The sequence below is a fragment of the Pantoea sp. EEL5 genome (assembly GCF_049892805.1).
Classification (GTDB): domain Bacteria; phylum Pseudomonadota; class Gammaproteobacteria; order Enterobacterales; family Enterobacteriaceae; genus Pantoea; species Pantoea ananatis.
The window spans coordinates 339,453-453,009 of sequence record NZ_JBNDNJ010000001.1 but is presented as its reverse complement, the minus strand read 5'-3'; the positions used below and the strand labels follow the sequence as shown (position 1 = coordinate 453,009).

Sequence of the window (113,557 nt, the reverse complement as noted above, 5' to 3'; positions counted from 1 at the left end):
AATTGGCAGTGCCAGTACGGTTATCACGGTTAACAGGTAGAGCGTGCGGTTACTCTGTTCCATCAGACGCGCCGCAATCTCTTCCTGCAACAGCCGGATGCGCTCCATCAGGCTGGCGAGATCGTTGAGCACCACGCTGAACTCTTCGGTAAACGCCCGCAGCTCGCGGAGCGTGTCGTGGTTGAGCCAGACCGGAGGTCGGTTGAGCAAGCGAAACAGCGCCGCCGGTTCAGGTGCCAGGAGGCGCTGAATCCGCAACAGCATGCGCCGGTAGTGCCCCAGCTCGCTGCGATTAGCTTTAATGGCGGGGCTTAAGAGGCGCTCTTCAATGTTATCGACCACCTGACTGATGCGCCGCACGACCTGTTCCAGTTGCGACTCCTGCTCACCAAGCAGATAAAGCAACAAAGCCTCTGCACTGGGAAAGCTATGACGGGCTAACCTCTGCTGCATCTTTTCAATCATCACTGACGGGCGATAACGTGCGCTGACCACCAGGTTACGCCGGCACCATATCCACAGCGTCGCATTTTGCGTACTGCGGTTCTCCTGGTTAAGCGTGACGTCGTTGAGTACCGCCAGCAACGCGCTACTTTGCTCCGCCAGCCGGGTTCGCGGCGAGGCCGAGTGAATTTCATCGAAGAAGTCATCATCCACCTGAAAATGACTCTGCACCCAGTGCTGCGCGCGGGCATGGTTCAGATTGATATGCAGCCAGAGAAAGCCGTCATCAGGAAGATGCTCACCGAGTTTAACTGCTTCACGGGCATTCAGGCGAACAGGAAGGGCATCGGGAGAAAAGAGATAACCATGAATGAGTCCTGCCACATCATCATCAAAATCACGTTTTTGTGGGGTAAGAACAACGTCTGTCGCCATGGCTATCCTGTCAGCATCATTAATAAAGAGGTTCAGCCTGCTGAAGTTTTGTTACAGCAAAATGACCTCTCACGGCGCAGATCATTTTTTTGTCACAAAAAGCGGGTATCACACAGCGTGAAACAGATGTAAATCCGCATCTGCATCCGCTATGAGGTTTTGCATGAGCGAAAACAGTTTACCCTCTTCAGGCCCGACTCATGGACGACCCGATTTCAATGGCAAAGGTAGCCGCTTCACAAAACCAATTTTCTTTCTTCTGCTGATCGCCGGTCTGGCCTTTGCCGGATTTAACCTGTTTCATGACGTAGAAAAAACCAACACGCCGGTCACCAGTTACTTACCCTTCTTTTTATTAGGCCTCGCGCTGCTGATTGCGCTGGGCTTTGAGTTTGTAAACGGTTTTCACGATACCGCAAATGCGGTCGCGACGGTCATCTATACCCACTCTCTGACGCCCGGTGTTGCCGTGGTCTGGTCGGGATTCTGCAATTTCCTTGGCGTGATGCTCTCCAGCGGTGTGGTGGCGTTTGGGATTATTTCGTTGCTGCCCGTCGAACTGATATTGCAGGCCAGCAGCGGCAACGGTTTTGCCATGATTTATGCCCTGCTCTTCTCGGCCATTATCTGGAACCTGGGCACCTGGTATCTTGGCCTGCCCTCCTCCTCCTCGCACACCTTGATTGGCTCGATCATCGGAGTGGGCGTTGCCAATGCCATGCTGCACGGCCGCAGCGGGCTGAGCGGTGTGGACTGGGAGCAGGCCCTGAAAGTCGGTTATGCCCTTCTGCTGTCGCCGGTGGTGGGGTTTGTCTGCGCCGCCCTGCTGCTGTGGACGATGAAGCTGTTTATTCGTAACCGTCAGCTTTATCAGGCCCCGCAGAGCAACGAGCCGCCGCCCGTCTGGATCCGTGGACTGCTGATTCTGACCTGTACCGGCGTCTCTTTTGCCCATGGATCGAATGACGGACAAAAAGGCATGGGGCTCATCATGCTGATCCTGGTCGGCACCATGCCGATCGCCTATGCCCTGAACCGTTCCCTGCCGCCCGATCAGATCCCGCGCGTGGCCGCCCTGACCGACGTCACGGCGCGCCAGCTCCTGCACATTCAGCCTGCCACCACGCCCGCACCGGCCCCACGGGACGTGTTAACCGCGTTTGTCAGCAGCGAACAAATGAATGCCAACGTGCTGCCGGCCCTGGCGATGACGCTGCACGACGTGGGCGAACAGATCCGCCGCTACGGCTCGATGGAAAATATCCCGGCGCAATCCGTGAGCAACACGCGCAATCAAATGTACCTCGCGTCGGAGTCCATTAAACATTTGCAAAGCGCCCACGTTGCCCTGCCGGACGACACTGAACGCAATTTAACCGCCGTGAAAACCGAGCTGGACAGCGCTACGCGCTTTATTCCTGTCTGGGTGAAGGTGGTCGTGGCGATTGCACTGGGGCTGGGCACAATGGTGGGCTGGCGTCGCATTGTGGTCACCGTGGGGGAACGTATCGGTAAAACCCATCTGACCTATGCACAGGGTGCCAGCGCCGAACTGGTGGCGATGGTGACCATCGGCGCGGCCGACGCATTCGGTTTGCCCGTGTCCACCACACACGTTCTCTCCTCGGGTGTGGCAGGCACCATGGCGGCGAACCGATCAGGCCTGCAAATGTCCACGCTGCGGAATCTGGCAGTGGCCTGGATATTGACGCTGCCGGTTTCAGTCTTACTTTCTGCCCTGCTCTACGGGCTGTTTATCCACATCTGACCAGGTGATTCGTTATGGCAACACACGATAACAGCTTCAACCGGGATACATTTAATCAGCGTCTGTTACAGGAGTTCTACGACAGCTACGATGAAGAACTGGAGATGGAACTCGACGACCTGCGTTTTGGCGAGACCACGCCTGACGGGAATGATGAGAAGGCCTGGCGTCGTCGCTATTTTCGCGAACTGCTGCACCTGCAGGGCGAACTGGTTAAGCTTCAGGACTGGGTGATGCGCACCGGCCATCGGCTGGTCATTCTGTTCGAAGGCCGCGACGCCGCCGGTAAAGGCGGTGTTATCAAACGCATCACGCAACGCCTTAACCCGCGCACCTGCCGGGTTGCCGCCCTGCCAGCACCTAACGACCGCGAAAAAACCCAGTGGTATTTCCAGCGTTACATTGCTCATCTGCCCGCCGCCGGGGAAATGGTGCTGTTCGACCGGAGCTGGTACAACCGGGCGGGCGTGGAACGGGTGATGGGCTTTTGCAGTGAGGCTGACGTCGAGGAGTTCTATCGTAGCGTGCCGGAATTTGAAAAAATGCTGACCCGCAGCGGTATTCAAATCGTCAAATACTGGTTTTCCATTACGGACGAGGAGCAGGAACTGCGCTTTTTGAGCCGTATTCACGATCCGCTGAAGCAGTGGAAACTCAGCCCGATGGACCTGGAAAGTCGCTGCCGCTGGGAAGATTATACCGAAGCCAAAGAAGAGATGCTGAGCCGGACCCATATCCCGGATGCGCCCTGGTGGGTCGTTCAGGGCGTGGATAAAAAGCGTGCGCGACTGAACTGCATCAGCCACCTCTTGCAACAGGTGCCTTATGAAGACGCTACGCATGATGAAATTATTTTGTCACCGCGTGAACGGTCGCAGGATTACCGCCGTAATGACGTGCCGGACACGATGATCGTGCCTGAAAAGTATTAATGGCAAGCCAAGCGCGGCAGGACGCTGCGCTAACCGGTTTTCACCACACTGAAGGCTTCAGAGCTGGCCTGCTCTTGCAACCGGGCATAACGGTCGATGGCCGTGGCGATATCCTGGGATGATTTTAACGCGCGAATTTCACCGAACAGCTCACCGGCTTCAACGTAGGCTTTACGTAAATACCCGAGCCACTGTTTGATACGGGCAACATGGTACATGCCGGTATCGCCCTGTTTTTCCAGCCGGGTATATTTCTGTAACAGCGCCACCACCTCCGGCCAGGGCATGGGCGCGTCATTGTATTTGATGACCCGACTCAGGTTAGGCACGTTAAGCGCGCCTCGGCCAATCATCACGGCATCACAACCGGTGGTCCGCAGGCAGTCCTGGGCCGTTTGCCAGTCCCAGATCTCGCCATTCGCGATAACCGGAATACGTAGGCGCTGACGGATGTCGCCGATGGCCTGCCAGTTGATCGCCTCGGCACGATAACCGTCTTCTTTGGTTCGACCATGCACCACCAGCTCGCTGGCACCGGCCTGCTGTACCGCATCCGCAATTTCCATACTGCGCGCGCTGGAATCCCATCCCAGCCGCACCTTCACCGTAACGGGCAACGAAGCCGGTACCGATGCCCGCATGGCTTTTGCCGCGCGATAGATTAAATCGGGATCTTTTAACAGCGTGGCACCGCCGCCGCTGCCGTTGACCAGCTTTGACGGACAACCACAGTTCAGATCAACGCCCCAGGAGCCCAGAGTAACCGCTCGTGCGGCGTTTTCCGCCAGCCAGTCCGGATGCTGCCCCAGCAGTTGCAGACGGACCAGCGTGCCCGAGGGCGTGCGGCTGGCATGGTGCAGTTCAGGGCAGAGTCGATAAAAGGATTTTACCGGCAAGAGTTGATCCACGACGCGCAAAAATTCTGTAATGCACAGATCGTAGTCGTTGACCTCCGTTAACAGCTGGCGCACCAGAGAATCCAGTACGCCTTCCATCGGTGCCAGTAAAACCCGCATTGTCAGGCGTTTCCGCTACGCTTAGGCGCTGGGCGACGTGGACGCGCGGCTGGCTTGTCAGACGGGCCCGCTGCCGGTCCCTGACGACGGGGCTGTGAACGCTTGTCCCCTTGCGGACGCGCAGCGCCTGCACCCTGTCCGCCCTGGCTGCGACCACGGCCGCGTGGCTGCTGTGACTGACGGCCATTCACGATAGGTTCCGCTTTGATGCTTGGATCCGGCTCATAGCCCGGTACGGCCAGACGCGGAATTTCACGCTTAAGCAGACGTTCAATATCGCGCAGCAGTTTGTGTTCATCCACGCACACCAGTGACAGTGCGACGCCGGTTGCCGCCGCACGGCCGGTACGACCAATACGATGCACATAGTCTTCCGCTACGTTTGGCAGCTCATAGTTTACGACGTGTGGGAGTTCTTCAATATCCAGGCCACGGGCCGCGATATCGGTGGCCACCAGCACGCGAATTGCGCCGGATTTAAAATCAGCCAGTGCGCGCGTACGTGCACCCTGACTCTTATTGCCGTGAATCGCCGCAGCGGTAATACCGTCTTTACCCAACTGTTCTGCAAGGTGGTTAGCCCCATGCTTGGTTCGGGTAAACACCAGCACCTGCTGCCAGTTACCTTCGCCGATCAGCTGCGACAGCAGTTCCCGTTTGCGTTTCTTATCAACAAAATGCACCTGTTGAGAAACCTGCTCCGAAGCGGTGTTGCGGCGTGCCACTTCCACCTGCTCCGGGTTATGCAGCAGTTTTTCTGCCAGGGTTTTAATCTCGTCCGAGAAGGTGGCAGAGAACAGCAGGTTCTGACGTTTGGCAGGCAGTTTTGCCAGCACACGGCGAATATCGTGGATAAAGCCCATATCGAGCATACGATCGGCCTCATCCAGAACCAGCACTTCCACCTGAGAGAGGTCAACCGCGTTCTGATGGACCAGGTCCAGTAAACGGCCCGGTGTTGCCACCAGAATATCGACCCCGCCGCGCAGCTTCATCATCTGCGGGTTAATGCTGACACCACCAAACACCACCAGCGAACGAAGCGGTAAATACTTACTGTATTCAACAACGTTTTCCCCGACCTGAGCGGCCAGTTCACGGGTAGGCGTGAGGATCAGCGCACGCACCGGACGACGTCCACGTACTGCGCCGGTATTCGCCGACAGCTTCTGTAGTAAAGGCAGCGTGAATCCGGCCGTTTTGCCGGTGCCGGTCTGCGCACTTGCCAGCAGATCGCGGCCGGACAGCACCACAGGAATCGCCTGGCGCTGGATAGGAGTCGGTTCGCTGTAGCCTTGCTCAGCAACCGCACGCAAAATATCGGCACTCAGGCCGAGAGAGTCAAAAGACATGACGAGTATTACTCCGGTCCACTCTGACCGTGTTTCACGGTGTAGTTTTCAGAGGGATAGTGACGCCAGCTGACGCTGACGCGTGAAAAGGGTGCAAACTACGATGCATAAGCGGCGGAGTGTAACAGCTTTAACGTTCCTGTGCGAGATAGCTCACAATTGATTACAAACGGCCTAAACAACAAAGCCACCTTACGGTGGCTTTGGTTATCGGACAGCTCAGTTAACTGCGTTTTTTCTCAATGCGTCGTGCAGGCTCTTTGGCCAGCAGAGAAACCAGTGCCGGGCCCAGTAGCATAACCATGCCCAGGCTGGCCAGCAGCAGATTGTTGTGGAAAATGCGAGAGACCAGGAACAGCGTCATCATCGCAGCGCCGAAGTAGTAGGTGGTCGTCGCCTCTTCGAGGTAATCACCGAGGGTACGCAAACGGGCACTACGCTGCGTGATCAGCATGGCGATAAACACCCCTGCATACGTCACCACCAGGGTACTGCACACTTCGACCAGTGCTTTGTGTTTCCAGCCCCATACCAGCGCGGCAATCACCAGCAGGTGCATAGCGATATGGGCCCAGGTTTGACCGGTAATAATTTGAAAGCGATTAGACAATTTCATTTTTTCTCCTGCAGACCTGGCGGGTTGCCTGAATGCAACCGGATCCGGCCAGGGACGGTTTCATCAATGTAAAGCAAATATCAGATAACGCCTTATTTATTCCTCTTCTTCACCCTCCATTTGTGACAAAGACTACACTTTGTGGTTGATGAAGATGAAAAGGAGCGCGTCGCGAGTATGCCACAAATCCAGCAAGGATTTTCATTTAAAGTCCTGACGATCAATACCCATAAAGGTTTTGCCCCGTTTAACCGACGCTTCATCTTGCCAGAATTGCGCGAAGCCGTACGCGCAACGTCGGCAGATATCGTCTTGTTGCAGGAGGTGATGGGAACACATGACATCCATCCTCTGCAACATGAAAACTGGCCCAATACCTCACATTACGAGTTTCTGGCTGACACCATGTGGAATGATTTTGCCTATGGGCGTAACGCAGTCTATCCGGAAGGACACCACGGCAATGCCGTGCTGTCGCGCTTTCCCATTGCCGAATATCAGAACCGCGATGTCTCGGTGGCCGGTAGTGAAAACCGGGGCATGCTGCACTGCCAGATTACGCTCCCCGCGCCCTACGGTCCGCTGCACGTTATCTGCGTTCACCTGGGTCTGAAAGCGGCCCACCGTCGCGCCCAAATGGCAATGCTGAACGAGATGGTGCTGGCCCTGCCGCCGGATGCGCCCGTGGTGGTGGCTGGCGATTTTAACGACTGGCAGGGACGCGCCAATAAAATCCTGCAAAAAGGGGCCGGGCTAAAAGAGGTATTCAGCATCAAACATGGGCGACCGGCACGCACCTTCCCGGCCCGCTTTCCTCTTCTAAGACTGGATCGTATTTATGTTCGCAACGCCACGGTGAGTCATCCCTGGGCGCTGCCGCGTAAACCCTGGTCACACCTTTCCGATCACGCGCCGCTGGCGGTGGAGATCCATCTATGAATTTTGACTGGCAAAACGGCAATAAACTGCGCCTGCTGGAAAATGGGGATACGTTTTTCCCCCGGGTTTTTGGCGCAATTCAGCGTGCCGAGCGCAGTGTGCTGTTGGAAACCTTTATCCTGTTTGAAGACGATGTCGGTAACGCTTTACACCGCGAGTTGCTGGCCGCAGCACAGCGCGGCGTCAAGGTTGAAATGATGGTGGATGGTTACGGATCGTCGGAGCTGTCAGACGACTTTGTGAACAGCCTTACCCAGGCGGGCGTCCGTTTTATTTACTACGATCCGCGTCCGCTGGTGATGGGCATGCGTACCAACGTCTTTCGCCGCCTGCATCGCAAAACCGTGGTGGTTGACGGGGTTATCGCCTTTGTCGGCGGGATTAATTTCTCCGCCGAGCACTACACCGACTATGGCCCTGAAGCCAAACAGGATTACACCGTTGAGGTGAAAGGACCGGTAGTGGCGGATATTACCCGCTACCTGCAAGAGGCAATCGGCAGTCAGGCCACCACCCGCCGCTGGTGGGGACAGCGTTCACATCGTCCGGCTAAGAACGCCCTGCCCGGCGACGCGCAAGTGCTCTTCGTGTATCGCGATAATGATGATCACCGGGACGATATTGAACAGCACTATCTGGATATGCTGCGCAGTGCCAAACAGGACGTGATTATCGCGAATGCCTATTTTTTCCCCGGCTACCGACTGTTGCGGGAAATGCGCAATGCGGCACAGCGCGGGGTTCGGGTGCGTTTGATTGTGCAGGGCGAGCCCGATATGCCGATTGTGAAAGTGGGCGCAGAGCTGCTCTATAACTATCTGGTGGATGCTGGCGTGGAGGTCTACGAATACTGCCGTCGTCCGCTGCACGGTAAAGTGGCGGTGAAAGATCAGCAGTGGGCGACAGTCGGCTCCAGCAACCTCGATCCCTTAAGTTTATCGCTAAACCTCGAAGCGAACCTGATCATTCACGATCGCCACTTTAATGAGACATTACGCGACAATCTTGAGCATTTACTGGCAGAAGATTGCCAGCGCGTTCAGGAGGATAAACTGCCGCCGCGTAACTGGTGGCAGTTGTCGAAAAGCGTCGTGGTGTTCCACTTTCTGCGCCACTTTCCTGCAATCGCCGGCTGGCTGCCGGCACACACGCCAAAACTGGCCCAGGTTGACCCGCCCGTGCAGCCTGAAATGGAGACGCAAGATCGCGTCGAAGCCAACAATGAAGGAGCGAAATCCTGATGGCAAACACGCATCCGCGCTGGAAACTGGCAAAAAAAATACTTACCGGCCTGTTCTTCGTGGCCGTCATTGTGCTGCTGGTCATCTATGCACGCAAGGTGAACTGGGATGACGTCTATAAAGTTATCGTCAACTACAACCGTTTCGTGGTGCTGACCGCCGCAGGCCTGGTGATCGTCAGTTACCTCGTGTATGGCTGTTACGACCTGATCGGTCGCGCCTACTGCGGTCATAAACTGGCCAGGCGCCAGGTGATGCTGGTGTCGTTTATCTGCTATGCCTTTAACCTGACCCTCAGTACCTGGGTTGGCGGCGTGGCTATGCGCTATCGGCTGTACTCACGCCTTGGCCTGGACAGCGGTACCATTACGCGCATTTTCTCACTCAGCATTGCTACCAACTGGCTGGGCTATATCCTGCTGGCGGGCGTCGTTTTCAGCGCGGGCATGGTTTCCATTCCCAGCGGCTGGTTTATTGGCGAAACCACGCTACGGCTGATCGGGGTTGTCTTGCTGGTGCTGGTCGCCTTCTACCTCTGGTCCTGTGCCTTTTCAAAACGTCGCCGCTGGACGGTCAAAGGCCAGACGTTACAGCTGCCTTCATTACGTATGGCGCTGTTTCAGTTTGCCGTTTCCTGTGCCAACTGGATGGTGATGGGCACCATTATCTGGTTGCTACTGGGCCGGGATGTGGGCTATCCGATGGTGCTGGGGGTTTTATTGATCAGCAGTATCGCTGGCGTGATTATTCATATTCCGGCGGGGATTGGCGTGCTTGAGGCGGTGTTTTTAGCGCTGTTGAGCGGCGAAGATCTCTCTCACGGTACCATTATTGCCGCCCTGCTGGCCTACCGGGTGCTCTACTTTATTTTGCCCCTGCTGCTGGCGCTGGTGCTGTACCTGGGGCTGGAGAGTCGCGCTAAGCATATGCGGCATAAAAACGAACAGAAACTGCAGAAGTCGTAACCGGGGAGCGGCTGCTCTGGCAAACCAGAGCAGCCCGTTTTTTAGCGGCGATTGCCGAAAATACGCAGCAGCATCAGGAACAGGTTGATGAAGTCAAGGTAGAGCGTCAGCGCGCCCATGATCGAGTAGCGACGCAGGTTTTCCGTGTCGCGCGCATCAATCTGCTCGCCAATGTTTTTCAGTTTCTGCGTGTCATAGGCCGTCAGGCCCACAAACACCACCACACCAATGTAGGTAATCGCCCACATCAACGCCGGGCTTTTCAGCCAGAAGTTCACCAGCGATGCCAGCAGAATACCGATCAGCGCCATAAACAGCAGGCTGCCCAGGCGGCTCAGATCGCGCTTGGTGGTGTAGCCATAGAAGCTCATGGCACCAAACATCCCCGCCGTGACAAAGAACGTACTGGCAATGGAGGAATAGGTGTACACCAGGAAGATGCTGGCCATGGTTAACCCGGTCAGGGCCGAGTAGAGCATAAATAACCCGGTCGCTACGGCACCGCTCAGGCGATGGACCATGCCAGAGAGGATGAACACCAGCGCCAGCTGCACAATAATCAGGCCGAAGAAGGTAATGCGGTTTGCAAACACCAGCTCCATCACCGCCGGCGTGCGGGCGGCAAACCAGGAGACAAACGCGGTGAGTAATAAACCACAGGTCATCCAGCCATAAACCTGTGCCATGTAAGCCTGCAACCCGCGAGATGCAGGCTGAACTATTGAATCATTCTGTGGATATCGGTCCATGATGCACCTCTTGTTGAACAAATGGGTTATTCCCCTGACAGGGGAGCCTGGTTAAGTGTGGCACAGCTCTGTTCAACTGCGCCACAACGCCATGCTTATTGACGTTTCATGCACTGCTGATAACGACCGTCCACGCGCTGAGCAAACCACGCGGTGGTTAAATTGCGGGTGATTTTAGGGCTTTCAAGCTTAATGCCCGGCAACATTTCACGGGGCAGGCGCCGTCCGGCCATTTTATCTGCCAGCGCAAAGACCTGCTTCCACACGTCGCTGTTGCTGAATTCGGCCTTTTCGCCCTGCTCAAGATCGTCGCGAATTTCGCTGTTGCTCATATCCAGGCGTTTCGCCAGGGTGCGCACCGCCAGCTCCGTCGATCCCGCCTTGTCTGAGCCGTACTGAATGAGATCGCCATCCAGCGCCAGTTTCATGCCTGTCGCACGAGAGACTGCCGCCTGGAAAGCGGCATTGCGGCTGGCGTACCAGCCCGCGTTATAGTCCGCAAAGCGGTAAAGTGGCTTGCTGTAATCGGTGGGATAACCGAGCAGGTGCATCGTGCCGAAATAGACGCCGCCATGGCGGGTGAAGACCTCACGGCGGATGGAGCCGTCAACCGGCCATGGGTAGCCTTTGGCATGGGCTTCGGCAAACGCGATGCTCACCTGCATCGGCCCGCCGGTATGCACGGGGTTAAGGTTGCCAAACAATGTCTGCCCCATGGGCACCATCTCGATAAAGTCGTCGAAAATATCGCTCAGATCTTTTTCACTTTTGGCTTTATCCAGCCGCGCGGCATAGCTTTCGCCGTTGCTGGATTTGATGAGCAGCGCTGTGCGCACTAAAAACGCCGGCACGTGAACCTTCGCCGCGCGGCGGTCGATCTCGTCCCAGGCGATTTTTGACATGCCGGGCACGTTACCGCTGGCGTCAAAACCCGACTCCTGTCCTGCTACGGCAATGACCGCGCACAGGTTGCTGTCGCTGGCCTCAAGCCCCTGGGTGCGGAATGAGGTATAGATATCATCTGCCCAGCCTGATTTATTACTGACGTTGGCAGGCAGCAGGCGTTGGATCTGCGCTTTTACATCCTCAGGCTGCTTTGCAGGCGCTTCCGGCGTTTTTTTACTGCTACAGCCCGCCAGGATCAGCACGGCAAGCAGCGTCAGGCGTTTGGGTAAAGAAGTGAATGACATACCTGTCCTCTGAGGGGAAAAAGAGTAGCTTAACACTGCCCCGCTTCGCAGAGCAGGGTGGATTATCTGAACTCAGGTTATCGCTTTTCGCGCAACTGGCGGAAAAGGGATCGGTGATGTCAACGCGCTGGACGGTAACGTGATGCCGTTGCAACGCGACGAGGGCGGCGGCGAGCACGCGTAGGGAAAGATCCGGTTTGCCCCCGCAGCGCAACGCTCGCCCCTAATCCCAGCGCTGAGCGGCCTCATGATCGCTGTTGCGCGCATCCACCCAGCGGTCGCCCTGTTCGGTGGTTTCACGTTTCCAGAACGGAGCGCGGGTTTTCAGGTAGTCCATAATAAACTCCGCGGCGGCAAACGCGCTGCTGCGGTGTGCGCTGGTGACGCCAACAAACACAATTTCATCGCCGGGGAAGAGTTCACCAATGCGGTGAATCACGGAAACCCGCTGCAGCGGCCAGCGCTGGCGTGCGTCATCAATGATTTCCTGCAGCGCCTTTTCCGTCATGCCGGGATAATGCTCCAGCGTCAGGGCCGCCACATCATCCCCCAGATTATGATTGCGCACTTTGCCGGTAAAGGTCACCACAGCGCCGTCTTCTGGACATCCCGCCAGCCACTGGTACTCCTGAGCCATATCAAAGGCAGCCGGGCCCACCCGAATTTGCGTGTCCATTTATCCTCCCGTCACCGGCGGAAAAAAGGCCACTTCATCGCCGTCCTTTAGGGGATGATGAAGTGCGGTGAGCGTCTGGTTAACTGCGGCGAGTAAACGTTCGCTGTCCAGCGCCAGCGCCCAGCGTTCGCCCCGCTGCGCCAGAGCAGCCCGCAGCGCCGCCACATCGGGGTAATCCGGAGCCAGGGTAAGCGAATCGGTGCCCACCAGTTCCCGCACCTGAGCAAAAAACAGCACCTTAATCATGGGCAACCGCCTGAAAATCGCCGCTTTTGCCGCCGCTTTTATGCAGCAGGCGCAGTTGGTCGATGACAATGTCTTTTTGTACCGCCTTGCACATGTCATAGATGGTCAGCGCGGCTACGGAGGCCGCCGTCAGGGCTTCCATTTCTACCCCGGTTTTCCCGGTGAGCCGACACAGTGACGTAATGCGTACCCGGTTCCACGCTGGCTCAGCCACCAGCGCGACTTCCACTTTGCTCAGCATCAGCGGATGGCAAAGGGGAATCAGCTCCCACGTGCGTTTTGCCGCCTGAATACCGGCGATGCGCGCCGTCGCGAACACGTCACCTTTGTGGTGACTGCCCTCAATAATCATCTGTAAGGTTTCCGGCTTCATCAGCACCAGCACTTCAGCCTGTGCCTCGCGCACGGTGTCGTTTTTAGCGGAAACATCCACCATATGGGCTTCGCCAGCGGCGTTAATGTGGGTAAGTTGTGACATGCTCAAAGCTTCTTTAAATGGGTAACAAAGTTGCAGGGACGCGTACGGGCATCCAGTTGCTCGGCGATGATGCGCTCCCAGGCGCTGGTACAGGCCGATGTCGAGCCGGGAACCGCGAAAATTAACGTCTGGTTTGCCAGACCGGCGACCGCGCGGGACTGTAACGTCGAACCGCCGATGTCTTCATAGGAAATCATGCGAAACAGCTCGCCAAAGCCTTCGATTTCCCGATCGAACAGCGGCAGGAGCGCCTCAGGGGTGCTGTTTTTCAGGTTAAAGCCGGTGCCGCCGTTGACGATAACCACCTGCACATCCTCGCTGGCAATCCAGCGTGAGACAATGGCGCGAATGCGGTAAAGATTGTCGGGCACGATGGCGTGGTCGATGACGCTGTGTCCGGCTTCGGCCGCGGCCTCACGCAGATAATCCCCGGATGTATCATTACTGGCATCACGGCTGTCTGAGACCGTCAGCGTGGCAAGCTGTAACGGTTGAAACGCGCTGGCTGGTTTACCCATATTTGCTCCTGCAATTAACCGCCAATGTAAGAAAGATTCTGTGTGATACCGGTATTGCCCTGCAACAGGAAATGCGTCTGTTTCTTCTGGCCCAGGCTGCTGGCAATGCGCGCCTGCAATTCATCTTGCTGATCGTCGGACGCCAGTAAATCACGCAGCGGAATGCCGCCATCGCCAAACAGACACAGGTGCAGGTTGCCCTGAGCGGAAACCCGCAGGCGGTTACAGCTGGCGCAAAAATCTTTGGAATACGGCATGATCAGTCCGATTTCACCCACGTAATCCGGATGATAAAACACCTGCGCCGGGCCATCGCTGCGGCCGCTGATACGGCGCTGCCAGCCCTGCGCGAGAAGTCGATCGCGGATCACCTCGCCCGACACGTGCTGCTCGCGAAACAGCGCACCGCCCTCACCGGTTTCCATCAGCTCAATAAAACGCAGTTGAATGGGGCGCGTACGGATCCAGTCAAGAAAGGTCGTGAGATTATGGCTGTTGACGTCGCGCATCAGCACGCTGTTCACTTTGACCTGGCTGAAGCCGGCCTCAAAGGCCGCATCGATCCCGGCCATCACCTGGTGGAATTTATCCTGACCGGTTATGGCATGAAACTGGCGTGCATCAAGGCTGTCCACGCTGACGTTCAGGGCGGTGAGTCCGGCATCGCGCCACTGCTTAACGTCACGCGCCAGCCGGTAACCATTGGTGGTGACGGCGATGTGGCGGATAGCCGCGTTTTCTCTGACAGCCGCAATGATGTCGGTAAAATCGCGACGTAATGAAGGTTCACCGCCGGTCAGGCGCACTTTCTCCGTGCCCGCCGCCGCGAAGGCGCGCGTGACCCGACGAATTTCATCCAGCGAGAGAAAACTTTTATTGCGGATACCGTTTGGCTGATAGCCATCGGGCAGGCAATAGGTACAACGGAAGTTGCATACATCCGTGACCGACAGGCGCAAATAGTAAAATTTGCGCGCAAATGCATCAGTAAATTGTGACACCAGAACACCTTTCCAATTCGGGAGATGCAGTCATTTCTTCCTGCACCCTGGCAGCGTGTAGGCTACGGCCTGAATCCCCTATCCACCGACGTAGGCATTCAGGCTTGAGTGTACGTTAACCGGCTGGTTAACGCGGTATACAGATGGTAGCGCGATTAGTAGTGATGCGCCATCCACGGCTTTTACTCTGTGTGCTGCATAACGTTAACTTTCACCGTATTTCGCTCACAGGATAAGTTAAAATACCCGGTAAGCATTGACGTAAATTACCCCCGTCTGCATCAACCGGGCCGCTGGCCGGCGCAGACGTGAAAAGGAGAAGTATGAATCGAACACTGGCGGACCTGGATCGCGTGGTGGCCTTAGGTGGCGGACACGGATTAGGACGCGTGATGTCGGCCCTGTCCCCTCTGGGTTCACGCCTCACAGGCATTGTGACCACGACAGACAACGGTGGCTCCACAGGCCGCATTCGTCGCGCAGAAGGTGGCATCGCCTGGGGCGACCTGCGTAACTGTATTAACCAGCTGATCACGGAGCCTAGCGTGGCCTCCGCCATGTTCGAATATCGCTTTACCGGCAACGGTGAACTGGCCGGACACAATCTGGGTAACCTGATACTGAAAGCGCTGGATCACCTTAGCGTGCGGCCGCTGGAAGTGGTCAACATCATCAGAAACCTGTTGAAAGTTGACGCCTTTTTAATCCCCATGTCAGAGCATCCGGTTGATTTAGTTGCAACCGATAGCGAGGGCAACGCGGTGTATGGGGAAACCGCTATCGACGCCATGCAGCTTCCACCGCAGGAACTGATGCTGCATCCTGCCGTGCTGCCCACCCGCGAGGCGCTCGATGCTGTTGCAGAAGCCGATCTCATTCTGATTGGACCGGGCAGCTTTTACACCAGCCTGATGCCCATTCTGCTTATGAAAGAGATGGCGCAGGCATTACGCCGGACGCCCGCTAACATGGTGTTTATCGGCAACCTGGGCCGCGAGTTGAGTCCTGCGGCGGCAACGCTTACCGTGGCCGACAAACTGGCGATGATGGAGCACTACATTGGCAAGCGGGTGATCGACGCGATCGTAGTTGGCCCGTCCACGGACGTCAGCCGGGTGGAAAACCGCCTGATTATTCGTGAACCGCTGGAGGCCGCCGATATCAAGTACCGCCACGACCGCCAACTGCTGCGCGCCGCGCTGGAGCACGCCGTTCAGGGATTTAACTGAATCAGGACACCGCAATAAACAATGTGCGCAATTCCTGCAGCTGATCGCGCAGGCCAGCCGCCTGTTCGAACTCCAGGTTTTGCGCATGTTGCTGCATCTGCCCTTCCAGCTCGTGGATCTTTTTCTGCAACGCCTGGGGGGACAACGCCAGGTAATCGGCGTCTGCCTCAGCGGCATTGCGCTTAGCGGGCTTGGCTTTACCACGCGTTTTCACCACGTTATTGCCCAGTTCCAGAATATCGGTGATTTTCTTGTTCAGGCCCTGAGGCACGATGCCGTTTTCTTCGTTATGCCGCTGCTGCTTCTCACGGCGGCGTTCCGTTTCTTCAATCGCTCTGGCCATTGAAGGCGTGATCTTGTCGCCATACAGAATCGCTTTACCGTTAATATTACGTGCCGCACGGCCAATGGTCTGAATCAGCGAACGCTCCGAACGCAGGAAGCCCTCTTTGTCCGCATCCAGAATGGCCACCAGCGATACCTCAGGCATGTCCAGCCCTTCTCGCAACAGGTTGATCCCAACCAGTACGTCAAATTTGCCCAGACGCAGGTCACGAATGATTTCCATCCTTTCCACCGTGTCGATATCCGAGTGCAGATAGCGCACCTTTTCACCGTGCTCTTCAAGGTACTCTGTCAGATCTTCCGCCATGCGTTTAGTCAGGACGGTCACCAGGACGCGCTCGTTGATCGTAACGCGCTGGCGGATCTCAGACAGTAAATCATCAACCTGCGTCGCCACGGGGCGGACCTCAAGAATCGGATCCAGCAGGCCGGTTGGACGCACCACCTGATCGATGACCTCGTCGCCGGATTTCTCCAGCTCATATTTGCCCGGCGTTGCCGACACATAGATCGTCTGAGGGGCCAGCGCTTCAAACTCTTCGAACTTCATCGGACGGTTATCAAGCGCCGAAGGCAGTCGGAAACCGTACTCTACCAACGTCTCTTTACGTGCACGGTCGCCACGATACATGCCGCCAATTTGGGGAATCGTGACGTGGGACTCATCCACCACCAGCAGGCCATCTGCGGGGAGATAGTCAAACAGCGTAGGCGGCGCCTCTCCCGGCCCACGGCCCGACAGGTAACGCGAGTAGTTTTCGATGCCGGAGCAGTAGCCCAGCTCGCCCATCATCTCCAGATCAAACTGGGTGCGCTGAGTGATGCGCTGCTCTTCCAGCAGTTTGTTGTTTTCCAGCAGGGTTTTACGCCGGTCGGCCAGTTCAACCTTGATGTCTTCCATGGCCTGCAGAATGCGCTCACGCGGCGTAACGTAGTGCGTTTTCGGATAGATGGTAAAACGCGGTACAACCGATTCAACCTGCCCGGTGAGCGGATCAAACAGGGACAGGCGCTCGACCTCTTCGTCAAATAACTCCACCCGCAGTGCCATATCATCGGACTCTGCCGGAAAAATATCGATGACCTCGCCACGCACCCGGAAGGTGCCGCGCTGAAACGCCTGGTCGTTGCGCGTGTACTGCAGCTCTGACAAGCGACGCAGAATGCTGCGCTGGTCGATGATCATACCGCGCGTCAGGTGCAGCATCATTTTCAGATAAAGATCGGGATCGCCCAGACCGTAAATGGCCGACACTGAGGCAACGACGATAACATCACGCCGCTCCAGTAATGCTTTAGTGGCGGAAAGACGCATCTGCTCGATGTGTTCGTTAACCGAGGCGTCTTTTTCGATAAAGGTGTCAGAGCTTGGGACATAGGCTTCAGGCTGGTAGTAATCGTAATAGGAGACAAAAAACTCCACCGCGTTGTCCGGGAAAAACTCCTTCATCTCACCATACAGCTGGGCCGCCAGCGTTTTGTTCGGTGCCAGCACCATGGTGGGCCGGTTAAGATCGGCGATCACGTTAGCCACGGTAAAGGTTTTACCCGATCCGGTAACGCCTAATAGCGTCTGGTGCGCCAGGCCATCTTCCAGTCCGGCTTCAAGACGACGGATCGCCTCTGGCTGATCGCCGGAAGGCTTGAAAGCGGAGTTCAGTTTAAAATCTTTACTCATGAATGCGGTTCCTGCAGATGAAAGACGGCGGGCAGCCCATTATTTTACTCTGCTATGGCGATTTTGCCAGAAAATAATACTGGATATAATAACAGTGTTGATGCACAGTAACGGCAACCACTTTACGCTTGACTCTTTGACATTATCGCGCGCGCTAACCGGATTCTGTTGCGCAAGGTTATCCCCAAGCCCGATATTGATTTAACATTTGTCAAGCATGTGTCATAAAATTGCAGTTTGATGAATCGGCCCCAATCCGGCAGGCTTGTTTTTTGCTAAGTCACTGAATTAATGTCGTTACTTTAAAAAGCCCAGATTCTCATCATCGGGTTACCAGGCCCCGTATTTCCTCGCTTCCAACCTGTTTTCATTACCTAATACACAAGGTTATCCACAGGAATAGTGGATAACTAATGACAGCCCTTTGCACATCGGCTGTGTATAATTTTTTTCACTCTCCTTTGGGCGATAAAAAAATATTTTTTTTCGCTTATTTTCTGACGCTAACGGGTAGTGATTTAGCTATCAGCGCAATCCGTGCCTTGATCGGCGACAAGTGCGTCTCACTTTTCTTTTTTTCATTGCCCCATTAACGAGCAGGTGCACTTCCCGGCTTCATGAACCTGCACCAACGCTGTACCGCGTAAGCGTCCTGACGTGGAATTGTTAACTTTTATTTATCTTTAAACAGGGTGATTTTCACTGGTTAGCCCTGACTCCACTCGCCGTTGAGACTCTGGCCTGGTAATTGCATGCTCTCTCGTCTGAGTGTTACAGGCAGTAGCCGCGTGAAATGCGCCGCTATCTCATTAGAGCGATTTACCAGAAATGAACGGCGAAAGCATTCAGGTTAATTATCTGGAAGGAGCGCGTCAGATGCTAAGTTTACGGTCGGTGAATCAGTTTTACGGTAAAAATCATATTCTCTGGAATGTGGATCTTGATCTGCCTCCCGGCACCTGCACCGGCATACTGGGACGCCCCGGTATGGGAAAAACCACGCTGGTGAACTGCATTATGGGCAAGCTACCGATTAACAGCGGGACGATCAGCTGGCAGCAGGATGGCTCGCCGCCCGAAGACCTGCTCTCGCAGCCTTCTGAGCTGCGGGCCCGACAGGGGATCGGGTTTGTTCCACAGGGGCGCCACATTTTTACTCAGATGAGCGTTGAGGATAATTTACTGATTGCCTTACTGGCAGGCGCACAGGCGAATGACGGTTATCGGGCGATCCCGGAAATGATCTTTGATCTGTTACCCGCGCTCTATTCGCTGCGTCAGCAGCGCAGCGGCGACCTGCCGGTCTATCAGCAGCAGCAGTTGGCTCTGGCCCGTGCGCTGGTGCTGCAGCCCCGCCTGTTGATTCTGGATGAGCCCGCCGACGGCATGGCACCCTGGCTGGAAGAAGAGATGGGGAATCTGATTCGTCGCCTTAATCGTGACTACGGCCTGACGATTCTGCTGCTTGAACAGCGCGTCTCGCTGATTCGCCGCGTGGCTGACAACTTTCTCCTGCTGCATCGCGGGCGCAATGTGGCACAGGGCAACGTCGCCCAGCTGGATGACGCGACCCTGGAGAAGTGGTTAACGGTGGCCTGATCGATCCGGCAGCGTCAGATAATGTCCACAGTTTGCCTGCTGGTCTTCCTGGGTTAGCCAGGGGATCACGCCCAGGCAAGGTGCAGGAAGCCGCTGCGTTAAGGCCGCCAGGTAGGCCTGATAACGCTGGCCGGGTGGCTGTACCGTATTGGCGATCCAGCCCGCCAGGTGCAGGCCGCGTGCGCGAATCGCATCGGCAGTCAGCATGGCATGATTGATACATCCCAGCTTGACGCCCACTACCAAAATGACCGGTAGCTGCTCCTCCTCAACCCAGTCTGCATAGGTTTGCGTCTCAGAAAGCGGCGTGTACCAGCCGCCCGCACCTTCCACCAAAATCCATTCTGCCAGCGGCTCAAGTTCCCGCAGCCCCGCCGACAGCGTGGCAAACTCAATCGGTCTGCCCTCATCCGCGCTGGCGATATGAGGTGAAGTCGGCTCCATAAACGCCAGTGGATTGACCTGTTCGTAGCGCAGCGGGACGTTGCTGTAACGCTGTAAGGTCAGCGCATCACTGTTGCGCACGCCTGCTGCGGTGAGCTCGCAGCCTGAGGCCACAGGTTTATAGCCCGCACTGCGGTAGCCTGCGGCGGTGGCAGCCTGCAGCAGCGCCGCACTGGCAACCGTTTTACCGACTTCGGTGTCGGTGCCGGTAACAAACCAGCGATTCAACATTGTGTCACTCCAAACATAAGATGGTAACTGAGGCGGAAACCCTGCTCATCCCGCGGCCAGTGGGCTTCGAGCTGAGCAAGACGCTGGCGCGTTAACACGCAGCCAGACCGTCCGGTATGCAGATGCGTTGCCCCGATGCCCTTCAGGGAGCGCATTGCACTCAGCGCATCGGGAAAATGCAGGGTAAGGGTTTGCGCATGGCAGCGCAGACGCTGTGTTTCACAGGCGGCAGCAATCTCCTGCGCAGGCAAAAAGCGGTTCGCATGGAGACGGCCATCCACCTGTGACCAGGCCTGATGCACTTCGTGCAGAGAGCCCGCGCTCAGGGTGGAAAACAGCAGGCAGCCGCCAGGCCTGAGTACCCGGTTAAACTGCATCAGCGCCGCCTGAAGATTCTCGCTCCACTGCACCACCAGATTGCTCCATACGAGGTCAACAGACTGGTCTGCCAGTGGCAGAGCATCAATATCGCCAGCCAGATAGTGATGCGCGGCCCCGTTTTGCCGGGCCTGTTGCAGCATCTGCGGGGAAAGATCCAGCGCCGTGACCTCTTTACCCCGATCGCGCCATATCCGGCTGTACCAGCCGGTTCCGCATCCGGCATCCAGCAGTTGCAAACCGCTGTGCGCTGGCACCTGCGCCAGTAGCGCGTCCCCGCTCAGCCGCTGGAGTTCAGCATAGTGATCATACTGAGATGCGGCGCGGCCAAATGCCCGTGCAACCGCGCCTTTATCAACCTGCAGCGTCATACAGCGCCTCCAGCAGGGCATCAATATCCTCTGGATCATGGACGGCGGTAAGCGTGATGCGCAGACGGGCCGTGCCCGGCGGCACGGTCGGCGGACGGATCGCACTGACCCAGCAGCCCGCCCTGGCCAGGCGCGCAGACAGCGCCAGCGCCTCGCCGTTATCCCCGACGATTAATGGCTGAATGGCGCTGGACGACGTCAAAAGTTGCCAGGGCAACGAGGCCGCGCCGTGCCGGAAATGGGCGATATTACGCGCGAGACGTTGACGGCGGTCATCACCCGCCTGCACCTGTTTCAGCGACGCTAACAGCGCACTGGCCTGGGCTGGCGGCATCGCCGTGGAGTAAATCAGATGACGGGAAAATTGCACAAAGTAATCGGCGGTCGCCTCATCACACAACAGCGCGGCCCCGCTTACGCCAAAGGCTTTGCCAAAGGTCACCACCAGCAGGTCGGGTTTCATGCCCTGTGCCCAACAGCTGCCACGTCCCTGCTCGCCCGTCACCCCTATGCCGTGCGCATCATCGACCAGCAAACAGGCACCGGCATGTTTCGCCCGGTCGGCGATCGCCTGAAGGGGCGCGCTGTCGCCGTCCATACTGAAAACCCCTTCGGTTACCACCAGCGTTTGCCCTTCGCAGGGCGCATCGAGGCGCTTAGCCAGACTGAGAGGATCGTTATGGGTAAAGCGGCGCAGCTGAGCAGGGCTTTGGCTGGCGGCCTCCAGCAGCGAAGCATGCGTCAGTTTGTCGGCCAGAATGCGGTCATTTTTCTCTGCCAGCAGGTGAATCACCGCCTGATTCGCTGCAAAGCCGGAAATAAACAGCAGCGCGCGCGAATAGCCCAGCCAGTCTGCCAGCTGTGCTTCCAGCTCGGCATGTAAACGATGAAAACCGGTTACATGGCCCGATGCACCCGCACCGGCACCGGCCTCGTCCACGCCTTGTTGCCAGCCCGCCATGACGGCGGGATGCTGGCTCAGCCCAAGATAATCGTTACTGGAGAAATGGCGAAAGGTCTGACCGGCATGGCGGATCAGGCGCGTCTGATTCTCTTCAATCACGCGCCGTTCGCGCCAGCCATCTTCAGCACGGCGCTGTATCAGCGCCTGCTGGATGCGTTGCTGCCAGCTCATTACAGCGCCGCGTTATAGAATGTTTCTGTATCGGCATGAAGCAGTTGCTCACTTAACTGCTGCTGCTGGGCATTGTCGCCGTTTGCGGTCTGCGTATGCTCAGGATTCAGCCCCAGCTTACGGAACAGCAGCATATCTTTGTCTTCTTCCGGGTTCGGCGTCGTCAGCAGCTTGCAACCGTAAAAAATGGAGTTTGCCCCGGCCATAAAGCACATCGCCTGGGTTTGCTCGTTCATCTGCTCACGGCCTGCGGACAGGCGAACATGCGAGGTGGGCATCATGATGCGCGCCACGGCGATGGTGCGGATAAAGTCGAACGGTTCAACGTCATCATTGTCTGCCAGCGGCGTGCCTTTCACCTTCACCAGCATGTTGATGGGCACACTTTCAGGCGGCGTCGGCAGGTTAGCCAGCTGTACCAGCAGTCCGGCACGGTCGTTTACGGTTTCACCCAGGCCCACAATCCCGCCCGAACAGACCTTGATGCCGGCGTCACGCACTTTCCCCAGCGTATCCAGTCGTTCCTGATAGCTGCGCGTGGTGATGATATTGCCGTAAAACTCCGGTGAGGTGTCCAGATTGTGGTTGTAGAAATCCAGTCCGGCACTGCCTAAACGCTGCGCCTGACTGTCGCTCAACGTGCCAAGCGTCATGCAGGTTTCCATGCCCATCGCTTTGACGCCTTCGACCATTTTTTCCAGGTAGGGCATATCGCGATCGCTGGGGTTTTTCCATGCCGCCCCCATGCAGAAGCGGCTGGAGCCTGCGGCTTTGGCTTTTTGCGCGGAACGCAGTACCTCGTCCACTTCCATCAGTCGCTCAGATTCCAGGCCCGTCTTGTAGCGGGCGCTTTGCGGGCAATATTTGCAGTCTTCCGGGCAGGCACCGGTTTTAATCGACAGCAGTGTGCTGACCTGCACCTGACGTGGATCGAAGTGCTGGCGGTGCACCTGTTGCGCTTCAAACATCAGTTCAAGAAATGGCCGATCAAACAGCGCCTGGGCCTGAGCCAGAGTCCAACGTTGTGACATTACTTACTCCAAAAAAGGTGTCATCCCGACAGTTAACGTGGTTATACTTGTAAACTAAATCTTTTTATTTTGGTTTACAACTCCGATGTTTACTTCTCAGGACGCTGAATTTGATCGCCAGCATATCTGGCATCCCTACACCTCAATGCAGCAGCCGCTGCCCTGCTATCCGGTTGTTGCGGCACAGGATTATCATCTGCAGCTGGCAGATGGTCGTACCCTGGTGGACGGAATGTCGTCCTGGTGGGCGGCGATACATGGCTATAACCATCCGCGCCTGAATCGCGCCCTGCAACAGCAGATGGGGCAGATGTCCCACGTGATGTTTGGCGGCATTACCCATCCTGCCGCGGTGGCGTTGTGTCGTCAGTTGGTCTCAATGACGCCAGACGCGCTGGAATGTGTATTTCTGGCCGATTCCGGCTCGGTCGCCGTTGAAGTCGCGATGAAAATGGCGCTGCAATACTGGCTTGGGCGAGGCGAGACGCGTCAGCAATTTTTGACGCTCAAACGCGGTTATCACGGCGATACCTTTGCCGCGATGTCGGTATGCGATCCGGATAATTCCATGCACAGCCTGTGGCGCGGCTACCTGCCGGAACACCATTTCGCCGCGGCGCCGCAGTGCGGTTTTGATGACGAGTGGGATGCGCGTGATGCAGAGGATTTTATCCGGCTGATCCAGCAGCATCGGGGGCAGCTGGCCGCGGTGATTCTGGAACCCATCGTTCAGGGTGCCGGGGGAATGCGTTTTTACCATCCGCGCTATTTGCAGTGTGTACGTGAAGCCTGTGATCGCGACGGCATTCTGCTGATCGCCGATGAGATCGCAACCGGCTTTGGCCGCACCGGTACGCTGTTCGCCTGCGAACATGCGGCGATTTCACCGGACATTATGTGCCTAGGCAAGGCCCTGACCGGCGGCACGATGAGCCTCGCCGCTACCCTCACCACCCGTGACGTGGCCGATACCATCAGCCTCAGTCCGGCGGGCTGCTTTATGCACGGCCCCACCTTTATGGGCAATCCGCTGGCGTGCGCGGTGGCGTCAGAAAGCCTGGCAATGGTGCAGGAAGGTGACTGGCGTCAGCAGGTTGCGGCGATCGAGCGTCAGCTGCGTGGCGCGCTGCTGCCCCTGCGTCACGCGCCCGCGGTGGCTGACGTGCGCGTGCTGGGAGCCATTGGCGTGGTGGAAACGCATCAACCAGTCAATATGGCGGCGCTGCAACAGTTCTTTGTCAGTCAGGGCGTCTGGATTCGCCCTTTTGGCCGCCTGATTTATCTGATGCCGCCTTATATCATCTCCCCTGAGGCGCTGGATAAGCTGGTCAATGCGATTGGGGCGGCGCTGGAGCAGCCCGCTCACTTTCTTTCTTAATGTTGCAACGGCTGGACGTAAACCGGCTTTTGGTTAAGATGAAAAGGCAGTGACCATTAACGCAAGGAGATGTAATGCGAGTTTACAGCCAGGATTTACACGACGGCGACAAGATGCCGGAGAAACACGTTTTTAACGGAATGGGTTATCAGGGCGATAATCTTTCCCCTCACCTTGCCTGGGAAGATGCGCCAGAAGGCACCAAAAGTTTTGTTATCACCTGCTTCGATCCGGATGCGCCTACCGGCTCAGGCTGGTGGCACTGGGTGGTGGCGAATATTCCTGCCGAGACCACATCGCTGCCGCAGGGTGCCGGTTCGGGTAAAGCCGCACTGCCCGCCGGGGCGCTACAAACACGCACGGATTTCGGTCAGGCCGGATACGGCGGCGCAGCACCGCCTGCCGGTGAAACCCATCGTTATATTTTCAGCGTTCATGCGCTGGATGTGGACAAAATCGACGTCGATGAGGGTGCCAGCGGCGCCATGGTCGGGTTTAACGTGCATTTTCACGTGCTAGCCAGCGCATCGCTGACCGTTCATTACGTCTGATCGCCGCATAAAAATGCCGCTTCCGGCCTGTCGAACGATTCCGGAAGCGGCAATTTGCAGGTTATCCTGCCAGCTGATGTACCACTACCCACATCGGACCCTGTCCAACGGCGTAACGGCCTACCGGCTTCAGTAATCCCTGTGGCTGAGTGATATTGTAGACTTCAATGTGGTGTGACTTCTGCCCCGCCGCCACCAGGAACTGGCCCGCGTGATCGATATTGAATCCGCGCGGCTGCGTTTCGGTCGGCTGAAACCCTTCGACTGTCAGCACGGCACCGTCTTCGCTGACGCTAAATACCGTTAAGGTGCTGCTGGTGCGATCGCAGGCGTACAGGAAACGTCCGTCTGGCGTCAGATGAATATCGGCAGCCCAGCGGGTACCGGTAAAATCAGGCGGCATCATATCCAGCGTCTGTACCGACTCGACCTTGCCCTGCGCATTGTTCAGCGCCCAGACCTCGACCGTGCTGTTCAGCTCATTGACGCTGTAGGCGTACTGTCCGTTGGCATGAAACGCCATGTGGCGAGGCCCGGCGCCTTCCGCCGTGGTAACCTGCTCCTGTGAATGCGGGGTTAACTGACCGTCTGCGCCAAGGGTAAACAGGCAAATGCGATCCTGCTTCAGGGCAGGCACGTACAGCGTCCGATCGGCATTGTCGATATTGGCGGAGTGGCATCCCGCCAGGCCGTTAATGACCTGGCTCGGTGCCTGTGGCACGCCGTCATCCCCTATTGGGCTGATACTGACGCACGCATCGTTGTAAGAGCCGCAAAACAGGAAACGGCCGGCATGATCGGTGGAAATATGGGTCGGGCTGCCCGGCAGAGGCGCCTGTCCGGCTTCGGTCAAGGTGCCGTCTGAGGCGATGCGAAACGCCAGTACACGGAAGTCGGGGCGCACGCCTACATACAAGAAATCTTTTTTTGGACTCACCACCATAGGCTGAACCTGACCGGCGACGTCCGTAACCTGCAGGAGCGTCAAGGTGCCATCTTCATTCAACTGCCAGACATGGATTTGTTGACTCTCGGGACTGGCGGTGTAGACAACCTGCTTCATGTATTCTCCTTTTTCGCTGACTCATGTTGTTCTGAGGGTCACTGTAGCGCGTTTTTTTCTGTCTCGCTGGAATGATTTGTGCCCTGATTTTTGTTTCTGTGCCACGGTCAGGTGTAGACTTACTGTTCTGCTAACCCATCCCGATGAGAGGATTAATGAGCTATCGTGTAATCGCCCTCGACCTTGACGGCACGCTGTTAACCCCGACGAAAACCATTCTGCCCCAATCCGTGGAAGCGATTACTCAAGCGCGTCAGGCTGGCGTCAAGGTGATTATCGTGACCGGCCGTCATCACTGCGCTATCCATCCTTTCTACCAGACGTTAGCCCTGGATACGCCTGCAATCTGCTGTAATGGTACCTATTTATATGACTATCCGGCCAAAAAAGTGCTGGCCGCTGACCCGCTGGACGTCGGCAGCGCGGTGCGCGTCATTGAGATGCTGGACGAACATCAGATTCACGGCCTGCTGTATGTAGACGATGCAATGCTGTATCAAACGCCAACCGGCCATGTGATTCGCACACTGAAGTGGAGTGAGTCGCTTCCGCCGCACCAGCGTCCTGTGTTTAAGCAGGTGGACAGCCTGGCGCAGGCGGCCAGAGAGGCCGGGTCGATCTGGAAGTTTGCCCTGTCTCATGAGAACACCACCGAACTGCAGCAGTTTGCGCAGCGCGCGGAAACCGAACTCGGGCTGGCCTGTGAATGGTCATGGCACGATCAGGTCGATGTAGCCCGCGGCGGCAACAGCAAAGGCAAGCGCCTGGCGCAGTGGGTAGAATCCGTGGGGCTGAGCCTGCAGGACGTCATTGCCTTTGGTGACAACTATAACGACCTGAGCATGCTGGAAACGGTGGGGCTGGGCGTGGCAATGGGGAATGCGGATGACGTGATTAAATCCCGGGCAAAAATGGTCACTGGCACCAACCTGGAAACCAGTATCGCCGACACGCTTTACCAGTACGTCCTGTAATCCTGCCCAACCCGGCAAGGCACGCCTGCCGGGTTCAGGCCGTCACCGACACGCTTTTAATCTGGGCATACAGCCACTGTGACGGCCGGATATTGAGCTCGTCGCGCGCCCAGGGCGAGATGCGCGCCCACAGTTCGCTTACGCCAATGCGCAACCTGACCTCAACCTGATCGCCCACCTCAATGAGTTCGACGACCTGCGCAGGCAGGATATTGCGGATAGAGCTGTGCTGAGCCGGTTGCAGCGTCAGGGAGACGTCCGCCGAGGCAATACGGATCCGCAATGCCGATTTAACGGGCAAATTCACCCGACTGACCCAAATATGTTGATCGCCCAGAGACAGCGCCGACATAGGATAATCAGGATGGTGCTCCAGCACCTGCACACGCAGCACGCTGGTCAGATCGCTGGCGGGCAGCCATGGCCGCATTGCGCTGCTGCTCCAGACGCGCTCCAGCGGGCCAAAGGCTTTAACCTTACCCTGATCCAGCACCAGCACGTTATCCGCCAGTTGCAGAATCTCCTCCAGGCTATGGGAGACGTACAACACGGGAATATCAACCTGCTTCGCCAGCTTCTGCAGATAAGGCATCAGCTCACGCTTGCGCGGTAAATCCAGCGACGCCAGCGGCTCATCCATTAACAGAATATCGGGTGCACTGAGCAGGGCGCGGCCAATAGCAACACGCTGCTTTTCTCCGCCCGACAGCGACAGCGGAAAACGATCCAGCAGCGGCTCAAGGCCCAGTAATGCCACCAGCGAATCTAACTGGCCCTTCATGCTGGCCGAGAGGCCGTAACGTAAATTCCCCCGAACCCGGTAGTGCGGAAACAGCCTTGCGTCCTGGAAAACGTAGCCGATGCGGCGCTTTTCCGGCGGCAAGGCGATCTGCTGATCGGCATCAAACAGTATTCGCTCATTCAGCTGAATCCGTCCGCGCTGAGGTTGGGTTAAGCCGCCAATGGCGTTAATCAGTGAGGTTTTGCCCGCGCCCGACACGCCGAATATCGCGGTGATACCGCTGGCGGGGATCGTCACATCAACCTCAAGCTGATGCTCGCCCAGGCGTTGAGCCATGTTCAGCGTCAGCATGAAGCCCCCATCCGTTTACGCCCCCACTGCGCCAGCCATTCAGATGCCAGTAAGGAAGCCAGTGCCAGAACGATCGCGATAACGCACAGACGTGCGGCGGCCCCTTCCGCCCCGGGCGTTTCAATCAACGTATACATCGCCAGAGGAATGGTGCGGGTTTCGCCGGGAATGTTGGAAACGAAGGTAATAGTGGCACCGAACTCGCCAAGGGAACGGGCAAAAGCCAGTACGGTGCCGACAATAATACCGGGCAGCGTTAACGGCAGCGTAATGGTAAAAAAGACCCGCCAGCGTCCGGCACCTAAGGTGCGCGCAGCCTGCTCCAGCCGGCTATCCACCGCCTCCAGCGCCAGACGAATGGCCCGCACCATCAGGGGAAAGGCAATCACCGCCGAGGCCAGCGCCGCGCCGCGCCAGCTAAAGGCGAAGCTGAAGCCAAACCATTCATACAGTTTTTCACCGATCATACCGCGCCGGCCCAAGCCAATCAGCAACAGGTAACCCACCACCACCGGCGGCAGTACCAGAGGCAAGTGGATCACACTGTCGAGGATGGCTTTACCGGGGAAACGGCAACGTACCAGCACCCATGCCATCAGGATACCGAATGGCAGACTGCACAGTACGGCAATGCCTGACACCTGCAGGCTGAGCAGGACCGCCTGCCATTCAACATCACTGAGTATCATTTTTTAGGCGAGAATCCGTATTGTTTGAACACTGCGGCCGCTTCAGGCCCTTTCAGGTAGTTATAGAAAGCCTTAACGGCAGCGTTGTCGCGATCGTTAACGATTGCGACAGGATATTCGACCGGCTTGTGGCTGTCTTCCGGAAAGGTGCCCACCACCTGAACTTTTTTACTGGCTACAGCATCTGAGCCGTACACAATGCCATAAGGCGTTTCATTACGTTCCACCAGCGCCAGGGCGGCGCGCACATTACTGGCACGCGCCAGCGCCGGGGAAACAGAAGACCAGGCACCCAGCTTTTGCAGCGCTTCTTTAGCATAGATGCCCGCCGGCACATGATCGGGATCGCCCACGGCCAGACGTTCGCCCTTCAACAGGCTTTTCCAGTTGGTTTGATCGTTGATCGTCACCGGTTTGGCGCTGTCGCTGCGCGGTGCAATCAGCACCAGGTCATTGCCCAACAACGTATAGCGGGTGCTGTCGATCATGCTTTTTTTAGCAACGGCATCGTCCATCCACTGTTGATCGGCTGAGATAAACAGATCGGCAGGTGCGCCCTGCTCAATCTGACGCGCCAGTACCGAGGACGACGCAAAGGATGAGACAACGTCAGTGCCGTGCGTTTTTTTGTACTGTGCTGCAATCTCTTCCAGCGCGTTAGTGAGTGACGCCGCCGCAAACACGGTGACCTTATCGGCCGCCAGCGCCTGGCCTGCCAGTGAAACGCTCATTACCAGCGCAATGCTCAGACGACGAAAGGGTAAACGCATGATTTTTCTCCAGTGATCGTTATATATTGAATAATACAACGCATTATCTGACAGCGGCGTCAAATTAGCAAAAAAGCAAAAAGAGGCGTTCAGGGCGAGGACAACGTCCGCACTGAGGCGGACGTTGTGTGGGGATTAGTTCTGTGAGCGGGCGTTGTTGTTGTCGCGGCGACCCGTTTTAGAGATGAGGTTAAACACTTCACCCAGGCCGTAGATCAGGCCTAACATAATCGCCATTACCACAGGTACCATGATCACTGCCACGGCGAGGCTTTTGATGAGTTCCAGCATGAAGAGTCCCACTTTGCGTGTAAAAAAAGAGATTGTAACGGCTTAGTAAAACTTTGCGCAGACCTTTTCGTGCTTTTACTTTGAGGCTGAAAGCTCGTTATCATCTGCCTGATTACGCGATTCATTCTTTGCAGGAGCCACCATGCAAGCCGAACTCACCCTTCACATCCGCCTGCAGCAAAAGCTGTTTGCCGATCCACGCCGCATTGAACTGTTAAAGCGCGTGCAGCAAACCGGTTCGATTAGCCAGGGCGCGAAGCTGGCGGGCATCAGTTACAAAAGCGCCTGGGATGCCATCAACGAGATGAACCAGCTGGCTGAACAGGAAATGGTGACGCGGGCCACCGGTGGCAAAGGCGGCGGTGGCGCGCAGTTAACCCGCTATGGCGAACGTCTGGTACAGCTGTTCGGCCTGATGGAAAAGATTCAACAGCACGCCTTTGATGCTCTGCAACAGGACTCGCTGCCGCTGGACAGCCTGCTGGCCGCTATCGCCCGCTCTTCATTGCAAACCAGCGCACGTAATCAACTGTTCGGCACCGTGGTGGATAACGACGCGCAGCATATCCAGCAGCACCTGACCATTCTGCTCTCGGATGGCGTAACCCGGCTCAACGTCGCCCTGACCGCGCGCAGCGCAGAACGCCTGCATCTCAAGGCAGGCAAAGAGGTGCTGGTTCTGATTAAAGCCCCGTGGATCAGCCTTCATACTGATGCAACCGGGGCGGATAATCAGCTGGCCGCCACCATAAGCGCTATCGAAACCGGTGAGCAGGTCAGTGAAGTCCTGATGCGCCTGCCGGGCGGTGAAACGCTGTGTGCCACGCTGGAAAACGCGGAAATTGCGCGTCGGCAGTGGCAACCGGGTCACGCCGTGATCGCCAGCTTTAGCGCCAGCCACGCCATCGTCGCCGCTTTGCGTTGATTTATCATTCGGGTTTGACTTCGTTCGAAGCAGTGGCTACAACAACGGTTAACGCTGCAAAAAATGGAACGAATCATGGCTTCATTGCATATTTCGCAAGGCATATTTCATCTTAATGATGCGCGAGTGTTGTCGCTGACCGATGTACACCTACAGCCCGGCGAGCGCTGGGCGTTTGTCGGAGCCAACGGCAGTGGTAAATCCTCACTGGCGCGCGCCCTCTCTGGGGAACTGGCACCGCTGTCAGGTCAGGTAACCTGTGATTTTCAACGTCCCAGCCGCCTGTCGCTGGAGCAGTTGCAGAAGCTGGTCGCCGATGAGTGGCAACGGAATAACACCGACCTGCTGAGCGAAGGTGAGGATGATACCGGCCGCACAACGGCTGAAATCATTCAGGATGAGGTTAAAGACAGGGTGCGCTGCGAGCAGCTGGCCACGCAGTTTGGTATCACCGGCCTGCTTAACCGCCGTTTTAAATACCTCTCTACCGGTGAAACGCGCAAAACATTACTGTGCCAGGCGCTGATGAAGCAGCCCGACCTGCTGATTCTGGATGAGCCTTTCGACGGCCTGGATGTCGAATCGCGCGCGAATCTGACCGCCACGCTGCACCAGTTGCCGCAGGCGGATTTTACCCTGGTGCTGGTGCTGAACCGCTTTGATGATATTCCGGACTACGTTGACCGGGTCGGCGTACTGGCAGAATGCAGCCTGACGCATGTCGGACCCCGTGAGGAGATTCTGGCGCAGGCGCTGGTGGCCCAGCTGGCGCGCAGTGAGCAACTGGCTGGCATGGCGCTGCCGGAAGCCGACGTCCCGGATGCGCTACCGCCGCTGGCAGATGACGCGCCGCGAGTGCTTCTGCGTAACGGCATCGTATCCTATAACGACCAGCGTATTATCGACGGCCTCGACTGGCAGGTTAATACCGGGGAGCACTGGCATATTCTCGGGCCAAACGGCGCGGGCAAATCCACATTACTCAGCCTGGTCACGGGCGACCATCCCCAGGGCTACAGCAACGATTTAACCCTGTTTGGCCGGCGCCGTGGCAGCGGCGAAACCATCTGGGATATCAAACAGCATATTGGCTATGTCAGCAGCAGCCTGCATCTTGATTACCGCGTAAGCGTCAACGTCCGGACCGTGATCCTGTCCGGCTTTTTTGACTCGATTGGTCTTTATCAGGCCGTCTCCGATCGCCAAATGGCGCTGGCGCGTCAGTGGCTGGCGCTGCTGGGCATGGATAGCAGAATGGGAGATATGCCCTTTCACGGTTTATCCTGGGGCCAGCAACGGCTGGTGTTGATCGCCCGGGCGCTGGTTAAGCATCCTACGCTGTTGATACTGGATGAACCCTTGCAGGGGCTTGATCCACTCAACCGCCAGCTGGTAAGACGTTTCATCGATATTTTGATTGGTGAAGACCGTACTCAACTGCTGTTCGTTTCACATCATGCTGAGGACGCGCCCCAGTGTATTACCCATCGTCTGCATTTTGTGGCCCAGCCTGACGGCGGCTATCGCTACCAACAGGACAGGATTTGAGTGCCCTGACGCCGTGCCAGCGGCGTTGTTTACCACCAGATGTAAACGCTACCATTTAAACCTGTTTTTTAGCGATGCGATGTGCGGATCCGCCTTTAAATAAGAATATTCAGCTTGTGTAAACGATACCACTTATCCAGACTGGATCACGTTTTTGACTCACCCGATGTGCTATTTTTTCTTGATGACTTTTTAATTTTGACGCTTACCAGGATGCAACATGGAAAAATTTAACCCGGCCGATCATCCTCATCGCCGTTACAATCCCCTGACCGATCAGTGGATTTTGGTTTCTCCTCATCGTGCCAAACGTCCCTGGCAGGGGGCTCAGGAAACGCCCGCAGTGAATACGCTGCCGTCACACGATCCTGACTGTTTCCTGTGCGCAGGCAACACGCGCATCACGGGCGATGTGAATCCTGATTATCAAGGCACCTACGTTTTTACGAATGATTTTGCCGCGTTGATGACGGATACGCCCGACGCGCCTGAAAGTGATGACATGTTGATGCGTTGCGAAAGCGCGCGCGGTACCAGCCGCGTCATCTGTTTTTCGCCCGACCACAGTAAAACCCTGCCCGAAATGTCACTGAGCGCGTTACAGGACGTCGTCCGCACCTGGCAAGAACAGACAGCTGAACTGGGTCAGCACTATCCCTGGGTGCAGGTCTTTGAGAACAAGGGCGCCGCGATGGGCTGCTCTAATCCTCATCCCCATGGACAAGTGTGGGCCAACAGCTTTCTGCCTAATGAAGCCCAGCGCGAAGACGATCTGCAGCGCCGCTACTTTGCCCAAAAGGGCTCGCCGATGCTGGTGGATTACCTTGCGCGTGAACAGCAGGATGGCAGCCGCACCGTTGTTGAAACCGAACACTGGCTGGCCGTGGTGCCCTGGTGGGCGGCGTGGCCGTTTGAAACCCTGCTGCTGCCAAAAACCCATGTTAAGCGCCTGACCGATTTGACCGATGCGCAGCGTGACGATCTCGCTTGTGCCATCAAGCGCCTGACCAGCCGTTACGACAACCTGTTTCAGTGCTCTTTCCCCTACTCCATGGGCTGGCACGGCGCGCCGTTCAACGGTGACGACAATGAACACTGGCAGCTGCACGCCCACTTTTATCCGCCGCTGCTGCGTTCCGCAACGGTGCGCAAATTTATGGTCGGCTACGAGATGCTGGCTGAAACCCAACGCGATTTAACCGCAGAACAGGCAGCCGAACGCCTGCGTTCCGTGAGCGATATTCATTTCCGTGAGGCACAACAATGAGCTTAAAAACCATCACGCAGCAGGTGTTTACTGAGACCTTTGGCTATGCGCCAACCCACGCGATTCAGGCCCCAGGCCGCGTTAATTTGATTGGCGAACATACCGATTACAACGACGGTTTCGTGCTACCTTGCGCTATTGATTATCAAACGGTTATCGCCTGTGCAAAACGCGACGACCGCCAGGTACGCGTGGTTGCCGTGGATTACGATCAGGCGCAGGACATCTTTTCACTGGATGCCCCGATTACCAGCGTAAAAGAACCCATGTGGGCGAACTATGTGCGCGGCGTCGTCAAGCACCTTCAGCAACGCGCACCGGATTTTGGCGGCGTCGATATGGTGATTAGCGGCAACGTGCCTCAGGGCGCGGGCCTTAGCTCTTCCGCCTCGCTGGAAGTGGCGGTCGGAACGGTTTTCCAGCAGCTGTTTAACCTGGCACTGGACGGCGCCGCCATCGCGGTCAACGGTCAGGAAGCAGAAAACCAGTTCGTGGGCTGTAACTGCGGCATTATGGATCAGCTGATTTCCGCGCTGGGCCAGAAAGATCATGCCATGCTGCTGGACTGCCGGACGCTGGGCACGACACCGGTTTCGATGCCGGACGATATTGCCGTGGTCATCATCAATTCCAACTTCCGTCGCAGCCTGGTGGGAAGCGAATACAACGTTCGCCGTGAGCAGTGTGAAACCGGCGCACGCTTCTTTAACAAAAAGGCGCTGCGGGATGTCGACCTGGCCGAGTTCAACGCGGCTGAGTCTCAGTTAGATCCGCAGGTTGCCAAACGCGTACGTCACGTCATCACTGAAAATGCCCGTACGCTGGAGGCCGCCGAGGCGCTGTCTCGCGGCGATTTAGCCCGCATGGGCGAACTGATGGCGGAATCTCACGCCTCAATGCGTGATGACTTCGAAATTACCGTGCCGCCGGTAGATACCCTGGTCGAGATTGTTAAAGCCGAGATCGGCGATCGTGGCGGTGTTCGCATGACCGGCGGTGGCTTCGGTGGCTGTATTGTCGCCCTGATGCCCCTTGATCTGGTGGATCAGGTTCAGGCCGCCGTCGCCAGCCAGTATGAAGCCAAAACGGGCATCAAGGAGACCTTCTACGTGTGCAAAGCATCAGAAGGAGCGGGCCAATGCTAAACGATGTGAACTCCCATGCGCCGGACGGTCAGCCGTGGCGCATCACCGTATTACGTAATGCCAATGGCATGATTGCCACCTTTATGGACTGGGGCGCAACCTGGCTGTCGGCGCGAGTCCCACTGCAGGACGGTCACGTGCGTGAAGCCCTGCTGGGCTGTGCAACCCCTTCCGACTATCTGCATCAGGATGCCTATCTGGGTGCCACGGTAGGCCGTTATGCGAACCGTATTGCCGGCGCAAAACTGAATAAAATCAGCCGCCCGTTGAGCGCCAATCAGGGCGAACATCAGTTACACGGCGGCCCAGAAGGGTTTGATAAACGCCGCTGGCAAATTGTCAGTCAGTCAGAAACGGAAGTGCATTATCGTCTTGATTCGCCCGATGGCGATCAGGGCTACCCGGGCAACCTTATTGCTGATTTACGCTATGTGCTGGATGACGATAACTGCCTGTCTATTCACTATCAGGCGCAGTGCGACCAGCCCTGCCCGGTCGGTCTCACCAACCATGCTTACTTTAATCTTGATGCGCATCATGGTGATGCGCGCCAGCATCGGTTACAACTGCACGCCGATCGTTACCTGCCCGTGGATAGCGAGGGGATTCCCAACGGCCCACTGAAGGCCGTGGACGGCACCAGCTTCGATTTCCGTCAGGTTAAACGCATTGAGCAGGATTTTCTTGCCGATGACGATCAGAAGGCAGTTAAAGGCTATGACCATGCTTTCCTGCTGAACAGTGCAGGCGATAGCAGCCAGCCTGCCGCTGAACTCTGGTCAGAGGACGGCAAGCTCCAGTTGAGCGTGACCACGTCAGCGCCCGCGTTACAGTTCTACAGCGGTAACTATCTGGCCGGCACGCGCGCCCGGGAGCAGGAAAGCTATACTGCTTTTCAGGGGATCGCGCTGGAGAGTGAATTTTTACCGGATTCGCCTAATCATCCCGAGTGGCCACAGGATGATTGCTGGCTGCAGCCGGGAGATCGTTGGGAATCCGTCACGCGCTATCGCTTTACACCACGCTGAGCCACCGTGTGAAAAACGCGCAGTGCGTCACAGACAGACTTACGCAGTGCGCCGTTTTCCGCTATGGTAGAACGCAATTGGTCAGCCAACGGGCTGGCGACAGCAGGTTTCCATTATCTCAGAAACATCAAGTATTAAGGAGTTAAGCTATGGCTGTAACTAAGCTGGTTCTGGTGCGACACGGCGAAAGCCAGTGGAACAACGAAAACCGCTTCACCGGATGGTATGATGTAGACCTTTCTGACAAGGGCCGTACCGAAGCTAAAGCAGCCGGACAGCTGCTGAAGAAAGAAGGTTTCGTGTTTGATTTCGCCTACACCTCTGTGCTGAAACGCGCCATTCACACCCTGTGGAATGTGCTGGATGAGCTGGATCAGGCCTGGCTGCCCGTTGAGAAATCCTGGCGTCTGAACGAACGTCACTATGGCGCGCTGCAGGGCCTGGACAAAGCTGAAACCGCCGCAAAATACGGCGACGAGCAGGTTAAACAGTGGCGTCGTGGCTTCGCGGTGACTCCGCCAGAGCTGGACCGCAGCGATGAGCGTTTTCCTGGACACGACCCGCGTTATGCTTCGCTGAAGCCTGAGCAGCTGCCCACCACCGAAAGCCTGGCGCTGACCATCGAACGCGTGATCCCTTACTGGAACGAATCCATTCTGCCACGTATCAAAAGTGGTGAGAAAGTGATCGTGGCGGCCCACGGTAACTCACTGCGTGCGCTGGTGAAATACCTGGACAACATGAGCGAAGAAGAGATTCTTGAACTGAATATCCCGACCGGCGTTCCGCTGGTGTACGAGTTCGATGAAAACTTCAAACCGATCAAACATTACTACCTGGGTGATGCTGACGAGATCGCAGCGAAAGCCGCGGCCGTTGCCAATCAGGGTAAAGCGAAGTAATTTTGCTTCCGTGCAAAAAGGGCCAGACAATGTCTGGCCCTTTTTTATTGCGCCCTGCTTACCTGCGACGCTTTATAACCGCATCGGCCAGCTGACGCAGCACCTTTTCGGTATCGGCCCAGCCAATACAGGCATCCGTGACGCTCTTGCCGTAAACCAGCGGCTCGCCGCTTTCCAGGCTCTGATTCCCTTCAACCAGATGGCTTTCAATCATCACGCCGATAATACCGCGCTCACCGTTGATCATCTGCTGTGCCACATCGTCCGCCACCTGCATCTGCTTCTGAAACTGCTTGCTGCTGTTAGCATGGCTGAAGTCGATCATTACCTGCTGAGGCAACCCGGCTTTTTCCAGACCGGCTTTCACCGCGCTGACATGACTGGCGCTGTAGTTCGGCTCTTTACCGCCGCGCAGGATGATATGGCAGTCGCCGTTACCGCGGGTTTCCACAATCGCGGAGTGACCGTATTTGGTCACTGACAGGAAACAGTGCGGTGAACCGGCTGCGTTGATGGCATCAATCGCCACTTTAATGGTGCCGTCCGTACCGTTTTTAAACCCTACCGGGCAGGAAAGGCCGGAAGCCAGCTCGCGGTGAACCTGTGACTCGGTGGTACGGGCACCGATGGCCCCCCAGCTCATCAAATCCGCCACGTACTGCGGCGTAATCATATCCAGGAATTCGCCAGCGGCAGGCAGGCCGGAATCGTTGATCTCCAGCAGCAGCTTACGCGCGAGGCGCAGGCCGTCGTTTAGCTGAAAGGAGCCATCCATGTAAGGGTCGTTGATCAGCCCTTTCCAGCCAACGGTGGTACGCGGTTTTTCAAAATAAACGCGCATGACCACTTCCAGCTCGCCTTTAAGCTGCTCACGCAGGGTTAACAGGCGCGCCGCGTACTCTTGTGCGGCTTCCGTATCGTGAATTGAGCAGGGCCCAATGACCACCAGCAGGCGATCGTCCTGGCCGGTCAGAATCTGGTGAATGGCCTGGCGAGCCTGAGACACGGTCTGCGCTGCACGTTCGGTGGCAGGAAATTTTTCCAGTAAGGCTACGGGGGGCAGGAGCTCTTTGATCTCTTTGATGCGTAAGTCATCGTTCTGGTAATTCATACTCATTCCATATAATTTCTGGCCCGGCGCCCGCCGGACACAACCCAGCCAATGTAGCCCGAAGCGCACAGGGTGTAAATTCCTGATGAGCGCATAATGTATGCGTGAAATTTGCATAAATGGGTTATGCGTCTAGACTTTTAAAGGTAATCACTGAGGAACGGTGGCTTACTTTTATTAACACCTGTCTTTAAGCTAACCAGCGAAATTTTATTTCGCTCAGGGCGCTTTTTCTCTGAACCTTATCTGGCAGCGGTTAGAGACAGCAAATATCATTTATTAACGGGAGCATAATGATGAATAAGTTTGCAATAATTTTTCTGACGGCAGCAATGACTCTGGGCAGTGGCGCAGCAATGGCTGCCAACGGAAACTCTAACCAGGCCGCAGCAGCAGGCGCAGTCGCCGGCGGCGCGAATGAGAATCTGCCACCGAACAAAGTGGATAACAGCAAAATTAATAACACCGGCACTGAGATGTCTTCTCCAACCCGAGACAGCACCTCCAGCAGCAAACACATGACTGCCGATGAAATTGACAAGAACACGCAGTGTAAAGATGGCAAATGCCCTGACATGAATAAAAAAGTGCATACCAAAAAAGGTGGCGGTCACGTTAATACCAAAACTGACGGCACCACGCAGTAATCATTGACTGTTGAGCTGATAAGGAGAGCCTGGCTCTCCTTTATTTTATCCCGCCGCAACTTCCGCTATGCTGAGCCTGTTAACTTGACAGGGAAATGTTCATGGCCTCACTGCTTCTGATAGACGATCATCCACTGGTTGAAGTAGCACTCGAAGCTGCATTGGCTAAATCCCCCATTCCTCTTCAACTTTATTCCGCCTGCAGCGAACAGTCTGCCCGCGCGTTTCTCTCGCTTCCGCCCGATATCATCGTGCTGGACATCGGCTTGCCCGATGGTGATGGGCTGGAGATCCTGCGTCGCCTGAAGATCCATTTACCCGACTGCCCGGTGCTGATTTATTCTGCCCAGCAAACTAGCCACTACGTCAGGCGCGCTCAGGCCCTGGGCGCGGCAGGCTATGTGGTGAAGAGCCAACGCATGGAGCAGTTACTCAGCGCGATTCTGGCGGTACTCGGTGGACACGTCGCCTTCCCCGACTGTCCTGACGAGCCGGAACTGCCGTTGACCAGTAAAGAGCGCCAGATACTGGCTTTGCTGGCCAGTGGCTTATCCAATCTGCAAATTGCCGAGCGGCTGCATATCAGTAACAAAACCGTCAGCACTCACAAAAAGAATATTCTGGAAAAAACCGGCACCCGCTCCGTCGTTGAGCTGGCTGATTTATGGAAAGCACAGCAGTGAGACGCTGGCTGCTCCTGTTCCTGCTGATGTTTACCACGCTAGCGCAGGCCGATGTGCGCCCGGTCAGCAGCATCAGTCTACCCATGATGATGCCGGTCAAAGGCGCCGAGCTGATGCAGGGCAAAGTCTTGCGGGTCGGCCTGCTGGAGGAGAATAATGCGCCCTGGACAATGCGGGTGGGTAACGATCTCTACGGCATCGATGCCGATTACCTGGCCGCGTTGCACCAGTTAACCGGGGCGCAGTTCACGCTCAGTCTGTATGCCACTCAGGCTGACTTATTAGGCGCACTAACGGACGGCCGGATTGATTTTGCTTTGGGAATGATTGCCCCGCCCCTGCCAGCCAATACGGTCGCCAGCGACAGCTGGTTTAGCAGTCCGTTGCGTATTTATCGCAATCAGCAGAACCAGCGTGCCGTGATGTTCAATAGTCATAATGCTCAGTTGGCTATCAGTCATCTCACGCTGGCACAGCTGCCCCCGGCCCTGGCGGCCCGTCATCAGTGGCGAACCTACGGCAGCGATCTTCAGGCGCTCTATACGTTGTTGAATCAGCAGAACGATTACGTTGTGGCGGATGAAACCAGCGCGGGTTTTCTGTTGAGTCAGTTGCAACAGGGACAAATCTACCAAATCGCTTCCGGCATCGATGCCGGTCAGCTCAACCTGCGCGCCGTGGCACGCGATCCGGCGCTTATCGCGTGGCTGAACGAGAGTCTGCGCCAGCTTCCCGCCGAGCTGATGAGTACCCTGCAGGCGCGCTGGAGCAGCAGTCTTCCCCGCTATCAGGACACGCAGACGCTGATGCTTAGCGCCAGCGAGCGCGAGTGGATAACGGCCCACCCGGTTGTGGCCTACGCCGCTGAAGCGGATAACTATCCCTGGAGTTACCGTGACAGCAACGGCACCGCGCGAGGCTACGGTATTGATCTGCTCAACGCGGTGGCGCAAAGCACAGGATTACGTTTTACCCCGCGCTGGGTTAGTAACCCTCAGGAGGCCGCCAGTCTGATCGCTCAGCACCAGGTGATGTTACAGCTGATGCAGCCGCTTAACGGCGAAACGCAAAGTACCAGCCTGCCGGTCTGGCGCGCGCTGTGGGGCATTTATATCCGCCAGCCAGCTAACTGGTCGCACTGGAGCGATCTGGCAGGCAAGCGCATCGGAATTCTGCAGAATGACCTGGCGCAACGCCTTATTCCTGAGAACGCGCAGGTTCAACGCTACAGCGACCGAAACAGCCTGTACGATGCGCTGGCAACCGGGCAGATTGACGCCTTAGTGGATAACGTGTTGTCCGCGCGCTGGCGGATTGCCAGCCGCAACGATCCGCAGATTCATCTGGCTTTTGCCGCCAGCGATATTGCGTGGCCCATCGCGGTGGGCATCGCGCCCGATCGGCCCGAGCTGCGTTCCCTTCTGGATCGCGCATTGCAGCAGATCCCCGCCGATACGCAAAACCAGATGCGCGATCGCTGGTCGATGCCACCGCAACCTGGCAGCGTTGCGGCGATGCGCGTCCTGCCGGTGGCCGTATTGTTGACGGGCGGCGTCGCCATCGTGATTTTGCTGGTGCTGCTTGCCCGGCGTTACTGGCAACAGCGACGTGACCGTCAACAGCGTGAGCAGGCCGAACGCGCCAACGCGATGAAAAGCCAGTTTTTAGCGACGGTCAGTCACGAACTGCGCACGCCCATGCAGGCGATACTGGGCTTGCTGGAGCTGGAAAAACAGCAGCGTTCCAGTGACAACCTGCAACTGCTGCACCGCAGCGCGCAGTCACTGATGACGCTGCTTAACGATCTGCAGGATCATGCGCGAATTGAAAACAACAGTTTTGCCCTGTCGCCCCGTCCGCTGGCGCTAGCCCCCTGGCTGGCGCAGCAGCGCCATTTCTACCACCCGTTGATGCGCCCGGAGGGGCCGCGGCTGCAGGTTGAAGCCCTGACCCCGCTGCCTGACGCAATTATGATGGATGCCGATCGCCTGCAGCAGGTCGTGAATAATCTCATCACCAACGCGTTTAAATTTACCCGGCAGGGCCTGATTCGCCTGACGCTGTCGGCCACGGACAGGTTGCAGTTAACCGTGAGCGACAACGGCAGCGGCATCCCGGCAGAGGAGCAGCGTAAACTGTTCGATCCCTGGTACCAGGCACCGTCGGGAAAAGCCGTATCGGTCCAGGGCAGCGGACTGGGGTTGTTTATCTGTCGGGAGATGGTGCAGCGGATGGGCGGCGATATTGCACTCCATTCCGTACCCGGCAAAGGCACGGATGTCACGATCGTGCTGCCACTGATCCCCTGTGATCCCGTTCCTGACAGCGACCCGACGGCCCTGCCGGGCTTTCCAGGGCTGCGCGTGGCGGTGGTTGACGATCATCCCACCAACCTGATCGTCATGGAGCAGCAGCTTGCCCGCTTTGCTGTTCAGGCTGACTGTTTTGAGCATGGCCGCGATCTGCTGCTGGCCGATGCGCGCTGCCCTTACGACCTGCTGTTTATCGATCAGATGATGCCGCGTCCTGATGGCACGCTGCTGCTGCGCCTGTTACGCCGTCGGCAACGACAGCGTGGCGGCAGGCAGCGACGGGTGCTGTGTTCCGCCGATGCGCAGTTACTTAACGTGCAGCTGGCTGCGAACGAGCGCGTGCTGATTAAACCGGTTCAGCTACAGGATATCGGCGAGATACTGGCAGACTTCCGCGACGATCCGCTGGCGTCAGTGGAGGACAATCTGTGGCAGCTGGCACAGCAAAACGAGAAATTTCTTAACCGACTGGGTAAAACATTACGTGATACCCTGGAGAAAGATCGGGCACAGCTGTATGCCGCGCACCAGACCGGTGACGCGACGCAGCTGGCCGAGTCAGCACACCGTATGAAAGGAAGCTGGCTGTTGATTGGCATTGAAGAAGGGGCAAGGCTCTGTCAGCAGCTGTCTGACAAGGCGAAGCACCAGCAGGACAGCTCAGCAGAATGGCAATTGCTGATATCATTGACCGACAGGTTATTACTCAAACTGGATACTTATGGCACACACCCACTCTCATAGCGGTCAGGACACCAACCGTAAGCGCCTGATGGCGGCCTTTGCCGTGACGGCGCTCTTTATGGTCGCGGAAGTGATTGGCGGCTGGATTTCAGGCTCACTGGCCCTGCTGGCAGATGCAGGTCATATGCTGACCGACGCCGCCGCGCTGCTGATGGCATTACTGGCCGTACAGTTTGCCAAACGTAAACCCAACGATCGTCATACCTTTGGTTTGCTGCGGCTTACCACGCTGGCCGCCTTCGTTAACGCTATTGCCCTGATCCTGATTACCTTCCTGATTGTCTGGGAAGCCATTGAACGCTTCTCCCATCCGCAGCCCATCACCGGCGGCCTGATGCTGGGCATTGCTATTGGTGGGCTGCTGGCGAATATTCTCTCATTCTGGCTGCTGCACCACGGCAGTGAAGAGAAGAACCTCAACGTGCGGGCGGCCGCCTTGCATGTGATGGGCGACCTGCTGGGTTCTGTAGGTGCCATCGTCGCGGCGGTCATCATTCTGTTGACGAACTGGACGCCTGCTGACCCTATTTTGTCGATTCTGGTGTCACTGCTGATACTGCGTAACGCCTGGGCGCTGCTGCGGGAGAGTTTTCATGAGCTACTGGAAGGCGCGCCTGATTCGCTGGATGTGACGAAGCTCAGACGCGATCTGAAGCGTAATATTGCAGAGGTGCGCGATGTTCATCATGTGCATGTCTGGCAGGTGGGCGAGAAGCCGATTTTAACGCTGCATGTCCAGGTGATCCCGCCACGCGATCACGATGGTTTACTGCGCCGCATTCACACCTATCTGCACGACCATTATCAAATTGAACACGCGACGGTGCAGATGGAGTTTCAGCCCTGTGTGGGACCGGACTGCGCGCTTAACACGCCGGTGATTGAGGGTGCTCACCACCATCACGAGCACGGTGAGCACGCACATCATCACTGAGCAGACAGCGCACGAGAACCCTGTTTTCGTGCGCTGATTATCCACATCCTTGAGCCATTGAGCGCAATCAACGTCAAAATAGCGTACTCCAGCGCCATCGCGTAAACCCCCTGACGGGCAAATATCATCACGCTGATGACGTTGATAATCACCCAAAGCAGCCAGTTCTCGACGTACTTGCGCGTCATCAGCACCATGGCCACAATCGACAGCACCATCAGGCAGGCGTCCCAGAAGGGAAACGCATCCGGCTGCAGCGTCGGCATCGCCACGGCAAAGCCCGCCGCATTCATGAGGCTCACCGCCATTTGAGTGAGAAAGGCAAAGACCGGATCGATATACACCGTCATAAACGCAATCGCGATCACGCAGCCAGCCGCCCAGCCAATGGCTTTTGCGCGCGGTAACCAGCGTATGGTTAACTCGGCCTGATGATCAGACGTTTGCCGACTCCAGGCGTACCAGCCATAAACGTTAGCCGCAAAAAAGAACAGCTGTAACAGCAGGCTGGCATAAAGCTGAATTTGAAAAAAGATCACCGCAAACAACGTGACGTTTAGCAGACCAAACGCATAGTTGACGATCTTTTCCAGACTGGCGAGCCAGATACACAGCAGGCCCGCCAGTGTCCCAATGGCTTCAATCCATGAGAGATCGTAGCCCGTGGCCCCCAGGGGGATGTGCACTAAAATATTTTGTGTGCTAAAAAAATCCATATCAGCCACCTGTCAAAGACGCGCGTTACGCGTTTCCTTTCACGTTATGTTTGAGATTTGCAGCAAAGGATAGCATACGGTTCAGCGGTACCAGTGCGGCTTCACGCAGCGCCGCGTCCACGTGAATTTCATGTGCCTGCCCACCTGACTCCAGCGCCTCGGCAATGGCTTGCAGTCCGTTCATGGCCATCCAGGGGCAGTGCGCACAGCTTCGGCAGGTCGCACCTTCGCCTGCCGTCGGCGCTTCCAGCAATATTTTGTCGGGCACCGCCTGCTGCATCTTGTAAAAGATGCCGCGATCGGTCGCCACGATCATCTGCGGATGCGGCAGGCTTTTGGCAGCCTGAATCAGCTGGCTGGTCGAGCCTACCGCATCGGCCAGATCCACAATCGCCTGGGGCGATTCGGGATGAACCAGCACCGCCGCATCCGGATAAAGCGCCTTCATCCGCTGCAGTGCCTGGGTTTTGAACTCATCATGGACGATGCAGGCGCCCTGCCAGCACAACACATCGGCCCCGCTTTTTTGACTGACGTAGCGCCCCAGATGCCGATCGGGTGCCCAGATAATCTTCTCACCCAGGCTATCCAGATGCTCGATTAATTCCACCGCGATACTGGAGGTGACCACCCAGTCGGCGCGCGCTTTCACCGCCGCCGAGGTATTCGCGTAAACCACGACTGTACGATCGGGATGGGCATCGCAAAAGGCGTTAAATTCCTCAATCGGACAGCCCAGATCCAGCGAGCATTCGGCTTCAAGCGTGGGCATCAGGACGGTTTTTTCCGGGCTGAGGATTTTGGCCGTTTCCCCCATAAACCGGACGCCGGCCACCAGCAGCGTACCGGCCGCATGCTGGCTGCCGAAGCGCGCCATTTCAAGCGAGTCAGAGACGCAGCCACCGGTTTCTTCTGCCAGGGCCTGAATCTCAGGATCGGTGTAGTAATGCGCCACCATCACGGCATTGCGAGCCTTAAGCAGCGCTTTAATTTTTTCCCGATAAAAGGTTTTTTGCTCGTCGTTCAGCCGGGCAGGCTTCGGGGGAAAAGGATAAACAGCATTTTCTGGATCAAAGATTGCGCTCATGACACCGCTCTCGTTCTGTAAAATTAACGAAAATCGCCATTTATGGCTCAACAGGACGTAAATATCGCCATCGTGTTTTATATGCTAAACACGATAGCGGAAAAGCGGCAGAGTGTCGTGTTTTATTTGTTCGCTACGATGAAGAGAGGCCGACAAGCCCCTGCTGGGGCGCTTCCAGCTTGAGTAAAAAGGCTTTGACCGCCAGCCCGCCCGCAAAGCCGGTCAGTTTGCCATTCGTCCCAATCACCCGATGACAGGGCGCCACAATCGACAGCGGGTTTCGGCCATTCGCCGCGCCCACCGCGCGCACCGCGGCAGGATGACCAATCGCCTCGGCAATTTGTCGATAACTGCGCGTTTCGCCAAAGGGAATGGTGAGCAGTGCCTGCCACACTTTTATCTGAAAGTCGGTTCCGGCGAAATCCAGCGGTAAGGTAAAACGCTGGCGCGTCCCCGCGAAATACTCGCCCAGCTGGGTTTCGGTTTCGCGCAGCACCGGATGGTTATCGTCGCGTTCTACCGGCGATAAGCGGGGATGTCTGCGCACTTCGTCCTGCCATAAAATGGCCGCCAGACCGCGATCGCTGGCGATAAGCGTGAGTTCGCCGACCGGGGTTGTCACAGGTTTGCAGTAATACATGCTGTTCCTCCCATCATCATTCTGTCGGGCATTATCGCACTTTTTTAGCGTCAAACTGGCTGTTTTCGGTCATTACAATAAACTGATGTGCTGTCCGAAAACAGCCAGTCAATCTCATCCGCCAGCGCTACGCTGTCGCTATTTGCCGGAGAGCAACCATGTTTGATCCAGATACGGCTTACCAGGCGTTAACGTCGCGGGATACGCGTTTTGACGGCGTGTTTTTTGTTGGCGTGACCTCAACCGGCATTTATTGTCGTCCGATATGTCCGGTTAAGCCGCCGATGCAAAAAAACTGCGTGTTCTTTAGCAGTGCTGAGGCCGCGGAGAAAGCACGTTTTCGCCCCTGCCTGCGCTGTCGTCCTGAACTGGCACCTGGTAATGCGCCCGTCGACAATGCCCACAGAGTCGCTGACCGTCTGGTGCAGCGCATTGAAGAGGGGTTGCTGGAAGAGCACGCAGGGCTGGACGACATCGCCACCGAGTTTGGCATGAGTGCCCGTCAGCTGCGGCGGATTGTGCAGCAGGAGTTAGGCGTCACCCCACTGGAGCTGAAACAGACACGCCGCATGTTGCTGGCCAAGCAGTTACTGACTGAAACCACGCTCCCGGTTACCGATGTTGCCTACGCCAGCGGCTTCGGCAGTTTACGGCGCTTTAATGACGTGTTCCAGGCCCGCTATCGCATGACACCCGGCGCCTTGCGAAAAACCGCGCCGCAAGCCACACAGCAGCCAGGCGATACCATGCAACTGCAGCTCAGCTATCGCCCGCCCTATGACTGGCAGGCGATGCTGGATTTTCTGCAGTTGCGGTTGATGAAAGAGATTGAAGCCGTTGAGGGCCAAACCTACCGCAGAACCGTGGCGCTGGGTCAGTATCGCGGCTGGGTCAGCAGGTCACCGTGAAAGCGGCGACCACCCTCAGCAGCCGTTTTGCCCAGGCGTTTGGTGAGCCCTGCTCGACGCCATTCCCGGACCTGTCCCGCTATACTGTCCAGCCACAGCGCATCGCACAGGCGACGGTCGATGAGATCGCCAGCCTTGGGATTGTCAGCGCGCGAGCCAGAGCGATTCTGGCGTTTGCAGGTGCCTGTGTTGAGGGCAGCCTGCGTTTTAACGCTACGCTCACGCCTGATGAGATCATGACGCGGCTGGTCGCGCTGCCGGGCATTGGCCCCTGGACCGCACATTACATCGCCATGCGCGCACTGCGCTGGCCTGATGCTTTTCCCAAAGAGGATATTGCTATACGCAATAAGCTGGGAGGCCTGACGCCTAAGGCCGCAGAAGTTCGTTCGCAGCAGTGGCGCCCGTGGCGCAGCTATGCCGTGATGCATATCTGGAAAAGCCTGTAAGCCTTACGCGGCGCACTCATAATTTCAGCATTATCAAAAAAATAACCGCGTTCTTACTAAACTCCTGCCCTGTGCAACCGATAACCAATTTGGCTTAACATCGTTGACATGGGCAGGAGGCAGAAGTCATGGGGTTGCGGTTAGAAAATACAAAAATTGCGCACAAACTCAGTTTAGGATTTGGACTCGTTTTGTTGTTAGTGGTGGGCTCGGGCAGTATCAGCGTATTACGCTTTAAAAATATTCGTGATGTTTATGAACAAAGCACCCTGATTTACGATATCAACATTGATGTCTTTCAGGCCAAAGTCAACCGGCTCAAACTGCTGTATGGGGATGAAAAAGCCGGCAAAGTGATGGCAGATTACATTGCCCACGCCTCTCAGCTCACTCAGGATGCTCAGCAGTTCACATGGCAGCCTGAACAGCAGGCTGAACTTCAGGCTATCGCCAGTCAACTCAGTCACTTTCAAAGCAGCATCACCACCATGACCCAGGCAGTCCAGACGTTGGCCGCCACGGGTAAACAGCTCGATCAGCGCAACATGCAAAGCCAGTCAACCCTGTACGAAGCGTTAATTAAAACGCAGATGACCGATGCCAGCGTACTGTTCCAGCAGCTTCTCGCCATCAGCCAGCTACGCGATCAGCTTCAGTTACTGCGCTACGACCCGGTTAATGCCGCTACGCTTCAGGTGCAGCTTGAACAGCAAGCCAGGACGATTCAGTCCAGCCTCTCCGCCTTATTACCGCAGTTGCCCCCGGAGGCACAGACGCAGTTGAACGCACTGTGGAGCGCAACGCTTGACGTGAAACAACTCAGTGAGCATTACGCGGCAGGCTTCCGCGAACTCAGCGTTGCGGAAAGCGCCGTTAAAACGGACGGTGATAAAAGCAGTGCCATCATTAAAATGCTTCTGCAGCAGATGAAAGTGGAAAACAGCAACCTGACCCACGGTTCAATTAATCTGACGCTGCTGACGGTGAGCATTGCGGTTCTGCTGGGTATTCTCATCGCCTGGCTGATCAGCCGTCAGATCACCGCCCCTGTCCGAAACAACCTGCTGCTGGCCGAGCGCATCGCCAGCGGGGATTTAAGTGCCGATATCAAACCGGGCGGCCGTGATGAGCTTAGCAAGCTGGCCGGTGCAATGGGCGCAATGAATCACCGCCTGCGGACGATGATTCAGGAAGTCCGCGACAGCGTCTTCACCGTCTCCCAGGCGGCGAGCAGTATTAACAGCGACAACCACAACCTTTCCTCACGGACTGAGCAACAGGCAGCGGCTGTCGTGCAGACTGCTGCCAGCATGGAGCAGCTCACCGTGACGGTGAAGCACAACGCGGATAACGCTCGCCATGCCAGCCAGATAGCGGCGGAAGCCTCTTTGCAGGCTGAGCAAGGCGGTGCTGCGGTGAGTGAAGTGGTGCAAACCATGGGCGACATCTCTGCCAGTTCCAAAAAAATTGCCGAGATCACTGCCGTCATTAACAGCATCGCGTTTCAGACCAATATCCTGGCACTGAATGCGGCGGTTGAAGCGGCACGGGCGGGCGAACAGGGGCGCGGATTTGCGGTGGTCGCCAGCGAAGTGCGTAATCTGTCTCAGCGCAGCGCTCAGGCGGCGAAAGACATTGAGCAGCTCATCAGTGCGTCCGTTGGTCAGATTGCCGAAGGCAATAACCGCGTTGCGCGTGCGGGCGAGAGAATGGGACAGGTGGTGAATGCCATTTCCCGCGTCAATCATATTGTGGGTGAGATCTCTTCGGCTTCTGACGAGCAAAGCCGCGGTATTGAGCAGATCGCCCGGGCGGTATCGGAGCTGGACAGCACCACGCAGCAAAACGCCTCGCTGGTCTCCGCCTCTGCCCTGTCTGCCAATGCCCTGGAAGATCAGGCGCTGCGGCTCGAAACGCTACTGAAACAGTTCAATCTCGAACCGGGCCAGCAGACCGCCGCACGCTAATCCTGCTGATGCCTCACGCCACACAAGCGCCCACAGGGCGCTTTTTTTATGGCAGATGGCTACAAGGAGTCGGATGATTCAGTCGGCCAGTGGCGGGCGCTTATCGCACGTTTCACCGCACTGCACGCCTGACGAAATGCCCGGTGGGCGCGCTTTTCTGAATGGGTGGGTCGTGCAGGATTGCCTCGGCCCGGCGGGCCTCGCCCTCCGGGTAATGCTGACGCATCAGCCTGAATCGCTGCACGATTCAGTCGAACCTGCTGCAGGTTCTCATCCCACACGTTTTACGCATAGCAAAAAGGCGCCTTTAGGGCGCCTTTCAACATTGGTGGGTCGTGCAGGATTGCCTCGGCCCGGCGGGCCTCGCCCTCCGGGTAATGCTGACGCATCAGCCTGAATCGCTCTGCGATTCAGTCGAACCTGCTGCAGGTTCTCATCCCACACGCTTAACTACGCGACGCGACAAACGAAAAGAGCGCCCGCTGGGCGCTCTTTTCTGAATTGGTGGGTCGTGCAGGATTGCCTCGGCCGGCAGGCCTCGCCCTCCGGGTGATGCTGACGCATCAGCCTGAATCGCTCTGCGATTCAGTCGAACCTGCTGCAGGTTCTCATCCCGCACGCTTAACTACGCGACGCGACAAACGAAAAGAGCGCCCGCTGGGCGCTCTTTTCTGAATTGGTGGGTCGTGCAGGATTCGAACCTGCGACCAATTGATTAAAAGTCAACTGCTCTACCAACTGAGCTAACGACCCGCTCGGGGCTGACAACCGCTCAAACACATTCACCAATAATGCCTGAGGTTAAGATGGTGGGTCGTGCAGGATTCGAACCTGCGACCAATTGATTAAAAGTCAACTGCTCTACCAACTGAGCTAACGACCCATCTTAAGGTTGTGAAGCAATACTGAAGGTTCTCTTGGGGAACAACGTCCTGCGGGAGATGGTGGGTCGTGCAGGATTCGAACCTGCGACCAATTGATTAAAAGTCAACTGCTCTACCAACTGAGCTAACGACCCATCTTCAGGCTTGCCAGACACATCTGCAATGTGTCCCGGCAACGGCGGCATATATTACTGATTTACCGAGGTAGCGCAACCCTTATTTTCTGTTAAAGGGTTCAATTGCCTACCTTTCATGCGGCAAGACCAGAAATCACTCGATATCCGGTCAAACCTGCACAAATTACATACCAGACAACCGTTTTTGCGCCTGCTTAGCAGATTCGGTATCAGGATAAAGTTTGATCACCTGTTGATAAACGGCTTTGGCTTTCGCCGTGTCGTTTTTCTCCTGCATGATCACGCCAACCTTTAACAACGCTTCAGCAGCCTTGGGGGATTTTGGATACTGCTTCACCACCGTGGCGTAATAATACGCGGCGTCGTCTTTCTTGCCTTTGTTATAAAACAGCTGCCCCAGCCAGTAATTGGCATTCGGCTGATACGTCGAATCAGGATAGCGTTTCACCCACGCCTGTAGCGCAGCGATCGCCTGGTCATACTGTTTTTTCTCCAGAATGAGCGCGACAGCAGCATTGTAATCGCTGTTGGCATCGCCACTCTGTACCGGCGCACTGCCGCCGGCTGCTGCGGCACCGGAATCCGTGCCAGAGGCTGCTGCCGCGCCCGCACCGGCGCTATCACCGGCACCTGCGGCTGGCTGGCTGGCGTTGCTGTTATTGCTGCTCAGACTGTCGATCTGCTGATAGATCTGCTTCTGGCGCTCAACAACCTGGTTCAGCTGATAGGTATTTTGCTGGATTTCCCCACGCAACGAGTCGATATCCCGCTGGTTATCACTCATCTGCTGCTGCAGTTGCTGCATCAGCTGTGCCTGGGCGTTTGAGATTCTTTCTAGACTGGTGACGCGGTCTTCGACCGAGCCGGAGCCAACGCTACTGATTGACGCTTGGGCATTAGCGGCCCAGGGGGCCGCTACGCCAATCAGTAACGACAGACTCAACAGGTGATGTCTGAAGTTACTAACCATATGATTCTCTTAGTATACCAGTACGGCACGACGGTTTTTAGCGTAAGCCGCTTCGTCGTGGCCCAGAACGGCCGGCTTCTCTTTACCGTAAGAAACGATAGACATCTGGTCAGCTGACACGCCTTTACCTTGCAGATACATCTTAACGGCGTTAGCACGACGCTCGCCCAGGGCGATGTTGTATTCTGGCGTACCGCGCTCATCCGCATGACCTTCGATGGTCACTTTGTATGATGGATTGCTACGCAGGAAGTTAGCGTGCTGATCCAGCATCTGAGCGTAGTCAGACTGAACGTCATATTTGTCCAGACCGAAGTAAACGATGTTGTTCTGTTGCAGCTGTTGCATCTGCAGACGCGCCTGCTCATCAGAAGACATGTTACCGTTGCCGTTCATGCCAGAGTTAGCACCGTAAGCGCCATCAGCACCTGCGCCAGACTGGTCATTGTTGTTATTTTTGTGTGAGCTACACGCCGCAACTGCCATGATTGGCAGAGCCAGCATTAAACCCTTCAGTACTTTGTTCAGTTGCATTTGAAAATTCCCATTATTGTTTATTTTTTTGTAATGTCAGAAAGCTCAAACATTACAGGTACGGCGACCAGGCAGGAAATTTGACCTGTCCATCAGTTGCCGGAAGACGCGCTTTGAAACGACCGTCAGTCGAGACCAACTGCAACACGGAACCCATGCCCTGAGTAGAGCTGTAGATCACCATAGTGCCGTTTGGTGCCAGGCTCGGCGTTTCATCCAGGAACGTGTCCGTTAACGTTTGAACGGCTCCCGTTACCAGATCCTGTTTGGCGACGTGTTGAGCACCGCCACTGGTGCTAATCATCACCATTGATTTACCATCGCTGGCCACATCAGCATCCTGGTTCTGAGCCCCTTCCCAGGTAATACGCTGTGGTGAACCACCATTGATACCAATCTTATAAATTTGTGGTGCGCCAGCCTGGTCAGAGGTGTAAGCCAGCGTCTGGCTGTCCGGGAACCAGGTCGGTTCAGTACTGTTATAACGGCCGTCGGTGATCTGACGAATCTGACCAGAAGCCAGGTCCATTACGTACAGATTCAGGCTACCGGTTTTCGATAAGGCGAACGCCAGTTTGGTGCCGTCAGGCGAGAACGCCGGTGCACCGTTATGACGTGGGAATGAAGCCACCTGACGCACCGCGCCGTTCGAGAGCGTCTGAATAACCAGCGCCGACTTGCCGCTTTCAAAGGTTACGTAGGCCACTTTGCTGCCGTCTGGCGACCAGGCCGGTGACATCAGTGGCTGTGGTGAACGATGCACGACGAACTGGTTATAGCCGTCGTAGTCCGCCACGCGCAGTTCGTAAGGGAACTGACCGCCGTTGGTCTGCACCACATAGGCGATACGAGTACGGAATGCCCCTTTGATGCCCGTCAGTTTCTGGAACGCTTCATCACTCACGGTATGCGCCGCGTAACGCAGCCACTGTTTCGTGATTTTGTAAGAGTTCTGCGCCAGCACGGTACCCGGAGCACCTGCCGTATCGACCAGCTGGTAAGATACCTGATAGCTGCCGTCGGCGTTAGGCTGAATCTGTCCTACGACGACAGCATCAATGCCCAGTGCACTCCATGCAGCAGGCTGAACTTCCTGCGCGCTGGTCGGCTGCTGTGGCAGGCGAGAACGATCGAGCGGATTAAACTTACCGCTGTTACGCAGGTCAGCCGCGACGATGCCACCGATATCTTCCGGTGCCGCGCCAGGGCCTGCCCACTTGAACGGAACCACACCAATGGGACGCGCGCTGTTGACGCCCTGGGTGATTTCAATGCGAACCTCTGCGTGCAGCACTGCTGCCCACAACAGGATAAAAAAGCCTAACGTTACGCGAAGAGCTTGCTTCATTTTATCTCCCTTATCTGAACCTGAGTCCGCGATAATTGGCACTGTTCCTGAAAACCACGAGTACAACTAGAGTACGGCAAGCTAACCATAGATCAACCTGCCGCCGGTTACTGCATTATTGCGGTCTGAAACGCATCGGCGCGTTTTTAAACACTTCGTACACCGCTTGTGAAGGCGGTTTCGGAATACGTGCCTGCTTCGCTGCCGCGATGGCAGCCTGACAGAGCGCCGGATCGCCCCCTTCTGATTTCACATCAATCAGCATACCGTCAGGAGCAAGTTTAATACGTAAGTCACAGCTTTTGCCGCTATACAGGTCCGCATCGTAAAAACGGCTCTGGATAGCACTGGTAATCTGGCCAAGGTACGCGTTCACATCTGCGCCAGAGGCACCCGCTTTCTTCTGGTTGCCCTGCCCTGCAGCACCGCCAGAGGCGCCGCTTTTCGGTGCATTCTTACCGGACGCTAAGCCGCCCAGCAGATCGTCGACGTCGCTGTCGTTCGCTGCCTCAGCCGCCGCTTTCGCTTTTGCTTCCGCTTTTGCCTTCGCGTCTGCTTTGGCTTTTGCGGCAGCATCGGCCTTGGCTTTTGCTGCGGCTTCGGCTTTTTCTTTCGCGGCTTTCTCTTTGGCTTCAGCCGCCGCTTTCTCTTTAGCTTCCTGCGCGGCCGCGGCTTTCGCTTCGGCGGCGGCTTTCGCTTCTGCCGCTTTGGCTTCTTTAGCGGCTTCCGCTTTAGCCTGCTTCGCGGCTTCAGCCTTGGCCTGTTTCGCGGCCTCGGCAGCCTCGGCTTTCGCCTGTTGTTCAGCCTGTTTCTTTGCTTCGGCCGCGGCGGCTTTCGCCTGTTGCTCAGCCTGCTTCTTCGCCTCGGCCGCAGCCTGCCTAGCGTCTTCCTGAGCCTTTATTTTCGCGTCAGCGGCGGCTTTGGCCTGGGCATCGGCTTCCGCTTTAGCATCCGCTTTGGCTTTCGCGGCGGCCGCCTCGGCCGCTTTCTGCTGAGATTCAGCCTGTTTCGCCGCCGCTTCGGCTGCTTTCTGCTGTTCAGCCTGGGCTTTCGCCTGCTGCTTCGCGTCTTCCTGGGCCTGCAGGCGTTCTTTTTCCAGCTCTTTCAGCCGCTGTTGTTCAGCCGCCTGCTTCTGCTGGAGCTCTTCGGCCTGCTGTTGTGACTGTTTCTGGCGCTGCTGCTCGGCACGCTGACTGTCGCTTTGCTGATTCTGCTGACGATTATATTGCTCAACCACCGCACCGGGATCGACCATAACTGCCTCGATATCGCTCCCGCCGCCGCCGCCGCTGGCTTCAATGTGCTCATTAAATGAGCTCCATATCAGCAGCGCAATCAGCACGATATGCAGAATCACCGAAATGATTATCGCGCGCTTTAATTTTTCGTTTTGCTCGGTTGCCTTCGACACACTCGGTTCCCAAAAACGGTTCGACTTTAAATCGGCTGCGTCATCAAACCGACAGATTTAACTCCAGCCTGATGCAGCAGGTTCAGCGCCTTAATGATTTCATCATAAGGGACCTCTTTGGCACCGCCGATCAGAAAGACAGTTTTCGGATTGGCTTCCAGACGACGTTGCGCTTCGCTAATCACCTGTTCAGGGGGTAGCTGCGATAAACGATCGTGATCCACCACCATGCTGTATTGGCCCACACCGGACACTTCTACAATTACAGGCGGATTATCATCACTGGAAACCGTCTTCGAATCCGTCGCATCCGGCAAATCCACTTCCACGCTTTGGGTAATGATCGGGGCCGTCGCCATAAAAATCAGCAACAGCACCAGCAAGACGTCCAGCAGTGGAACAATGTTGATTTCCGACTTTAGCTCGCGGCGACCGCGACCACGCACTCGGGCCATCATTTACCTCTGTTTACTTAGCGCTGTCGCTGGAAAAAGCCTGACGATGCAGGATAGCCGTGAACTCTTCCATGAAGTTGTCATAGCCCTGTTCCAGTTTATTGACGCGCTGGTTCAGTCGGTTATAAGCCATTACCGCAGGAATTGCCGCGAATAAACCGATAGCGGTCGCGATCAACGCTTCTGCGATACCCGGCGCAACCATCTGTAGCGTGGCCTGCTTTACGGCGCCCAGGGCAATAAAGGCATGCATAATCCCCCACACCGTACCAAACAGACCAATATACGGGCTGATGGACCCTACGGTGCCAAGGAAGGGAATGTGATTTTCCAACGCTTCCAGCTCACGATTCATGGAAATGCGCATCGCCCTGCTCGCCCCTTCCACTGCCGCCTCAGGCGCATGGTTGTTGACCCGATGCAGCCGTGCGAACTCTTTGAAGCCGGCGTAAAAGATTTGCTCCGAGCCTGCCAGCTCTTCGCGACGCGCCTGACTTTCCTGATACAGGCGAGAAAGCTCAACGCCGGACCAGAATTTGTCTTCAAAGGCATCAGCTTCCCTTCCCGCCGCATTCAGAATACGCGTGCGCTGGATAATGATTGCCCATGAAGCAATCGAAAAGCCGATCAAAATCAACATGATAAGTTTGACCAGAAGGCTCGCCTTCAGGAACAAATCAAGAACGTTCATGTCAGTCACTGCTTGAACTCCGCGACAATAGACTTGGGAAGCGCAATCGGCTTCATTAGGTGTGGGTTGATGCAGGCAATCAGGACTTCTGCCTCATTGAGCACTTTGCCTTCTGCATTCACGATACGCTGGGTAAATGTCATCGTCGCCCGGGTCATTGAGGTCACTTCACTCTGAATTTCCAGAAGATCGTCAAGACGCGCCGCCGAAAGATAGTCCACCGTCATGCGCCGCACCACAAAAGCAATCTGCTGTTCTAACAGCGTCTGCTGATTGAAATGATGCTGACGCAACATTTCGGTACGTGCTCGTTCATAAAAAGCGATATAGCTGGCGTGATAAACCACACCACCGGCATCGGTATCTTCATAGTAGACCCGAACCGGCCAGCGAAACAGCGTTGTACTCACTCTACATCCCGGCCTCGTTTTAAACGTTGCTACTATACGCAAGACAATTGGGGTTGGGAATGGGCTGCCAGGGCCAGGAGAAAATAATTATCAGTTGGTTACAACCGGAAGGCTTTAGTGGAGGTTTCTTGACCAGACGCTGAAGTAAACTCACGCTTCAGCGTAAAATGCTGATGGGATGTCAGAGATAAAACCGGCTTACGCCCCACAAGAGTATCACTAATGCGGGTAAAGGGGTAAACAGAGCACGCCAGCGTAATCGTCGCGGACGAAACCCAACACCGTAAATCACGCCGGTGCATACCGCCCAGATGAGCAACACGCCCTGCCACAGCAGAATGCCGCCAGCACCGCTGGCATAACGTGCGGGATTCCACAGCAGACATCCCGCCAGCCAGAGTGCCAGCACCAGTGAAAGGGCCCGGAACGGGCCCTTATCCATCAGACGACAGATCGTCTGTAGCCATCCGCTCATCAGGATTGTCGATCCGATGCGGCGCTGTCTTCGATATGCTCTATGGCCAGCGCCGTGATGATACCAAAGGCGCAGGCCAGCAAGGTGCCAAGAATCCAGGCAAAATACCACATGTGTTGACTCCTTATCAGTACAGTGAGTTGCTGTTGCTCTCAACATGCTCTTTGGTGATACGGCCAAACATCTTCCAGTAACACCAGCTGGTGTAAAGCAGGATGATGGGCACAAAAATAATCGCGGCAAAGGTCATGGTTTTCAGCGTCAGCAGACTGGAGGTTGCATCCCACATGGTCAGACTGGTGCCCGGTACCGTGCTGGAAGGCATAATAAACGGAAACATGGCAATACCGGCCGTCATAATGACGCAGGCAAGCGTCAGTGAAGAGAACACAAACGCCCATGCGCTTTTGTGCATACGTGAGCACAGCACCGTCAGCAGAGGCAGCACAACGCCCAGCAGTGGGAACAACCACAGCACGGGATGCTGCTGGAAATTCACCATCCAGGCACCGGCTTCGCGCACCACGGTTTTACCCAGCGGATTCGAGGCCGCATAGTGATCAAGCGTACTGGTCACCACATAACCGTCAATGCCGTACTTCACCCACACGCCCGCCAGTGCGAAGCACACCATCATCACCAGCGTGGAAATCTGGGTCGTGGCGCGTGCGCGCAGGTACAGTTCGCCGTTCGTGCGCATCTGCAGGTAGGTTGCGCCCTGCGCCAGTATCATGGCGACGCTCACCACCCCTGCCAGCAGGCCAAAGGGATTAAGTAACTGGAAGAAGTTACCGGTGTAATACAGGCGCATATACTCATCAGCATGAAACGGCACACCCTGGAGCAGGTTGCCAAAGGCCACGCCAATCACCAAAGGAGGGACGAAGCTGCCGATGAAAATGCCCCAGTCCCAGGCGCCGCGCCAGCGCTTGTCTTCAATCTTAGAGCGGTAATCAAAGCCCACCGGACGAAAGAACAGCGACGCCAGCACCAGAATCATTGCCACATAAAATCCTGAAAACGCTGCCGCATAAACCATCGGCCAGGCGGCAAACAGCGCACCACCCGCAGTAATTAACCAGACCTGGTTACCGTCCCAGTGCGGCGCAATGGTGTTAATCATTACCCGACGCTCGGTATCGGTGCGTCCCAGCAGGCGCGTCAGCATGCCCACGCCCATATCAAAGCCATCAGTGACGGCAAAGCCCACCAGCAAAATGCCGATCAGCAGCCACCAGACAAAGCGCAGAACTTCGTAATCAAACATGGCGGTTCTCCTTATCCACGTGCCGGCTGAACGGTTTTCGCCATCTGCTCATGGTGATAACGACCCGTTTTCAGGCTACTTGGACCCAACCGGGCAAATTTAAACATCAGGTACATCTCGGCGACCAGGAACAGGGTATACAGACCGCAGATCAGCCCCATGGAGAACAGGATATCCCCGACGGTGAGCGACGAGTTCGCCACGGCCGTAGGCAGCACTTCGCCTATCGCCCAGGGTTGACGGCCGTACTCCGCCACAAACCAGCCTGCTTCAACCGCAATCCACGGCAGCGGAATGCCATACAGCGCGGCCTTGAGTAACCAGCGATGTTTGCCGATACGATTACGAATGACGCTCCAGAACGACAGCGTGATAACGCCGAGTAACAGCACGCCGCAGAGCACCATGATGCGGAAAGCAAAATACAGCGGCGCTACGCGTGGTATGGAATCCTGTGTTGCCTGCTTGATTTGCGCCTCGCTGGCATCTGAGACGTTTGGCGTATAGCGCTTCAACAACAGACCATAACCCAGATCTTTTTTGCTGTGATTAAAGGCATCGCGCACGGCCGGATCGGTATTCCCGCTGCGCAGTTCATTTAACAGTGCATAGGCTTTCATCCCGTTACGAATGCGAACTTCATGTTGGGTCATAAGCTCTTTCAGGCCCGTTACAGGCGTATCCGTAGAACGGGTGGCGATGAGTCCCAGCAGATAAGGAATTTGAATGGCGTAGTGGTTCTCTTGTGATGCCTGATCGGGCAAACCGAACAGCGTAAACGCAGCCGGTGCGGGCTGGGTTTCCCATTCGGCTTCAATGGCCGCCAGCTTGGTTTTCTGCACATCGCCCATTTCGTAACCGGACTCGTCACCCAACACGATGACTGACAATACGGCTGCCATACCGAAACTTGCCGCGATAGCAAAAGAGCGTTTGGCAAACGCCATGTCGCGGCCTTTCAGTAAATACCAGGCGCTGATACCCAAAATAAACATGGCACCCGTGGTGTATCCTGCCGCGACGGTGTGAACAAATTTCACCTGGGCGACCGGATTTAAGACCAGCTCAGAGAAGCTCAGCATCTCCATGCGCATGGTTTCAAAGTTAAACTCAGAGGCAATTGGGTTTTGCATCCAGCCGTTTGCCACCAGAATCCACAGCGCCGACATATTGGATCCCAGCGCCACCAGCCAGGTCACGGCCAGGTGCTGAACTTTGCCCAGCCGATCCCAGCCGAAAAAGAACAGGCCAACAAAGGTGGACTCAAGAAAGAAAGCCATTAATCCTTCAATAGCTAACGGCGCGCCAAAAATATCGCCGACATAATGAGAATAGTAAGACCAGTTGGTGCCGAACTGAAACTCCATGGTCAGTCCGGTCGCCACGCCCAGCGCAAAGTTAATACCAAATAACTTGCCCCAGAATTTTGTCATATCCTTATAAACTTGTTTGCCGCTCAGCACATAGACCGTTTCCATTATCGCCAGCAAAAACGCCATACCAAGCGTTAAAGGTACGAAAAGAAAATGGTACATGGCTGTTAAGGCAAACTGTAAACGCGACAGCTCGACAATATCTAGCATAATGACTCCTTGCTCCTCACCTTAACTCTGTATCCGTACAGACTGAATAAGAGTCAGGAACGACTGATTATTGATTCCAGTTTTGTCATCGACAGGACAGTTCTGTGTGCGGCCTGGGATGAGGGCGTAACCGTTAGCGGTAACCTGTGAAACACCAATGCAGCCGCGTGGTTCAGACGTTTAACAGGGCATAATTTAAAAATTGATGCTTTCCCGTATTTGAACAAACGTTTGATTATTTTTTTAAAAGGCTGGATTGATGCAGCGCAATTTAAGCGCTTAACCGCGCCCTTTGCTAGCAGTAAAGTTTGTTATATATGGCAGGAAATTGATTTGGAATAAGGAAATAATGTGGGGAATATGTTTAAACGGAAGCTTTGTTAAAAATGTGTCACCGGGCAATTTAATTTTATATAAATATTTAACTTTATAGCGTGTTTAATAACGCCCATTCTTTTTGCGCCCCAAAAGCCAGGTCAGATAAAGCATAGCAAACACCACGGAAATACTTAAGATTATTTTATGTTATTTAAGGCACGACGCCAATCAGTTATGCGGCAAAAGGGCGTGCTCAGGTTTAAGCGATAAAAAAAGCCACCCGAAGGTGGCTTAATGCATTCCGCTCAGACCGCTTATTTGGCTGGCAGAACCGCTTTCACGGCATCGCCGATGTCAGCCAGGCTGCGTACGGTTTTCACACCTGCGGCTTCCAGCGCAGCAAACTTCTCGTCTGCCGTTCCTTTACCACCGGCAATGATGGCGCCAGCGTGGCCCATACGTTTGCCCTTCGGTGCCGTTACGCCCGCAATGTAGCCGACAACCGGCTTGGTCACGTGCTCTTTGATGAACGCAGCAGCTTCTTCTTCCGCACTACCACCGATTTCACCGATCATGACGATCGCTTCAGTCTGCGGATCGTCCTGGAACATTTTCAGGATGTCGATGAAGTTTGAACCCGGGATCGGGTCGCCGCCGATGCCGACACAGGTAGACTGACCGTAACCGATATCGGTGGTTTGCTTAACGGCTTCATAGGTCAGGGTACCGGAACGCGAGACGATACCGACACGGCCAGGCTGGTGAATGTGGCCCGGCATGATGCCGATCTTACATTCGCCAGGGGTGATCACACCCGGGCAGTTTGGCCCGATCATGCGCACGCCTGCTTCATCCAGCTTCATCTTCACGGTCAGCATATCCAGCGTTGGGATGCCTTCGGTGATGGTGATGATCAGCTTGATACCGGCATCGATAGCTTCCAGGATACCGTCTTTGCAGAACGGAGCTGGCACATAGATGACGGTTGCGGTCGCGCCTGTGGCTTCAACGGCTTCACGCACGGTGTTGAACACCGGCAGGCCCAGATGGGTCGTGCCGCCTTTGCCCGGTGTTACGCCGCCAACCAGCTGCGTGCCGTATGCCAGCGCCTGCTCAGAGTGGAAAGTTCCCTGTCCGCCGGTGAATCCCTGGCAAATGACTTTGGTGTTTTTGTCGATCAAAATGGACATTATTTACCCTCCGCAGCAGCAACAACACGCTGTGCCGCGTCTGTCAGACTGGTTGCTGCAATGATGTTCAGACCACTGTCCGCCAGTTTCTTAGCGCCCAGTTCAGCGTTGTTACCTTCCAGACGTACCACGACCGGTACGTTAACACCGACTTCTGCTACTGCACCGATGATGCCGTCTGCGATCAGGTCGCAACGCACGATGCCGCCGAAGATGTTAACGAATACCGCTTTCACCGCGTCGTCAGACAGGATGATTTTAAAGGCTTCGGTTACGCGCTCTTTGGTCGCGCCGCCGCCGACATCCAGGAAGTTCGCTGGCTGGCCACCGTGGTGCTTAACGATGTCCATCGTACCCATCGCGAGGCCTGCGCCGTTAACCATACAACCGATGTTGCCTTCCAGCGCAACATAGTTCAGTTCCCACTGTGTCGCGTGCGCTTCACGAGGATCTTCCTGGCTTGGATCGCGCATTTCACGCAGCTCTGGCTGACGGAACAGGGCATTGCCATCGGCACCCAGTTTGCCATCCAGACAGATCAGGTCGCCCTGCTTGGTGATCACCAGCGGGTTGATCTCAACCATCGCCAGATCGCGCTCCAGGAACATGGTGGCCAGACCCATGAAAATTTTGGTGAACTGGCTGACTTGCTTACCGGTCAGGCCCAGTTTAAAGGCTAACTCACGGCCCTGATAAGGCTGTGGACCGGCTAGTGGATCAAGCGCCATTTTGTGGATCAGGTGTGGCGTTTCTTCTGCCACTTTCTCGATTTCCACGCCGCCTTCGGTCGATGCCATAAAGATGACGCGACGGGTTGCACGGTCAACCACGGCACCCAGGTACAGCTCCTGATCGATATCGGTTGCCGCTTCAACCAGAATCTGGTTTACCGGCTGACCATTGGCGTCAGTTTGGTAGGTCACCAGACGTTTGCCCAGCCAGTTTTCAGCGAAAGCACGGATGTCTTCTTTGCTGTTAACCACTTTCACACCGCCCGCTTTACCGCGGCCACCGGCATGAACCTGACATTTAACTACCCACGGGCCTGCACCGATTTTCGATGCCGCTTCTTCTGCTTCACGTGGTGTAGTACAGGCGTAGCCGGTCGGTGCTGGCATGCCATACCGTGCAAACAGCTGTTTAGCCTGGTATTCGTGTAAGTTCATGATGTTCTATCCATTCAGATCTGAAAAGAGTATTGAGATTGGGCACGCAACGCGTGCCCAGTGATGAATCAGACATCCAGCAGCAGACGCGCCGGATCTTCCAGCATCTCTTTCACCGCGACCAGATAGCCGACAGATTCACGACCATCGATTAAACGGTGATCGTAGGAGAGAGCCAGGTACATCATTGGCAGGATCACAACCTGACCATTGACCGCCATAGGACGATCTTTAATGGCGTGCATGCCCAGAATCGCGCTCTGTGGCGGGTTGATGATTGGCGTAGACATCAGCGAACCGAACACACCACCGTTGGTGATGGTAAAGTTACCGCCCGTCAGATCGTCAACCGTCAGCTTGCCGTCACGGCCTTTCACTGCCAGTTCTTTAATTTTCTTCTCGATGTCAGCCATGCTCAGCGCATCAACGTCACGCAGGACAGGCGTCACCAGTCCGCGTGGCGTAGAGACGGCAATACTCACATCGAAATAGTTGTGGTACACCACGTCTTCGCCATCGATAGAGGCGTTGACTTCTGGATAACGCTTCAGCGCTTCGACCACGGCCTTGATGTAGAAAGACATAAAGCCCAGACGCACACCATGACGTTTCTCGAACGCATCGCCGTACTGCTTACGCAGATCCATAATCGGCTTCATGTTGATTTCGTTGAAGGTCGTCAACATGGCGGTGCTGTTCTTGGCTTCCAGCAGACGCTCCGCGACGCGCTTACGTAAACGCGTCATCGGAACACGTTTTTCGCTGCGGTTGGCAACAGGCTGCTGAGCCGTTGCTGCACCCGCCGCTGGCGCGGCGGCTTTCTCAGCCTGCGGTTTGTTCGCCAGATGTTTTTCAACGTCTTCACGTGTTAAACGTCCGCCCACGCCGGTGCCTTTGATCTGCGCAGCGTCAAGATTATGCTCCGCAATCAGGCGACGGATCGCCGGGCTGAGCGCATCGCTGCTCTCTTCTTCAAGCGACGCTGTCTGACGCTGGGCTGGCGTGGTGTCATTGCTTTCCGCTTTGGCACTGCTTTCTTTACCCGCACTGTTGCCTTCTTTCAGGCGACCCAGGATCTGGCGGGACGTAACGGTTGCCCCTTCGTCTTCCAGCACGGCTTCCAGCACGCCATCGGCAGATGCCGGCACTTCCAGCACGACTTTGTCAGTTTCAATTTCGACGATGACTTCATCGCGGCTGACTGCATCGCCTGGTTTCTTGTGCCAGGTTGCTACTGTGGCATCTGCAACCGATTCAGGCAGGTCGGGAACGAGAATATCTACGCTACTCATTATCTTTCCTTTTAATTAATTGACGTTCAGTGCGTCATTAACCAGGTCTTGCTGCTGTTGTTGGTGTACGGACATATAACCCACGGCCGGAGAAGCCGATGCCGGGCGACCTGCATAACGCAAGGTGGCGCCAAACGGCACGACATCACGGAAATGATGCTGGCTACAGTACCAGGCGCCCTGGTTCAGAGGCTCTTCCTGGCACCAGACAAAGTCCTGTACGTGAGAATAGGCTTTCAATGCTTCCTGTACCGCCTGATGCGGGAACGGGTAAAGCTGTTCGATGCGCACGATGGCAACATCGGTTTTCTCGTCTTTACGACGCTGTTCCAGCAGATCGTAGTAAACCTTACCGGAGCACAGCACGACGCGTTTCACGCCCTGCGGATCCAGATCGTCGATCTCACCAATGGCCGGCTGGAAACTGCCGTTTGCCAGTTCATCCAGCGACGAGATCGCCAGCGGATGGCGCAACAGCGACTTCGGCGACATCACCACCAGCGGACGGCGCATCCCGCGCAGCGCCTGACGGCGCAGCATGTGATACACCTGAGCCGGCGTCGACGGGACGCAAACCTGCATGTTCTGCTCGGCGCAAAGTTGCAGATAGCGTTCCAGACGGGCAGAGGAGTGTTCCGGGCCCTGACCTTCGTAGCCATGCGGCAGCAACATCACCAGGCCACACATACGGCCCCACTTCTGTTCGCCAGAGCTGATGAACTGGTCAATCACCACCTGAGCACCGTTGGCAAAGTCACCAAACTGCGCTTCCCAGATGGTCAGCACGCGCGGCTCAGCCGTGGCGTAACCGTATTCAAACGCCAGCACGGCTTCTTCAGACAGCACAGAATCCCAGACTTTGAACTCGCCCTGGCTGTTATGAATATGGTGCAGCGGCGTATAGGTTGAACCGTTAGCCTGGTTGTGCACGACCGCATGGCGATGGAAGAAGGTTCCACGACCGGAGTCTTCACCCGAGAGGCGAACCGGAATACCTTCATCCACCAGCGTGGCGTACGCCAGATTCTCGGCACCGCCCCAGTCGAACGCTTTCTCGCCTTCGGCCATCAGCTTGCGATCGTTATAGATCTTGGCCACGCGCGATTGCACTTCAATCTGCTCAGGGACCTGGCTGATACGCAATGCCAGTTCCTTCAGGCGTTTCATGTCAACCTGTGCCGGATAAGGCTCGTCCCATTCGTGGTTCAGATAAGGCGACCACGTGAAGGAGTGCAGGCTCATCGGACGCCATTCCGGCACCACGCATTCGCCCGCATCGAGCGCATCGCGGTACAGGTTCACCATCTCGGTGGCATCTTCCTGCGACGCGACACCTTCGCCTTCCAGACGATCGGCGTAAATTTTACGCGGCGTCGGATGCTTTTTGATTTTCTGGTACATCAACGGCTGGGTAGCACTTGGCTCATCCGCCTCGTTGTGACCATGACGGCGATAGCACACCAGATCGATAAACACATCGCGTTTGAAGGTGTTGCGATAGTCCAGCGCCAGGCGGGTAACAAAGGCCACCGCTTCCGGATCGTCAGCATTGACGTGGAAAATCGGTGCCAGCACCATCTTGCCGATGTCAGTACAGTACGGGGTTGAACGCGCATCTTTCGGGTTGGAGGTGGTAAAACCAACCTGGTTGTTAATGACGATACGTACCGTGCCGCCCACTTCGTAGCCGCGCGCCTGAGACATGTTCAGGGTTTCCTGAACCACGCCCTGACCAATCACCGCCGCATCACCGTGGATGGTGATAGGCAGCACTTTATTGCTGACCGGTTCGGCCAGACGATCGAGACGTGCACGTACCGATCCCATGACCACCGGGCTGACAATTTCCAGGTGAGACGGGTTAAACGCCAGCGCCAGATGCACCAGACCACCTTCGGTTTCAATATCCGAAGAGAAGCCCATGTGATACTTCACATCACCGGTGCCCAGATGCTCTTTGTGTTTACCGGAGAATTCGTCGAACAGATCCTGTGGCTTTTTACCCAGTACGTTAATCAGTACGTTAAGACGGCCACGGTGCGCCATCCCCAGTACCACTTCACGTGTGCCGCTTTTGCCCGCATGACGAATCATCTCGCGCAGCATCGGCACCAGCGCATCACCGCCTTCCAGCGAGAAACGTTTTGCACCCGGGAATTTCGCGCCCAGATATTTTTCCAGCCCTTCTGCCGCGGTCAGCTCTTTCAGGAAACCTTTTTTCTCTTCGCCACTGAATGACGTCTGGCTCGCACCGGATTCGATACGCTGCTGGATCCAGCGTTTCTCTTCGGTGTTATTGATGTGCATATACTCTGCACCAATCGAGCCACAGTAGGTCTGCTTCAGCGCGTCGAACAGATCGGCCAGCTTCATGGTTTCTTTGCCAATGGCAAAAGAACCTACGTTAAAGCTTTCCTGAAAATCGGCGTCGGTCAGATCGTGAAAGGCAGGATCGAGATCGGCAACGCGGTCCTGTTTCCACAGGCCAAGCGGATCGAGATTTGCTTCCTGATGTCCGCGGAAACGAAACGCGTTAATCAGCTGCAGCACTTTCACTTGTTTGGAGTTGGTTGCCGGATCGGTAACTGAGGAGGTGTAACGAGATGCGTCTTTCGCCAGGCGACGGAAATATTCGCGAGTTGCGGAGTGGAACTGCTCAGGTTTCACTCCCGTGCCTGGTAACTGTTGGAACATCGAGCGCCACACTGCATCCACAGAGTCAGGATCGGTCAGGAAATCCTCATAGAGTTGCTCTATGTAAGACTGATTCGCGCCGGCCAGCCAGGAGGAGTCCAGCCAGGGCTTCATCGCGCTGTTCTGCATTGTGATCCCTTAAGCAATGTTATGCTTTTTTGAGGTTTCATTTGTTGCCGCTTTCGCGGTTTGCCGTAGTGAGTTCAGCGATACGAGCACTGTGCGCAGCGCGCGCCCGGCCCGTAAGGGAACCTTTGTAAACGTGGTCGGGACCGCGTTTACAGAGGCTTCCGTAAAATACCGGGAACCTGAGGTTCCCGGTGGTATAACTACGCGCTGCGTTGCAGCAGCATCGACTTAATGTGGCCGATAGCGCGCGTCGGGTTTAGCCCTTTAGGACAAACACTTACACAGTTCATGATGCTGTGACAGCGGAAAACGCTGAATGCATCGCTCAGATTATCCAGACGCGCATCCGTTTCCGTATCACGGCTGTCAATCAGGAAGCGGTAAGCGGCCAGCAGGCCTGCAGGACCAATAAACTTGTCCGGGTTCCACCAGAACGACGGGCAAGAGGTTGAGCAACAGGCGCAGAGAATACACTCATACAATCCGTCCAGATGCTCACGCTCGCCCGGCGACTGCAGATGCTCACGCGCTGGCGGGTTTTCACCGTTATTCAATAAGAAAGGCTTAATTTTCTCATACTGGGCATAAAACTGGCCCATGTCCACCACCAGGTCACGCACGACCGGCAGGCCCGGTAGAGGACGGATAACGATTTTCTGCTTGCCGTTGCCTAACGCCGAGACCGGCGTGATGCAGGCCAGGCCGTTTTTCCCGTTCATGTTCAGGCCGTCTGAGCCGCACACGCCTTCACGGCATGAGCGACGAAACGCCAGGGTAGGATCCTTCTCTTTCAGACGGATCAGCGCATCCAGCAGCATCATGTCACGGCCGTCTTCCGCTTCCAGGGTATAGTCCTGCATGCGCGGTTTGTCATCGACGTCCGGGTTGTAACGATAGATCGAAAATTCAAGTCTCATGATGATCTCCGCAATTAGTAGGTACGCGCTTTCGGCGGGAAGGCCGCACGCAGTTTCGGTTGCATGTTCACCTCACGGCGCGTCATGCTTTCCGTTTGCGGAACATAGAGGCTATGGCACAGCCAGTTGGCATCATCACGTTCCGGATAGTCGAAGCGGCTGTGTGCGCCACGGCTCTCAGTGCGGTAGTTGGCCGCCACTGCGGTGGCATAAGCGGTTTCCATCAGGTTATCCAGCTCAAGGCACTCAATACGCTGTGTATTGAAGTCAGGTGAGCGGTCATCCAGGCGCGCGGACTTCAGACGCTCACGGATCTCTTTCAGTTCAGCAAGCCCTTCACGCATCGCATCGCCTTCACGGAATACCGAGAAGTTGTTCTGCATGCAGCGTTGCAACGCCTTGCGGATTTCAACCGGATCTTCACCCGTGGTGTTATTTTCCCAGCGGTTGAAACGCGCCATCGCGGCATCAATGTTTTCCTGGCTGGCTTCACGCAGTTCACCCTGCTCTTCCAGACATTCAAGCAGATGCACGCCAGCAGCACGACCGAAGACCACCAGGTCCAGCAGCGAGTTGCCACCCAGACGGTTCGCCCCGTGTACCGATACGCAGGCGATTTCACCCACGGCGAACAGGCCTGGAATCACTTCGTCTTCGCCCTGCTCATTCACACGCAGCGCCTGACCGGTGACTTTGGTTGGCACGCCGCCCATCATGTAGTGACAGGTTGGGATAACCGGAATCGGCTCTTTAATCGGGTCAACGTGAGCAAAGGTACGGGACAGCTCAAGGATGCCCGGCAGGCGCGATTCCAGCACTTCCGCACCCAGGTGATCGAGTTTCAGCTTGATGTGCGGGCCCCATGGACCGTCGCAACCACGCCCTTCACGGATCTCCACCATCATCGAACGGGCCACAACGTCACGACCGGCAAGGTCTTTGGCGTTAGGCGCATAGCGCTCCATGAAACGCTCACCGTGTTTGTTCAGCAGATAACCGCCTTCACCACGACAGCCTTCGGTGACCAGTACACCAGCACCGGCGATACCGGTTGGGTGGAACTGCCACATTTCCATATCCTGCACAGGCACGCCTGCGCGCAGCGCCATGCCAACACCGTCGCCGGTATTGATGTGGGCGTTCGTCGTGGACTGATAAATACGTCCTGCACCGCCCGTCGCCAGAATGGTGGCCTTGGCTTTGAAGTAAACCGTTTCGCCGGTTTCCATGCAGATTGCCGTACAGCCTACGATGGCACCGTCGTCATTTTTGACCAGATCCAGTGCATACCATTCGGAGAAGATAGTGGTTTTATTTTTCAGGTTCTGCTGATACAGCGTATGCAGCAGTGCGTGGCCGGTACGGTCGGCCGCTGCGGCAGTACGCGCCGCCTGCTCACCGCCGAAGTTTTTCGACTGACCACCAAACGGACGCTGATAAACGCGGCCGTCATCAAGACGGGAGAAGGGCAAGCCCATGTGCTCCAGTTCCAGAATCGCTTCCGGACCGACGTGACACATGTATTCAATCGCGTCCTGGTCACCGATGTAGTCGGAACCTTTGACGGTGTCATACATATGCCATTCCCAGTTATCGTCATGGGTGTTACCCAGCGCAACGGTGATTCCGCCCTGCGCGGAGACAGTATGGGAACGGGTCGGGAAGACTTTGGACAACAGGGCACAGGTCTGGCCCGACTGGGAGATTTGCAACGCCGCGCGCATACCCGCGCCGCCTGCGCCGATCACCACGGCATCAAATTCTCTTACTGGTAAACTCATTTACACACCCCACACCACAACAAATCCATAAATCGCATATGACAACAGCGCCACTACGATGACCAACTGCAACAGCAGACGCGTTGCCAGCGGTTTAACGTAGTCCGTTAAGACCTGCCACATACCGATCCAGCCGTGGATCAGAATGGAAAACAGCGTCAGGAGCGTGAACACTTTTGTAAATGCAGAAGCGAAGAAGCCACGCCAGATGTCATACGTCAGCGTGTCTGTCATCACCACGAAACCGAGGAGATAGATGATGTAAAGCGTGATGAGGATTGCCGTCGCGCGCAGCAGCAGCCAGTCCTGAATGCCATTGCGACCCAACGCGGATGCATTGCTTACCATACGAGGACTCCTGCTAAAATTGAAAGCACGACAGTAATACCAAACGTCACCTGCGCAGAACGCTTACCTGCTTCGAGCGTTTCGGCCAGATAACCAAAATCCATTAACATATGACGTATCCCGCCCACTGCATGATAGGCCAGCGCAGTCAAAATGCCCCACATGATGAACTTCGCAAAGAAGCCATTCATGACAGATGCAGCGTGCTGGAAACCTTCAGGAGAAGAGAGGGAAAGACCGAGAAGCCATAACAGGATGCCGAGAGCAACCAGGGTGATGACGCCGGAGACGCGGTGAAGAATGGACGATATTGCAGTAACGGGAAACCGGATCGTCGAGAGATCCAAGTTGACAGGTCTTTGTTTTTTCACGGTTTTGCCCACACAGCTCTTTTTTATTTTGCTTCCTCCGGACATAAGACCTGAACCCTAAACGTGTTCAGACTTCATCCGTCACCAAAATAGCAACATCCAGTGTTAAATGACGTGTTACAAACGCTGGGTGGCTCCTGGTGTCAGGGTATTCCGGAGACCTGGCCGGAAGTATAGGACGATCACATTCTGATTACAATTCCCCTACAAACTCTTTGGAGAATTTTGGGTGGAACAGTGATCATTCTCACGTTTTTCACAATTCATACAAATTTAATTATCTGATTTGACAATAGTTCAACAATTCAGTTACAAACTATCCCGATAAAATCCTATGATGCACAAAAGTTATGGGGATACACTTTCTCCTAAGCTCAAGTTATGTAACATTGCCACTAACAGCTTTTAAAACCATCAGGTTATTGGTTACAAAGAAGTTATGTCCTGACCGGATCTTTAACAACCGCGATATGCACATGTCACGGCTTTACATTTCCTGTGGAACGCGCCTCTCACTCTGTACCCTTCACTGCTTATAATGCAGAGTGACATCGTGAAGTACTGCCTAAATGCAACATGCGCGCGTTTCAGGTGTCGAAAGATCCTTACCTGCCCAAGGCGCTATGGAGACGAAAATGACAGATAAAAAAGTGACGCTAACCCTACCCGACGAAAAGCCTATTGAACTGAAAGTGCTGCAAGGCACGCTGGGCCAGGATGTCGTCGATGTCCGCGAACTGGGTTCTAACGGCCTGTTTACCTTCGATCCTGGTTTCACGTCTACCGCGTCCTGCGAGTCAAAAATCACCTTTATCGATGGCGATGAAGGTATCCTGCTTCACCGTGGTTTTCCCATCGATCAGTTGGCCACCCACTCTAACTACCTGGAAGTGTGCTATATCCTGCTGAATGGTGAAGCCCCGACTCAGAAACAGTTTGAAGAGTTCAAAGTCACCGTTACCCGCCACACCATGATTCATGAGCAGATTACGCGTCTGTTCCACGGCTTTCGTCGCGACTCACATCCAATGGCTGTGATGTGCGGCGTGACTGGCGCCCTGGCCGCGTTTTATCACGACTCGCTGGATGTGAACATTGAGCGCCATCGTGAAATCGCCGCTTTCCGCCTGCTGTCTAAAATGCCTACCATGGCAGCGATGTGTTACAAGTATTCAATCGGCCAGCCGTTCGTTTATCCACGTAACGACCTTTCCTACGCCGGTAACTTCCTGCACATGATGTTTGCAACGCCTTGTGAAGAATACAAGGTCAACCCTGTGCTTGAACGCGCCATGGATCGCATTCTGATTCTGCATGCCGATCACGAGCAGAACGCCTCAACCTCAACCGTCCGTACGGCAGGTTCATCAGGCGCTAACCCGTTTGCCTGTATCGCGGCCGGTATCGCCTCCCTGTGGGGACCGGCGCACGGTGGCGCAAACGAAGCCTGTCTGCGCATGCTGGAAGAGATCAGCACCGTTGAACACATTCCAGAATTCGTACGTCGTGCAAAAGACAAAAACGACTCCTTCCGCCTGATGGGCTTTGGTCATCGCGTTTACAAAAACTATGACCCACGCGCAACCGTCATGCGTGAGACCTGTCATGAAGTGCTGAACGAGCTGGGCATGAAAGATGACCTGCTGGAAGTGGCGCTGGAGCTGGAACACATTGCGCTGAACGACCCGTACTTCATCGAGCGTAAACTCTATCCAAACGTGGACTTCTACTCCGGTATTATCCTGAAAGCCATGGGCATTCCGTCTTCCATGTTTACCGTGATTTTTGCCATGGCACGTACCGTTGGCTGGATCGCCCACTGGAAAGAGATGCACGACGAAGGCATGAAAATTGCCCGTCCGCGTCAGCTGTATACCGGTTATACCGAGCGCGACTTTACGTCACAGCTGGATAAATAAGCCTGTCGCCTGGGCGAATATCGCACCGGGCCATCGACGACAAAACGGCTATGCTGACAAGGCATAGCCGTTTTTTTTTGCCCGAAGGATGCCGGTTCCGTTGAGGCCGGACAGGTTTAACCTTGTCGCTAAAGATGCTGTCAGATCACGGCAAAATGTTACTTTTTCGCGGCTGTTTCGCCAGCCTGAGCCGCTCTGAATTTGCGCCACTCATCCCGCGTCACCTCCCAGAGCTCGGAGTCATGTTCGCCTGAAACATAGCGTTGCTTTCCCGTTCTGATACAACGCATACCGCTCTTAACCGAGATAGCGACCGACCGCACGTTTGCTGCGGCTTTGGGCGTTCTTAATACCGGTTTATTCAGCACATTGAACCAGTAATCGGTAACGGCATTGCTGGCCTCCGACATGTAACCCTGCCCCTGCCAGTGGGGTACTAACCAGAAGCCGCGATGGTTGTCCGGCGTGTCCATCAGGCAGATGACCCCGATCAGCATCGTCTCCGCTTCCCTGCGCCGTATCGTCCAGTACCAGCCTTTTTCCGCGGCGACGGCGGGTAATACCACATTGGCGATATAGTCTCTGGCGGCGCCGTCCGGATAGGGCCAGGGCACCGAATCGATCAGGTAACGGACAATTTCCCATTGGGGAAACGCCACCTGAATCGCATCCGCGTCCTGCAGGGTGAGCGGTTTTAAAACCAGCCGTTCGGTCAGGATTTCAGGCGTCATGATGATCTCCCTGCAGCAGAAAACGGAATGATTAACGGAGCCTGCCCGTCAGGCCCGCCTGTCTTTTTATACCTGACAGCCCGGACACCAGTAAAATGGCCGTGAGGATAAAACGCCCTTCTCAATCACCGTGCCGCAGCGCCGACACGTCTTGCCCTGACGATGAAAGACTTCAAAACGAAAGGCAGCTTCGCTGTGATACTTTTTCATCGTGCCACGCATGCGGTAGGCATGACGCGGTACGGACAGCAGCGCGTCGCTGAAGGCGTCAAGCTGTGACTCGCTCAGTGACTGCGCGTTATGGTGTGGAAGCAGCTGTGCAAGCCAGAGGATCTCCACGCGCAGATAGTTGCCTAATCCGGCCAGAAACGCCTGGTCCAGTAATAAACCGCTGAACTGGCGACGGCGGAAGCGCGCTGAGAGCAGGCGCTGCTTTACCTCCTCCGGCGTCAGCGCGTGGCTTAACACATCAGGCCCAATGCGATTCAGGAACGGATGACTGGCCAGGGTTTCCGCATTCAGCAATTCAATATCCGAAGCGCTGTAAAGCAGGATGGCCTGGTCTGCCGTTGCCAGGCGCACACGTAACTGCCGTTTAGTCTCGGGCTGCACGTCTGGCGATACGATGCGCCAGACGCCGTAAAGTTGATTATGCGAATAGAGCGTCAGACCATTGCTGAAATGTGTCAGCAACGCTTTGCCGCGCGTTTCAATCGACGCTACCTTTTCCCCCACTAATGTGGGCTCGTAAGTTTTTAATGCAGGGAAAGCAAACCAGACGTCGGCCAAAGGCTGCCCGACAATGGCCATTTCAAGCTGATCCGCCACACGGCGAATCTCCGGTCCTTCTGGCATCTCTCGTCCTCTTAATGGGTTGCGCCACCCGCTTCCTTGAGATCGTTGGCGGTTTCCAGCGTGGTCTGCACCGCAATTTTCAGCGCCTCGATCACGGTTGCGGCGGGCATGCTGGGTGCGCCAGGATGGTGGACCGCCTGCTCTGGCAGGTAAGGGATATGAATAAATCCGCCACGCGCCGCGCTGTCATGTTGATGCAGCCAGTGCAGCAGACCATACATCACCCGGTTACAGGTAAAGGTGCCGGCGGTTTGCGACACCGAAGCCGGAATACCGGCTTTGCGCACGCCGGCCACAATGGCTTTGATCGGCAGGCGTGAAAAGTAAGCGGCCGGGCCATCCTGCGCAATCGGCTCATCCACGGGTTGATGGCCCGCGTTATCGGGAATGCGGGCGTCATCGACGTTAATGCCGATGCGCTCGACGGTGATATCGCTGCGCCCGCCCGCCTGCCCCACAGCAATAATGGCATCCGGCTTAATCTCTTCCAGCGCCTGATACAACACGTCCAGCACCTCGCTAAAGACCACCGGCAGTTGGCGCGTCACGATACGTGCCCCGCCAATCTGCTGGCCTTCAAGCGCGCTAACCGCCTGCCACGAGGGATTAATGGATTCGCCACCAAAGGGCTCAAACGCCGTCATCAATACCGTTTTCATGCTGCCTCACAGAAACATCAGGAAATAGAGTAAAAACACGTTAACAATTAACAGTAGCACACCGGTTGGGACCTGAGCTTTGATGACCGCGTTACGATCCGGCAACTCCAGCAGCGCGGCGGGCACGATATTAAAGTTCGCGGCCATTGGTGTCATTAAGGTTCCGCAGTAGCCGGAAAACATGCCGATTGCCGCCATGACAGCCGGATTACCACCATGTTGTAGCACCAGAATGGGAATGCCCACACCGGCGGTAATAATCGGGAAAGCGGCAAAGGCGTTGCCCATGACCATAGTTAACAGCGCCATGCCAACAGCGTAAACGGTCACGGCAATAAAGCGGTTATCGACCGCCAGATAATGTTCGGTCAGATGCGAGATGGCGCCGCCCACGCCCGCAGCGGTGAACAACAGCCCCAGCGTGGCCAGAATTTGCGGTAGCAGGAAAGCCCAGCCCACACAATCCAGCAGACGCCGGGTTTCCTGCATCGACTGAACCGGCTTCTCATGCGTCAGTTTCATGGCGATTAGCCAGCCCAGCAGGCAGCCCACCGTCATGGAAAACAGCGTGACCAGGGTGGAATGATTGCCGGGTCCAAATACCCCGCTCTGCAAACCGGGAATATTATTAAAGGCCAGAACGCCAATCACCGTTACGACAGGAATCGCTAACGCAGGCAGAAAGAGTTTATTTTTAAGGCGTTGTGCGCTGGCCTGTTTTTCCTCTTCGCTACGTTGATGGTAGCGACCAAGCTTTACGCCACCACAGCCGGCAATTAAGCCCATCAGCACAACTGCCACGCCCACGGTAATATGCAGGGTGCGCGTGCCGCTCTGTGTTGATCCCATCAGCTGTGACATCAGCTGCGTTGTCCAGTCCCCCACCAAAAAAATCAGACCGTATAAGCCCCAAAACAGGCCGGTGGTAAAGCGACGTGGGTTCCCGCTGTCACGCCAGGATAAAAAAGCCACGACAAGCAGAATCACGCCAGCCAGCCACATCAAATATTGTTGCTGGAACATTAGCGATCTCCTCTGGCGTTGATGGCCTGGCTGTTGATGGCACTCAGTTCACGCGCGAGCTGACTGTCCAGCCTTATCAGGCGCGCGGAGTGAATCAGAAAAGCCGCAATGGCCGTCGGAATGCCCCACAGCGCGATATGCAGCGGCTCGGTCTGAATACCGGCGGACTCCTGCATAAAGTTGTGCATAAAGATGATGGCGCCAAAGGCGACAAAGATATCTTCGCCAAAGAACAGGCCGACGTTATCCGTCGCAGCGGACATGGCTCGCAGGCGATGGCGAATCTCAGGCGACAGTTCACCGTAACGGCTTTCGCTGGCCCCTTCGGCCATCGGTGCCAGCAGCGGTCGCACCATTTGCGGGTGACCACCCAGGCTGGTCAGCCCCAGCGCCGCAGTGATCTCGCGTACAAACAGGTAGATGATGAGCAGTCGCCCTGCCGTCGCCGTTTTAATCTGTGCGATCCACGTCTGGGCACGCTGTTTCAGACCATGGCGCTCCAGCAGGCCAATGACCGCCAGCGGCAACAGCAAAATAAGCGGCAGATTGCGAGTATTCAGGAAGCCCTCGCCCAGTTTTTGCAGAATATCGCCCAGCGGCATCATGGCGGCAATCCCGGTGACGAAGCCCGCAACGATTACCACCAGTACCGGATTAAAGCGTAAAACGAAGCCTGCGACGATGGCAGCAATGCCCAGTAGTGGCCAGAGATTCACTACGCTGTCCATATTTTCCCCTTGTGATAGACCAAAAAAAGCCTGAGCTTATCAGCCCGGCGGTGCTGTTTTATTGACTGGTTACAGCAATATTGTTATTTGCGAAGCTGGCCCGTAATCGTTGAGCGAACTGCAGCGCGTGTGCGCCGTCACCATGCACGCAGACGGTCTGCGCGTTAACCGCTACCCACTCACCACTTACGCTTTTTACCCGCCCCTGCTGCACCATCATCAACGTCTGATCGATTGCCTGAGCTTCCTCTTCAATTAATGCGCCGGGTTGACCGCGGGGCACCAGAGCACCGCTGCTGAGATAACCGCGATCGGCAAAAACTTCCTCGCGGGTTTTCAGGCCATGGTGCGCCGCCGCACGAATCGATTCGCTGTTCGCCAGCCCCACGACGATCAGTCCGGCATCGACGGCCTTAACGGCACGCGCAATGGTGTCCGCCAGGCCCGCGTCGGCGGCAGCCTGGTTATACAACATCCCATGCGGCTTTACATGGACCAACGATTGCCCTTCGCTCTCCGCCAGGCTTTTCAATGCGCCGACCTGATAGATGATTTGTGCGTAAAGGGTTTCTGGCGGCAGTTGCATGGCGCTGCGACCAAAATTCTCCCGGTCAGGGAAGCTGGGATGCGCACCAATCGCCACACCGTACGCTTTGGCCCAGCGAACGGACTGCAGCATCATTTCTGCATCGCCCGCGTGAAACCCGCAGGCGATATTGGCGGAGCTTACCAGTTGCAATAGCGCACGATCGCTACTGCCGCCCTCGCCCAAATCGGCGTTTAAATCAATTTTCATTAGCCAGTCCCCATGCCATTTGATCCAGGGCGAGCTGTTGCTGCCGCTTTGCCGCCTGCGCTTCCTGAGCCGTGCAGAGAATAAAATGGATCGGTTCCCCCAGACGGATCTGCGCCAGATGGTAGAGATCGCTCTCTATCACACAGGCGATGCGCGGATAGCCCCCGGTGGTTTGTGCATCCGCCAGCAATACAATGGGTTGTCCGTTTCCCGGCACCTGAATAACGCCGGGTACCAGTCCATGAGATAGCAGCTCGCGTGAGGCCTCACGCTGCAAGGTTGGCCCCTGCAAACGGTAGCCCATGCGGTTGCTTTGCGGATTGAGTGTCCATGCCGCTCGCCACAGCTTTTGCTGTGCCTCTTCACTAAACTCATGATATTCCGGCCCCGGCAGTGCCCTAATGCGATTGCCCCACAGCAACTGCTTTACCCCTTTCTTATGCGTAAAGGGCTGCCCCGGTTTGCCCAGAGGAATACGATCGCCATCCTGCAACGTGCGCCCCTGGAAGCCGCCAAACCCGGCTTTGATATCTGTGCTGCATGAGCCCAGTACCTCTGGGACATCGAATCCTCCCTGTATCGCCAGATAACTGCGCATACCGTGAACCGGTTTCTTTAACACCAGCACCTGGCCTTTTTTAACCGGCAACCGCCAGCCGGTCCAGACGGGTTTCCCGTCCAGTTCGGCCTGACAGCCGGCGCCCGTCAGGGCGAACCAGCCATCGCGTCTGAACTCGGCTTTAAACTGGCCCAGGACAATTTCCAGAACGGCGCTGCCCGGCGGATTACCGACCAGTAAATTTGCCGTGATCATGGCAGGCTGATCCAGAACGCCACTGACGCCGATACCGTACTGACGCCAGCGGTTGCGGCCCAGATCCTGAATGCTGGTGGCCAGCCCCGCCCGAAGAATTGTTAACATATACCTTCCTTTTGCGGCACAAACCGGACTTTGTCGCCGGGTTGCAGCAACGTCGGTGGCTGCTGTTGCGGAGTGAAAAGCGCCACCGGGGTTTGACCAATCAACTGCCAGCCGCCCGGAGAAGCCAGCGGATACACGCCCGTCTGGCTCCCGCCTATTCCCACCGAACCTGCCGGTACGGCTACGCGAGGTTCCGCGCGGCGCGGCATGTGCAGGCGGGGATCAAGCCCGGCCAGATAGGGGAATCCCGGCTGAAAACCAATAAAAAAGACGTCGTACTCGCTACTGCTGTGTAACTCGACCACCTGCTTTGCTGACAGTCCAGCATGATCCGCCACCTGAAGCAGATCGGGGCCTGCTTCACCGCCGTAGATAACCGGCACTTTTACCAGACGAGACCCGGTGGCCTGCGCTTCGCTTTCCAGCCACCACTGCTGAAGCTGCGCTGTGGCCTGCTGCGCGTCAGAGGGCGCCTCCTCCAGCAACAACGTGAGGTTGTTCATGCCGGGAATCACGTCCCGTATCGCGCCATGTGACTGTAAGCGCTCGCTCAACTGCCATATTCGCTGCTGACTGGTGAGGGAAACCGGCGGAGCCAGCTCCAGCACCACCGCGCGTTCGCCCAGCATGTAACATCGTGTTTCTTGCAACGCGCACCTCCCGGTTAAAAAAATGGTTGCGCTCAGGCAGTATGCTGGCGTCCAAAAGCAGGCACTGGTATTGCGGCCTTAAGAAGGTAGTTATGCGAAAGTGACAGAGATGTGTCAATAGATTTGGGTTCTGCCGCGTGATACAGAACCCGGAGGATCAGGCAGGATTGGGGATATCAATAAAGGTCACATCAAGGCCATGCTCTGCTGCCAGCCACTCGCCCAGCGCCTGAATGCCGCAGCGTTCGGTGGCATGATGACCCGCAGCAAAAAAGTGCAGACCCTGCTCACGTGCGCTGTGAATCGTCTGCTCTGACACTTCGCCAGTAATAAAAGCGTCTACCCCAAAGCCAGCCGCAGCGTCGATAAATCCTTGCCCACCGCCGCTGCACCAGGCTACACGACGAATTGCAGCAGGTGCATTATCACCGCAGTGCAGCGGTTGGCGCCCTAATACCTCGGTAATACGCTGTGCCAGCTGCTCACCGGTAATGGGCTGAGCGAACTCGCCCCACGGCACCAGCGGCACGATCTCGCCTACCACATCGATCCCCAACAGCCTGGCCAGTTGCGCATTATTCCCTAACTGCGGGTGCGCATCGAGCGGCAGGTGCCAGCCATAGAGGTTAATATCGTTAGCCAACAGGGTGCGCAGCCGCTGGCGCTTCATCCCTTTAATGACCGCAGGCTCGCTTTTCCAGAAATAACCGTGATGGACCAGCACGGCATCGGCCTGGCGGGCCACCGCTTCATCCAGTAATGCCTGGCAGGCGGTCACGCCCGTAATCACCGTTTTTACCCTGGCGCGGCCTTCAACCTGAAGGCCGTTTGGCGCATAGTCGCTGAAGGCAGCGGTATTGAGCTGCTGGTTGACGATTTTTTCTAACTCGTAGTGATTCATTTCTGCTCCTTGCCGCCTCAGGCCGCGTTCTTCGCGCGCTCAAAGGCGTCGAGTGTCTTTTTACGTGCGTCCTTATGTTCCACGATTGGCGCCGGATAATCGAGTTTCTTGTTATTTTTCTGAGCCCATTGGTGAGGCTGATGGATATCGCTGTCAGGCACCTCTTTCAACTCTGGCAGATAGCGGCGAATAAACTCCCCCTCTTTATCGAAGCGCTCGCCCTGCGTGGTCGGGTTGAAGATGCGGAAATAAGGCGCGGCATCGGTGCCGGTTGACGCCGCCCATTGCCAGCCGCCATTGTTGGCAGCCAGGTCGCCATCGATCAACTGCTGCATGAAGTACCGCTCGCCTTCTCGCCAGTCGATAAGCAGGTCTTTCACCAGAAAGCTGGCGGTAATCATGCGAAGTCGGTTGTGCATCCAGCCGATGGTCTGCATCTGACGCATGGCGGCATCCACAATGGGATAACCAGTTTTCCCCGCCTTCCAGGCGTCGAAGTGCGCACTGTTACGTTGCCACGCCACGTTGCGTGTCCAGTGAACAAAAGGCTGATGTTTGCACAAGCGCGGATGCGCCACGATGAGGTGACGGTAAAATTCACGCCATATCAGTTCGTTGATCCATACGGCAGCCGGACTGCTCTCCAGCGCTTTGGGTTGTTCATGTAGGATTCGATGCAGGCATTGCCGTGGCGAGAGCACGCCGGTAGAGAGATAGACCGATAAACGACTGGTGCTGTCCAGCGCGGGCAAATCGCGCTGCTTTGCGTAATCGAGCACCGCCTGTTTGGCAAACTCACGTAACCGCTTAACGGCCGCCTGTTCACCGGGCGGAAACAGCGACGTGTCGATATCCGCTTTTGGATAATCGAAAGGCGGAAGGCTTTTTGGCTCTTTAAGCGGCGCACCTTCACGGGCTTTGGGAGCCGGCACACACTCGGGTAACCCCTGTTGTAGCCGCCGTAAAAAGGCCTTGCTGAACGGCGTAAACACTTTATACATCTCGCCATCGCCGGTTTGAATACTGCCCGGTGGCAGCAGCAGGCTGTCATCAAAGCCCTGGCAGACTACGTTCGCCTCATGCAGGCGTTTTTCTGCGCTGGCATCCCGTTCACGCTCATTGACTTCGTACTGGTAATTGTAGAAAAGCTTATCGACCTGCTGCTTCTGGCAAAAGCCGACCAGAAAATCGATGCTGGCCGCGAAATCATCACACTGATGAAAATGAAGCGGAATGCCCCGCTCCGCGAGGGAGGACTGCAGCATATCCAGACTCTGATGAATAAATGCGACCTGGCGGGCCGCCATCTCATGTTGCTGCCACTGCCCGGGCGTTGCGATAAACAGCGCAATCACCCTGGCATCGGGTTGGGTGCAGGCCGCGTGCAGCGCCAGATTATCGTTAATACGCAGGTCGTTTCGCAGCCAGACTAAATGCGTGATCATAGTACTCCTGAATCATTGTCCGTATCGCAGGCGCAGGGCTTCGGGGTAAGGATCGAAGTAACGCTGCTGCGTCAGCCAGGGGTGCGGATATTCCGCCATATAGTGCTTAAGAATCGTAATGGGTGCTAACAGCGGTTGCGTTCCCTGCCGGTAGCAGTCAATCAGCGACGTCAGCTCTTTGCGCTGAGGAGAGCTTAACTGACTACGGAAATAACCCTGAACGTGCATCAAAACGTTAGTGTGATTCGTGCGGGACGCGGGCTGTGACATCAAATCCATCAGTCGGCTGCGGTATTCAAAGGCAAAAGCCTCCAACGATTCCCACTGGTTCATTGAGGCAACAAACGGCCCCAGCTCACGGTATTTCTTCTGAGAATGCGCCAACAGCAGCAGCTTGTAGCGGCTGTGAAAAGCTATCAGGTTGTGACGAGTCAGGCCCTGTTTCCACATCTGATTAAACTCATGCAGGGCACAAATCCGGCCAATAAAATTTTCGCGCAGGGTGGGATCGTTAAGGCGACCATCTTCTTCAAGCGGTAGCCAGGGCATTTCACGCTGCAAAAAGGCGGTAAAAATGCCGGTGCCTGCTTTGCGGTTATTGTTGGTGGCGGGTTCATAAATCCTGACCCGTTCCATGCCGCAGCTGGGTGATTTTGCGCACAGGATGTAGCCACAGAGATGATGAAGAGATTTAACGCGGTTTTCGGACCAGTCGCGCATTTTATCGGTGATGTCCTCTCCACCCTCTTTACTGAAGCACAGGTGCAGAGCATCATCATCGCCCATTTTAACGAGGCGTAAGGCCGGGCGAGGCGTAGGAAGGCCAATCGCCATTTCGGGGCAGACAGGTTCAAAACGTACAAAAGGGGTGAGTTGATCAGTAGCGAAAGCCAGGCGCTTATGGCCGCCATCAAATCTGACGCTCTCACCAAGCAGACAAGCGCTGATTCCAACCGGAATTTTCTCACTCATACTTGTACAACCTCCGAAAACTTGTAGAGGTTTAAGTGTAGCGCAAAATAGTGGGGAAATCAGCCTGCGGGGCTTTGCAGATGACGATAATGCTCAAAAAAAGCCCGTTCCCCGTAATAAGATTCAGGGAACGGGCCAGAAATTCAGGGGCTGAGGCGGTTTAATGCAGTCTGATTACCAAAAGACACCGGCAGCGGCTTCAGACTGTGCCAGCCAGACCGGCTTGGTGCTGGTTTTGCACCACATACGATGCAGATAGCTGTAAAAGCGGGCACGATCCTTGCGAAACAGCATGACCGGCAGAGCCAGCAGGCCCAACAGGATAACCAGCGTACGGCGCAAAATGATTTTATGACGAGAATAAGTCCGATACATGGATTCCTCCTGACGAAAAGTCGGTTAAATGTGATCTGCATCCAATATTACGCCTGATTGTGTAATTTTACTACTCATCTGACCACTAAATTTGACTATTTTTTGTACTGTTAATGACAATCTGAAAATTAGTTACATTTTGGTTAAATAATGGTTTTGACGATGATCTTTAGCGCGATTCGATGGCAACACGGACGAAAGGCTGAAAAGTTGATACAGTGTATTTTCCCTTTTCAGGCAATGGCAGGATTGGCGTGACCACGGTTTTAATCATTGAAGATGAGAAAGAAATTCGCCGCTTCGTGCGCATCGCGTTGGAAAGCGAAGGCCTGAAGGTTTTCGATGCCGAAACGCTACAACGTGGGTTGATTGAGGCGGCGACGCGAAAACCCGATCTGGTCATTCTCGATCTCGGCCTGCCCGATGGCGATGGCAAAACCTTTATTGGCGAGCTGCGTCAGTGGAGCACGCTGCCCGTGATTGTGCTGTCGGCCCGAATCGACGAACAGGATAAAATTGACGCACTGGATGCAGGGGCAGACGATTACCTGACGAAACCCTTCGGTATTGGTGAACTGCTGGCACGCGTTCGCGTCGCCTTGCGCCGTCATGCCGGACAACATACCGATCCCAAGGTCAGCTTCGCCGACGTTACCGTGGATATTGCGGCCCGCAGAGTGTTGCGCGCTGGCGAGGAAGTGCACCTTACGCCGATAGAGTTTCGTTTGCTGACGACGCTGCTGAACAACGCGGGCAAAGTGCTGACCCAGCGGCAGCTGTTGAGCCAGGTGTGGGGACCAAACGCCGTTGAACACAGCCACTATCTGCGGATCTATATGGGGCACCTGCGGCAAAAGCTGGAGGCGAATCCTACCCAGCCGGTACATCTGCTCACGGAAACCGGCATCGGCTACCGGTTTATGCCATAAAAAAAGCGCCACTTAGGCGCTTTTTTCATTTAACAGGCAAATCAGGCGTTTTTCAGCACTTCGCTGACAATCTCTACCGCTTCTTTTTCTATCTGCGCGCGGTGTTCTGCGCCCAGGAAACTTTCACAATAGATTTTGTATGCATCTTCGGTGCCTGAAGGACGGGCAGCAAACCAGCCGTTTTCCGTCATCACTTTCAGGCCGCCGATAGACGCGCCATTGCCCGGCGCAGCGGTCAGACGCGCGGTGATCGGATCGCCCGCCAGCGTGTCAGCACTCACCATTTCAGGTGACAGCTTAGACAGCGCCGCTTTCTGTGCGGAACTGGCTGACGCCTGCAGGCGATTGTAGCTGGGTGCACCGAAACGCGCGGCCAGCTCATCATAGTGCTCCTGCGGGTTCTTGCCGGTGACCGCGGTAATCTCCGCTGCCAGCAGACACATGATGATCCCGTCTTTATCGGTGGACCAGGGCGTACCGTCAAAGCGCAGGAATGAAGCGCCCGCACTCTCTTCCCCACCGAAGCCAAAGCTGCCGTCGAACAGGCCATCCACGAACCACTTAAAGCCCACCGGCACTTCCACCAGCTTGCGGCCGATGTCGTTAACGACGCGGTCAATCATGGCACTGGACACCAGGGTTTTCCCCACGGCAACGTCTTTGCCCCATTGTGGACGATGCTGGAACAGATAGTTGATAGCAACGGCCAGATAGTGGTTCGGGTTCATCAGGCCGGCAGGCGTGACGATACCGTGGCGGTCGTAATCGGGATCGTTGCCAAACGCCAGGTCAAATTTGTCCTTATAGGCCAGCAGGCCCGCCATGGCAGATTCGGACGAGCAGTCCATGCGCACCACGCCGTCTTTATCCAGATGCATAAAGCGGAACGTCTGATCAACGGCGTCATTCACCAGGGTCAGATCGAGTTTGTAGTGCTCAGCAATGCGCTGCCAGTAAGCGATGCCGGAACCGCCAAGCGGATCGACGCCGATTTTCAGGCCCGCTTTTTGAATCGCCGGGAAATCGATGATCTGTGAAAGGCCTTCAACATAAGGCTGGATCAAATCTTTCTCAACCACGTGACCGCTGGCCCAGGCCTGGTCCAGTGGCAGACGCTTCACGCCTTTCAGGCCCTCTTTCAACAGCTGATTCGCGCGATCTTCAACCACTTTGGTGACGTTGGTATCGGCAGGGCCACCGTTCGGCGGATTGTATTTAATCCCGCCGTCTTCAGGTGGGTTGTGCGAAGGCGTAATAACGATGCCATCCGCCAGCTGATCGCCCGATTTATTGTGCTCAAGGATGGCGTTTGAAATCGCCGGCGTTGGCGTATAGCCATTGTCCTGTTGAACAATCACGTCTACGCCGTTTGCGGCCAGCACTTCCAGCACGGACAACAGCGCAGGTTCCGAAAGCGCATGCGTATCTTTACCTACGTAGCACGGACCGGTAATCCCGTTCTTTTTACGCTCTTCGGCAATCGCCTGAGCTATCGCCAGGATGTGCTTTTCGTTAAAGCTGTGGCGTCCTGCGCTACCGCGATGGCCTGATGTGCCAAATTTCACCGCATGTTCTGGGTTAGCCACATCGGGCTGCAGGACATAATATTGTGAAGTTAATTGTGCAACGTTAATCAAATCGCTCTGCTGGGCAGGCTGCCCGGCACGGGGGTGATTGGCCATTGGCGCTTCTCCCTGACGCTTCAGTTTAAATGGTGCCGCAAACTTTCTCTGCCAGCTCCGACGGGAACTGCATCGACAGCATAATGTGTTCAACCATGCTGCGTTTGCGACCGGTATTGGTATTGGTAATAACCCAGTACGGCGTGCCGGGAACGTGCTTCGGCTTGGTATGGGTACCGCTTTGCAGCAACGTATGTTCATCGCCCGCGAAATAGATGCGCGTGCGGCCCTGCAGCGACGTTGTCGCCTCGGCAAACGCTGCGGTATCCAGACGATAGAGCGTTGACAAGATTAGCATAAAGCGGTTAACCGCCCGCTTCTGCTCCGCATATTCATCCGACAGCATTAGCTCACGCACTGCGCGAACACGATCCTGAGGGCGCGATTCATTACCTGCCGACGGTGCCGCTTTAGACGGGGCCGGTGCGGAGACGGGCTGCGTGTCATTGACCGCCGCGGGCTGACCGGCAGTAAACTTCAGCATACGGCGCAGAATATCGGATGCACTTTCGCCAATGTGTTGCGTGTGGCTGGCAATATAACGGTAGAGCTCTTCGTCAACTTCGATCGTTTTCATCTTATTCCGTACGGTTTTTTTACTCACGACAGAACCCGCGATTTTCTGAATACCCCGAGCTGCTGATCGGCATTTCAAAAAGGAGGCAGGTTCTAACATGAAGATTATAAAGTTAAATTCAGACAGGCTGATAGCATTCAAACGGTTTATGGGCAAAAGTCAGAATATGTCCTAATGCCGCCGGAAGCAGCGCGCCTGAAAAGGTGAAACCATGATAACCTAAGCTCAGGTCTCACACTTAAGAACTTTGCTATGATTTTGAATGCGCGCCTGCAAACTGAACAATCTTCTTCTGATTCCACACCTGTCCTGCTGATTCATGGTCTGTTTGGCAGTCTTGATAACCTTGGCATTCTGGCCCGAGGGCTTAAAGACGATCGACCGCTTATTCAGGTTGATGTGCGCAACCACGGGCTATCGCCGCGCGCAGACGAGATGAACTACAGGGTGATGGCTCAGGACATGCTGGATACGCTGGATGCTCAGGGGATTGAGCGGATCGCGGTCATTGGTCATTCCATGGGCGGTAAGATCGCCATGACAATGAGCGCGCTGGCACCAGAACGTATCGAACAGATGGTGATGATCGACATCGCGCCCGTTGACTATCAGACACGTCGGCATGACGAGATTTTCGCCGCTATCCGGGCCGTCACGGCCGCTGGCGTCACCTTGCGCACTGAAGCCGCAGAGATCATGCGCAACCACATTGATGAGGACGGCGTCATTCAGTTCATCCTGAAATCATTCAGTCAGGGCGAATGGCGCTTTAATGTCCCGGTGTTATGGGACAACTATGCGCTGATCTCCGGCTGGCAGGAGGTGCCTGCCTGGCCACATCCCGCGCTGTTTATTCGCGGTGGCGACTCACCTTATCTGGATAATCAGTATCGTGACGCGTTACTCAGGCAGTTCCCGGCCGCGCATGCACATGTGATCGGTGGTGCTGGTCACTGGGTCCATGCTGAAAAACCTGATGCCGTTTTACGCAGTATTCGACGCTTTTTTGCGCTTTAAAACATCTTAACTGGCTGTAAAAGTTTAAGATTGGCGTCCGCGGTTAGCCTGGAGTATGATGGCGCGCTAAATTTTTGCCGTGGGCGCGGTTGCCCGCGGGAAGAGTCAATACTTTAATCTGCGCAGCGGAAACGTCTCGTTCGCGCCCACTCAGTTGTACTAAGTCATGGCAAAAGAACACACTGACCGTACGACGCTCGATCTGTTCGCTAACGAGCGTCGCCCTGGTCGCCCAAAAACCAGTCCGCTTACGCGTGATGAACAACTGCGTATCAACAAACGCAATCAACTGAAACGTGACAAAGGGCGCGGACTTCGTCGTGTCGAACTCAAAATGAACAGTGAAGCCGTTGAAGCGCTGAATATGCTGGCTGAGCAGCGCAATCTCAGCCGCAGCGAATTAATTGAACAAATGCTGCTGGCACAACTCAAACTGGACTCACGCGGGTAAACCGCACACAGAAACAAATGTCGCGGCTTTACACATTCCGCCCTTTTGCGCGGTCTGCTATCATTTGCTGAACAGGCTCCGGCATTCATTCTATCATCAGGATTTAAGAGGTTATTTTACCCATGGCAATCGTAGGCATCTTCTTTGGCAGCGATACCGGTAACACCGAAAACATTGCAAAAATGATCCAGAAACAACTGGGTAAAGACGTTGCAGAAGTTCACGACATCGCGAAAAGCACTAAAGAAGACTTAGAAGCCTTTGACATTCTGCTGCTGGGCATCCCCACCTGGTATTACGGTGAAGCCCAGTGCGACTGGGATGACTTCTTCCCGACGCTGGAAGAGATCGACTTTAACGGCAAGCTGGTTGCGCTGTTTGGCTGTGGCGATCAGGAAGATTACGCAGAGTACTTCTGTGATGCCATGGGAACCATTCGTGACATCATCGAACCTAACGGCGCCATCATCGTGGGCCACTGGCCGACCGAGGGTTACCACTTCGAAGCGTCAAAAGGCCTGGCTGATGACAACCACTTCCTGGGTCTGGCTATTGATGAAGATCGCCAGCCAGAGCTGACCAACGAACGCGTTGATAAATGGGTTAAGCAAATTTTTGATGAGCTGCAGCTCAAAGAAATCATTGAAGCCTGATCGCGCTGAGCTCAGTGTGGACGCAGGTTCACACTGAGCAAACGGCTTTTCCTATAAAAATAATAGCTACATTTTTGTAACTTTCCCCATTTAATCTGTAGAATACCCGCATCGATCATCTGCTTATTTCCCAGGAACTGAGATGACAAAACGCGAAATGCGACTCGTCCGCTTTCCATGCCATGCGCAGCGAACATCGCCGCTGGCGCATCGCAAGGACATCGGTTTTCATTTCAGCGCATCAGTTCTATAATGAGACGCAAATGAGAATGGCGGTCGATCGACATACAGGCTACGTGCCACAAGAGTGACTAAAGTAACAGGACAATATCCGCATGACTGACAACAATACCGCATTAAAGAAGGCTGGCCTGAAAGTCACATTGCCCAGACTCAAAATTCTGGAAGTGCTTCAGGAACCTGCATGCCATCACGTCAGCGCGGAAGATCTGTATAAACGCCTGATCGACATGGGCGAAGAGATTGGACTGGCCACGGTCTACCGTGTGCTTAACCAGTTCGACGATGCAGGCATCGTGACCCGCCACAACTTTGAAGGCGGTAAATCGGTGTTTGAGCTGACGCAGCAGCACCATCACGACCACCTGATCTGTCTGGATTGCGGTAAAGTGATTGAATTTAGTGACGAATCCATTGAGACGCGTCAACGTGAAATCGCGACCCGTCATGGTATTAAGCTCACCAACCACAGCCTGTACCTGTACGGCCACTGTGCACTGGGCGACTGCCGTGAAGACGAAACGCTGCACGACAAATAAGCGCTTTCGCATATAAAGTAAAAAAGCCGATGTTCACATCGGCTTTTTTATTGCTGTCGCTCAGGTCACGAGCGTTTCCTGCAGGTAGCGCCAGCGTGGAACAGAGGTGGTGCAGTCCAGAATCGCCAGCGAAATACGGCTTTTATTTTCACCATTCATCATCTGCAGTTCGCGATACTGAATCGTCACTTCGTTCGCATGCTCAGAAAGAATTACATGCTCACTGGTCGCAATGCGCATCCCTTCCCTTGCCCCCTGCAGTCGTCGAAAAAGATCTTCAACCTGATCCAGATTCAGCTGTTTTCCCTGCGGCGTGACCATCTTAAAATCGGGATGAAAGTGCGAGAGCAGCAGATGAAAACTGTCGCCACCATCCCGACCATGATTAAAAATATGTTCAATAAGCTGATGTAACACGACAACGCTATGTTTGGCTTCCTGTGCAAAAAGTGTCATTTTTTCCTTTTAAACCCACAAACTGATACTTCAGAGGGTTAGCCTACCTGAAAAAAAAGAATTAACACTGGGAAATTTATTAAAAAAATTAAACTGAGAGCGGTTGCACAAAAATAAAATTAATACTCTGACTCTGCTCAGGAGAAACGTCGGTACTAAAAAAAATCGCCGCAATAAAAAAGGGCGATAAGTCGCCCTTTCGATTACTCTGCGGTCAACATCACAGAGAAATTATTCGCCGATTTTCGCCCAGGTATCGCGTAAACCTACCGTGCGGTTAAACACTAACTGTGAAGGGGTCGAATAAACGCTGTCGGCACAGAAGTAGCCTTCACGCTCAAACTGGTAGGGCGCGCTGGCCACAGCATCACGCAGGCCGGGTTCAACGAAGCCCTGTTTGACTTCCAGCGAGTCGGGGTTAATCGTGGTCAGGAAATCGTCTGCCGCGCCAGGATTGGGTACGCTAAACAGGCGATCGTAAAGACGGAACTCAGCGGGCAGCGCATGTTCAGCGGACACCCAGTGGATCACGCCTTTAACTTTACGGCCGTCAGCAGGATCTTTGCTCAGCGTATCCACATCACAGGTGCAGTAGATGCAGGTGATATTGCCTTCTTCATCTTTCGCGATACGCTCGGCTCGGATCACGTACGCATTACGCAGGCGCACCTCTTTACCCAGCACCAGTCGTTTATACTGCTTGTTAGCTTCTTCACGGAAATCGGCCCGATCGATCCAGATTTCGCGGCTGAACGGCACGTCGCGCGTCCCCATCTCCGGTTTGTTAGGATGGTTCGGCATGCTAAGCACTTCGTTATGGCCTGCCGGCAGGTTTTCCAGCACCAGCTTAACCGGATCCAACACCGCCATCGCGCGTGGCGCATTTTCGTTGAGATCGTCGCGGATACAAGACTCCAGCGAGGCCATTTCAACAATGTTGTCCTGCTTGGTGATACCAATACGCCGGCAAAACTCACGGATTGAGGCCGCGGTATAACCACGGCGACGCAGGCCGGACACGGTTAACATACGGGGATCGTCCCAGCCTTCCACATGCTTCTCACTGACCAGCTGCGTGAGTTTGCGTTTTGACATCACCGCATATTCAAGATTCAGGCGCGAAAATTCGTACTGACGTGGATGAACCGGAATCGTGATGTTGTCCAGCACCCAGTCATACAGACGGCGGTTATCCTGGAACTCCAGTGTACAGAGTGAATGCGTAATGCCTTCCAGCGCATCGGAAATGCAGTGGGTAAAATCGTACATCGGGTAGATGCACCATTTGTTGCCTGTTTGATGATGCTCAGCAAACTTAATGCGGTACAGCACCGGGTCGCGCATAACGATAAAGCTGGAAGCCATATCAATTTTTGCACGCAGACAGGCTTTACCTTCTGCAAATTCACCGTTGCGCATTTTTTCAAACAGGGCAAGGTTCTCTTCCACGCTGCGATCGCGGTATGGGCTGTTTTTACCCGGCGCGGTTAACGTTCCCCGGTATTCACGAATTTCTTCAGGGGTCAGTTCATCAACATAGGCAAGTCCCTTTCCGATCAGTTCAACCGCATACTGGTAAAGCTGATCAAAATAGTCAGATGAATAACGAACGTCGCCACTCCACGAAAAACCCAACCACTGCACATCACGCTTGATGGACTCAACAAATTCCATATCCTCTTTAACCGGATTGGTATCGTCAAAACGCAGATTGCACTCGCCCTGATAGTCTTGTGCAATACCAAAATTCAGGCAGATTGATTTAGCATGACCGATGTGCAGATAACCATTTGGCTCTGGCGGGAAACGGGTATGCACACTGCTGTGCTTCCCGCTCGCCAAATCCTCGTCAATAATCTGACGAATAAAGTTAGTTGGGCGGGCTTCAGCCTCACTCATCTCAAAATCCTCAACGCGTAGAAAGGGTGGTTTATACCACGTAATATCCGGGTATGATCCACAAAGCGTTGCAGAGAAACAACCGTTTGTTGGGCGTTTAAAATAAAAAAGGCAGGAATCGCTTCCTGCCTTTTGTTGTTGATACAGCGAATTAGCCTTTAATTTCATACAGCGGGGTTTCACCCGCGATCACCTGGCCCTGCGTCAACAGCGTTAATCCTGCGAAGTCTTCAATATTGCTGACCACCACCGGACTTATCATCGAGCGGGCATGAGCGTTGAGATAGTCAAGATCCATCTCCAGCACCGGCTGACCTGCCGTAACCTGAGCGCCCTCTTCCACTAAACGGGTAAAGCCCTGACCGCCCAGCGCCACGGTATCCAGCCCCATGTGCACCACGATCTCCACCCCGTTTTCACTTTCCAGGCAGAACGCATGGTTAGTGTTAAAGATTTTCACCACGGTGCCTGCAATGGGGGCCACAACGCGCTTGTCGCTGGGTTTGATTGCCACACCGTCGCCGACCGCTTTACTGGCAAAAGCCTCATCCGGTACGGCATCCAGCGGCACAATTTCACCGCTTACGGGCGCCACTAAGGTCGCGATAACGCGTTTTTCACTGTTTAACACAGCCTGAGGTTTCACGTCGCTGGCCGCAGCGGGTGCGCTGGCGGTGCTGGCGGTAGCGGCTGCAACCGGGCCTTTCACCAACACTTTTTTCATGGCCATGGCGATACTTTCAGCCTGTGTGCCGACGATTATCTGAACGCTCTGCTTGTTCAGGCGGATGACACCTGAGGCACCCAGGCGTTTCGCCACGCCTTCATTAACCTGCCCGGCATCCTTCACATTCAGACGCAAACGCGTAATGCAGGCATCGATCGCGGTTAAGTTGTCTGAACCGCCCACCGCGCCAATGTAACGACGCGCCAGAGATTCGGTCGCGCTCTCACCGTTGTCGGTAGTATCCACATTCACGTCATAACCATCGGTTTCATCGCCAGCAACCGCCAGCTCACGGCCCGGCGTCATCAGGTTGAATTTTTTGATGGTGAAACGGAACACAACATAGTAGATAACGAAGAACACCAGCCCTTGCGGAATCAGCATGTACCAGTGCGTCGCCAGGGGATTGCGGGATGAGAGCACCATGTCCACCAGCCCCGCGCTGAAACCAAAGCCGGCAATCCAATGCATGCTGGCAGCAATAAACACAGACAGACCGGTCAACACAGCATGGATGACATAGAGTACCGGTGCCACGAACATAAAGGAAAATTCCAGTGGTTCGGTAATGCCGGTAAAGAAGGCGGCAAAAGCCGCCGCCAACATGATCCCGCCGACCTTCGCCCGATTTTCAGGACGAGCACAATGGTAAATCGCCAGCGCTGCGCCGGGTAAACCGAACATCATGATAGGGAAGAAGCCCGCCTGATAACGGCCCGTGATGCCCGGAATAGCGGTGCCATTCGCCAGCGACTGTGCACCGCCGAGGAATTTAGGAATATCGTTGATGCCCGCGACGTCGAACCAGAACACGGAGTTCAGCGCATGATGTAAGCCTACCGGAATAAGCAATCGGTTGAAGAAGGCATAGACGCCAGCCCCTACCGATCCCAGCTTCTGGATATGCTCACCAAAGCTCACCAGACCATTAAAGATGACTGGCCAGATATACATCAGGATGAACGCGACCAGAATCATCAGGAACGAGACCAGAATCGGGACCAGACGACGGCCGCTGAAGAACGAGAACGCTTTGGGCAGTTCAACATGGCTAAAGCGGTTGTAGACTTCGGCTGACAGAACCCCAACCAGAATACCGACAAACTGATTGCTGATTTTCCCAAAGGCCGCAGGGACGTCAGCCACCGGTATTTTCTGAATCATCGCCACGGCGGCAGGCGAACACAACGTCGTCACGACCAGGAAACCAACAAAGCCGGTGAGTGCGGCCGCGCCGTCTTTATCTTTTGACATACCGTACGCCACGCCAATCGCGAACAGCACCGACATGTTTTCAATGATCGCGCCACCGGATTTAATCAGCAGGGCGGCAAAGGCATTGCCCGCGCCCCAGCTGTCCGGATCGATCCAGTAGCCGATCCCCATAAGTATTGCTGCAGCAGGCAAAGTGGCGACCGGCACCATCAGCGCCCGTCCCACTCGTTGTAAATAACTTAACATTGACCCTTCCCCCTATGAACTGACTCTGTAGCTATGCTGCCGCTTAATGTTGTTATGTCAGCAGCAAGCCTCTTACGGCATTACACTCAATGCTGAGGAGTGTAATAACAATTTAATTCGCTTCACAAATTAATAGCTACTATCTGTGACAATTATCACCATAAATCGATTTTTAAGGTCACTCTCACTGGCTATAAAGGCAAACTTATTTTATGATGCGAAATATCAAGATGTGCGCTTTCTTACACCCTTTGCGCCTGCCACTTCAGGCCTGACCCGCGTATTAGCTGCACGTCTGACCGTTAACTCACATTCGAGGTGCAATATGAGACTGATTCCTTTATCCACCCCAACTCAGGTCGGCAAATGGGCGGCACGCCATATCGTCAATCGCATCAATGCGTTTAATCCCCGTGCTGACAAGCCTTTTATCCTGGGACTGCCCACGGGCGGAACACCGCTGGAAGCCTATAAACACCTGATTGACATGCACAAAGCGGGCCAGGTCAGCTTTAAACATGTCGTGACCTTTAACATGGACGAATACGTTGGCTTGCCGAAAGAGCATCCGGAAAGCTATCACAGCTTTATGTACCGCAATTTCTTCGACCACGTTGATATCCAACCAGAAAATATCAATTTACTGAATGGTAATGCGCCAGATATTGACGCAGAATGTCGCCGTTATGAAGATAAAATTCGGACACTGGGTAAAATTCACCTGTTTATGGGCGGCGTTGGTAACGATGGGCATATCGCGTTTAATGAACCCGCCTCCTCTCTGTCTTCACGCACCCGGATTAAAACCCTGACGCACGACACGCGCGTAGCGAACTCGCGTTTTTTCAACGGTGATGTGGATCAGGTACCCAAATACGCGCTGACAGTCGGTGTTGGTACGCTGCTGGATGCCGAAGAAGTCATGATCCTGGTCACCGGGCACGTAAAAGCCCAGGCGTTGCAGGCTGCTGTTGAAGGGAACGTGAACCATATGTGGACGATTAGCTGCCTGCAGCTTCATCCTAAATCCGTGGTGGTCTGTGATGAGCCTGCCACCATGGAGCTAAAAGTCAAAACGGTGAAATACTTCCGTGAAATGGAAGCGGAAAATATGCAGGGCGTTTAACACAATCATTTCGTCACCTGCGGTTAGACGCGTTAACGGCAGGCAAGCCGGGAGAACAAGATGTACGCATTAGTGAACGGCCGTATCTACAGCGGCGATGACATTTTCGATCATCATGCTGTCGTCATCGCTGACGGCAAAATTGAGCGGGTTTGCTCTCTGGCAGCCTTGCCGCCAGAAATAGAACAGCAGGATGTTGGGGGCGCGATTATCGCACCCGGCTTTATTGACCTGCAGCTTAACGGCTGTGGAGGCGTGCAGTTTAATGACGATATCAATGCCATCAGCGTGGAAACGCTGGAAACCATGCACCGCGCCAATGTTAAATCCGGCTGCACCAGCTTTCTGCCAACGCTGATTACCAGCAGTGACGAACTCATGGTGCGCGCCGTCGAAACAATGCGCGCCTTTTTGCAGAAGTATCCCCACTTTCTGCTGGGATTACATCTGGAAGGTCCGTGGCTGAACGTCGCCAAAAAAGGCACCCATAACCCTGCCCTTATTCGCCAGCCCGATCCGAAGATGGTCGATTTCCTGTGTGCGAACGCGGATGTGATTAGCAAGGTCACACTGGCGCCAGAAAGCGTCGGAAGCGCCGTGATTCGCCAACTCAGCGACGCCGGTATTGTGGTGTCTGCGGGTCATTCCAATGCCACTTTCGAAGAAGCCAAAGCGGGTTTTGCCGCCGGCATCACCTTTGCGACGCACCTTTATAATGCCATGCCGGCCTTTGCAGGGCGTGAGCCGGGCCTAATCGGTGCGCTGTTTGATGCGCCTGATGTATACTGCGGCATCATTGCGGATGGTTTACATGTTCATTACGCTAACGTTCGTAATGCCAAACGCATTAAGGGTGACAAGCTGGTCCTGGTAACCGATGCCACTGCGCCCGCAGGTGCCACAATCGATAAGTTTATTTTTGCTGGTAAAACAATATATTATCGTGATGGACTCTGTGTTGATGAACATGGCACGCTGAGCGGTTCCGCACTGACGATGATCGAGGCCGTGCAAAACAGCGTTGAACATGCAGGCATTCCACTGGATGAAGCGCTGCGCATGGCATCACTTTATCCGGCACGGGCAATGGGCGTAGAAAAACAGTCAGGCACTATCCAGGCAGGAAAACTCGCCAATCTGACCGTATTTACACGCGACTTTAAAATTATTAAGACGTTAGTCAATGGAGATAACGTCCTGAGCGAGTAAGCACTGAATGACTACTGGCGGCCAGACACAAATTGGAAATGTCGATCTTGTCAAACAACTGAACAGCGCAGCCGTCTACCGGTTAATCGACCAACAGGGACCGATTTCGCGCATTCAGATTGCGGATCTGAGCCAACTCGCGCCCGCCAGTGTCACCAAAATTACCCGCCAGCTTATTGAGCGCGGCCTGATCAAAGAGGTGGACCAGCAGGCGTCCACCGGCGGACGCCGCGCGATCTCCATCGTCACTGAAACCCGTCACTTTCACACTATCGGCGTGCGCCTCGGCCGCAACGATGCGACCTTAACGCTGTTCGATTTAAGCGGCAAATCACTGGCTCAGCAGGATTATCCCCTGCCGCAAACCACGCAGGACACGCTGGAGAAGGCGCTGTTCGATGCCGTTGCGCATTTTATTGAGCAGAGCGAAGCGAAAATTCGTGAGCTGATAGCCATATCGGTGATTCTGCCTGGCCTGGTCGATCCACATAATGGCGTTATCCGTTATATGCCGCACATTACGGTGGACCAGTGGCCTCTGGTGGCCAACCTGAAAAAACGCTTTAAGGTGACCAGCTTTGTGGGTCATGACATTCGCAGTCTGGCGCTGGCAGAGCACTATTTTGGCGCAACCCGTGATTGTGCTGATTCCATATTAGTGCGACTGCATCGGGGAACGGGCGCAGGGATTATTGCCAACGGACAAATATTCCTGGGCAGTAATGGCAACGTGGGTGAAATCGGCCATATTCAGGTCGATCCGCTCGGGGAACGCTGCCATTGCGGTAACTTTGGCTGCCTTGAAACCATCGCGGCGAATGGCGCCATTGAACAGCGCGTCAGAGAGCTGTTGAATAAAGGCTACCCCAGCATATTGACTCAGGATGCCTGCCAGATGCCGCATATCTGTCAGGCGGCGAACCAGGGCGATGCGCTGGCAAGTGAAGTTGTCGAATACGTGGGTCGCTATCTGGGTAAAGCCATTGCTATCGCCATTAACCTGTTTAATCCGCAAAAAATTGTGTTGGCCGGCGAAATTACGGAAGCTGAACGCGTGTTGCTCCCGGCCATAGAAAGTTGCATTAATACCCAGGCGCTGGCGGCCTTCCGTAAACATCTGCCGGTGGTGCGTTCACAACTCGATCACCGCTCCGCGATTGGGGCCTTTGCCCTGGCAAAACGGGCGATGTTAAACGGCATTCTGCTGCAACATCTTTTGGAAGACTAAGCGCGGCCTTACTCAGCGCGGCGCGTATCGGAACCCCTTTATGACGATTAAAAATGTAATTTGTGATATCGATGGCGTGCTGATGCACGACAATACCGCAGTGCCCGGCGCGAAAGAATTTTTGCAGCGCATCCTGGCGAAAGACATGCCATTGGTGGTGCTGACCAATTATCCTTCACAAACGGCGCGTGATTTGGCAAACCGTTTTTCCTCAGCGGGAATCGACATACCGGATTCGGTGTTTTACACCTCAGCCATGGCCACCGCGGACTTTTTACGCCGCCAGGAAGGCAAAAAAGCCTATGTCATTGGCGAGGGCGCGCTGGTACACGAGCTGTATAAAGCCGGTTTTACCATCACTGACGTTAACCCGGATTTCGTTATCGTCGGGGAAACCCGCTCATTCAACTGGGACATGATGCACAAGGCCGCTTTCTTTGTGGCAAACGGCGCGCGGTTCATTGCAACCAATCCCGATACGCATGCCCGGGGCTTTGTGCCCGCCTGTGGCGCACTGTGTGCCGGTATTGAAAAGATTTCAGGTCGCAGGCCATTTTACGTTGGCAAGCCCAGCCCCTACATCATGCGCGCCGCGCTGAACAAGATGCAGGCCCATTCAGAGGAAACGGTTATCGTGGGCGATAATCTTCGTACCGATATCCTCGCTGGTTTTCAGGCCGGTCTGGAAACGATTCTGGTGCTTTCGGGCGTATCCACGCTTACCGACATTGATGCGATGCCTTTCCGTCCTGACTGGATTTTCCCGTCTGTTGCCGATATCGACCTCTTTTGATTCATTTCTCTTATGACGCACTGCCAGATTCTGTGGTGCGTCTCACCTTTATGGCTCTCTGCGCCCGTTATCCTCGCTCAAAAAGCGTGCTGAAATTTCATTTCATTGCCGATTCAACAATAAAAACCCAATTCTGTTAGATAAAATTCAATATACCTCGCCACACAACAACATTTTCATCAGCAAAATACGATTCCTCTTGCATTGGGGACCGTAAATAACGCATTTTCTTATACATCACGCAGCCACAGGCTGCCGGACAAACGTAAAATTACATCGCCGCAGGTGAGTTCAGGAGTCAGATATGTGTTCTATTTTTGGTGTGCTGGATCTGAAAAGCGATCCCGTTGAGTTACGTAAAAAAGCATTGGAAAGCTCACGTTTGATGCGTCACCGTGGGCCGGACTGGTCAGGCGTTTACGCCGATGACCACGCCATTCTTGCTCATGAGCGCCTCTCAATTGTTGACGTGAACAACGGTGCACAGCCGCTGTATAACGCTGACCACACCCACGTACTGGCAGTCAATGGTGAGATCTACAACCATCAGGCCCTGCGCGCAAAATTGAGCGATCGCTACGCGTTTCAGACCGGTTCTGACTGCGAAGTGATTCTGGCGCTGTACCAGGAGAAAGGTGTCGATTTTCTTGACGAACTGGAAGGCATGTTTGCCTTCATCCTGTATGACAGCGTCAAAGGCACCTATCTGATTGGCCGTGACCATATCGGTATCATCCCGCTGTATATGGGCAACGATGAGCACGGTAACCTGTTTGTCGCCTCAGAAATGAAAGCGCTGGTGCCGGTGTGCCGTTCAATCAAAGAATTCCCGCCAGGAAGCTACCTTTCCAGCACCGACGGTGAAATTCGTCGTTACTGGCAGCGTGACTGGATGGAATACCAGAACGTTGAGAACAACGTGACCGACGCAGCAGAACTGAAACATGCGCTGGAAGAGTCAGTAAAAAGCCACCTGATGTCCGATGTTCCGTATGGCGTGCTGCTGTCTGGTGGTCTGGACTCGTCAATTATTTCAGCCGTAACCAAACGTTTCGCGGCCAAACGCGTGGAAGATCAGGATAAAAGTGACGCCTGGTGGCCACAGCTGCACTCGTTCGCGGTCGGTCTGGAAGGATCACCGGATCTGAAAGCGGCCAAACTGGTGGCAGAGCATCTGGGTACGGTGCACCACGAAATTCACTTCACGGTGCAGGAAGGCCTGGATGCGATTCGTGACGTGATCTACCACATTGAAACCTATGATGTGACCACGATTCGCGCCTCCACACCGATGTACCTGATGTCGCGTAAGATTAAAGCCATGGGCATCAAAATGGTGCTGTCGGGCGAAGGGGCTGACGAAGTCTTTGGTGGTTATCTGTATTTCCATAAGGCGCCAAACGCGAAAGAGTTCCATGAGGAGAACGTTCGCAAACTGCTGGCCCTGCATATGTTTGACTGCGCACGCGCCAACAAAGCGATGTCTGCCTGGGGCGTTGAAGCACGCGTGCCGTTCCTGGATAAGAAATTCCTGGATGTCGCCATGCGTATCAACCCACAAGACAAGATGTGCGGCAGCAACGGTAAAATGGAAAAACACATTCTGCGTGAATGCTTCTCCTCTTACCTGCCCGAAAGCGTGGCCTGGCGCCAGAAAGAGCAGTTCTCTGACGGCGTGGGTTACAGCTGGATTGACACACTGAAAGAAGTCGCGGCCAAACAAATCAGCGATCAGCAACTGGCGACGGCGCACTTCCGTTTCCCGTATAACACGCCGGGGTCGAAAGAAGCGTACCTGTACCGTGAAATCTTTGAAGAACTCTTCCCACTGCCGAGCGCTGCCGAGTGCGTACCAGGCGGGCCGTCTGTTGCCTGTTCATCGGCAAAAGCCATCGAGTGGGACGAAGCCTTTAAAAACATGGATGACCCGTCAGGACGTGCCGTAGGCGTTCACCAGTCTGCCTACAAATAAGTGCTATACTGAGTGACAATATGGGCCGTATACGGCCCATCTTTTTTGTTATTGCCGTTGTATTCACTGAAAAATTGCCGAATAAAGCATCACCCTGGTTATAAGCCAGACAAACAGGCGTTTGAAGGCAAAAAACGGCAAAAAACTTGTTGACGCTGTGTAGTCAACTCCGCATAATGCGCCCCGCAACGCCGATGAAGGTTGCGCGAAAAAAAGATGGCTACGTAGCTCAGCTGGTTAGAGCACAGCACTCATAATGCTGGGGTCACAGGTTCGATTCCCGTCGTAGCCACCATCTTTTTTCTGCGGGAGTGGCGAAATTGGTAGACGCACCAGATTTAGGTTCTGGCGCCGCAAGGTGTGCGAGTTCAAGTCTCGCCTCCCGCACCATTTCATGATTCGGCAGCATGGATGGGGTATCGCCAAGCGGTAAGGCACCGGTTTTTGATACCGGCATTCCCTGGTTCGAATCCAGGTACCCCAGCCAATTTCGATGTATCTCGCGGCTGCGAGTGGACGAATGGGATATCGCCAAGCGGTAAGGCACCGGTTTTTGATACCGGCATTCCCTGGTTCGAATCCAGGTATCCCAGCCATCATCGAAAGGCAGTACAATTTGGCTACGTAGCTCAGCTGGTTAGAGCACAGCACTCATAATGCTGGGGTCACAGGTTCGATTCCCGTCGTAGCCACCATTTTCTTGGGGTGTCGCCAAGCGGTAAGGCACTGGTTTCTGATACCAGCATTCCGGGGTTCGAATCCCTGCACCCCAGCCATTTTTAGACAATTTGATTTGACACCATTGGGGTGTCGCCAAGCGGTAAGGCACTGGTTTCTGATACCAGCATTCCGGGGTTCGAATCCCTGCACCCCAGCCAAATTAAGCAACAAAGCCCGCTTCTGCGGGCTTTGTTGTTTTTGTCTTTCGGTCAAACAGGCCACGCATCACCTCAAGGCAACGCGCAGCCGATGCTTACAATCCCAGTGCGTATCGCAAAACCTGACGCTTTAGCACGCCTGAATGCTCAGCGGCAATGAGCCCCAGATTGCGCACCAGCTTTAGCGGCCCAACCTGGTTACTGAAGGTAAAATAGAACAGGTCCATGCCACTCTGCATCAGTAGGTTATCGTTGCGCCGCTGGCGTTGATAACGCAGCAGTATGCGTTCGGATGACCAGTCCTCTGCTTTATCGCGCGCCTCAATCAATACGTCCATTAATGCATCGATATCCCGATAGCCCAGATTGACGCCCTGCCCCGCCAGAGGATTAATGGTGTGCGCGGCATCCCCCACCAGCGCCAGCCCTGGCATAACATAGCGCGAGGCGTGACGACGCACCAGCGGGAAGCCCCCGGCTGCATGGGCGTGAAAGCGTCCCAGCCGTGCCGGGAAATGCCGGGCAATTTCTTTTTCCAGCTGCGCCATCGGCATAGTCTGTAGCTGACGAATGCGTGCAGCGGAGTCGTACCACACCAGAGAAGCATGGTTGCCAAACAGCGGCAGAAACGCACGTGGCCCCTGCGGCGTAAAATGCTGCCAGGTGGCATCGCCAGCGGGATGTTCACAGGTGACGCTGACCAGCAGACAGGACTGCGCGTAGCGCCAGCCACGAATGCCGATACCGGCCATTTGCCGCACCTGCGAGTTGGCACCATCGGCCCCCACGACTAATGCCGTGCTGACCGCAGCCCCATTGCTCAATGACAGCGTCCAGCCGCCATTGCAGGGCTGGAGATCGTCCATCGTCGCCGGGCACAGCAGGGTGATGCCGCGCTGTTCCATCTCTTCCCAAAGGGCGCGTTGCAACACATTATTTTCAACCATGTAACCGAGTTCAGGCAGCCCCAGCGATTCGGCGTCGAAATTGACCTGCGCCGTTTGCCACTCCCAGGTTTCAAGTTTGCGATAAGGCGCACAGCGCATTGCCTCAACACGTTGCCAGACGTTGAGCTGTTTCAGGAGTGCCACGGAAGAGGATCCGACCGCGGAAATACGCACATCGGGCAGGCTGTGTGGATCAAAAGGAGGTGGCGTTGCCCGCTCTACAACCGCCACACGAAACTGGTGCTGCGTCAGACCACATGCCAGCGCAGCGCCGACCATGCCACCGCCCACTATCACCACATCAAACCGGTTATCCTGCATAACTTTTTTCCCTCTTATCTGCCGTCACTTTTCAGCGCGGTTGTCTTACGGCAAAGTGTACCGGAAAAATCAGACACGATCAGAAAAGCCCTCAGGCTGGTCACATCCGCAGCAAAGCATTACAATACGCCCCCAGCACTTCACTGCACTGATTTAATGGCTAGCTCGATGACAAAAAAACTGCATATCAAAACCTGGGGATGTCAGATGAATGAGTACGATTCATCTAAGATGTCTGACCTACTGAACAGCACGCACGGCTATACCCTGACAGAGGAAGCCGAAGAGGCGGATATTCTGCTGCTCAACACCTGCTCTATCCGCGAGAAAGCGCAGGAGAAGGTCTTCCACCAGTTGGGGCGCTGGAAAAAACTGAAAGAGCGCAACCCGGATTTGATTATCGGTGTCGGCGGCTGCGTTGCGTCACAGGAAGGCGATCATATTCGCCAGCGTGCGCCGTGCGTGGACATCGTCTTTGGTCCGCAAACCCTGCACCGTCTGCCCGAAATGATTAACACCGTGCGCGGCAGCAAAAGTCCGGTTGTGGATATCAGCTTCCCGGAAATCGAAAAGTTTGACCGTCTGCCTGAACCGCGTGCCGAAGGGCCAACCGCGTTTGTCTCCATCATGGAAGGCTGCAACAAATACTGTACGTTCTGCGTGGTGCCTTATACCCGCGGCGAGGAAGTCAGCCGTCCCTCAGATGATATTCTGCTGGAGATCGCCCAACTGGCTGCACAGGGGGTTCGCGAGGTCAACCTGCTCGGTCAGAACGTCAACGCCTATCGCGGCGCGACCTTCGATGGTGACGTTTGCACCTTTGCTGAGCTGTTGCGTCTGGTCGCGGCCATCGACGGCATTGACCGCATTCGTTTCACCACCAGCCACCCGATTGAATTCACTGATGACATCATTGAGGTCTATCGCGATACGCCAGAGTTGGTGAGCTTCCTGCATCTGCCCGTACAGAGCGGTGCCGACCGTATTCTGACGCTGATGAAGCGTGCGCATACCGCGCTGGAATACAAGGCCATCATTCGCAAACTGCGGGCGGCGCGTCCGGATATTGAAATCAGCTCTGACTTTATCATTGGCTTCCCGGGGGAAACCCAGCAGGACTTTGAACAGACCATGAAGCTGATTGGCGATATCAACTTTGATATGAGCTACAGCTTTATCTACTCCGCGCGTCCCGGTACACCGGCGGCAGACCTGCCTGACGACGTCAGCGAAGACGAGAAGAAACAGCGTCTCTATATTCTGCAGGAACGTATCAATCAGCAGGCGATGGCCATCAGCCGTCGTATGATGGGCAGCGTGCAGCGCATTCTGGTCGAGGGCATCTCACGTAAAAACGTGATGGAGCTGACTGGCCGCACCGAAAACAACCGTGTGGTCAACTTTGAAGGGCCCGTGGAGATGATTGGTAAATTTGCCGACGTGGAAATCGTGGACGTTTATACCAACTCACTGCGCGGCAAGCTGGTGCGTACAGAAGAGGAACTGGGCCTGCGTGTGGCGGAAAGCCCGGCGTCCGTTATCGCCCGTACCCGCAAGGAAAACGACATCGGCGTTGGCGTATTCCAGCCCTGATGCTTCGTTTTGTGCGGCGGCCCAGCATTCGCCGCCGCACATTCTGCTGTTTTGCACTTGGTTTATGCCAGTGCCGCCCAAATATCACTTCACAAGCTTGCGCCCCGGCGCTACCGCATAAATAATTTCGTTACGATGCATCCGTTTAACGCGTTTGATGCAGCAGCAAACCCTTTCAACTGGCCCTGAGTGACCCAAAGGATTCGTTTGAATATTGAAACCCGTGAAATCGCCCTTGAACCGGCTGATAACCGCCGTCTGATGAGCCTGTGTGGTCCGTTCGACGATAATGTGAAACAGCTGGAACGTCGTCTCGGCATTGAGATTAATCGCCGTGACAACCAGTTTAAACTGGTTGGTCGGGTGCTGTGTGTGAATGCCGCGGTTGATATCCTGAAAACGCTCTATGTCGATACTGCGCCAGTGCGCGGGGAGATCCCGGATATTGAGCCTGAACAGATTCACCTGGCGATTAAAGAGAGCCGGGTGCTGGAACAAACGGCGGAAAGCGTGCCGGACTATGGTAAGGCGGTCAACATTAAGACCAAACGTGGCGTCATTAAGCCACGTACGCCGAATCAGGCACAGTACATTGCAAATGTTCTCGACCATGACATCACCTTTGGCGTGGGTCCGGCCGGTACGGGTAAAACCTATCTGGCCGTGGCCGCCGCGGTCGATGCGCTGGAGCGTCAGGAGATTCGACGTATCCTGCTGACGCGTCCCGCGGTCGAAGCAGGGGAAAAACTGGGCTTTCTGCCGGGCGACCTGAGTCAGAAAGTGGACCCGTATCTGCGCCCTCTTTATGACGCCCTGTTTGAGATGTTGGGATTCGAGAAGGTCGAGAAACTCATGGAGCGCAACGTCATTGAAGTGGCCCCGCTGGCCTACATGCGCGGCCGTACGCTCAATGACGCCTTCATTATTCTTGATGAAAGTCAGAACACCACTATCGAGCAGATGAAGATGTTTCTGACCCGTATTGGCTTTAACTCTAAAGCGGTCATCACCGGTGACGTGACGCAGATTGACCTGCCGCGCCACACGAAATCCGGTTTACGTCATGCCATTGAGGTGCTGTCTGAAGTGGAAGAGATCAGCTTCAACTTCTTCCACAGCGAAGACGTTGTGCGTCATCCCGTAGTGGCACGCATTGTGACCGCTTATGAAGCCTGGGAAGAAGCCGATCAAAAACGCCGCGATCAGCAAGCGGAAGAGCGTAAACGTGATGCCCTTGCGGCCCAGCACAGCGCCCAGGAGAATTCATGAGCGACGTGATCCTCGATCTGCAGCTGGCCTGCGAGCAGACCGATAATTTACCGACTGAAAGCCAGTTTCAACGCTGGCTGGAAGCGGCGGTAACGCCCTTCCAGCCAGAAAGTGAAGTGACCATTCGTCTGGTGGATGAAGCCGAAAGTCATGAACTTAATCTGACCTATCGGGGCAAAGATAAACCGACCAATGTGCTGTCATTTCCCTTTGAAGCCCCGCCCGGCATTGAATTACCGCTGTTAGGCGATCTGATCATTTGTCGTCAGGTCGTTGAGCAGGAAGCGCAGGAGCAGGGAAAAACCCCAGAAGCCCACTGGGCGCACATGGTGATCCATGGCACGCTGCATCTGTTGGGTTATGATCACATTGAAGACAGCGAAGCCGAAGAGATGGAAGGTATTGAGACAGAGATAATGCTTGCTCTTGGTTATCCTGATCCGTACATTTCGGAGAAAGAAAACACCTGAGTATCTGATTCAGGCCACCCTGCTGCTGGTGAACAGGCCGGCAGCGTAATTTCCTTACCAGAGAGATCTTTAAAAACCGCCATGAGCGACGACCATTCTCAAAACAGCGATGCACCCAGTAGTAAAAAGGGATTTTTTTCCCTTCTCATCAACCAACTGTTCCACGGTGAACCTAAAAACCGTGACGAGCTACTGGGCCTGATCCGTGACTCCAATCAAAAAGATCTGATTGATCAGGATACCCGGGACATGCTCGAGGGCGTGCTGGATATTGCAGAACAGCGCGTGCGTGACATCATGATCCCCCGCTCCCAGATGATTACGCTGAAACGTAATCAGAACCTGGAAGAGTGCCTCAGCGTGATTATCGATTCCGCGCACTCCCGCTTTCCGGTCATCAGCGAAGACAAAGACCACGTTGAAGGGATCCTGATGGCGAAAGATCTGCTGCCGTTTATGAGCAGCGAATCTGAGCCTTTCAGCGTGGAAAAAGTCCTGCGTCCGGCGGTCGTGGTCCCTGAGAGCAAGCGCGTTGACCGCATGCTGAAAGAGTTTCGCTCCCAGCGCTATCATATGGCGATTGTGATCGATGAGTTTGGTGGTGTGTCCGGGCTGGTCACGATTGAAGATATTCTGGAACTGATCGTGGGCGAAATCGAAGACGAATATGACGATGAAGAAGATCGTGATATCCGCCAGCTCAACCGTCAGACTTATACCGTTCGCGCACTTACCCCGATTGAAGATTTCAACGAGGTATTTGGCACCCAGTTCAGCGACGATGAAGTGGATACCATCGGTGGACTGGTGATGCAGGGCTTTGGTCACCTGCCGGCGCGCGGTGAAAGCATCGACATCGATGGTTACCAGTTCAAAGTTGCCATGGCTGACAGCCGTCGTATCATCCAGGTTCACGTAAAAATTCCGGAAAATTCGGCGCAACCTCAACTGGATGACGAATAAATCTATGGCATTAGCCTCACTTTACCAGCAGCAGCGGGTCCGTCTGCTGCTGGCTTTACTCAGCGGTGCCTGCGGCACGCTGGCGTTTTCCCCCTATGATTTTTGGCCTGCTGCCCTCGTCTCGCTGTGTGGGTTGCAAATCCTTACGTTAAACCGCACCAGCCCGCAGGCCAGCGCCATAGGTTTCATCTGGGGGTTTGGCCTTTTTGGCAGCGGGATTAACTGGGTCTATGTCAGTATCGCTACCTTTGGCGGAATGCCAGGCCCGGTTAACGTATTCCTGGTCGTTTTGCTCGCGGCTTATCTGGCCGTTTATCCGGCGCTGTTTGCCGGACTGCTCAACCGCATTTGGCCGCGAACTACCCTGTGGCGACTGGCCCTGGCCGCGCCGGCGCTGTGGCAGATCACCGAATTTTTACGCGGCTGGATATTAACCGGCTTTCCGTGGCTGCAGTTTGGCTATAGCCAGATTAACGGCCCGTTAAAAGGGATTGCGCCCCTCGCCGGTGTGGAAACCATCACCTTCCTGCTGATGATCGTTGCGGGCTTACTGGTTTATGCTCTGCAGCAACGCCATCTTAAAAGCCTGCTGGGCGCGTTAGCATTACTGGCGGTATGCTGGCCGTTACGCTATCTGCACTGGTATCAGGCGCTGCCGAAGCAGGCGGTAAACGTGGCACTGGTACAGGGTGATATTCCCCAGTCAGTGAAGTGGGATCCGCAGCAACTGCTAAATACCCTGCGCATCTACAGCGATTTGAGTCAGCCGCTGATGGGCAAAGCCCCCATTATTATCTGGCCTGAGTCGGCCATTACCGATCTGGAAAGCAACCAGCAGCCTTTTCTGCGTTCGCTGGATAATGAACTGCGCGCGCGCGGCAGCTCGCTGGTAACCGGCATCGTCGATTCACGGCTGGAACAGAATCGTTACCACGACTACAACACGGTCATCGTGCTGGGCGGCCCGAAACCCTATAACTACTACAGCACTAACCGCTACCAAAAAAACCACCTGGTACCGTTTGGGGAATTCGTGCCCATGGCCGATCTGCTGCGTCCGCTGGCCCCTTTCTTTGATTTGCCGATGTCCGCCTTTAGCCGCGGCGCTTATCTGCAACCTCAGCTTAATGTGGCGAATTATCATCTGACCACGGCCATTTGCTATGAGATCGTGTTGGGTGAACAGGTGCGCGCCAACTTCCGTCCGGATACCAATTTCCTGTTAACCGTTTCTAACGATGCCTGGTTTGGTCACTCGATTGGCCCCTGGCAGCATTTCCAGATGGCGCGTATGCGAGCGCTGGAGCTGGGCAGGCCACTTCTGCGCGGCACTAACAACGGCGTAACGGCCGTGGTGAATGCCGATGGCGATGTGGAGAAAGTGCTGCCCCAGTTCACCCGGGATGTTTTAGTGGATAACGTGACGCCCACCCGCGGTGAAACGCCCTATTCTAAAGCCGGCATCTGGCCGGTGTGGTTGGCCGCGCTGCTGAGCGGCGTCATTGCCTTTATCAGGCGTAACCGCTAATCCTCTGCGGCGAAGCGCTGTTTCGCCGCCTCTTCTTCTGTCTGCCTCTGCCTCTGCCTCTGCCTCTGCCTCTGCCTCTGCCTCTGCCTCTGCCTCTGCCTCTGCCTCTGCCTCTGCCTCTGCCTCTGCCTCTGCCTCTGCCTCTGCCTCTGCAGTAAAACGGCCATTTCACCCAATTGTCATTATGTTTTGGCACGATGATTGCAAAATGTTTCTGTATTCATCGACATTCGGGCCAGTTAACGGACGAGACGCACTAAAAAGAGTCCAGATGCGCACCTTTTACGTGCAATGGCGATTATTTGCCTTTTTTTGGTGCGAATGACATCGCAAAAAAGAAACTTTTTTGTTTCATTGAGTTAACAATCCGCTATGTTAGTGAATATTCTTAGCGCAGTCGCGCGAAGGGATAACAAAAAAAGCAGCGCAAAATACACACAACATCACACAATCAGTACAGGGTAGATCCTGTGCACTTTCCACATGAAGGAGTTGGAACATGCAATTACGCAAAGTGGCATTATCTCTTCTGCTGTTAAGCGCAGCGGCGGGAGCGGCCCAGGCGGAAGATCTGAGCGGTACCCTGAAGAAAATCAATGACAATGGCGTCATTGTCATCGGGCATCGTGAATCATCAGTTCCCTTTTCTTATTACGACAACCAGCAAAAAGTCGTTGGCTATTCTCAGGCGTATTCAAACGCTATCGCAGAAGCCATTAAAGCCAAGTTAAATAAGCCCGATCTGCAAATCAAAATGATCCCGATCACCTCACAAAACCGTATTCCCCTGCTGCAAAACGGCACATACGATTACGAATGTGGCTCTACCACTAACAACCTTGAGCGCCAGAAACAGGCGGCGTTCTCCGATACCATTTTTGTTATCGGCACCCGTTTGCTGGTTAAGAAAGGCAGCCCGATCAAAGATTTTGACGATTTGAAAGGCAAAACCGTTGTAGTGACCTCGGGTACCACGTCAGAAGTGCTGCTGCACAAACTGAACGACGAGAAAAAGATGGATATGCGCATCATCAGCGCCAAAGACCATGGTGATTCATTCCGCACGCTGGAAACCGGTCGCGCCGTGGCCTTTATGATGGATGATGCCCTGCTGGCAGGCGAACGCGCCAAAGCGAAAAAGCCGGATGACTGGGTCATCATCGGTACGCCACAGTCTAAAGAAGCCTATGGCTGTATGCTGCGTAAAGACGATCCGCAGTTCAAAGCCCTGGTCGATGACACCATTGCCAAAGCCCAGACCTCCGGTCAGGCAGAGAAATGGTTCGACACCTGGTTTAAACAGCCTATTCCGCCAAAAAACCTGAACATGAACTTTGAACTGTCTGACGACATGAAAACACTGTTCAAAACGCCGAATGACAAGGCACTGAATTAACAACGATAACAAGGGCGGCCTCGTCGCCCTCTCGATTGCTGAAACCGCGGCGTGGACAGACAGCCTGAACGGGTCGTTCCCCCGAATCAGGCGAAATTAGCCGCTCATCAATCTTCAGGGTAGCTCTGCTACCCTTTTTTACCGGAGCTCGTTATGGGTATCGATTGGAACTGGGGCATATTTCTCGAACAGGCCCCGTTCGGTAATACCACCTATCTCGGCTGGCTGTGGTCCGGTTTTCAGGTGACGATTGCCGTCTCCTGTTGTGCCTGGATTATTGCTTTCTGTGTGGGTTCATTTTTCGGCATTCTGCGTACTGTGCCTAATCGTCTGTTATCAACGATAGGAACCTGCTATGTCGAACTGTTTCGTAATATCCCCCTGATTGTTCAGTTCTTCTTCTGGTATCTGGTTGCGCCAGAGTTGGTAGGACAGGATCTGGGGATGTGGTTTAAGTCGGAGCTGGATCCCAATCTGCAATTCTTTATCTCCTCTGTTGTCTGTCTGGGACTGTTCACCGCTGCCCGTGTGTGCGAGCAGGTGCGTGCAGCCATTCAGTCTTTACCGCGTGGACAAAAGAATGCCGGGCTGGCCATGGGGCTGACGCTGCCCCAAACCTATCGCTATGTGCTGTTGCCCAATGCTTACCGGGTAATCGTGCCGCCAATGACGTCAGAAATGCTTAATCTGGTGAAAAACTCGGCTATTGCCTCGACGATCGGCCTGGTTGATATGGCGGCTCAGGCCGGCAAACTGCTGGACTATTCCTCGCACGCCTACGAATCCTTTACGGCGATTACCCTGGCTTACGTGGGAATTAACCTGGTGATTATGGTACTGATGGGCCTGGTCGAACGCAAAGTGCGCCTGCCTGGCAACGTGGGAGGCAAATAATGTACGCATTTGACTGGAGTTCGATTCCTCCCAGCCTGCCTTATCTGTTCAGTGGCCTGATGATCACCTTTAAGATCACCCTGACGGCCGTTGTGTTTGGCATCCTGTGGGGCACCCTGCTGGCGGTGATGCGCCTGTCCACTTTTAAACCTGTCAGTTGGTTTGCCAAACTGTATGTCAACCTGTTCCGCTCAGTGCCGCTGGTGATGGTGCTGCTGTGGTTTTATCTGGTCGTTCCCAGCTTTTTACAGCAGGTGCTGGGGATTTCGCCCAAGACCGACATCCGCCTGATCTCAGCAATGGTGGCCTTTTCCCTGTTTGAAGCCGCCTACTATTCTGAAATCATTCGTGCCGGGATTATCAGTATCGCGCGTGGGCAGTCCAGCGCTGCGCTGGCGCTGGGAATGACGCAGTGGCAGTCGATGAGGCTGGTTATTCTTCCTCAGGCGTTTCGCGCCATGGTGCCGCTGTTACTGACGCAGGGCATCGTCCTGTTTCAGGATACCTCGCTGGTTTATGTATTGAGTCTGGCTGACTTCTTCCGTACCGCTTCCACTATTGGCGAGCGTGACGGCACCCAGGTAGAAATGATTTTGTTTGCTGGTCTGGTCTACTTTGTGATCAGCCTGAGCGCGTCGCTGTTGGTCAGCTATCTAAAAAGAAAAAGGACGGTTTAAATGATTAACCTGAAAAACGTTTCCAAGTGGTATGGTCAATTTCAGGTGCTGACCGACTGCTCTACCGAGGTTCAGACCGGTGAAGTGGTGGTGGTATGTGGACCGTCAGGTTCCGGCAAATCAACCCTGATTAAAACCGTCAATGGCCTGGAGCCGATCCAGCAGGGCAGCATTACGGTAAACGGCACAGAGGTAAACAATAAAAAAACCAATCTGGCCACGCTGCGCAGCAAAGTCGGCATGGTGTTTCAGCATTTCGAACTGTTTCCTCACCTGAGCATTATCGACAATCTGGTACTGGCGCAGGTCAAAGTGCTGAAGCGTGATAAAACCGCCGCCCGTGATAAAGGCCTCAAGCTTCTGACTCGCGTCGGTCTGTCTGCCCATGCGGAAAAGTTTCCCGGTCAGCTCTCTGGCGGTCAGCAGCAGCGTGTCGCCATCGCGCGTGCGCTGTGCATGGATCCCATTGCCATGTTGTTCGATGAACCCACATCGGCGCTCGATCCTGAAATGATCAACGAAGTGCTGGACGTGATGGTGGAACTGGCGCAGGAAGGCATGACCATGATGGTTGTTACGCACGAAATGGGCTTTGCCCGTAAGGTAGCCAACCGGGTCATCTTTATGGATGAAGGCAAAATTATCGAAGACACGAATAAAGACGACTTCTTTAATAATCCGCAGTCAGAACGGGCGAAGGATTTCCTGGCAAAAATTCTGCACTAAAAAACAGGCGGGCACCCTGCCCGCCTGCTTCTTTTACGGCTCAAAAGGCTGACGATAAAACTGATCGTGGTGACATTCCGGGCAGCGCGACAGGGTTTCTGGCGTATAAATCGCCCGGGTAAAATGGCATTTTTCGCAGACCAGGTTGCCCAGGCCCACCACCTCACCACTTTGGTAAACGCCGTGGTGTTGCAAATCCTGAAAGACTTCCCGCCATTCCAGCTGACTTTTATCGGTGATGTCCGCCAGCTCTTTCCAGATGCTTTCCCGGATCACGCGCATAAAGACCGAGTCCGCCACCGGTTCTTCTGCTTCGGCATAGTTACGACCAAACTCCGCCAAATCGCGGCGCACCGACGCCAGCGCCCGATCGATTTCGTCCGGTGTCAGATCGGAGTGCGCACGTAAATGACGGCGTCTATCTTCTACCAGCGTATCCAGATCGCGATCGCCGTGGCGAAGACGTTCGGTTAATACCGCCAACGACTCATGATACTCCTGTGCCACTTTATTCATTTTATTCTCCTTTTTGCGCTCGGTACCTGTACTAAGTTTAGCTACTTTGTCACATTTGCCCGGTTCCCTGGGTAAGGAATGGTAAAAGAGTGAAAGCACTGACGCTTTGACGATAAATCGCCTCTGCAAAAGTGGGAAGTGTTGTTGATGCGCGGCCTTATGGGTATGCTATGCGGATCGTAAAGTCAGCAAAGTGTCATCTATTAAGGACCACAGGCAGCCATGCAAGAGCAATACCGCCCGGAAGAGATTGAATCCCGCGTTCAGCAGCAGTGGGATGAAAACGAAACGTTTAAAGTGACTGAGCAGGAAGGCAAAGAGAAATATTATTGCCTGTCCATGTTGCCCTATCCTTCTGGCCGCCTTCATATGGGTCACGTTCGTAACTACACCATCGGCGACGTCATCGCGCGTTATCAGCGCATGCTCGGCAAAAATGTGCTGCAGCCTATCGGTTGGGATGCGTTCGGTCTGCCTGCGGAAGGCGCGGCGGTAAAAAACAACACCGCGCCCGCCCCCTGGACTTATGACAACATCGCGTATATGAAAAACCAGCTTAAACTGCTGGGCTTTGGCTATGACTGGAGCCGCGAACTGGCGACCTGTCAGCCAGAGTATTACCGCTGGGAACAGTGGTTCTTTACCAAACTCTATGAGAAAGGCCTGGTTTACAAAAAAACCTCGGCGGTGAACTGGTGCCCGAACGACCAGACGGTACTGGCCAATGAGCAGGTTATTGACGGCTGCTGCTGGCGCTGTGACACCAAAGTTGAGCGTAAAGAGATCCCACAGTGGTTTATCAAAATCACCGATTACGCCGAAGAGCTGTTAAACGATCTGGATACGCTGGAAGAGTGGCCTGAGCAGGTCAAAACCATGCAGCGTAACTGGATCGGCCGCTCTGAAGGGGTGGAAATCACCTTTGACGTGGCGGACAGCCCTGAGAAAGTCACGGTTTATACCACGCGTCCAGATACCTTCTACGGCGCGACCTATGTCGCCGTGGCCGCCGGTCATCCGCTGGCGCTGCAGGCGGCTGCCAGCAATCCTGCCCTCGCTGACTTTATTGCCGAATGCCGCAATACCAAAGTGGCCGAAGCCGATATGGCCACCATGGAAAAGAAAGGCATGGCCACTGGCCTGTCTGCGGTGCACCCGTTAACAGGTGAGGCTGTTCCTGTCTGGGTCGCGAACTTTGTGCTGATGGAGTACGGCACGGGTGCCGTGATGGCGGTTCCGGCACATGACCAGCGTGACTGGGAGTTTGCCACGAAATACGATCTGCCGATCAAGCCGGTGATCCTGAACCTGGACGGCAGCGAGCCGGACGTAAGCACTGGCGCGATGACCGATAAAGGTACGCTGTTTAACTCCGCAGAGTGCAGCGGTCTGGATCACAGTGCCGGTTTCAACGCCATTGCGGATGCGCTGGCGGCGAAAGGTGTTGGCGTACGTAAAGTCAATTATCGCCTTCGCGACTGGGGTGTTTCCCGTCAGCGCTACTGGGGCGCGCCCATTCCGATGGTGACGCTGGAAGATGGCACCGTGATGCCCACGCCAGAAGATCAGCTTCCGGTTATCCTGCCTGAAGATGTGGTCATGGACGGCATCACCAGCCCGATTAAGGCCGATCCCGAGTGGGCAAAGACCACCGTGAACGGTCAGCCGGCCCTGCGCGAAACCGATACCTTTGACACCTTCATGGAGTCTTCATGGTATTACGCACGCTACACCTGTGCGGACTATAAAGATGGCATGCTGGACCCGGCTGCAGCGAACTACTGGCTGCCAGTGGATCAGTATGTGGGCGGTATCGAACACGCCATCATGCACCTGATGTATTTCCGTTTCTTCCATAAGCTGCTGCGCGATGCCGGCCTGGTAAACTCGAATGAGCCTGCCAAACGTCTGCTGTGTCAGGGCATGGTATTGGCGGATGCATTCTACTATCTGGGCGTCAACGGCGAACGTAACTGGGTTTCCCCGGTGGATGTCACCGTCGAGCGTGATGAGAAAGGCCGCATTACCAAAGCCGTGGACACCCAGGGCCGTGAGGTGATCTACGCAGGCATGAGCAAAATGTCGAAGTCGAAAAACAACGGCATTGACCCACAGTTGATGGTTGAGCGCTACGGTGCCGATACCGTACGTCTGTTTATGATGTTTGCCTCACCGGCCGACATGACGCTGGAGTGGCAGGAATCCGGTGTTGAAGGCGCGAACCGTTTCCTGAAGCGCGTCTGGAAACTGGCCTATGACCATTCACAGAAAGGCGCGACTGTCGCTCTGGACGTTGCCAGCCTGAACGATGATCAGAAAGGCTTACGTCGCGATCTGCATAAAACTATTGCCAAAGTGTCCGACGATATCGGCCGCCGTCAGACCTTTAACACCGCGATTGCCGCCGTGATGGAACTGATGAACAAGCTGACGCGTGCACCCCAGGACAGCGAACAGGATCGTGCACTGATGCAGGAAGCGTTACTCGCCGTGACGCGTTTACTGTATCCGTTCACGCCTCATGCCTGCTTCGTACTGTGGCAAACGCTGGGCGGCCAAGGCACCATCGACAATGCAGAATGGCCGGTTGCCGATGACGCCGCGATGGTTGAGGACGCCTTATTGGTTGTCGTGCAGGTTAACGGTAAAGTCCGTGGTAAAATTACCGTGGCAGCCGATGCTACCCAGGAACAGGTTCAGGCTCGTGCGGCTGAGGAACCATTAGTGGCGAAATACCTTGATGGTGTTAGCATTCGTAAAGTCATTTATGTACCGGGCAAACTGCTTAACCTGGTTGTGGGTTAAGTTCAGGAGGAACTGTGCGACATCCGATTATCAGGTTGTTTGTCATGCTGGCGGTGGTGATCACCGCCGGCTGTGGTTTTCATCCGCGCGGCACCACTCAGGTGCCAACCGAACTGAGAACGCTGATTTTAGACAGTGGTGACCCTTATGGCCCGCTGATGCGTACCGTGCGACAGCAGCTGCGGATTAACAACGTCAATATTGTTGAGGCGACGCAGAAAAACAGCCTGACCGTCCCGACGATGCGTCTTGGTGGAGAAGCACAAAGCCGTAGTACCGCATCCGTATTTATCAGCGGTACCACAGCGGAGTATCAGCTGACGATGTCGGTTTCTGCTCAGGTGCTGCTCCCAAATAAAGGGATCTATCCGATCAGCGCAACCGTCTACCGCTCGTTCTTTGATAACCCGAACGCGGCGCTGGCGAAAGATGCTGAGCA

106 protein-coding genes, 10 tRNA genes, 3 other RNA genes, 1 pseudogene and 1 riboswitch (2 of these 121 only partly in view) are annotated in these 113,557 nt (G+C 55.1%); of the genes and pseudogenes, 51 read left to right on the top strand and 69 right to left on the bottom strand.

Annotation, left to right across the window (positions count from 1 at the left end; translation table 11 throughout):
- Positions 1-879 carry the 5' portion of a transporter gene (locus tag ACPXSQ_RS02180; RefSeq protein WP_013025125.1) on the bottom strand. 144 nt of this gene lie to the left of the window's left edge, so the window shows 879 of its 1,023 coding nt (coding positions 1-879); its start codon is at positions 877-879; its stop codon lies off the left edge, out of view.
- 163 nt (positions 880-1,042) lie between these two features.
- On the opposite strand from ACPXSQ_RS02180, the gene ACPXSQ_RS02175 reads away from it, so the two are divergent.
- Positions 1,043-2,647, top strand: a complete 1,605-nt coding sequence (locus ACPXSQ_RS02175) for an inorganic phosphate transporter (RefSeq protein WP_042676578.1) — start codon at positions 1,043-1,045, stop codon at positions 2,645-2,647.
- A 14-nt stretch (positions 2,648-2,661) separates the two neighbouring features.
- The gene (gene ppk2 / locus ACPXSQ_RS02170; RefSeq protein ID WP_426142630.1) at positions 2,662-3,579 is read left to right on the top strand and encodes a polyphosphate kinase 2; all 918 of its coding nucleotides are present in this window, start codon (positions 2,662-2,664) and stop codon (positions 3,577-3,579) included.
- 29 nt (positions 3,580-3,608) lie between these two features.
- Here the strand turns inward: ppk2 and dusC are convergent, their stop codons facing one another.
- The 3 genes from dusC to ACPXSQ_RS02155 all read right to left on the bottom strand — a co-directional run bounded on the left by dusC (position 3,609) and on the right by ACPXSQ_RS02155 (position 6,563).
- On the bottom strand, positions 3,609-4,595 hold the full coding sequence (gene dusC, locus ACPXSQ_RS02165) for a tRNA dihydrouridine(16) synthase DusC (protein ID WP_019106153.1): 987 nt from the start codon (positions 4,593-4,595) through the stop codon (positions 3,609-3,611).
- A 2-nt stretch (positions 4,596-4,597) separates the two neighbouring features.
- Positions 4,598-5,947, bottom strand: coding sequence for an ATP-dependent RNA helicase RhlE (gene rhlE / locus ACPXSQ_RS02160; RefSeq protein WP_014593234.1), 1,350 nt, complete (start codon positions 5,945-5,947; stop codon positions 4,598-4,600).
- Between the two features lie 223 nt (positions 5,948-6,170).
- The gene (locus ACPXSQ_RS02155; protein WP_013025119.1) at positions 6,171-6,563 is read right to left on the bottom strand and encodes a YbhQ family protein; all 393 of its coding nucleotides are present in this window, start codon (positions 6,561-6,563) and stop codon (positions 6,171-6,173) included.
- 177 nt (positions 6,564-6,740) lie between these two features.
- On the opposite strand from ACPXSQ_RS02155, the gene ACPXSQ_RS02150 reads away from it, so the two are divergent.
- The 3 genes from ACPXSQ_RS02150 to ACPXSQ_RS02140 are packed head-to-tail and all read left to right on the top strand — an operon-like array spanning position 6,741 to position 9,708.
- Positions 6,741-7,502: an endonuclease/exonuclease/phosphatase family protein gene (locus ACPXSQ_RS02150; RefSeq protein ID WP_228225295.1), complete on the top strand. Its 762-nt coding sequence runs from the start codon at positions 6,741-6,743 to the stop codon at positions 7,500-7,502.
- Complete coding sequence (gene clsB, locus ACPXSQ_RS02145) at positions 7,499-8,743, top strand: cardiolipin synthase ClsB (RefSeq protein ID WP_014606268.1); 1,245 nt, start codon at positions 7,499-7,501, stop codon at positions 8,741-8,743. The genes ACPXSQ_RS02150 and clsB overlap by 4 nt, the downstream gene beginning before the upstream one ends.
- The gene (locus ACPXSQ_RS02140; protein WP_014593231.1) at positions 8,743-9,708 is read left to right on the top strand and encodes a lysylphosphatidylglycerol synthase domain-containing protein; all 966 of its coding nucleotides are present in this window, start codon (positions 8,743-8,745) and stop codon (positions 9,706-9,708) included. Before clsB ends, ACPXSQ_RS02140 begins: the two co-directional genes overlap by 1 nt.
- A gap of 41 nt (positions 9,709-9,749) precedes the next feature.
- On the opposite strand, the gene ACPXSQ_RS02135 is transcribed toward ACPXSQ_RS02140, so the two are convergent.
- From ACPXSQ_RS02135 to moaA, 7 genes are all read right to left on the bottom strand, one after another.
- On the bottom strand, positions 9,750-10,457 hold the full coding sequence (locus tag ACPXSQ_RS02135) for a Bax inhibitor-1/YccA family protein (RefSeq protein WP_426142625.1): 708 nt from the start codon (positions 10,455-10,457) through the stop codon (positions 9,750-9,752).
- Between the two features lie 95 nt (positions 10,458-10,552).
- On the bottom strand, positions 10,553-11,647 hold the full coding sequence (locus tag ACPXSQ_RS02130; protein WP_014593229.1) for a DUF1615 domain-containing protein: 1,095 nt from the start codon (positions 11,645-11,647) through the stop codon (positions 10,553-10,555).
- 223 nt (positions 11,648-11,870) lie between these two features.
- On the bottom strand, positions 11,871-12,323 hold the full coding sequence (gene moaE, locus ACPXSQ_RS02125) for a molybdopterin synthase catalytic subunit MoaE (protein ID WP_013025113.1): 453 nt from the start codon (positions 12,321-12,323) through the stop codon (positions 11,871-11,873).
- The gene (moaD, locus tag ACPXSQ_RS02120; RefSeq protein WP_064373432.1) at positions 12,324-12,569 is read right to left on the bottom strand and encodes a molybdopterin synthase sulfur carrier subunit; all 246 of its coding nucleotides are present in this window, start codon (positions 12,567-12,569) and stop codon (positions 12,324-12,326) included.
- Positions 12,562-13,047, bottom strand: coding sequence for a cyclic pyranopterin monophosphate synthase MoaC (moaC, locus tag ACPXSQ_RS02115; protein WP_014593226.1), 486 nt, complete (start codon positions 13,045-13,047; stop codon positions 12,562-12,564). The genes moaD and moaC overlap by 8 nt, the downstream gene beginning before the upstream one ends.
- Positions 13,048-13,049: 2 nt before the next feature.
- A complete protein-coding gene (moaB, locus tag ACPXSQ_RS02110; RefSeq protein ID WP_024470897.1) occupies positions 13,050-13,565 on the bottom strand; it encodes a molybdenum cofactor biosynthesis protein B in 516 nt (171 codons plus the stop codon).
- Between the two features lie 14 nt (positions 13,566-13,579).
- Positions 13,580-14,569 carry a GTP 3',8-cyclase MoaA gene (moaA, locus tag ACPXSQ_RS02105; RefSeq protein ID WP_165971849.1) on the bottom strand — a complete coding sequence of 330 codons (990 nt, stop codon included), beginning with the start codon at positions 14,567-14,569 and terminating at the stop codon, positions 13,580-13,582.
- A riboswitch (molybdenum cofactor riboswitch) is annotated at positions 14,556-14,689 on the bottom strand. It overlaps the preceding gene by 14 nt.
- 200 nt (positions 14,690-14,889) lie before the next feature.
- On the opposite strand from moaA, the gene ACPXSQ_RS02100 reads away from it, so the two are divergent.
- Positions 14,890-15,795 (top strand): gluconeogenesis factor YvcK family protein, encoded by a 906-nt coding sequence (locus ACPXSQ_RS02100; protein ID WP_028714959.1) that lies wholly within the window; start codon positions 14,890-14,892, stop codon positions 15,793-15,795.
- A gap of 1 nt (position 15,796) precedes the next feature.
- On the opposite strand, the gene uvrB is transcribed toward ACPXSQ_RS02100, so the two are convergent.
- Positions 15,797-17,818 (bottom strand): excinuclease ABC subunit UvrB, encoded by a 2,022-nt coding sequence (uvrB, locus tag ACPXSQ_RS02095; RefSeq protein ID WP_013025107.1) that lies wholly within the window; start codon positions 17,816-17,818, stop codon positions 15,797-15,799.
- Between the two features lie 876 nt (positions 17,819-18,694).
- Here uvrB and ACPXSQ_RS02090 point away from each other — a divergent pair.
- Complete coding sequence (locus ACPXSQ_RS02090) at positions 18,695-19,417, top strand: ABC transporter ATP-binding protein (protein WP_024470896.1); 723 nt, start codon at positions 18,695-18,697, stop codon at positions 19,415-19,417.
- Here ACPXSQ_RS02090 and bioD read toward each other — a convergent pair.
- From bioD to bioB, 4 genes are read right to left on the bottom strand one after another with little or no spacing between them, the layout of a single operon-like run.
- Positions 19,403-20,092, bottom strand: coding sequence for a dethiobiotin synthase (gene bioD / locus ACPXSQ_RS02085; protein WP_014593221.1), 690 nt, complete (start codon positions 20,090-20,092; stop codon positions 19,403-19,405). The two genes, ACPXSQ_RS02090 and bioD, sit on opposite strands and share 15 nt — an antisense overlap.
- Positions 20,086-20,841 (bottom strand): malonyl-ACP O-methyltransferase BioC, encoded by a 756-nt coding sequence (bioC, locus tag ACPXSQ_RS02080; RefSeq protein ID WP_014606273.1) that lies wholly within the window; start codon positions 20,839-20,841, stop codon positions 20,086-20,088. Before bioC ends, bioD begins: the two co-directional genes overlap by 7 nt.
- Positions 20,825-21,976 carry an 8-amino-7-oxononanoate synthase gene (gene bioF / locus ACPXSQ_RS02075; RefSeq protein ID WP_105087690.1) on the bottom strand — a complete coding sequence of 384 codons (1,152 nt, stop codon included), beginning with the start codon at positions 21,974-21,976 and terminating at the stop codon, positions 20,825-20,827. The genes bioC and bioF overlap by 17 nt, the downstream gene beginning before the upstream one ends.
- Positions 21,976-23,007, bottom strand: a complete 1,032-nt coding sequence (gene bioB / locus ACPXSQ_RS02070) for a biotin synthase BioB (RefSeq protein ID WP_013025102.1) — start codon at positions 23,005-23,007, stop codon at positions 21,976-21,978. The genes bioF and bioB overlap by 1 nt, the downstream gene beginning before the upstream one ends.
- Positions 23,008-23,092: 85 nt before the next feature.
- Here bioB and bioA point away from each other — a divergent pair, with 85 nt between their 5' ends.
- The gene (gene bioA / locus ACPXSQ_RS02065) at positions 23,093-24,385 is read left to right on the top strand and encodes an adenosylmethionine--8-amino-7-oxononanoate transaminase (RefSeq protein ID WP_064373429.1); all 1,293 of its coding nucleotides are present in this window, start codon (positions 23,093-23,095) and stop codon (positions 24,383-24,385) included.
- A 74-nt stretch (positions 24,386-24,459) separates the two neighbouring features.
- Complete coding sequence (locus ACPXSQ_RS02060) at positions 24,460-24,936, top strand: kinase inhibitor (protein ID WP_013025100.1); 477 nt, start codon at positions 24,460-24,462, stop codon at positions 24,934-24,936.
- A gap of 61 nt (positions 24,937-24,997) precedes the next feature.
- Here ACPXSQ_RS02060 and pgl read toward each other — a convergent pair whose 3' ends face one another.
- Positions 24,998-25,999, bottom strand: a complete 1,002-nt coding sequence (gene pgl, locus ACPXSQ_RS02055) for a 6-phosphogluconolactonase (protein ID WP_013025099.1) — start codon at positions 25,997-25,999, stop codon at positions 24,998-25,000.
- A 155-nt stretch (positions 26,000-26,154) separates the two neighbouring features.
- On the opposite strand from pgl, the gene ACPXSQ_RS02050 reads away from it, so the two are divergent.
- Entirely contained in the window at positions 26,155-26,973 is an 819-nt protein-coding gene (locus ACPXSQ_RS02050; RefSeq protein ID WP_014606276.1) for a pyridoxal phosphatase, read from the top strand.
- A 34-nt stretch (positions 26,974-27,007) separates the two neighbouring features.
- On the opposite strand, the gene modC is transcribed toward ACPXSQ_RS02050, so the two are convergent.
- From modC to ACPXSQ_RS02030, 4 genes are all read right to left on the bottom strand, one after another.
- Entirely contained in the window at positions 27,008-28,066 is a 1,059-nt protein-coding gene (gene modC, locus ACPXSQ_RS02045; protein WP_105082354.1) for a molybdenum ABC transporter ATP-binding protein ModC, read from the bottom strand.
- Positions 28,060-28,755 (bottom strand): molybdate ABC transporter permease subunit, encoded by a 696-nt coding sequence (gene modB / locus ACPXSQ_RS02040; protein ID WP_013025096.1) that lies wholly within the window; start codon positions 28,753-28,755, stop codon positions 28,060-28,062. Before modB ends, modC begins: the two co-directional genes overlap by 7 nt.
- Positions 28,752-29,525, bottom strand: coding sequence for a molybdate ABC transporter substrate-binding protein (gene modA, locus ACPXSQ_RS02035; RefSeq protein ID WP_028714954.1), 774 nt, complete (start codon positions 29,523-29,525; stop codon positions 28,752-28,754). The genes modB and modA overlap by 4 nt, the downstream gene beginning before the upstream one ends.
- Positions 29,526-29,660: 135 nt before the next feature.
- On the bottom strand, positions 29,661-29,816 hold the full coding sequence (locus ACPXSQ_RS02030; protein WP_014606279.1) for an AcrZ family multidrug efflux pump-associated protein: 156 nt from the start codon (positions 29,814-29,816) through the stop codon (positions 29,661-29,663).
- Positions 29,817-29,958: 142 nt separating this feature from the next.
- On the opposite strand from ACPXSQ_RS02030, the gene modE reads away from it, so the two are divergent.
- From modE to gpmA, 6 genes are all read left to right on the top strand, one after another.
- The gene (gene modE, locus ACPXSQ_RS02025) at positions 29,959-30,741 is read left to right on the top strand and encodes a molybdenum-dependent transcriptional regulator (protein ID WP_013025093.1); all 783 of its coding nucleotides are present in this window, start codon (positions 29,959-29,961) and stop codon (positions 30,739-30,741) included.
- Between the two features lie 75 nt (positions 30,742-30,816).
- A complete protein-coding gene (modF, locus tag ACPXSQ_RS02020; RefSeq protein ID WP_028714952.1) occupies positions 30,817-32,289 on the top strand; it encodes a molybdate ABC transporter ATP-binding protein ModF in 1,473 nt (490 codons plus the stop codon).
- Positions 32,290-32,509: 220 nt separating this feature from the next.
- Positions 32,510-33,556 carry a galactose-1-phosphate uridylyltransferase gene (gene galT / locus ACPXSQ_RS02015; protein WP_019106140.1) on the top strand — a complete coding sequence of 349 codons (1,047 nt, stop codon included), beginning with the start codon at positions 32,510-32,512 and terminating at the stop codon, positions 33,554-33,556.
- Complete coding sequence (galK, locus tag ACPXSQ_RS02010; RefSeq protein WP_275233591.1) at positions 33,553-34,701, top strand: galactokinase; 1,149 nt, start codon at positions 33,553-33,555, stop codon at positions 34,699-34,701. The genes galT and galK overlap by 4 nt, the downstream gene beginning before the upstream one ends.
- Positions 34,695-35,729 carry a galactose-1-epimerase gene (gene galM, locus ACPXSQ_RS02005; RefSeq protein ID WP_426142614.1) on the top strand — a complete coding sequence of 345 codons (1,035 nt, stop codon included), beginning with the start codon at positions 34,695-34,697 and terminating at the stop codon, positions 35,727-35,729. Before galK ends, galM begins: the two co-directional genes overlap by 7 nt.
- 149 nt (positions 35,730-35,878) lie before the next feature.
- On the top strand, positions 35,879-36,631 hold the full coding sequence (gpmA, locus tag ACPXSQ_RS02000; protein ID WP_013025088.1) for a 2,3-diphosphoglycerate-dependent phosphoglycerate mutase: 753 nt from the start codon (positions 35,879-35,881) through the stop codon (positions 36,629-36,631).
- Positions 36,632-36,689: 58 nt separating this feature from the next.
- Here gpmA and aroG read toward each other — a convergent pair whose 3' ends face one another.
- Positions 36,690-37,742: a 3-deoxy-7-phosphoheptulonate synthase AroG gene (gene aroG / locus ACPXSQ_RS01995; RefSeq protein WP_014606285.1), complete on the bottom strand. Its 1,053-nt coding sequence runs from the start codon at positions 37,740-37,742 to the stop codon at positions 36,690-36,692.
- Between the two features lie 293 nt (positions 37,743-38,035).
- Here aroG and ACPXSQ_RS01990 point away from each other — a divergent pair, with 293 nt between their 5' ends.
- The 4 genes from ACPXSQ_RS01990 (at position 38,036) to zitB (ending at position 43,062) form a co-directional block, all read left to right on the top strand.
- Positions 38,036-38,389, top strand: coding sequence for a YbgS-like family protein (locus tag ACPXSQ_RS01990; RefSeq protein WP_013025086.1), 354 nt, complete (start codon positions 38,036-38,038; stop codon positions 38,387-38,389).
- Positions 38,390-38,490: 101 nt separating this feature from the next.
- Entirely contained in the window at positions 38,491-39,072 is a 582-nt protein-coding gene (locus ACPXSQ_RS01985; RefSeq protein WP_015700728.1) for a LuxR C-terminal-related transcriptional regulator, read from the top strand.
- Entirely contained in the window at positions 39,054-42,128 is a 3,075-nt protein-coding gene (locus tag ACPXSQ_RS01980) for a hybrid sensor histidine kinase/response regulator (protein ID WP_210484626.1), read from the top strand. The genes ACPXSQ_RS01985 and ACPXSQ_RS01980 overlap by 19 nt, the downstream gene beginning before the upstream one ends.
- Positions 42,106-43,062 (top strand): CDF family zinc transporter ZitB, encoded by a 957-nt coding sequence (gene zitB / locus ACPXSQ_RS01975; protein WP_013025083.1) that lies wholly within the window; start codon positions 42,106-42,108, stop codon positions 43,060-43,062. The genes ACPXSQ_RS01980 and zitB overlap by 23 nt, the downstream gene beginning before the upstream one ends.
- On the opposite strand, the gene pnuC is transcribed toward zitB, so the two are convergent.
- The 3 genes from pnuC to ACPXSQ_RS01960 form a co-directional block, all read right to left on the bottom strand.
- The gene (pnuC, locus tag ACPXSQ_RS01970) at positions 43,056-43,778 is read right to left on the bottom strand and encodes a nicotinamide riboside transporter PnuC (RefSeq protein WP_028714947.1); all 723 of its coding nucleotides are present in this window, start codon (positions 43,776-43,778) and stop codon (positions 43,056-43,058) included. The genes zitB and pnuC overlap by 7 nt on opposite strands.
- Positions 43,779-43,803: 25 nt before the next feature.
- Complete coding sequence (gene nadA, locus ACPXSQ_RS01965; RefSeq protein WP_014593204.1) at positions 43,804-44,865, bottom strand: quinolinate synthase NadA; 1,062 nt, start codon at positions 44,863-44,865, stop codon at positions 43,804-43,806.
- Between the two features lie 133 nt (positions 44,866-44,998).
- Positions 44,999-45,505 carry a methylated-DNA--[protein]-cysteine S-methyltransferase gene (locus tag ACPXSQ_RS01960; RefSeq protein ID WP_028714946.1) on the bottom strand — a complete coding sequence of 169 codons (507 nt, stop codon included), beginning with the start codon at positions 45,503-45,505 and terminating at the stop codon, positions 44,999-45,001.
- Between the two features lie 158 nt (positions 45,506-45,663).
- On the opposite strand from ACPXSQ_RS01960, the pseudogene ACPXSQ_RS01955 reads away from it, so the two are divergent.
- Both ACPXSQ_RS01955 and ACPXSQ_RS01950 read left to right on the top strand, forming a co-directional pair.
- Positions 45,664-46,862, top strand: a pseudogene (locus ACPXSQ_RS01955) (DNA-3-methyladenine glycosylase 2 family protein).
- 128 nt (positions 46,863-46,990) lie between these two features.
- Positions 46,991-48,829 (top strand): methyl-accepting chemotaxis protein, encoded by a 1,839-nt coding sequence (locus tag ACPXSQ_RS01950; protein ID WP_105082356.1) that lies wholly within the window; start codon positions 46,991-46,993, stop codon positions 48,827-48,829.
- A 163-nt stretch (positions 48,830-48,992) separates the two neighbouring features.
- On the opposite strand, the gene ACPXSQ_RS01945 is transcribed toward ACPXSQ_RS01950, so the two are convergent.
- The 25 genes from ACPXSQ_RS01945 to sdhC form a co-directional block, all read right to left on the bottom strand.
- Positions 48,993-49,124, bottom strand: a non-coding RNA gene (locus ACPXSQ_RS01945) — RtT sRNA.
- A 31-nt stretch (positions 49,125-49,155) separates the two neighbouring features.
- Positions 49,156-49,287: non-coding RNA, RtT sRNA (locus ACPXSQ_RS01940), on the bottom strand.
- A 44-nt stretch (positions 49,288-49,331) separates the two neighbouring features.
- Positions 49,332-49,462, bottom strand: a non-coding RNA gene (locus ACPXSQ_RS01935) — RtT sRNA.
- Positions 49,463-49,506: 44 nt separating this feature from the next.
- A tRNA-Lys gene (locus ACPXSQ_RS01930) sits at positions 49,507-49,582 on the bottom strand.
- Positions 49,583-49,636: 54 nt separating this feature from the next.
- A tRNA-Lys gene (locus tag ACPXSQ_RS01925) sits at positions 49,637-49,712 on the bottom strand.
- A 59-nt stretch (positions 49,713-49,771) separates the two neighbouring features.
- Positions 49,772-49,847: transfer RNA gene (locus ACPXSQ_RS01920), tRNA-Lys, on the bottom strand.
- Between the two features lie 166 nt (positions 49,848-50,013).
- Positions 50,014-50,820 (bottom strand): cell division protein CpoB, encoded by an 807-nt coding sequence (cpoB, locus tag ACPXSQ_RS01915; RefSeq protein WP_013025077.1) that lies wholly within the window; start codon positions 50,818-50,820, stop codon positions 50,014-50,016.
- Positions 50,821-50,829: 9 nt separating this feature from the next.
- Complete coding sequence (gene pal, locus ACPXSQ_RS01910; RefSeq protein ID WP_014593199.1) at positions 50,830-51,354, bottom strand: peptidoglycan-associated lipoprotein Pal; 525 nt, start codon at positions 51,352-51,354, stop codon at positions 50,830-50,832.
- Positions 51,355-51,406: 52 nt separating this feature from the next.
- Positions 51,407-52,702, bottom strand: a complete 1,296-nt coding sequence (gene tolB / locus ACPXSQ_RS01905) for a Tol-Pal system beta propeller repeat protein TolB (RefSeq protein ID WP_014593198.1) — start codon at positions 52,700-52,702, stop codon at positions 51,407-51,409.
- 115 nt (positions 52,703-52,817) lie between these two features.
- Positions 52,818-54,113 (bottom strand): cell envelope integrity protein TolA, encoded by a 1,296-nt coding sequence (tolA, locus tag ACPXSQ_RS01900; RefSeq protein WP_105082357.1) that lies wholly within the window; start codon positions 54,111-54,113, stop codon positions 52,818-52,820.
- Between the two features lie 26 nt (positions 54,114-54,139).
- Positions 54,140-54,568 (bottom strand): colicin uptake protein TolR, encoded by a 429-nt coding sequence (gene tolR, locus ACPXSQ_RS01895; protein ID WP_014606291.1) that lies wholly within the window; start codon positions 54,566-54,568, stop codon positions 54,140-54,142.
- A gap of 13 nt (positions 54,569-54,581) precedes the next feature.
- Positions 54,582-55,268 carry a Tol-Pal system protein TolQ gene (gene tolQ / locus ACPXSQ_RS01890; protein WP_013025072.1) on the bottom strand — a complete coding sequence of 229 codons (687 nt, stop codon included), beginning with the start codon at positions 55,266-55,268 and terminating at the stop codon, positions 54,582-54,584.
- Positions 55,265-55,669, bottom strand: a complete 405-nt coding sequence (gene ybgC, locus ACPXSQ_RS01885; protein WP_013025071.1) for a tol-pal system-associated acyl-CoA thioesterase — start codon at positions 55,667-55,669, stop codon at positions 55,265-55,267. Before ybgC ends, tolQ begins: the two co-directional genes overlap by 4 nt.
- A gap of 181 nt (positions 55,670-55,850) precedes the next feature.
- Positions 55,851-56,144: a cyd operon protein YbgE gene (gene ybgE / locus ACPXSQ_RS01880; protein WP_029569802.1), complete on the bottom strand. Its 294-nt coding sequence runs from the start codon at positions 56,142-56,144 to the stop codon at positions 55,851-55,853.
- Positions 56,144-56,257 (bottom strand): cytochrome bd-I oxidase subunit CydX, encoded by a 114-nt coding sequence (gene cydX / locus ACPXSQ_RS01875; RefSeq protein ID WP_013025070.1) that lies wholly within the window; start codon positions 56,255-56,257, stop codon positions 56,144-56,146. The genes ybgE and cydX overlap by 1 nt, the downstream gene beginning before the upstream one ends.
- A 14-nt stretch (positions 56,258-56,271) precedes the next feature.
- Positions 56,272-57,411 (bottom strand): cytochrome d ubiquinol oxidase subunit II, encoded by a 1,140-nt coding sequence (gene cydB, locus ACPXSQ_RS01870; protein ID WP_013025069.1) that lies wholly within the window; start codon positions 57,409-57,411, stop codon positions 56,272-56,274.
- A gap of 11 nt (positions 57,412-57,422) precedes the next feature.
- On the bottom strand, positions 57,423-58,994 hold the full coding sequence (cydA, locus tag ACPXSQ_RS01865; protein WP_015700738.1) for a cytochrome ubiquinol oxidase subunit I: 1,572 nt from the start codon (positions 58,992-58,994) through the stop codon (positions 57,423-57,425).
- A 632-nt stretch (positions 58,995-59,626) separates the two neighbouring features.
- Complete coding sequence (gene sucD / locus ACPXSQ_RS01860) at positions 59,627-60,502, bottom strand: succinate--CoA ligase subunit alpha (protein WP_013025067.1); 876 nt, start codon at positions 60,500-60,502, stop codon at positions 59,627-59,629.
- Positions 60,502-61,668, bottom strand: a complete 1,167-nt coding sequence (gene sucC / locus ACPXSQ_RS01855; RefSeq protein WP_013025065.1) for an ADP-forming succinate--CoA ligase subunit beta — start codon at positions 61,666-61,668, stop codon at positions 60,502-60,504. Before sucC ends, sucD begins: the two co-directional genes overlap by 1 nt.
- 68 nt (positions 61,669-61,736) lie before the next feature.
- Entirely contained in the window at positions 61,737-62,960 is a 1,224-nt protein-coding gene (gene odhB, locus ACPXSQ_RS01850; RefSeq protein ID WP_013025064.1) for a 2-oxoglutarate dehydrogenase complex dihydrolipoyllysine-residue succinyltransferase, read from the bottom strand.
- A 15-nt stretch (positions 62,961-62,975) separates the two neighbouring features.
- Complete coding sequence (sucA, locus tag ACPXSQ_RS01845; protein WP_013025063.1) at positions 62,976-65,783, bottom strand: 2-oxoglutarate dehydrogenase E1 component; 2,808 nt, start codon at positions 65,781-65,783, stop codon at positions 62,976-62,978.
- Between the two features lie 200 nt (positions 65,784-65,983).
- The gene (locus ACPXSQ_RS01840; protein WP_013025062.1) at positions 65,984-66,700 is read right to left on the bottom strand and encodes a succinate dehydrogenase iron-sulfur subunit; all 717 of its coding nucleotides are present in this window, start codon (positions 66,698-66,700) and stop codon (positions 65,984-65,986) included.
- Positions 66,701-66,714: 14 nt separating this feature from the next.
- Complete coding sequence (gene sdhA / locus ACPXSQ_RS01835; RefSeq protein ID WP_013025061.1) at positions 66,715-68,481, bottom strand: succinate dehydrogenase flavoprotein subunit; 1,767 nt, start codon at positions 68,479-68,481, stop codon at positions 66,715-66,717.
- Entirely contained in the window at positions 68,482-68,829 is a 348-nt protein-coding gene (sdhD, locus tag ACPXSQ_RS01830) for a succinate dehydrogenase membrane anchor subunit (RefSeq protein ID WP_013025060.1), read from the bottom strand.
- Positions 68,823-69,245 (bottom strand): succinate dehydrogenase cytochrome b556 subunit, encoded by a 423-nt coding sequence (gene sdhC, locus ACPXSQ_RS01825; RefSeq protein WP_013025059.1) that lies wholly within the window; start codon positions 69,243-69,245, stop codon positions 68,823-68,825. The genes sdhD and sdhC overlap by 7 nt, the downstream gene beginning before the upstream one ends.
- A gap of 590 nt (positions 69,246-69,835) precedes the next feature.
- On the opposite strand from sdhC, the gene ACPXSQ_RS01820 reads away from it, so the two are divergent.
- Entirely contained in the window at positions 69,836-71,119 is a 1,284-nt protein-coding gene (locus ACPXSQ_RS01820) for a citrate synthase (RefSeq protein ID WP_014606294.1), read from the top strand.
- Between the two features lie 158 nt (positions 71,120-71,277).
- On the opposite strand, the gene ACPXSQ_RS01815 is transcribed toward ACPXSQ_RS01820, so the two are convergent.
- From ACPXSQ_RS01815 to ACPXSQ_RS01760, 12 genes are all read right to left on the bottom strand, one after another.
- Positions 71,278-71,850 carry a GNAT family N-acetyltransferase gene (locus tag ACPXSQ_RS01815; protein ID WP_210523599.1) on the bottom strand — a complete coding sequence of 191 codons (573 nt, stop codon included), beginning with the start codon at positions 71,848-71,850 and terminating at the stop codon, positions 71,278-71,280.
- Between the two features lie 66 nt (positions 71,851-71,916).
- The gene (nei, locus tag ACPXSQ_RS01810) at positions 71,917-72,705 is read right to left on the bottom strand and encodes an endonuclease VIII (RefSeq protein WP_019104977.1); all 789 of its coding nucleotides are present in this window, start codon (positions 72,703-72,705) and stop codon (positions 71,917-71,919) included.
- Between the two features lie 11 nt (positions 72,706-72,716).
- Positions 72,717-73,364 (bottom strand): pyroglutamyl-peptidase I, encoded by a 648-nt coding sequence (gene pcp, locus ACPXSQ_RS01805; protein ID WP_013025055.1) that lies wholly within the window; start codon positions 73,362-73,364, stop codon positions 72,717-72,719.
- Between the two features lie 6 nt (positions 73,365-73,370).
- A complete protein-coding gene (locus ACPXSQ_RS01800) occupies positions 73,371-74,387 on the bottom strand; it encodes a DUF979 domain-containing protein (protein WP_019104978.1) in 1,017 nt (338 codons plus the stop codon).
- A complete protein-coding gene (locus ACPXSQ_RS01795; RefSeq protein WP_426142600.1) occupies positions 74,387-75,115 on the bottom strand; it encodes a DUF969 domain-containing protein in 729 nt (242 codons plus the stop codon). The genes ACPXSQ_RS01800 and ACPXSQ_RS01795 overlap by 1 nt, the downstream gene beginning before the upstream one ends.
- 58 nt (positions 75,116-75,173) lie before the next feature.
- Positions 75,174-75,911, bottom strand: coding sequence for a 5-oxoprolinase subunit PxpA (gene pxpA / locus ACPXSQ_RS01790; RefSeq protein ID WP_013025052.1), 738 nt, complete (start codon positions 75,909-75,911; stop codon positions 75,174-75,176).
- The gene (pxpC, locus tag ACPXSQ_RS01785; protein WP_013025051.1) at positions 75,901-76,833 is read right to left on the bottom strand and encodes a 5-oxoprolinase subunit PxpC; all 933 of its coding nucleotides are present in this window, start codon (positions 76,831-76,833) and stop codon (positions 75,901-75,903) included. The genes pxpA and pxpC overlap by 11 nt, the downstream gene beginning before the upstream one ends.
- A complete protein-coding gene (gene pxpB / locus ACPXSQ_RS01780; protein WP_013025050.1) occupies positions 76,827-77,483 on the bottom strand; it encodes a 5-oxoprolinase subunit PxpB in 657 nt (218 codons plus the stop codon). The genes pxpC and pxpB overlap by 7 nt, the downstream gene beginning before the upstream one ends.
- Before the next feature lie 157 nt (positions 77,484-77,640).
- Positions 77,641-78,384, bottom strand: coding sequence for a type 2 GTP cyclohydrolase I (locus tag ACPXSQ_RS01775; protein WP_014593187.1), 744 nt, complete (start codon positions 78,382-78,384; stop codon positions 77,641-77,643).
- 17 nt (positions 78,385-78,401) lie between these two features.
- The gene (phrB, locus tag ACPXSQ_RS01770; protein WP_105088498.1) at positions 78,402-79,829 is read right to left on the bottom strand and encodes a deoxyribodipyrimidine photo-lyase; all 1,428 of its coding nucleotides are present in this window, start codon (positions 79,827-79,829) and stop codon (positions 78,402-78,404) included.
- A 12-nt stretch (positions 79,830-79,841) separates the two neighbouring features.
- The gene (locus ACPXSQ_RS01765) at positions 79,842-80,801 is read right to left on the bottom strand and encodes a YbgA family protein (RefSeq protein ID WP_088900402.1); all 960 of its coding nucleotides are present in this window, start codon (positions 80,799-80,801) and stop codon (positions 79,842-79,844) included.
- A 174-nt stretch (positions 80,802-80,975) separates the two neighbouring features.
- The gene (locus ACPXSQ_RS01760) at positions 80,976-81,176 is read right to left on the bottom strand and encodes a DUF2517 family protein (RefSeq protein ID WP_013025046.1); all 201 of its coding nucleotides are present in this window, start codon (positions 81,174-81,176) and stop codon (positions 80,976-80,978) included.
- A 254-nt stretch (positions 81,177-81,430) separates the two neighbouring features.
- Between ACPXSQ_RS01760 and kdpE the strand changes: the two genes are divergently transcribed.
- Positions 81,431-82,105 carry a two-component system response regulator KdpE gene (gene kdpE, locus ACPXSQ_RS01755; protein ID WP_014606301.1) on the top strand — a complete coding sequence of 225 codons (675 nt, stop codon included), beginning with the start codon at positions 81,431-81,433 and terminating at the stop codon, positions 82,103-82,105.
- Positions 82,106-82,146: 41 nt separating this feature from the next.
- Here kdpE and pgm read toward each other — a convergent pair whose 3' ends face one another.
- Positions 82,147-83,787 (bottom strand): phosphoglucomutase (alpha-D-glucose-1,6-bisphosphate-dependent), encoded by a 1,641-nt coding sequence (gene pgm, locus ACPXSQ_RS01750; RefSeq protein WP_013025044.1) that lies wholly within the window; start codon positions 83,785-83,787, stop codon positions 82,147-82,149.
- A gap of 25 nt (positions 83,788-83,812) precedes the next feature.
- Positions 83,813-84,364: a replication initiation negative regulator SeqA gene (gene seqA / locus ACPXSQ_RS01745; protein ID WP_019104980.1), complete on the bottom strand. Its 552-nt coding sequence runs from the start codon at positions 84,362-84,364 to the stop codon at positions 83,813-83,815.
- Between the two features lie 252 nt (positions 84,365-84,616).
- Between seqA and ybfF the strand changes: the two genes are divergently transcribed.
- The 4 genes from ybfF (at position 84,617) to fur (ending at position 87,264) form a co-directional block, all read left to right on the top strand.
- Entirely contained in the window at positions 84,617-85,381 is a 765-nt protein-coding gene (ybfF, locus tag ACPXSQ_RS01740) for an esterase (RefSeq protein ID WP_014606303.1), read from the top strand.
- Between the two features lie 166 nt (positions 85,382-85,547).
- Positions 85,548-85,832, top strand: coding sequence for a LexA regulated protein (ybfE, locus tag ACPXSQ_RS01735; RefSeq protein WP_013025041.1), 285 nt, complete (start codon positions 85,548-85,550; stop codon positions 85,830-85,832).
- A gap of 122 nt (positions 85,833-85,954) precedes the next feature.
- Complete coding sequence (gene fldA, locus ACPXSQ_RS01730) at positions 85,955-86,485, top strand: flavodoxin FldA (protein ID WP_006118431.1); 531 nt, start codon at positions 85,955-85,957, stop codon at positions 86,483-86,485.
- A 335-nt stretch (positions 86,486-86,820) separates the two neighbouring features.
- Positions 86,821-87,264, top strand: a complete 444-nt coding sequence (gene fur, locus ACPXSQ_RS01725) for a ferric iron uptake transcriptional regulator (protein WP_013025040.1) — start codon at positions 86,821-86,823, stop codon at positions 87,262-87,264.
- A 60-nt stretch (positions 87,265-87,324) separates the two neighbouring features.
- Here fur and ACPXSQ_RS01720 read toward each other — a convergent pair whose 3' ends face one another.
- The 3 genes from ACPXSQ_RS01720 to nagE all read right to left on the bottom strand — a co-directional run bounded on the left by ACPXSQ_RS01720 (position 87,325) and on the right by nagE (position 91,807).
- Positions 87,325-87,720 (bottom strand): hypothetical protein, encoded by a 396-nt coding sequence (locus ACPXSQ_RS01720; protein WP_013025039.1) that lies wholly within the window; start codon positions 87,718-87,720, stop codon positions 87,325-87,327.
- 231 nt (positions 87,721-87,951) lie between these two features.
- Positions 87,952-89,619 carry a glutamine--tRNA ligase gene (glnS, locus tag ACPXSQ_RS01715; RefSeq protein ID WP_014606305.1) on the bottom strand — a complete coding sequence of 556 codons (1,668 nt, stop codon included), beginning with the start codon at positions 89,617-89,619 and terminating at the stop codon, positions 87,952-87,954.
- 151 nt (positions 89,620-89,770) lie between these two features.
- On the bottom strand, positions 89,771-91,807 hold the full coding sequence (gene nagE / locus ACPXSQ_RS01710) for an N-acetylglucosamine-specific PTS transporter subunit IIBC (RefSeq protein ID WP_014593180.1): 2,037 nt from the start codon (positions 91,805-91,807) through the stop codon (positions 89,771-89,773).
- A gap of 325 nt (positions 91,808-92,132) precedes the next feature.
- Here nagE and nagB point away from each other — a divergent pair, with 325 nt between their 5' ends.
- The 12 genes from nagB to ACPXSQ_RS01650 all read left to right on the top strand — a co-directional run bounded on the left by nagB (position 92,133) and on the right by ACPXSQ_RS01650 (position 99,013).
- Entirely contained in the window at positions 92,133-92,933 is an 801-nt protein-coding gene (gene nagB, locus ACPXSQ_RS01705) for a glucosamine-6-phosphate deaminase (RefSeq protein ID WP_014593179.1), read from the top strand.
- Between the two features lie 60 nt (positions 92,934-92,993).
- Positions 92,994-94,142: an N-acetylglucosamine-6-phosphate deacetylase gene (gene nagA, locus ACPXSQ_RS01700; protein WP_072138636.1), complete on the top strand. Its 1,149-nt coding sequence runs from the start codon at positions 92,994-92,996 to the stop codon at positions 94,140-94,142.
- A gap of 7 nt (positions 94,143-94,149) precedes the next feature.
- Complete coding sequence (nagC, locus tag ACPXSQ_RS01695; protein WP_105088495.1) at positions 94,150-95,370, top strand: DNA-binding transcriptional regulator NagC; 1,221 nt, start codon at positions 94,150-94,152, stop codon at positions 95,368-95,370.
- Positions 95,371-95,410: 40 nt separating this feature from the next.
- Entirely contained in the window at positions 95,411-96,163 is a 753-nt protein-coding gene (locus ACPXSQ_RS01690) for an HAD-IIA family hydrolase (RefSeq protein WP_013025033.1), read from the top strand.
- A 304-nt stretch (positions 96,164-96,467) separates the two neighbouring features.
- A complete protein-coding gene (gene asnB, locus ACPXSQ_RS01685; protein ID WP_013025032.1) occupies positions 96,468-98,135 on the top strand; it encodes an asparagine synthase B in 1,668 nt (555 codons plus the stop codon).
- A gap of 218 nt (positions 98,136-98,353) precedes the next feature.
- Positions 98,354-98,430 (top strand) — tRNA-Met (locus ACPXSQ_RS01680).
- Positions 98,431-98,440: 10 nt separating this feature from the next.
- Positions 98,441-98,525: transfer RNA gene (locus tag ACPXSQ_RS01675), tRNA-Leu, on the top strand.
- Positions 98,526-98,547: 22 nt separating this feature from the next.
- Positions 98,548-98,622: transfer RNA gene (locus ACPXSQ_RS01670), tRNA-Gln, on the top strand.
- A 34-nt stretch (positions 98,623-98,656) separates the two neighbouring features.
- A tRNA-Gln gene (locus tag ACPXSQ_RS01665) sits at positions 98,657-98,731 on the top strand.
- A 22-nt stretch (positions 98,732-98,753) separates the two neighbouring features.
- Positions 98,754-98,830 (top strand) — tRNA-Met (locus ACPXSQ_RS01660).
- Between the two features lie 6 nt (positions 98,831-98,836).
- Positions 98,837-98,911, top strand: a tRNA-Gln gene (locus ACPXSQ_RS01655).
- Between the two features lie 27 nt (positions 98,912-98,938).
- A tRNA-Gln gene (locus ACPXSQ_RS01650) sits at positions 98,939-99,013 on the top strand.
- 95 nt (positions 99,014-99,108) lie between these two features.
- On the opposite strand, the gene ubiF is transcribed toward ACPXSQ_RS01650, so the two are convergent.
- A complete protein-coding gene (ubiF, locus tag ACPXSQ_RS01645) occupies positions 99,109-100,281 on the bottom strand; it encodes a 3-demethoxyubiquinol 3-hydroxylase (protein ID WP_014593176.1) in 1,173 nt (390 codons plus the stop codon).
- A 168-nt stretch (positions 100,282-100,449) separates the two neighbouring features.
- Here ubiF and miaB point away from each other — a divergent pair, with 168 nt between their 5' ends.
- The 9 genes from miaB (at position 100,450) to ACPXSQ_RS01600 (ending at position 109,797) form a co-directional block, all read left to right on the top strand.
- On the top strand, positions 100,450-101,874 hold the full coding sequence (miaB, locus tag ACPXSQ_RS01640; protein WP_014606307.1) for a tRNA (N6-isopentenyl adenosine(37)-C2)-methylthiotransferase MiaB: 1,425 nt from the start codon (positions 100,450-100,452) through the stop codon (positions 101,872-101,874).
- A gap of 207 nt (positions 101,875-102,081) precedes the next feature.
- Positions 102,082-103,143, top strand: coding sequence for a PhoH family protein (locus ACPXSQ_RS01635; protein WP_014606308.1), 1,062 nt, complete (start codon positions 102,082-102,084; stop codon positions 103,141-103,143).
- On the top strand, positions 103,140-103,613 hold the full coding sequence (gene ybeY / locus ACPXSQ_RS01630; RefSeq protein WP_013025028.1) for an rRNA maturation RNase YbeY: 474 nt from the start codon (positions 103,140-103,142) through the stop codon (positions 103,611-103,613). Before ACPXSQ_RS01635 ends, ybeY begins: the two co-directional genes overlap by 4 nt.
- Before the next feature lie 81 nt (positions 103,614-103,694).
- The gene (corC, locus tag ACPXSQ_RS01625; RefSeq protein ID WP_014593173.1) at positions 103,695-104,576 is read left to right on the top strand and encodes a CNNM family magnesium/cobalt transport protein CorC; all 882 of its coding nucleotides are present in this window, start codon (positions 103,695-103,697) and stop codon (positions 104,574-104,576) included.
- 4 nt (positions 104,577-104,580) lie between these two features.
- Positions 104,581-106,104: an apolipoprotein N-acyltransferase gene (gene lnt, locus ACPXSQ_RS01620; protein ID WP_042677654.1), complete on the top strand. Its 1,524-nt coding sequence runs from the start codon at positions 104,581-104,583 to the stop codon at positions 106,102-106,104.
- Positions 106,105-106,603: 499 nt separating this feature from the next.
- Positions 106,604-107,500: an amino acid ABC transporter substrate-binding protein gene (locus tag ACPXSQ_RS01615; protein ID WP_013025024.1), complete on the top strand. Its 897-nt coding sequence runs from the start codon at positions 106,604-106,606 to the stop codon at positions 107,498-107,500.
- A gap of 153 nt (positions 107,501-107,653) precedes the next feature.
- On the top strand, positions 107,654-108,394 hold the full coding sequence (locus tag ACPXSQ_RS01610; protein WP_013025023.1) for an amino acid ABC transporter permease: 741 nt from the start codon (positions 107,654-107,656) through the stop codon (positions 108,392-108,394).
- Positions 108,394-109,071, top strand: a complete 678-nt coding sequence (gene gltK, locus ACPXSQ_RS01605; RefSeq protein WP_013025022.1) for a glutamate/aspartate ABC transporter permease GltK — start codon at positions 108,394-108,396, stop codon at positions 109,069-109,071. The genes ACPXSQ_RS01610 and gltK overlap by 1 nt, the downstream gene beginning before the upstream one ends.
- On the top strand, positions 109,072-109,797 hold the full coding sequence (locus ACPXSQ_RS01600) for an amino acid ABC transporter ATP-binding protein (RefSeq protein ID WP_014593170.1): 726 nt from the start codon (positions 109,072-109,074) through the stop codon (positions 109,795-109,797).
- 33 nt (positions 109,798-109,830) lie between these two features.
- Here the strand turns inward: ACPXSQ_RS01600 and ACPXSQ_RS01595 are convergent, their stop codons facing one another.
- Positions 109,831-110,313 (bottom strand): zinc ribbon-containing protein, encoded by a 483-nt coding sequence (locus ACPXSQ_RS01595; RefSeq protein WP_019106259.1) that lies wholly within the window; start codon positions 110,311-110,313, stop codon positions 109,831-109,833.
- A gap of 222 nt (positions 110,314-110,535) precedes the next feature.
- Here ACPXSQ_RS01595 and leuS point away from each other — a divergent pair, with 222 nt between their 5' ends.
- Together leuS and lptE are read left to right on the top strand one after the other, a co-directional pair.
- A complete protein-coding gene (gene leuS, locus ACPXSQ_RS01590) occupies positions 110,536-113,118 on the top strand; it encodes a leucine--tRNA ligase (RefSeq protein WP_042677651.1) in 2,583 nt (860 codons plus the stop codon).
- A 14-nt stretch (positions 113,119-113,132) separates the two neighbouring features.
- On the top strand, positions 113,133-113,557 hold the 5' portion of the coding sequence (gene lptE, locus ACPXSQ_RS01585) for an LPS assembly lipoprotein LptE (RefSeq protein ID WP_024471154.1). It continues 175 nt past the right edge of the window; 425 of the gene's 600 nt are visible here — the first part of the coding sequence; the start codon lies at positions 113,133-113,135; its stop codon lies beyond the right edge, outside the window.

Excerpts from the sequence above, each read along its gene's own strand:
- ACPXSQ_RS01795 (WP_426142600.1), bottom strand. The coding sequence starts at position 75,115 with ATGGACAGCGTAGTGAATCTCTGGCCACTACTGGGCATTGCTGCCATC.
- sdhD (WP_013025060.1), bottom strand. The coding sequence starts at position 68,829 with ATGGTAAGCAATGCATCCGCGTTGGGTCGCAATGGCATTCAGGACTGG.
- nagC (WP_105088495.1), top strand. The coding sequence starts at position 94,150 with ATGACTACTGGCGGCCAGACACAAATTGGAAATGTCGATCTTGTCAAA.
- fur (WP_013025040.1), top strand. The coding sequence starts at position 86,821 with ATGACTGACAACAATACCGCATTAAAGAAGGCTGGCCTGAAAGTCACA.
- sdhC (WP_013025059.1), bottom strand. The coding sequence starts at position 69,245 with ATGTCCGGAGGAAGCAAAATAAAAAAGAGCTGTGTGGGCAAAACCGTG.
- ACPXSQ_RS02140 (WP_014593231.1), top strand. The coding sequence starts at position 8,743 with ATGGCAAACACGCATCCGCGCTGGAAACTGGCAAAAAAAATACTTACC.
- nagB (WP_014593179.1), top strand. The coding sequence starts at position 92,133 with ATGAGACTGATTCCTTTATCCACCCCAACTCAGGTCGGCAAATGGGCG.
- nadA (WP_014593204.1), bottom strand. The coding sequence starts at position 44,865 with ATGAGCGCAATCTTTGATCCAGAAAATGCTGTTTATCCTTTTCCCCCG.
- ACPXSQ_RS01765 (WP_088900402.1), bottom strand. The coding sequence starts at position 80,801 with ATGAGTGAGAAAATTCCGGTTGGAATCAGCGCTTGTCTGCTTGGTGAG.
- pgm (WP_013025044.1), bottom strand. The coding sequence starts at position 83,787 with ATGGCCAATCACCCCCGTGCCGGGCAGCCTGCCCAGCAGAGCGATTTG.
- gltK (WP_013025022.1), top strand. The coding sequence starts at position 108,394 with ATGTACGCATTTGACTGGAGTTCGATTCCTCCCAGCCTGCCTTATCTG.
- glnS (WP_014606305.1), bottom strand. The coding sequence starts at position 89,619 with ATGAGTGAGGCTGAAGCCCGCCCAACTAACTTTATTCGTCAGATTATT.
- cydB (WP_013025069.1), bottom strand. The coding sequence starts at position 57,411 with ATGTTTGATTACGAAGTTCTGCGCTTTGTCTGGTGGCTGCTGATCGGC.
- clsB (WP_014606268.1), top strand. The coding sequence starts at position 7,499 with ATGAATTTTGACTGGCAAAACGGCAATAAACTGCGCCTGCTGGAAAAT.
- ubiF (WP_014593176.1), bottom strand. The coding sequence starts at position 100,281 with ATGCAGGATAACCGGTTTGATGTGGTGATAGTGGGCGGTGGCATGGTC.
- ACPXSQ_RS01720 (WP_013025039.1), bottom strand. The coding sequence starts at position 87,720 with ATGACACTTTTTGCACAGGAAGCCAAACATAGCGTTGTCGTGTTACAT.
- seqA (WP_019104980.1), bottom strand. The coding sequence starts at position 84,364 with ATGAAAACGATCGAAGTTGACGAAGAGCTCTACCGTTATATTGCCAGC.
- corC (WP_014593173.1), top strand. The coding sequence starts at position 103,695 with ATGAGCGACGACCATTCTCAAAACAGCGATGCACCCAGTAGTAAAAAG.
- bioD (WP_014593221.1), bottom strand. The coding sequence starts at position 20,092 with ATGTTGAATCGCTGGTTTGTTACCGGCACCGACACCGAAGTCGGTAAA.
- ACPXSQ_RS01690 (WP_013025033.1), top strand. The coding sequence starts at position 95,411 with ATGACGATTAAAAATGTAATTTGTGATATCGATGGCGTGCTGATGCAC.
- ACPXSQ_RS01990 (WP_013025086.1), top strand. The coding sequence starts at position 38,036 with ATGATGAATAAGTTTGCAATAATTTTTCTGACGGCAGCAATGACTCTG.
- cydA (WP_015700738.1), bottom strand. The coding sequence starts at position 58,994 with ATGCTAGATATTGTCGAGCTGTCGCGTTTACAGTTTGCCTTAACAGCC.
- gpmA (WP_013025088.1), top strand. The coding sequence starts at position 35,879 with ATGGCTGTAACTAAGCTGGTTCTGGTGCGACACGGCGAAAGCCAGTGG.
- nagA (WP_072138636.1), top strand. The coding sequence starts at position 92,994 with ATGTACGCATTAGTGAACGGCCGTATCTACAGCGGCGATGACATTTTC.
- modE (WP_013025093.1), top strand. The coding sequence starts at position 29,959 with ATGCAAGCCGAACTCACCCTTCACATCCGCCTGCAGCAAAAGCTGTTT.
- bioF (WP_105087690.1), bottom strand. The coding sequence starts at position 21,976 with ATGAGCTGGCAGCAACGCATCCAGCAGGCGCTGATACAGCGCCGTGCT.
- modC (WP_105082354.1), bottom strand. The coding sequence starts at position 28,066 with ATGCTGACGCTGAACATGGCTCAACGCCTGGGCGAGCATCAGCTTGAG.
- modA (WP_028714954.1), bottom strand. The coding sequence starts at position 29,525 with ATGCGTTTACCCTTTCGTCGTCTGAGCATTGCGCTGGTAATGAGCGTT.
- moaB (WP_024470897.1), bottom strand. The coding sequence starts at position 13,565 with ATGGGTAAACCAGCCAGCGCGTTTCAACCGTTACAGCTTGCCACGCTG.
- pgl (WP_013025099.1), bottom strand. The coding sequence starts at position 25,999 with ATGAAGCAGGTTGTCTACACCGCCAGTCCCGAGAGTCAACAAATCCAT.
- lnt (WP_042677654.1), top strand. The coding sequence starts at position 104,581 with ATGGCATTAGCCTCACTTTACCAGCAGCAGCGGGTCCGTCTGCTGCTG.
- galM (WP_426142614.1), top strand. The coding sequence starts at position 34,695 with ATGCTAAACGATGTGAACTCCCATGCGCCGGACGGTCAGCCGTGGCGC.
- rhlE (WP_014593234.1), bottom strand. The coding sequence starts at position 5,947 with ATGTCTTTTGACTCTCTCGGCCTGAGTGCCGATATTTTGCGTGCGGTT.
- bioB (WP_013025102.1), bottom strand. The coding sequence starts at position 23,007 with ATGTCACAACGTTGGACTCTGGCTCAGGCCCAGGCGCTGTTTGATCGG.
- nei (WP_019104977.1), bottom strand. The coding sequence starts at position 72,705 with ATGCCAGAAGGACCGGAGATTCGCCGTGTGGCGGATCAGCTTGAAATG.
- galK (WP_275233591.1), top strand. The coding sequence starts at position 33,553 with ATGAGCTTAAAAACCATCACGCAGCAGGTGTTTACTGAGACCTTTGGC.
- modF (WP_028714952.1), top strand. The coding sequence starts at position 30,817 with ATGGCTTCATTGCATATTTCGCAAGGCATATTTCATCTTAATGATGCG.
- ACPXSQ_RS02090 (WP_024470896.1), top strand. The coding sequence starts at position 18,695 with ATGCTAAGTTTACGGTCGGTGAATCAGTTTTACGGTAAAAATCATATT.
- nagE (WP_014593180.1), bottom strand. The coding sequence starts at position 91,807 with ATGTTAAGTTATTTACAACGAGTGGGACGGGCGCTGATGGTGCCGGTC.
- cpoB (WP_013025077.1), bottom strand. The coding sequence starts at position 50,820 with ATGGTTAGTAACTTCAGACATCACCTGTTGAGTCTGTCGTTACTGATT.
- asnB (WP_013025032.1), top strand. The coding sequence starts at position 96,468 with ATGTGTTCTATTTTTGGTGTGCTGGATCTGAAAAGCGATCCCGTTGAG.
- ACPXSQ_RS02150 (WP_228225295.1), top strand. The coding sequence starts at position 6,741 with ATGCCACAAATCCAGCAAGGATTTTCATTTAAAGTCCTGACGATCAAT.
- pnuC (WP_028714947.1), bottom strand. The coding sequence starts at position 43,778 with ATGGATTTTTTTAGCACACAAAATATTTTAGTGCACATCCCCCTGGGG.
- leuS (WP_042677651.1), top strand. The coding sequence starts at position 110,536 with ATGCAAGAGCAATACCGCCCGGAAGAGATTGAATCCCGCGTTCAGCAG.
- ACPXSQ_RS01980 (WP_210484626.1), top strand. The coding sequence starts at position 39,054 with ATGGAAAGCACAGCAGTGAGACGCTGGCTGCTCCTGTTCCTGCTGATG.
- ACPXSQ_RS01760 (WP_013025046.1), bottom strand. The coding sequence starts at position 81,176 with ATGTATCGGACTTATTCTCGTCATAAAATCATTTTGCGCCGTACGCTG.
- modB (WP_013025096.1), bottom strand. The coding sequence starts at position 28,755 with ATGATACTCAGTGATGTTGAATGGCAGGCGGTCCTGCTCAGCCTGCAG.
- moaE (WP_013025113.1), bottom strand. The coding sequence starts at position 12,323 with ATGGACACGCAAATTCGGGTGGGCCCGGCTGCCTTTGATATGGCTCAG.
- odhB (WP_013025064.1), bottom strand. The coding sequence starts at position 62,960 with ATGAGTAGCGTAGATATTCTCGTTCCCGACCTGCCTGAATCGGTTGCA.
- ACPXSQ_RS01815 (WP_210523599.1), bottom strand. The coding sequence starts at position 71,850 with ATGACGCCTGAAATCCTGACCGAACGGCTGGTTTTAAAACCGCTCACC.
- ACPXSQ_RS02130 (WP_014593229.1), bottom strand. The coding sequence starts at position 11,647 with ATGTCATTCACTTCTTTACCCAAACGCCTGACGCTGCTTGCCGTGCTG.
- pxpA (WP_013025052.1), bottom strand. The coding sequence starts at position 75,911 with ATGAAAATTGATTTAAACGCCGATTTGGGCGAGGGCGGCAGTAGCGAT.
- ybgE (WP_029569802.1), bottom strand. The coding sequence starts at position 56,144 with ATGAGCGGATGGCTACAGACGATCTGTCGTCTGATGGATAAGGGCCCG.
- ACPXSQ_RS02155 (WP_013025119.1), bottom strand. The coding sequence starts at position 6,563 with ATGAAATTGTCTAATCGCTTTCAAATTATTACCGGTCAAACCTGGGCC.
- ACPXSQ_RS01960 (WP_028714946.1), bottom strand. The coding sequence starts at position 45,505 with ATGTATTACTGCAAACCTGTGACAACCCCGGTCGGCGAACTCACGCTT.
- zitB (WP_013025083.1), top strand. The coding sequence starts at position 42,106 with ATGGCACACACCCACTCTCATAGCGGTCAGGACACCAACCGTAAGCGC.
- galT (WP_019106140.1), top strand. The coding sequence starts at position 32,510 with ATGGAAAAATTTAACCCGGCCGATCATCCTCATCGCCGTTACAATCCC.
- ACPXSQ_RS02030 (WP_014606279.1), bottom strand. The coding sequence starts at position 29,816 with ATGCTGGAACTCATCAAAAGCCTCGCCGTGGCAGTGATCATGGTACCT.
- sdhA (WP_013025061.1), bottom strand. The coding sequence starts at position 68,481 with ATGAGTTTACCAGTAAGAGAATTTGATGCCGTGGTGATCGGCGCAGGC.
- ACPXSQ_RS01840 (WP_013025062.1), bottom strand. The coding sequence starts at position 66,700 with ATGAGACTTGAATTTTCGATCTATCGTTACAACCCGGACGTCGATGAC.
- ACPXSQ_RS01615 (WP_013025024.1), top strand. The coding sequence starts at position 106,604 with ATGCAATTACGCAAAGTGGCATTATCTCTTCTGCTGTTAAGCGCAGCG.
- ybfE (WP_013025041.1), top strand. The coding sequence starts at position 85,548 with ATGGCAAAAGAACACACTGACCGTACGACGCTCGATCTGTTCGCTAAC.
- ppk2 (WP_426142630.1), top strand. The coding sequence starts at position 2,662 with ATGGCAACACACGATAACAGCTTCAACCGGGATACATTTAATCAGCGT.
- ACPXSQ_RS01800 (WP_019104978.1), bottom strand. The coding sequence starts at position 74,387 with ATGTTCCAGCAACAATATTTGATGTGGCTGGCTGGCGTGATTCTGCTT.
- ACPXSQ_RS02050 (WP_014606276.1), top strand. The coding sequence starts at position 26,155 with ATGAGCTATCGTGTAATCGCCCTCGACCTTGACGGCACGCTGTTAACC.
- cydX (WP_013025070.1), bottom strand. The coding sequence starts at position 56,257 with ATGTGGTATTTTGCCTGGATTCTTGGCACCTTGCTGGCCTGCGCCTTT.
- ACPXSQ_RS01820 (WP_014606294.1), top strand. The coding sequence starts at position 69,836 with ATGACAGATAAAAAAGTGACGCTAACCCTACCCGACGAAAAGCCTATT.
- pxpC (WP_013025051.1), bottom strand. The coding sequence starts at position 76,833 with ATGTTAACAATTCTTCGGGCGGGGCTGGCCACCAGCATTCAGGATCTG.
- aroG (WP_014606285.1), bottom strand. The coding sequence starts at position 37,742 with ATGAATTACCAGAACGATGACTTACGCATCAAAGAGATCAAAGAGCTC.
- ACPXSQ_RS01985 (WP_015700728.1), top strand. The coding sequence starts at position 38,491 with ATGGCCTCACTGCTTCTGATAGACGATCATCCACTGGTTGAAGTAGCA.
- bioC (WP_014606273.1), bottom strand. The coding sequence starts at position 20,841 with ATGACGCTGCAGGTTGATAAAGGCGCGGTTGCACGGGCATTTGGCCGC.
- uvrB (WP_013025107.1), bottom strand. The coding sequence starts at position 17,818 with ATGAGTAAAGATTTTAAACTGAACTCCGCTTTCAAGCCTTCCGGCGAT.
- ybeY (WP_013025028.1), top strand. The coding sequence starts at position 103,140 with ATGAGCGACGTGATCCTCGATCTGCAGCTGGCCTGCGAGCAGACCGAT.
- sucC (WP_013025065.1), bottom strand. The coding sequence starts at position 61,668 with ATGAACTTACACGAATACCAGGCTAAACAGCTGTTTGCACGGTATGGC.
- dusC (WP_019106153.1), bottom strand. The coding sequence starts at position 4,595 with ATGCGGGTTTTACTGGCACCGATGGAAGGCGTACTGGATTCTCTGGTG.
- bioA (WP_064373429.1), top strand. The coding sequence starts at position 23,093 with ATGTTTACTTCTCAGGACGCTGAATTTGATCGCCAGCATATCTGGCAT.
- sucD (WP_013025067.1), bottom strand. The coding sequence starts at position 60,502 with ATGTCCATTTTGATCGACAAAAACACCAAAGTCATTTGCCAGGGATTC.
- ACPXSQ_RS02100 (WP_028714959.1), top strand. The coding sequence starts at position 14,890 with ATGAATCGAACACTGGCGGACCTGGATCGCGTGGTGGCCTTAGGTGGC.
- ACPXSQ_RS01600 (WP_014593170.1), top strand. The coding sequence starts at position 109,072 with ATGATTAACCTGAAAAACGTTTCCAAGTGGTATGGTCAATTTCAGGTG.
- ACPXSQ_RS02175 (WP_042676578.1), top strand. The coding sequence starts at position 1,043 with ATGAGCGAAAACAGTTTACCCTCTTCAGGCCCGACTCATGGACGACCC.
- sucA (WP_013025063.1), bottom strand. The coding sequence starts at position 65,783 with ATGCAGAACAGCGCGATGAAGCCCTGGCTGGACTCCTCCTGGCTGGCC.
- tolR (WP_014606291.1), bottom strand. The coding sequence starts at position 54,568 with ATGGCCCGAGTGCGTGGTCGCGGTCGCCGCGAGCTAAAGTCGGAAATC.
- ACPXSQ_RS01610 (WP_013025023.1), top strand. The coding sequence starts at position 107,654 with ATGGGTATCGATTGGAACTGGGGCATATTTCTCGAACAGGCCCCGTTC.
- pcp (WP_013025055.1), bottom strand. The coding sequence starts at position 73,364 with ATGAAAACGGTATTGATGACGGCGTTTGAGCCCTTTGGTGGCGAATCC.
- moaC (WP_014593226.1), bottom strand. The coding sequence starts at position 13,047 with ATGTCACAACTTACCCACATTAACGCCGCTGGCGAAGCCCATATGGTG.
- phrB (WP_105088498.1), bottom strand. The coding sequence starts at position 79,829 with ATGATCACGCATTTAGTCTGGCTGCGAAACGACCTGCGTATTAACGAT.
- ACPXSQ_RS01595 (WP_019106259.1), bottom strand. The coding sequence starts at position 110,313 with ATGAATAAAGTGGCACAGGAGTATCATGAGTCGTTGGCGGTATTAACC.
- ACPXSQ_RS02135 (WP_426142625.1), bottom strand. The coding sequence starts at position 10,457 with ATGGACCGATATCCACAGAATGATTCAATAGTTCAGCCTGCATCTCGC.
- ACPXSQ_RS01775 (WP_014593187.1), bottom strand. The coding sequence starts at position 78,384 with ATGAATCACTACGAGTTAGAAAAAATCGTCAACCAGCAGCTCAATACC.
- tolB (WP_014593198.1), bottom strand. The coding sequence starts at position 52,702 with ATGAAGCAAGCTCTTCGCGTAACGTTAGGCTTTTTTATCCTGTTGTGG.
- ACPXSQ_RS01950 (WP_105082356.1), top strand. The coding sequence starts at position 46,991 with ATGGGGTTGCGGTTAGAAAATACAAAAATTGCGCACAAACTCAGTTTA.
- pal (WP_014593199.1), bottom strand. The coding sequence starts at position 51,354 with ATGCAACTGAACAAAGTACTGAAGGGTTTAATGCTGGCTCTGCCAATC.
- fldA (WP_006118431.1), top strand. The coding sequence starts at position 85,955 with ATGGCAATCGTAGGCATCTTCTTTGGCAGCGATACCGGTAACACCGAA.
- ACPXSQ_RS02060 (WP_013025100.1), top strand. The coding sequence starts at position 24,460 with ATGCGAGTTTACAGCCAGGATTTACACGACGGCGACAAGATGCCGGAG.
- miaB (WP_014606307.1), top strand. The coding sequence starts at position 100,450 with ATGACAAAAAAACTGCATATCAAAACCTGGGGATGTCAGATGAATGAG.
- moaD (WP_064373432.1), bottom strand. The coding sequence starts at position 12,569 with ATGATTAAGGTGCTGTTTTTTGCTCAGGTGCGGGAACTGGTGGGCACC.
- ybfF (WP_014606303.1), top strand. The coding sequence starts at position 84,617 with ATGATTTTGAATGCGCGCCTGCAAACTGAACAATCTTCTTCTGATTCC.